Origin of the sequence: Streptomyces sp. NPDC050528 (assembly GCF_044457795.1) — a bacterium.
In the GTDB taxonomy this organism is placed as follows: domain Bacteria; phylum Actinomycetota; class Actinomycetes; order Streptomycetales; family Streptomycetaceae; genus Streptomyces.
Genome location: NZ_JBITHH010000005.1, coordinates 559,853 through 668,681, shown reverse-complemented (window position 1 = coordinate 668,681; position 108,829 = coordinate 559,853). Strand labels below are relative to the sequence as shown.

120 protein-coding genes and 1 tRNA gene (2 of these 121 cut by a window edge) are annotated in these 108,829 nt (G+C 69.3%); 78 read left to right on the top strand and 43 right to left on the bottom strand.

Annotated elements, in window-relative coordinates; genetic code table 11:
• On the bottom strand, window positions 1-10 hold the 5' end (the start) of the coding sequence (locus tag ACIBK4_RS21400) for a GntR family transcriptional regulator (RefSeq protein ID WP_366433750.1). The gene continues 377 nt to the left of window position 1, outside the view; the window shows 10 of its 387 coding nt (coding positions 1-10); its start codon is at window positions 8-10; its stop codon lies off the left edge, out of view.
• A 142-nt stretch (window positions 11-152) separates the two neighbouring features.
• Here ACIBK4_RS21400 and ACIBK4_RS21395 point away from each other — a divergent pair, with 142 nt between their 5' ends.
• The 5 genes from ACIBK4_RS21395 (at window position 153) to ACIBK4_RS21375 (ending at window position 4,693) form a co-directional block, all read left to right on the top strand.
• Window positions 153-695 carry an RNA polymerase sigma factor gene (locus ACIBK4_RS21395; protein ID WP_366433749.1) on the top strand — a complete coding sequence of 181 codons (543 nt, stop codon included), beginning with the start codon at window positions 153-155 and terminating at the stop codon, window positions 693-695.
• Window positions 692-1,531, top strand: a complete 840-nt coding sequence (locus ACIBK4_RS21390) for a zf-HC2 domain-containing protein (protein WP_398996367.1) — start codon at window positions 692-694, stop codon at window positions 1,529-1,531. Before ACIBK4_RS21395 ends, ACIBK4_RS21390 begins: the two co-directional genes overlap by 4 nt.
• A 65-nt stretch (window positions 1,532-1,596) precedes the next feature.
• Window positions 1,597-2,457 carry an ABC transporter ATP-binding protein gene (locus ACIBK4_RS21385; protein ID WP_398996365.1) on the top strand — a complete coding sequence of 287 codons (861 nt, stop codon included), beginning with the start codon at window positions 1,597-1,599 and terminating at the stop codon, window positions 2,455-2,457.
• Complete coding sequence (locus ACIBK4_RS21380; protein ID WP_398996363.1) at window positions 2,454-3,986, top strand: ABC transporter permease; 1,533 nt, start codon at window positions 2,454-2,456, stop codon at window positions 3,984-3,986. The genes ACIBK4_RS21385 and ACIBK4_RS21380 overlap by 4 nt, the downstream gene beginning before the upstream one ends.
• A complete protein-coding gene (locus ACIBK4_RS21375) occupies window positions 3,986-4,693 on the top strand; it encodes an ABC transporter (protein ID WP_398996361.1) in 708 nt (235 codons plus the stop codon). Before ACIBK4_RS21380 ends, ACIBK4_RS21375 begins: the two co-directional genes overlap by 1 nt.
• Before the next feature lie 14 nt (window positions 4,694-4,707).
• Here the strand turns inward: ACIBK4_RS21375 and ACIBK4_RS21370 are convergent, their stop codons facing one another.
• Window positions 4,708-5,355, bottom strand: a complete 648-nt coding sequence (locus tag ACIBK4_RS21370; RefSeq protein ID WP_398996359.1) for a hypothetical protein — start codon at window positions 5,353-5,355, stop codon at window positions 4,708-4,710.
• A 110-nt stretch (window positions 5,356-5,465) separates the two neighbouring features.
• Here ACIBK4_RS21370 and ACIBK4_RS21365 point away from each other — a divergent pair, with 110 nt between their 5' ends.
• Window positions 5,466-6,107: a hypothetical protein gene (locus ACIBK4_RS21365; protein ID WP_398996357.1), complete on the top strand. Its 642-nt coding sequence runs from the start codon at window positions 5,466-5,468 to the stop codon at window positions 6,105-6,107.
• Between the two features lie 205 nt (window positions 6,108-6,312).
• On the opposite strand, the gene mshD is transcribed toward ACIBK4_RS21365, so the two are convergent.
• Window positions 6,313-7,242 (bottom strand): mycothiol synthase, encoded by a 930-nt coding sequence (gene mshD, locus ACIBK4_RS21360; RefSeq protein ID WP_398996355.1) that lies wholly within the window; start codon window positions 7,240-7,242, stop codon window positions 6,313-6,315.
• 145 nt (window positions 7,243-7,387) lie between these two features.
• Between mshD and ACIBK4_RS21355 the strand changes: the two genes are divergently transcribed.
• The 3 genes from ACIBK4_RS21355 (at window position 7,388) to ACIBK4_RS21345 (ending at window position 12,416) form a co-directional block, all read left to right on the top strand.
• Window positions 7,388-9,199, top strand: a complete 1,812-nt coding sequence (locus tag ACIBK4_RS21355; RefSeq protein ID WP_398996353.1) for a bifunctional metallophosphatase/5'-nucleotidase — start codon at window positions 7,388-7,390, stop codon at window positions 9,197-9,199.
• Window positions 9,200-10,316: 1,117 nt separating this feature from the next.
• Complete coding sequence (locus ACIBK4_RS21350; RefSeq protein ID WP_366433742.1) at window positions 10,317-10,439, top strand: hypothetical protein; 123 nt, start codon at window positions 10,317-10,319, stop codon at window positions 10,437-10,439.
• A 135-nt stretch (window positions 10,440-10,574) separates the two neighbouring features.
• On the top strand, window positions 10,575-12,416 hold the full coding sequence (locus ACIBK4_RS21345; RefSeq protein ID WP_398996350.1) for an ABC transporter ATP-binding protein: 1,842 nt from the start codon (window positions 10,575-10,577) through the stop codon (window positions 12,414-12,416).
• A gap of 41 nt (window positions 12,417-12,457) precedes the next feature.
• On the opposite strand, the gene ACIBK4_RS21340 is transcribed toward ACIBK4_RS21345, so the two are convergent.
• From ACIBK4_RS21340 to ACIBK4_RS21330, 3 genes are all read right to left on the bottom strand, one after another.
• Window positions 12,458-13,186 (bottom strand): response regulator transcription factor, encoded by a 729-nt coding sequence (locus ACIBK4_RS21340; RefSeq protein WP_398996348.1) that lies wholly within the window; start codon window positions 13,184-13,186, stop codon window positions 12,458-12,460.
• A 44-nt stretch (window positions 13,187-13,230) separates the two neighbouring features.
• A complete protein-coding gene (locus ACIBK4_RS21335) occupies window positions 13,231-13,941 on the bottom strand; it encodes a PH domain-containing protein (RefSeq protein WP_398996346.1) in 711 nt (236 codons plus the stop codon).
• Between the two features lie 107 nt (window positions 13,942-14,048).
• Window positions 14,049-14,657 (bottom strand): PH domain-containing protein, encoded by a 609-nt coding sequence (locus tag ACIBK4_RS21330; protein WP_398996344.1) that lies wholly within the window; start codon window positions 14,655-14,657, stop codon window positions 14,049-14,051.
• 289 nt (window positions 14,658-14,946) lie between these two features.
• On the opposite strand from ACIBK4_RS21330, the gene ACIBK4_RS21325 reads away from it, so the two are divergent.
• From ACIBK4_RS21325 to ACIBK4_RS21305, 5 genes are all read left to right on the top strand, one after another.
• Complete coding sequence (locus ACIBK4_RS21325) at window positions 14,947-16,809, top strand: NUDIX hydrolase (protein ID WP_398996341.1); 1,863 nt, start codon at window positions 14,947-14,949, stop codon at window positions 16,807-16,809.
• Window positions 16,802-17,527: a hypothetical protein gene (locus ACIBK4_RS21320; protein WP_398996339.1), complete on the top strand. Its 726-nt coding sequence runs from the start codon at window positions 16,802-16,804 to the stop codon at window positions 17,525-17,527. Before ACIBK4_RS21325 ends, ACIBK4_RS21320 begins: the two co-directional genes overlap by 8 nt.
• 67 nt (window positions 17,528-17,594) lie before the next feature.
• Entirely contained in the window at window positions 17,595-18,311 is a 717-nt protein-coding gene (locus ACIBK4_RS21315; RefSeq protein ID WP_398996337.1) for a hypothetical protein, read from the top strand.
• A gap of 323 nt (window positions 18,312-18,634) precedes the next feature.
• Window positions 18,635-19,327: a response regulator transcription factor gene (locus ACIBK4_RS21310; protein ID WP_398996335.1), complete on the top strand. Its 693-nt coding sequence runs from the start codon at window positions 18,635-18,637 to the stop codon at window positions 19,325-19,327.
• Window positions 19,324-20,868 (top strand): sensor histidine kinase, encoded by a 1,545-nt coding sequence (locus ACIBK4_RS21305; RefSeq protein ID WP_398996333.1) that lies wholly within the window; start codon window positions 19,324-19,326, stop codon window positions 20,866-20,868. Before ACIBK4_RS21310 ends, ACIBK4_RS21305 begins: the two co-directional genes overlap by 4 nt.
• Window positions 20,869-20,906: 38 nt before the next feature.
• On the opposite strand, the gene ACIBK4_RS21300 is transcribed toward ACIBK4_RS21305, so the two are convergent.
• The 6 genes from ACIBK4_RS21300 to ACIBK4_RS21275 form a co-directional block, all read right to left on the bottom strand.
• Window positions 20,907-22,346 carry a sensor histidine kinase gene (locus tag ACIBK4_RS21300; protein WP_398996457.1) on the bottom strand — a complete coding sequence of 480 codons (1,440 nt, stop codon included), beginning with the start codon at window positions 22,344-22,346 and terminating at the stop codon, window positions 20,907-20,909.
• A 62-nt stretch (window positions 22,347-22,408) separates the two neighbouring features.
• Window positions 22,409-23,146 (bottom strand): response regulator transcription factor, encoded by a 738-nt coding sequence (locus tag ACIBK4_RS21295; protein WP_019073726.1) that lies wholly within the window; start codon window positions 23,144-23,146, stop codon window positions 22,409-22,411.
• A gap of 158 nt (window positions 23,147-23,304) precedes the next feature.
• Window positions 23,305-23,511: a hypothetical protein gene (locus tag ACIBK4_RS21290; protein WP_398996331.1), complete on the bottom strand. Its 207-nt coding sequence runs from the start codon at window positions 23,509-23,511 to the stop codon at window positions 23,305-23,307.
• 43 nt (window positions 23,512-23,554) lie between these two features.
• A complete protein-coding gene (locus ACIBK4_RS21285; RefSeq protein ID WP_398996329.1) occupies window positions 23,555-24,769 on the bottom strand; it encodes a S1C family serine protease in 1,215 nt (404 codons plus the stop codon).
• A gap of 345 nt (window positions 24,770-25,114) precedes the next feature.
• Window positions 25,115-26,140, bottom strand: a complete 1,026-nt coding sequence (locus tag ACIBK4_RS21280) for a LacI family DNA-binding transcriptional regulator (protein ID WP_366093110.1) — start codon at window positions 26,138-26,140, stop codon at window positions 25,115-25,117.
• 84 nt (window positions 26,141-26,224) lie between these two features.
• A complete protein-coding gene (locus ACIBK4_RS21275) occupies window positions 26,225-27,025 on the bottom strand; it encodes a response regulator transcription factor (RefSeq protein WP_398996326.1) in 801 nt (266 codons plus the stop codon).
• A gap of 203 nt (window positions 27,026-27,228) precedes the next feature.
• On the opposite strand from ACIBK4_RS21275, the gene ACIBK4_RS21270 reads away from it, so the two are divergent.
• From ACIBK4_RS21270 to ACIBK4_RS21240, 7 genes are all read left to right on the top strand, one after another.
• Complete coding sequence (locus ACIBK4_RS21270) at window positions 27,229-28,113, top strand: alpha/beta hydrolase (RefSeq protein WP_398996324.1); 885 nt, start codon at window positions 27,229-27,231, stop codon at window positions 28,111-28,113.
• Window positions 28,114-28,169: 56 nt separating this feature from the next.
• On the top strand, window positions 28,170-28,424 hold the full coding sequence (locus tag ACIBK4_RS21265; RefSeq protein WP_328682091.1) for a MoaD/ThiS family protein: 255 nt from the start codon (window positions 28,170-28,172) through the stop codon (window positions 28,422-28,424).
• 8 nt (window positions 28,425-28,432) lie between these two features.
• Entirely contained in the window at window positions 28,433-29,557 is a 1,125-nt protein-coding gene (locus ACIBK4_RS21260) for a hypothetical protein (RefSeq protein ID WP_398996321.1), read from the top strand.
• Between the two features lie 194 nt (window positions 29,558-29,751).
• Window positions 29,752-30,501: a DUF2993 domain-containing protein gene (locus ACIBK4_RS21255; RefSeq protein ID WP_398996319.1), complete on the top strand. Its 750-nt coding sequence runs from the start codon at window positions 29,752-29,754 to the stop codon at window positions 30,499-30,501.
• Window positions 30,502-30,711: 210 nt separating this feature from the next.
• Window positions 30,712-30,795 carry a putative leader peptide gene (locus tag ACIBK4_RS21250; RefSeq protein ID WP_366433785.1) on the top strand — a complete coding sequence of 28 codons (84 nt, stop codon included), beginning with the start codon at window positions 30,712-30,714 and terminating at the stop codon, window positions 30,793-30,795.
• Window positions 30,796-30,911: 116 nt separating this feature from the next.
• Entirely contained in the window at window positions 30,912-31,751 is an 840-nt protein-coding gene (locus tag ACIBK4_RS21245; RefSeq protein ID WP_033281319.1) for a sulfurtransferase, read from the top strand.
• A gap of 39 nt (window positions 31,752-31,790) precedes the next feature.
• Window positions 31,791-32,078 (top strand): DUF1416 domain-containing protein, encoded by a 288-nt coding sequence (locus ACIBK4_RS21240; RefSeq protein ID WP_019064558.1) that lies wholly within the window; start codon window positions 31,791-31,793, stop codon window positions 32,076-32,078.
• 91 nt (window positions 32,079-32,169) lie between these two features.
• Here the strand turns inward: ACIBK4_RS21240 and ACIBK4_RS21235 are convergent, their stop codons facing one another.
• Both ACIBK4_RS21235 and ACIBK4_RS21230 read right to left on the bottom strand, forming a co-directional pair.
• Complete coding sequence (locus tag ACIBK4_RS21235; protein ID WP_398996316.1) at window positions 32,170-32,919, bottom strand: hypothetical protein; 750 nt, start codon at window positions 32,917-32,919, stop codon at window positions 32,170-32,172.
• 36 nt (window positions 32,920-32,955) lie between these two features.
• A complete protein-coding gene (locus ACIBK4_RS21230) occupies window positions 32,956-33,522 on the bottom strand; it encodes a hypothetical protein (RefSeq protein ID WP_398996314.1) in 567 nt (188 codons plus the stop codon).
• Between the two features lie 179 nt (window positions 33,523-33,701).
• Here ACIBK4_RS21230 and ACIBK4_RS21225 point away from each other — a divergent pair, with 179 nt between their 5' ends.
• Both ACIBK4_RS21225 and ACIBK4_RS21220 read left to right on the top strand, forming a co-directional pair.
• Window positions 33,702-33,962, top strand: coding sequence for a DUF3099 domain-containing protein (locus ACIBK4_RS21225; RefSeq protein ID WP_393752776.1), 261 nt, complete (start codon window positions 33,702-33,704; stop codon window positions 33,960-33,962).
• Between the two features lie 29 nt (window positions 33,963-33,991).
• Window positions 33,992-34,366 carry a VOC family protein gene (locus ACIBK4_RS21220; RefSeq protein ID WP_398996312.1) on the top strand — a complete coding sequence of 125 codons (375 nt, stop codon included), beginning with the start codon at window positions 33,992-33,994 and terminating at the stop codon, window positions 34,364-34,366.
• A 28-nt stretch (window positions 34,367-34,394) separates the two neighbouring features.
• On the opposite strand, the gene ACIBK4_RS21215 is transcribed toward ACIBK4_RS21220, so the two are convergent.
• Window positions 34,395-35,264, bottom strand: a complete 870-nt coding sequence (locus ACIBK4_RS21215; protein ID WP_398996309.1) for a ribosome-inactivating family protein — start codon at window positions 35,262-35,264, stop codon at window positions 34,395-34,397.
• A gap of 213 nt (window positions 35,265-35,477) precedes the next feature.
• Window positions 35,478-36,206 (bottom strand): TetR/AcrR family transcriptional regulator, encoded by a 729-nt coding sequence (locus tag ACIBK4_RS21210; protein WP_398996454.1) that lies wholly within the window; start codon window positions 36,204-36,206, stop codon window positions 35,478-35,480.
• A 160-nt stretch (window positions 36,207-36,366) separates the two neighbouring features.
• On the opposite strand from ACIBK4_RS21210, the gene ACIBK4_RS21205 reads away from it, so the two are divergent.
• A complete protein-coding gene (locus tag ACIBK4_RS21205) occupies window positions 36,367-37,524 on the top strand; it encodes an FAD-dependent oxidoreductase (RefSeq protein WP_398996307.1) in 1,158 nt (385 codons plus the stop codon).
• A 177-nt stretch (window positions 37,525-37,701) separates the two neighbouring features.
• On the opposite strand, the gene ACIBK4_RS21200 is transcribed toward ACIBK4_RS21205, so the two are convergent.
• The 3 genes from ACIBK4_RS21200 to ACIBK4_RS21190 form a co-directional block, all read right to left on the bottom strand.
• A complete protein-coding gene (locus tag ACIBK4_RS21200; protein WP_398996305.1) occupies window positions 37,702-38,391 on the bottom strand; it encodes a haloacid dehalogenase type II in 690 nt (229 codons plus the stop codon).
• Between the two features lie 70 nt (window positions 38,392-38,461).
• Window positions 38,462-38,677 (bottom strand): hypothetical protein, encoded by a 216-nt coding sequence (locus ACIBK4_RS21195; RefSeq protein WP_398996303.1) that lies wholly within the window; start codon window positions 38,675-38,677, stop codon window positions 38,462-38,464.
• Window positions 38,678-38,739: 62 nt separating this feature from the next.
• Window positions 38,740-39,105 carry a hypothetical protein gene (locus ACIBK4_RS21190; RefSeq protein WP_398996301.1) on the bottom strand — a complete coding sequence of 122 codons (366 nt, stop codon included), beginning with the start codon at window positions 39,103-39,105 and terminating at the stop codon, window positions 38,740-38,742.
• A gap of 177 nt (window positions 39,106-39,282) precedes the next feature.
• Between ACIBK4_RS21190 and ACIBK4_RS21185 the strand changes: the two genes are divergently transcribed.
• Both ACIBK4_RS21185 and ACIBK4_RS21180 read left to right on the top strand, forming a co-directional pair.
• On the top strand, window positions 39,283-40,125 hold the full coding sequence (locus ACIBK4_RS21185; RefSeq protein ID WP_398996299.1) for a helix-turn-helix transcriptional regulator: 843 nt from the start codon (window positions 39,283-39,285) through the stop codon (window positions 40,123-40,125).
• Window positions 40,107-40,292 carry a DUF397 domain-containing protein gene (locus ACIBK4_RS21180; protein WP_398996297.1) on the top strand — a complete coding sequence of 62 codons (186 nt, stop codon included), beginning with the start codon at window positions 40,107-40,109 and terminating at the stop codon, window positions 40,290-40,292. The genes ACIBK4_RS21185 and ACIBK4_RS21180 overlap by 19 nt, the downstream gene beginning before the upstream one ends.
• On the opposite strand, the gene ACIBK4_RS21175 is transcribed toward ACIBK4_RS21180, so the two are convergent.
• A complete protein-coding gene (locus ACIBK4_RS21175; RefSeq protein WP_398996295.1) occupies window positions 40,286-40,648 on the bottom strand; it encodes a DsrE family protein in 363 nt (120 codons plus the stop codon). The two genes, ACIBK4_RS21180 and ACIBK4_RS21175, sit on opposite strands and share 7 nt — an antisense overlap.
• An 87-nt stretch (window positions 40,649-40,735) precedes the next feature.
• Between ACIBK4_RS21175 and ACIBK4_RS21170 the strand changes: the two genes are divergently transcribed.
• The 10 genes from ACIBK4_RS21170 (at window position 40,736) to ACIBK4_RS21125 (ending at window position 48,952) form a co-directional block, all read left to right on the top strand.
• Entirely contained in the window at window positions 40,736-41,545 is an 810-nt protein-coding gene (locus ACIBK4_RS21170) for a hypothetical protein (protein WP_398996293.1), read from the top strand.
• Window positions 41,542-42,390, top strand: a complete 849-nt coding sequence (locus tag ACIBK4_RS21165) for a hypothetical protein (RefSeq protein WP_398996291.1) — start codon at window positions 41,542-41,544, stop codon at window positions 42,388-42,390. The genes ACIBK4_RS21170 and ACIBK4_RS21165 overlap by 4 nt, the downstream gene beginning before the upstream one ends.
• Window positions 42,387-43,310, top strand: coding sequence for a hypothetical protein (locus ACIBK4_RS21160; RefSeq protein WP_398996289.1), 924 nt, complete (start codon window positions 42,387-42,389; stop codon window positions 43,308-43,310). The genes ACIBK4_RS21165 and ACIBK4_RS21160 overlap by 4 nt, the downstream gene beginning before the upstream one ends.
• A gap of 71 nt (window positions 43,311-43,381) precedes the next feature.
• Window positions 43,382-43,522 (top strand): hypothetical protein, encoded by a 141-nt coding sequence (locus tag ACIBK4_RS21155; RefSeq protein ID WP_398996463.1) that lies wholly within the window; start codon window positions 43,382-43,384, stop codon window positions 43,520-43,522.
• A gap of 25 nt (window positions 43,523-43,547) precedes the next feature.
• Window positions 43,548-44,123, top strand: a complete 576-nt coding sequence (locus ACIBK4_RS21150) for an FABP family protein (RefSeq protein ID WP_019062576.1) — start codon at window positions 43,548-43,550, stop codon at window positions 44,121-44,123.
• A gap of 345 nt (window positions 44,124-44,468) precedes the next feature.
• Window positions 44,469-45,137 carry a hypothetical protein gene (locus ACIBK4_RS21145; protein WP_398996286.1) on the top strand — a complete coding sequence of 223 codons (669 nt, stop codon included), beginning with the start codon at window positions 44,469-44,471 and terminating at the stop codon, window positions 45,135-45,137.
• A gap of 15 nt (window positions 45,138-45,152) precedes the next feature.
• Window positions 45,153-46,811, top strand: a complete 1,659-nt coding sequence (locus ACIBK4_RS21140; RefSeq protein ID WP_398996284.1) for an N-6 DNA methylase — start codon at window positions 45,153-45,155, stop codon at window positions 46,809-46,811.
• On the top strand, window positions 46,808-47,461 hold the full coding sequence (locus tag ACIBK4_RS21135) for a restriction endonuclease subunit S (RefSeq protein WP_398996282.1): 654 nt from the start codon (window positions 46,808-46,810) through the stop codon (window positions 47,459-47,461). Before ACIBK4_RS21140 ends, ACIBK4_RS21135 begins: the two co-directional genes overlap by 4 nt.
• A 29-nt stretch (window positions 47,462-47,490) precedes the next feature.
• Window positions 47,491-47,976: a Fur family transcriptional regulator gene (locus tag ACIBK4_RS21130; RefSeq protein ID WP_398996280.1), complete on the top strand. Its 486-nt coding sequence runs from the start codon at window positions 47,491-47,493 to the stop codon at window positions 47,974-47,976.
• 10 nt (window positions 47,977-47,986) lie between these two features.
• Window positions 47,987-48,952, top strand: a complete 966-nt coding sequence (locus ACIBK4_RS21125) for a YgfZ/GcvT domain-containing protein (protein WP_398996278.1) — start codon at window positions 47,987-47,989, stop codon at window positions 48,950-48,952.
• 10 nt (window positions 48,953-48,962) lie between these two features.
• Here the strand turns inward: ACIBK4_RS21125 and dtd are convergent, their stop codons facing one another.
• Window positions 48,963-49,388 carry a D-aminoacyl-tRNA deacylase gene (dtd, locus tag ACIBK4_RS21120; RefSeq protein WP_398996276.1) on the bottom strand — a complete coding sequence of 142 codons (426 nt, stop codon included), beginning with the start codon at window positions 49,386-49,388 and terminating at the stop codon, window positions 48,963-48,965.
• Window positions 49,389-49,559: 171 nt separating this feature from the next.
• Here dtd and ACIBK4_RS21115 point away from each other — a divergent pair, with 171 nt between their 5' ends.
• The 4 genes from ACIBK4_RS21115 (at window position 49,560) to ACIBK4_RS21100 (ending at window position 53,970) form a co-directional block, all read left to right on the top strand.
• On the top strand, window positions 49,560-50,162 hold the full coding sequence (locus tag ACIBK4_RS21115) for an aerial mycelium formation protein (protein ID WP_398996274.1): 603 nt from the start codon (window positions 49,560-49,562) through the stop codon (window positions 50,160-50,162).
• Between the two features lie 49 nt (window positions 50,163-50,211).
• The gene (locus ACIBK4_RS21110; protein ID WP_398996452.1) at window positions 50,212-51,189 is read left to right on the top strand and encodes an asparaginase; all 978 of its coding nucleotides are present in this window, start codon (window positions 50,212-50,214) and stop codon (window positions 51,187-51,189) included.
• A gap of 363 nt (window positions 51,190-51,552) precedes the next feature.
• Window positions 51,553-52,812, top strand: a complete 1,260-nt coding sequence (locus ACIBK4_RS21105; protein ID WP_398996272.1) for a GNAT family N-acetyltransferase — start codon at window positions 51,553-51,555, stop codon at window positions 52,810-52,812.
• 243 nt (window positions 52,813-53,055) lie between these two features.
• The gene (locus ACIBK4_RS21100) at window positions 53,056-53,970 is read left to right on the top strand and encodes a winged helix-turn-helix domain-containing protein (protein WP_398996270.1); all 915 of its coding nucleotides are present in this window, start codon (window positions 53,056-53,058) and stop codon (window positions 53,968-53,970) included.
• A gap of 58 nt (window positions 53,971-54,028) precedes the next feature.
• Here ACIBK4_RS21100 and ACIBK4_RS21095 read toward each other — a convergent pair whose 3' ends face one another.
• Window positions 54,029-54,217, bottom strand: coding sequence for a hypothetical protein (locus ACIBK4_RS21095; protein WP_019062567.1), 189 nt, complete (start codon window positions 54,215-54,217; stop codon window positions 54,029-54,031).
• A 166-nt stretch (window positions 54,218-54,383) separates the two neighbouring features.
• On the opposite strand from ACIBK4_RS21095, the gene ACIBK4_RS21090 reads away from it, so the two are divergent.
• From ACIBK4_RS21090 to ACIBK4_RS21075, 4 genes are all read left to right on the top strand, one after another.
• A complete protein-coding gene (locus ACIBK4_RS21090; RefSeq protein WP_398996268.1) occupies window positions 54,384-55,265 on the top strand; it encodes a winged helix-turn-helix domain-containing protein in 882 nt (293 codons plus the stop codon).
• Between the two features lie 29 nt (window positions 55,266-55,294).
• On the top strand, window positions 55,295-56,008 hold the full coding sequence (locus tag ACIBK4_RS21085) for an HAD family hydrolase (RefSeq protein ID WP_398996266.1): 714 nt from the start codon (window positions 55,295-55,297) through the stop codon (window positions 56,006-56,008).
• A 325-nt stretch (window positions 56,009-56,333) separates the two neighbouring features.
• Window positions 56,334-57,215, top strand: a complete 882-nt coding sequence (locus ACIBK4_RS21080; RefSeq protein ID WP_398996264.1) for a GntR family transcriptional regulator — start codon at window positions 56,334-56,336, stop codon at window positions 57,213-57,215.
• 262 nt (window positions 57,216-57,477) lie between these two features.
• Entirely contained in the window at window positions 57,478-59,685 is a 2,208-nt protein-coding gene (locus ACIBK4_RS21075; RefSeq protein WP_398996261.1) for a phosphotransferase, read from the top strand.
• Between the two features lie 36 nt (window positions 59,686-59,721).
• Here the strand turns inward: ACIBK4_RS21075 and ACIBK4_RS21070 are convergent, their stop codons facing one another.
• Window positions 59,722-60,573 carry a nitroreductase/quinone reductase family protein gene (locus ACIBK4_RS21070; RefSeq protein WP_398996259.1) on the bottom strand — a complete coding sequence of 284 codons (852 nt, stop codon included), beginning with the start codon at window positions 60,571-60,573 and terminating at the stop codon, window positions 59,722-59,724.
• A gap of 201 nt (window positions 60,574-60,774) precedes the next feature.
• Here ACIBK4_RS21070 and ACIBK4_RS21065 point away from each other — a divergent pair, with 201 nt between their 5' ends.
• Entirely contained in the window at window positions 60,775-61,398 is a 624-nt protein-coding gene (locus ACIBK4_RS21065) for an RraA family protein (protein WP_398996257.1), read from the top strand.
• A 100-nt stretch (window positions 61,399-61,498) separates the two neighbouring features.
• Window positions 61,499-61,987, top strand: a complete 489-nt coding sequence (locus ACIBK4_RS21060) for an HAD domain-containing protein (RefSeq protein ID WP_398996256.1) — start codon at window positions 61,499-61,501, stop codon at window positions 61,985-61,987.
• Between the two features lie 163 nt (window positions 61,988-62,150).
• Here the strand turns inward: ACIBK4_RS21060 and ACIBK4_RS21055 are convergent, their stop codons facing one another.
• A complete protein-coding gene (locus ACIBK4_RS21055) occupies window positions 62,151-62,552 on the bottom strand; it encodes a hypothetical protein (protein ID WP_398996254.1) in 402 nt (133 codons plus the stop codon).
• Between the two features lie 67 nt (window positions 62,553-62,619).
• Here ACIBK4_RS21055 and ACIBK4_RS21050 point away from each other — a divergent pair, with 67 nt between their 5' ends.
• Genes ACIBK4_RS21050 through sigJ form a run of 4 tightly spaced genes read left to right on the top strand, consistent with a single transcriptional unit; the run spans window position 62,620 to window position 65,399 of the window.
• Window positions 62,620-63,084, top strand: coding sequence for a GNAT family N-acetyltransferase (locus tag ACIBK4_RS21050; protein ID WP_398996253.1), 465 nt, complete (start codon window positions 62,620-62,622; stop codon window positions 63,082-63,084).
• Window positions 63,085-63,139: 55 nt separating this feature from the next.
• Window positions 63,140-63,583, top strand: coding sequence for a hypothetical protein (locus ACIBK4_RS21045; RefSeq protein WP_398996252.1), 444 nt, complete (start codon window positions 63,140-63,142; stop codon window positions 63,581-63,583).
• Complete coding sequence (locus ACIBK4_RS21040) at window positions 63,580-64,365, top strand: SDR family oxidoreductase (RefSeq protein ID WP_398996251.1); 786 nt, start codon at window positions 63,580-63,582, stop codon at window positions 64,363-64,365. Before ACIBK4_RS21045 ends, ACIBK4_RS21040 begins: the two co-directional genes overlap by 4 nt.
• Complete coding sequence (gene sigJ / locus ACIBK4_RS21035; RefSeq protein ID WP_398996250.1) at window positions 64,362-65,399, top strand: RNA polymerase sigma factor SigJ; 1,038 nt, start codon at window positions 64,362-64,364, stop codon at window positions 65,397-65,399. The genes ACIBK4_RS21040 and sigJ overlap by 4 nt, the downstream gene beginning before the upstream one ends.
• Before the next feature lie 82 nt (window positions 65,400-65,481).
• Here the strand turns inward: sigJ and ACIBK4_RS21030 are convergent, their stop codons facing one another.
• The gene (locus tag ACIBK4_RS21030; protein ID WP_398996249.1) at window positions 65,482-65,868 is read right to left on the bottom strand and encodes a hypothetical protein; all 387 of its coding nucleotides are present in this window, start codon (window positions 65,866-65,868) and stop codon (window positions 65,482-65,484) included.
• Window positions 65,869-65,937: 69 nt separating this feature from the next.
• Between ACIBK4_RS21030 and ACIBK4_RS21025 the strand changes: the two genes are divergently transcribed.
• Window positions 65,938-66,570, top strand: a complete 633-nt coding sequence (locus ACIBK4_RS21025; protein WP_398996248.1) for a TetR/AcrR family transcriptional regulator — start codon at window positions 65,938-65,940, stop codon at window positions 66,568-66,570.
• 54 nt (window positions 66,571-66,624) lie between these two features.
• On the opposite strand, the gene ACIBK4_RS21020 is transcribed toward ACIBK4_RS21025, so the two are convergent.
• Window positions 66,625-67,458: an NAD(P)H-binding protein gene (locus ACIBK4_RS21020; protein WP_398996247.1), complete on the bottom strand. Its 834-nt coding sequence runs from the start codon at window positions 67,456-67,458 to the stop codon at window positions 66,625-66,627.
• Between the two features lie 141 nt (window positions 67,459-67,599).
• Window positions 67,600-68,223, bottom strand: a complete 624-nt coding sequence (locus tag ACIBK4_RS21015; protein WP_398996246.1) for a histidine phosphatase family protein — start codon at window positions 68,221-68,223, stop codon at window positions 67,600-67,602.
• A 159-nt stretch (window positions 68,224-68,382) separates the two neighbouring features.
• On the opposite strand from ACIBK4_RS21015, the gene ACIBK4_RS21010 reads away from it, so the two are divergent.
• From ACIBK4_RS21010 to ACIBK4_RS21000, 3 genes are all read left to right on the top strand, one after another.
• Window positions 68,383-68,814 carry a helix-turn-helix domain-containing protein gene (locus ACIBK4_RS21010; RefSeq protein WP_398996245.1) on the top strand — a complete coding sequence of 144 codons (432 nt, stop codon included), beginning with the start codon at window positions 68,383-68,385 and terminating at the stop codon, window positions 68,812-68,814.
• Window positions 68,815-68,872: 58 nt separating this feature from the next.
• On the top strand, window positions 68,873-69,532 hold the full coding sequence (locus ACIBK4_RS21005; protein ID WP_398996244.1) for a hypothetical protein: 660 nt from the start codon (window positions 68,873-68,875) through the stop codon (window positions 69,530-69,532).
• A 108-nt stretch (window positions 69,533-69,640) separates the two neighbouring features.
• Entirely contained in the window at window positions 69,641-69,979 is a 339-nt protein-coding gene (locus ACIBK4_RS21000) for a DUF2516 family protein (protein WP_398996450.1), read from the top strand.
• Between the two features lie 22 nt (window positions 69,980-70,001).
• Here ACIBK4_RS21000 and ACIBK4_RS20995 read toward each other — a convergent pair whose 3' ends face one another.
• The 3 genes from ACIBK4_RS20995 to ACIBK4_RS20985 form a co-directional block, all read right to left on the bottom strand.
• A complete protein-coding gene (locus ACIBK4_RS20995) occupies window positions 70,002-71,522 on the bottom strand; it encodes a PP2C family protein-serine/threonine phosphatase (protein ID WP_398996243.1) in 1,521 nt (506 codons plus the stop codon).
• Window positions 71,523-71,803: 281 nt separating this feature from the next.
• Entirely contained in the window at window positions 71,804-72,889 is a 1,086-nt protein-coding gene (locus tag ACIBK4_RS20990) for an NlpC/P60 family protein (protein ID WP_398996242.1), read from the bottom strand.
• A 202-nt stretch (window positions 72,890-73,091) separates the two neighbouring features.
• Complete coding sequence (locus tag ACIBK4_RS20985) at window positions 73,092-73,907, bottom strand: class I SAM-dependent methyltransferase (RefSeq protein WP_398996241.1); 816 nt, start codon at window positions 73,905-73,907, stop codon at window positions 73,092-73,094.
• Window positions 73,908-74,038: 131 nt separating this feature from the next.
• Between ACIBK4_RS20985 and ACIBK4_RS20980 the strand changes: the two genes are divergently transcribed.
• From ACIBK4_RS20980 to ACIBK4_RS20965, 4 genes are all read left to right on the top strand, one after another.
• Window positions 74,039-74,563, top strand: a complete 525-nt coding sequence (locus ACIBK4_RS20980) for a hypothetical protein (RefSeq protein ID WP_398996240.1) — start codon at window positions 74,039-74,041, stop codon at window positions 74,561-74,563.
• A 202-nt stretch (window positions 74,564-74,765) separates the two neighbouring features.
• Window positions 74,766-76,103, top strand: coding sequence for a D-inositol-3-phosphate glycosyltransferase (gene mshA / locus ACIBK4_RS20975; RefSeq protein WP_398996239.1), 1,338 nt, complete (start codon window positions 74,766-74,768; stop codon window positions 76,101-76,103).
• Window positions 76,096-76,608, top strand: coding sequence for a YbjN domain-containing protein (locus ACIBK4_RS20970; RefSeq protein ID WP_398996238.1), 513 nt, complete (start codon window positions 76,096-76,098; stop codon window positions 76,606-76,608). The genes mshA and ACIBK4_RS20970 overlap by 8 nt, the downstream gene beginning before the upstream one ends.
• A 110-nt stretch (window positions 76,609-76,718) precedes the next feature.
• Window positions 76,719-78,368 (top strand): glycosyl hydrolase family 28-related protein, encoded by a 1,650-nt coding sequence (locus ACIBK4_RS20965; protein WP_398996237.1) that lies wholly within the window; start codon window positions 76,719-76,721, stop codon window positions 78,366-78,368.
• Between the two features lies 1 nt (window position 78,369).
• Here ACIBK4_RS20965 and ACIBK4_RS20960 read toward each other — a convergent pair whose 3' ends face one another.
• Both ACIBK4_RS20960 and ACIBK4_RS20955 read right to left on the bottom strand, forming a co-directional pair.
• The gene (locus tag ACIBK4_RS20960) at window positions 78,370-79,017 is read right to left on the bottom strand and encodes a methyltransferase domain-containing protein (RefSeq protein WP_398996236.1); all 648 of its coding nucleotides are present in this window, start codon (window positions 79,015-79,017) and stop codon (window positions 78,370-78,372) included.
• Window positions 79,018-79,038: 21 nt separating this feature from the next.
• Entirely contained in the window at window positions 79,039-79,866 is an 828-nt protein-coding gene (locus ACIBK4_RS20955) for an AraC family transcriptional regulator (protein WP_398996235.1), read from the bottom strand.
• A gap of 49 nt (window positions 79,867-79,915) precedes the next feature.
• On the opposite strand from ACIBK4_RS20955, the gene ACIBK4_RS20950 reads away from it, so the two are divergent.
• Complete coding sequence (locus ACIBK4_RS20950; RefSeq protein ID WP_398996234.1) at window positions 79,916-80,353, top strand: DUF2000 family protein; 438 nt, start codon at window positions 79,916-79,918, stop codon at window positions 80,351-80,353.
• A gap of 347 nt (window positions 80,354-80,700) precedes the next feature.
• Window positions 80,701-80,925 (top strand): hypothetical protein, encoded by a 225-nt coding sequence (locus tag ACIBK4_RS20945; protein ID WP_398996233.1) that lies wholly within the window; start codon window positions 80,701-80,703, stop codon window positions 80,923-80,925.
• Window positions 80,926-81,059: 134 nt separating this feature from the next.
• Here the strand turns inward: ACIBK4_RS20945 and ACIBK4_RS20940 are convergent, their stop codons facing one another.
• On the bottom strand, window positions 81,060-82,325 hold the full coding sequence (locus ACIBK4_RS20940) for an MDR family MFS transporter (RefSeq protein WP_398996232.1): 1,266 nt from the start codon (window positions 82,323-82,325) through the stop codon (window positions 81,060-81,062).
• Window positions 82,326-82,494: 169 nt separating this feature from the next.
• Here ACIBK4_RS20940 and ACIBK4_RS20935 point away from each other — a divergent pair, with 169 nt between their 5' ends.
• The 4 genes from ACIBK4_RS20935 (at window position 82,495) to ACIBK4_RS20920 (ending at window position 85,706) form a co-directional block, all read left to right on the top strand.
• Entirely contained in the window at window positions 82,495-83,256 is a 762-nt protein-coding gene (locus ACIBK4_RS20935) for a phosphoglyceromutase (protein WP_366433667.1), read from the top strand.
• 574 nt (window positions 83,257-83,830) lie between these two features.
• Window positions 83,831-84,376: a GIY-YIG nuclease family protein gene (locus ACIBK4_RS20930; protein ID WP_398996231.1), complete on the top strand. Its 546-nt coding sequence runs from the start codon at window positions 83,831-83,833 to the stop codon at window positions 84,374-84,376.
• Window positions 84,377-84,612: 236 nt separating this feature from the next.
• Window positions 84,613-85,407, top strand: coding sequence for a calcium-binding protein (locus ACIBK4_RS20925; protein WP_398996230.1), 795 nt, complete (start codon window positions 84,613-84,615; stop codon window positions 85,405-85,407).
• A gap of 71 nt (window positions 85,408-85,478) precedes the next feature.
• Window positions 85,479-85,706 carry a hypothetical protein gene (locus ACIBK4_RS20920; protein WP_398996229.1) on the top strand — a complete coding sequence of 76 codons (228 nt, stop codon included), beginning with the start codon at window positions 85,479-85,481 and terminating at the stop codon, window positions 85,704-85,706.
• Between the two features lie 50 nt (window positions 85,707-85,756).
• Here the strand turns inward: ACIBK4_RS20920 and ACIBK4_RS20915 are convergent, their stop codons facing one another.
• The 4 genes from ACIBK4_RS20915 to phoU form a co-directional block, all read right to left on the bottom strand.
• Window positions 85,757-87,133 carry a S8 family serine peptidase gene (locus ACIBK4_RS20915; protein ID WP_398996228.1) on the bottom strand — a complete coding sequence of 459 codons (1,377 nt, stop codon included), beginning with the start codon at window positions 87,131-87,133 and terminating at the stop codon, window positions 85,757-85,759.
• A gap of 160 nt (window positions 87,134-87,293) precedes the next feature.
• The gene (locus ACIBK4_RS20910; RefSeq protein ID WP_033281264.1) at window positions 87,294-87,542 is read right to left on the bottom strand and encodes an SCO4226 family nickel-binding protein; all 249 of its coding nucleotides are present in this window, start codon (window positions 87,540-87,542) and stop codon (window positions 87,294-87,296) included.
• 110 nt (window positions 87,543-87,652) lie between these two features.
• Window positions 87,653-87,811 carry a hypothetical protein gene (locus ACIBK4_RS20905; RefSeq protein ID WP_019072373.1) on the bottom strand — a complete coding sequence of 53 codons (159 nt, stop codon included), beginning with the start codon at window positions 87,809-87,811 and terminating at the stop codon, window positions 87,653-87,655.
• Window positions 87,812-87,927: 116 nt separating this feature from the next.
• Window positions 87,928-88,617: a phosphate signaling complex protein PhoU gene (phoU, locus tag ACIBK4_RS20900; RefSeq protein ID WP_019062517.1), complete on the bottom strand. Its 690-nt coding sequence runs from the start codon at window positions 88,615-88,617 to the stop codon at window positions 87,928-87,930.
• A gap of 229 nt (window positions 88,618-88,846) precedes the next feature.
• Between phoU and ACIBK4_RS20895 the strand changes: the two genes are divergently transcribed.
• Window positions 88,847-90,100: a cell wall metabolism sensor histidine kinase WalK gene (locus ACIBK4_RS20895; RefSeq protein WP_033281263.1), complete on the top strand. Its 1,254-nt coding sequence runs from the start codon at window positions 88,847-88,849 to the stop codon at window positions 90,098-90,100.
• Complete coding sequence (locus ACIBK4_RS20890; protein ID WP_009340348.1) at window positions 90,097-90,777, top strand: response regulator transcription factor; 681 nt, start codon at window positions 90,097-90,099, stop codon at window positions 90,775-90,777. Before ACIBK4_RS20895 ends, ACIBK4_RS20890 begins: the two co-directional genes overlap by 4 nt.
• A gap of 106 nt (window positions 90,778-90,883) precedes the next feature.
• Here the strand turns inward: ACIBK4_RS20890 and ACIBK4_RS20885 are convergent, their stop codons facing one another.
• A complete protein-coding gene (locus ACIBK4_RS20885; RefSeq protein ID WP_398996227.1) occupies window positions 90,884-91,531 on the bottom strand; it encodes a DUF461 domain-containing protein in 648 nt (215 codons plus the stop codon).
• A gap of 588 nt (window positions 91,532-92,119) precedes the next feature.
• Here ACIBK4_RS20885 and ACIBK4_RS20880 point away from each other — a divergent pair.
• From ACIBK4_RS20880 to ACIBK4_RS20855, 6 genes are all read left to right on the top strand, one after another.
• A complete protein-coding gene (locus tag ACIBK4_RS20880; protein ID WP_003953493.1) occupies window positions 92,120-92,602 on the top strand; it encodes a CarD family transcriptional regulator in 483 nt (160 codons plus the stop codon).
• A 306-nt stretch (window positions 92,603-92,908) separates the two neighbouring features.
• On the top strand, window positions 92,909-93,661 hold the full coding sequence (gene ispD / locus ACIBK4_RS20875; protein WP_398996226.1) for a 2-C-methyl-D-erythritol 4-phosphate cytidylyltransferase: 753 nt from the start codon (window positions 92,909-92,911) through the stop codon (window positions 93,659-93,661).
• A complete protein-coding gene (gene ispF / locus ACIBK4_RS20870) occupies window positions 93,651-94,148 on the top strand; it encodes a 2-C-methyl-D-erythritol 2,4-cyclodiphosphate synthase (protein ID WP_398996225.1) in 498 nt (165 codons plus the stop codon). Before ispD ends, ispF begins: the two co-directional genes overlap by 11 nt.
• Before the next feature lie 135 nt (window positions 94,149-94,283).
• The gene (cysS, locus tag ACIBK4_RS20865; protein WP_398996224.1) at window positions 94,284-95,687 is read left to right on the top strand and encodes a cysteine--tRNA ligase; all 1,404 of its coding nucleotides are present in this window, start codon (window positions 94,284-94,286) and stop codon (window positions 95,685-95,687) included.
• Window positions 95,688-95,842: 155 nt separating this feature from the next.
• Window positions 95,843-96,784, top strand: a complete 942-nt coding sequence (gene rlmB, locus ACIBK4_RS20860; protein WP_398996223.1) for a 23S rRNA (guanosine(2251)-2'-O)-methyltransferase RlmB — start codon at window positions 95,843-95,845, stop codon at window positions 96,782-96,784.
• 139 nt (window positions 96,785-96,923) lie between these two features.
• Complete coding sequence (locus ACIBK4_RS20855; protein ID WP_398996222.1) at window positions 96,924-98,534, top strand: DoxX family protein; 1,611 nt, start codon at window positions 96,924-96,926, stop codon at window positions 98,532-98,534.
• Window positions 98,535-98,709: 175 nt separating this feature from the next.
• Here the strand turns inward: ACIBK4_RS20855 and ACIBK4_RS20850 are convergent, their stop codons facing one another.
• From ACIBK4_RS20850 to ACIBK4_RS20840, 3 genes are all read right to left on the bottom strand, one after another.
• Window positions 98,710-99,441 (bottom strand): nucleotidyltransferase family protein, encoded by a 732-nt coding sequence (locus ACIBK4_RS20850; RefSeq protein WP_366433652.1) that lies wholly within the window; start codon window positions 99,439-99,441, stop codon window positions 98,710-98,712.
• 103 nt (window positions 99,442-99,544) lie between these two features.
• Entirely contained in the window at window positions 99,545-100,000 is a 456-nt protein-coding gene (locus ACIBK4_RS20845) for a hypothetical protein (RefSeq protein WP_033281255.1), read from the bottom strand.
• 253 nt (window positions 100,001-100,253) lie between these two features.
• Window positions 100,254-101,390, bottom strand: coding sequence for a sn-glycerol-3-phosphate ABC transporter ATP-binding protein UgpC (locus ACIBK4_RS20840; protein ID WP_366433651.1), 1,137 nt, complete (start codon window positions 101,388-101,390; stop codon window positions 100,254-100,256).
• 272 nt (window positions 101,391-101,662) lie between these two features.
• Here ACIBK4_RS20840 and ACIBK4_RS20835 point away from each other — a divergent pair.
• Window positions 101,663-101,736: transfer RNA gene (locus tag ACIBK4_RS20835), tRNA-Thr, on the top strand.
• Between the two features lie 128 nt (window positions 101,737-101,864).
• On the opposite strand, the gene ACIBK4_RS20830 is transcribed toward ACIBK4_RS20835, so the two are convergent.
• Window positions 101,865-103,466, bottom strand: a complete 1,602-nt coding sequence (locus tag ACIBK4_RS20830; protein ID WP_398996221.1) for a tyrosine-type recombinase/integrase — start codon at window positions 103,464-103,466, stop codon at window positions 101,865-101,867.
• Window positions 103,463-104,158 carry a helix-turn-helix domain-containing protein gene (locus ACIBK4_RS20825; RefSeq protein ID WP_398996220.1) on the bottom strand — a complete coding sequence of 232 codons (696 nt, stop codon included), beginning with the start codon at window positions 104,156-104,158 and terminating at the stop codon, window positions 103,463-103,465. Before ACIBK4_RS20825 ends, ACIBK4_RS20830 begins: the two co-directional genes overlap by 4 nt.
• Window positions 104,159-104,252: 94 nt before the next feature.
• On the opposite strand from ACIBK4_RS20825, the gene ACIBK4_RS20820 reads away from it, so the two are divergent.
• The 5 genes from ACIBK4_RS20820 to ACIBK4_RS20800 all read left to right on the top strand — a co-directional run.
• The gene (locus ACIBK4_RS20820) at window positions 104,253-104,483 is read left to right on the top strand and encodes a hypothetical protein (RefSeq protein WP_398996219.1); all 231 of its coding nucleotides are present in this window, start codon (window positions 104,253-104,255) and stop codon (window positions 104,481-104,483) included.
• Between the two features lie 233 nt (window positions 104,484-104,716).
• Window positions 104,717-106,042: a DUF3631 domain-containing protein gene (locus ACIBK4_RS20815; RefSeq protein WP_398996218.1), complete on the top strand. Its 1,326-nt coding sequence runs from the start codon at window positions 104,717-104,719 to the stop codon at window positions 106,040-106,042.
• A 497-nt stretch (window positions 106,043-106,539) separates the two neighbouring features.
• The gene (locus ACIBK4_RS20810) at window positions 106,540-107,403 is read left to right on the top strand and encodes a DUF2637 domain-containing protein (RefSeq protein ID WP_398996217.1); all 864 of its coding nucleotides are present in this window, start codon (window positions 106,540-106,542) and stop codon (window positions 107,401-107,403) included.
• Window positions 107,404-107,746: 343 nt separating this feature from the next.
• The gene (locus ACIBK4_RS20805) at window positions 107,747-108,307 is read left to right on the top strand and encodes a MobC family plasmid mobilization relaxosome protein (RefSeq protein WP_398996216.1); all 561 of its coding nucleotides are present in this window, start codon (window positions 107,747-107,749) and stop codon (window positions 108,305-108,307) included.
• Window positions 108,304-108,829 carry the beginning of a relaxase/mobilization nuclease domain-containing protein gene (locus ACIBK4_RS20800; RefSeq protein WP_398996215.1) on the top strand. 1,190 nt of this gene lie beyond the right edge of the window, so only the first 526 of its 1,716 coding nucleotides appear in the window; the start codon lies at window positions 108,304-108,306; its stop codon lies off the right edge, out of view. The genes ACIBK4_RS20805 and ACIBK4_RS20800 overlap by 4 nt, the downstream gene beginning before the upstream one ends.

Genomic DNA, 108,829 nt, shown 5'->3' with positions numbered 1-108,829 from the left:
ACTCGACCACTGGGGTTCCACCACCCTTTCACTAATTGAGTAGTGAAAGGGTGGTGCAGGCGGGCCGCGAAAGTCAAGCGGGCTGGGAAAGTCGAGAGAGACCGATGTGCCGGTCCGTGAACCGATCGGCGGGGCTCGTGCGATGAGGAGACGTGAGGGATACGGGAAGCGACGGGGAGCTGCTGCGGGCCATCGCGGCGGACGGTGACCGGCGCGCGTTCGAGGAGCTGTACCGGCGGTACGCGCCGTGGCTGACCGCGCGGCTGCGCGGCCGGTGCGCCGACGCCGGGATGGTCGACGACGTCGTACAGGAGACGTTTCTCGCGGTGTGGCGGGGCAGTGCCCGCTACCGGGAGGACGGCGATGTGGCCGGGTGGCTGTGGCGGATCGGGTCGCGGCGGCTGATCGACGTGCTGCGCGGCGACGGGGCGCGCGGCCGGATGCGGCAGGCGCTGGCGCGGCTGCGGCACCGGGACGAGGCGTCGGCGGAGGAGCGCGTGCTCGCGGGAGTCGAGCACGGGGACCTCGCCGGTGCGCTGGTCCGGCTCTCGCCGGAACTGCGGGCGGTCCTCCAGGCCACCGTGATCGACGGGCTGACCACCCGGGAGGCCGCCGTGCTGCTGGGCATCCCCGCCGGCACGGTCAAGACACGGGCCATGCGGGCCCGTAAGCAACTGCGGGAGGAGCTGGCATGACCTGGCATGTGGCCGAAGACGACGTACGCGCCTATGCGCGGGGCGAGTTGGCACCGCCCATGCTCTGGTCCGCCGACACCCACCTCGCCCAGTGCGCCGACTGCCGGGCCCTGTTGGCGTCGGTCACCGACCCGGTGGTGCTGGACGCGGGCTGGGAACGCCTCGACGCCGAACTCGACGCCCCCAGAAGGGGGTTGGCGGAATCCCTCCTCGTCCGGATCGGCGTGGCCGACCACACGGCACGCCTGCTCGCGGCGACACCGGTACTGCGCCGCTCGTGGTTCGGGGCGGTGGCCCTGCTGCTGCTGATGACGGTCCTGGTGACCGACGCGTCGAACGTCGCGACACCCAACGTCTTCCTCGCCCTCGCCCCGCTGCTGCCGCTCGCGGGCGTGGCGATGGCGTACGGCCCGGTGCTCGACCCGACGTACGAGATGACGGTCGTAGCCCCGATGCACGGCTTCAAGTTGCTCATGATCCGCACAACCGCCGTACTGGTGGCGGGACTTGGCCTCAACGGCCTCGCGACCCTGGCCCTGCCCGGATATGGCCTCGCCGCCCTGGCCTGGCTGCTCCCCGCGCTCGCCCTCACCACGACGAGCCTCGCACTGACCCCGCGCCTGGGCCCGGTCCTCGCGCCGGGTGCGGTCGGCGGGGCCTGGACGGCCCTGCTGGTGATCGCCCGCGAGCAGGCGACCCACGGCGGCACGCTCGCCCCCTTCACCGCCACCGGCCAGACGGTGGCCGCGGCGGTGGCGGCCCTCGCCACGGGCCTCCTCTACCTGGCCCGCGACCGCTTCGACACCAAGACCCCGGGCTTCCGCCCAACGGCCTGATTTCTCAAGCGACTTCACACCACTTCGCACCACTTCTTCATGCCACTTCCTGACTGGAGTACGTCATGACCACCACCGTCTCCGCGGCCGGGCTCAGCCTGCGCTACGGCCTGACGACCGCCCTCGACGACGTGTCGCTGCGGCTCACCGAAGGCGTCACCGGCCTGCTCGGCCCCAACGGGGCCGGAAAGACAACCCTGTTGAGGGTGCTGGCCACCGCGACCCCCGCCGACGAGGGCAGCTTCACCGTCCTCGGCCACGACCCCCGCACGCCCGCCGGCCGCCAGGAGACCCGGCGTGTGCTCGGCTACCTCCCGCAGACGCCGGGCTTCCACCCCGACTTCTCGGCCTTCGACTTCGTCGACTACGTAGCGATCCTCAAGGAGTTGACCGACCGCACCGCCCGTCACACCGAGGTACGGCGCGTGCTGGCCGAGGTCGATCTGTCGGACGTACGCGGAAAGCGCATCAAGAAGCTGTCCGGCGGTATGCGCCAGCGGGTCGCGCTCGCGGCGGCGCTGGTGGGCGACCCGGGCTTCCTGGTCCTGGACGAGCCGACGGTCGGCCTGGACCCCGAACAGCGCATGCGCTTCAGGGAGTTGATCGCCCGCGCAGGGGAGGGGCGAACGGTTCTCCTGTCCACCCACCAGACCGAGGACGTGGCGATGCTCTGCCACCGCGTCGTCGTGATGGCCGGCGGCCGCGTCCGCTTCGACGGCACCCCGGCCGAACTCACCGCACGGGCCGCCGGCCGCGTGTGGAGCAGCTCGGAACGCGACCCCGGCGCGAAGGCGGGCTGGCGCACCGGCCTGGGCGTCTTCCGCAACGTGGGCGACCCGCCGCCCGGCGCCGAACTCGTCGAACCCACCCTGGAGGACGGCTACTTGCTCACCCTCGACGGCATGCACGCGGAGGCGACGGCATGAGCACCGTACTCACCCTGACCCCCGCCGGAACGAGCACGGCACCCGCCCGCCAGTCCTGGGCGGCGATCTTCGCCCTGGCCCGCTTCGAGTCCCGCAAACTCCTCCTCCGTATCCCGGTGTTGTTCATGCTGGCGGCCTACGTCGCCTGGATCGTGTGGAGCAGCAAGGGCGCCTGGAACGGCTATCCGGCCCTCCAGGACGTCGACCGCGAGACTCAGACGGGTCCGGTGCTGGTCGGCCTCGCGGTCCTGCTCTGCGTCAACCAAGCCGTGCTGCGTTCCCAACGGAACGACACGGAGCGGCTGTTCGGGGTCCTCGTCCTCGAACCATGGCGCCGTACGGCAGCGCACGCGCTGTCGATCCTGCCGGTGACCGGACTCGTCGTGCTGGGCGTGGCGGCCCAGTTCGGCTGGCAGGCGCTCAAGTCGACGGCGGTGGGCACCGGTTCGGTGGGCGAGCTGCTGGTGGGCCCGCTGTGCGTGCTGCTGTGCGGGGCGATCGGCCTGCTGATGGCGAGGGTGGTGCCGAAGCCGTTCGCGATCCCGGTGGCCGCGGTCCTGCTCCTCGTGTTCTCCGTCCTCGCGCCGGTCTCGTTCGGCGGCGACGGTGCCACGGCCTGGCTGACCCCGATCGTCGGCGAGGGGAGCACCAAGACGATCCCCTCCGAACTGATCGGCCGCCCGGCGGTTTCGCACGCCCTGTACCTGACGGGCCTGGCCCTGGCCCTCGCCCTGCTCGCGGTACTGATCAGCAAGGGCCGTACGAAGACGGCGACGACGGTACTGGCGGGCTCGCTGGCCGGAGCGATCGCCCTCGGCGTGGCCGGCGGAGTCGGCCAGGCGGCAGGCGTCTCGTCGGAGATGACCGCAGCCCGCACGGTGGCCACACTCAACCCGCAGAGGGTCCAGTCCTGCGTCCACCACGGCCGCTCGACGTACTGTGCGTTCCCCGAGTGGGCCCCCAGGACGGCGACCTGGGCCGACGTCACGGACCACGTCCAGTCCCTGGCGGGCGGCACCGCCCAGACCCGCAAACTCCTCGTACAGCAACGGGTCGAGGCCCGCTACGGCATGGAGGCCGACGGCGCGATCGACCCGTCCACCACCCCGAACCAGGTCACCGTCCGCACGATGTGGGGCGGACCCCGGACCCCGGAGTTCTCCGCCGCGGTCGCCTCCGTCCTGGTCCTCGGGAACGAGAAGGCCGGCGGTGACGTGTGCGACGGCCGCATGGTCACCATCATGTGGCTGGCCCTGGGCTGGATGTCCGACCCGGTCTCCGAGCTCCGCGCGGTCCGCCTGGACGACAGCGTGACCGGCTCCGCCTCCGTCCTGTCGCCGACCAACGGAATGACGATGACGGCCGGACAGACCAGCGTCGTAAGGGAGTTGCTCGCGGCGGGCCCGACCACGATCACGCCGAAGGTGAAGGCGCACTGGGCAGAACTGACTTCTCCGAAGGTGACGACGGCCAAGGTGGCCGAGCTGCTGGGCGTCAAGGGTCCGGCCGGGGCGGACACGTGCGAGTGATGACGAGGGAGAGCGGGAAGGCTGAGCAGACGGACGCCCAACTTCCCTCCACGGCAAGGGTGTTGACGCAGTTGATCCGCCCGGTCCTGCGCGCCCTCCCGGTACGGGCGCTGGGCGCGACCGCGGCGGTGGCCCTGCTGATCGCGGCGCTGCCCCGCCTCCTCTCGGACGAACCGAACCCGTGGTCCGCGCTCGTCGCGCTGCGCGCCGCCGCCCTCGCCTTCGCCCTGGGCCTGGCCTTCCTCCTGGACGACCCGGCCCGCGACCTGATGTCCTCGGTACCGACCCGCCGTATCCTCCGCACGACCCTGCGGGTGGCACTGGTCGCCCCGTTCGCGGCCCTGTGGTGGACGGCGACGGTGCTGCTGATCCCGTCGGAGGTCCGCCCTCCGGTGGGCGACATGACCCTGGAGGCGGCAGCGGCGGCGGTGCTCTCCCTGGCCGCAGCCGCAACGGCCGTCCGCTTCACCGCCGAACCGGAACCCGGCCAGCGCGTCGCCGCCGGTTTCCTGGTCGTCGCCCTGGTGTCGCCCCTCGCCCTGCCCGACGCCTGGGGGATGTACGTCTCCCCGCCGGAGAAGCAGTGGGGGGCGGGGCACGAGCACTGGGCGATGGTGCTGGTGGGCGCGGTGCTGGTGTGGGCGGCGTGCGGACCGGAACCGGTGCGGAGGAGATTGCCGGGTCGGCGGACGAGGGCTGCTTCCTGACCCGACCGCAATCCCTAGGGCTGGGGCTGGGCGGCCCCGGCCGACGGGACGCGCTGTCGACGCAGGAGCAGGCTCGCAGGCCGCCACAGGGCGAAGGCCAGGCCGAGGCCGAGGGGGATCTGCAGGAGTCGCTGGACCACCGGAGGCCCGGGCCTGTCCCCCCGCCTGAGCGGGGCAACGCCCTGCGGATCGACGGTCACCGTGTATGTACCGCCCACCTTCCACTTCCAGCCCAGGAGCCCGTTCTCCTCGATCGGCGCCAGCGGTGGGCCGTCGATGACGGTGACCGTGTAGAGGTGGACGCTGTCCCCCATCCCGTCACCGGCGGTCCACTGCATCTGCCGGACCCTGACGTGTTCGGTACGGCCGTGCTGGTGCAGTGCCTGCTGGTTCAGCTCCAGGTGCTGCAGGATCAGCACCCCGAAGACGCACACCGCACAGAGCGACCACCGGATGTTCAGATGCCCTGCGCTCAGGAACACGCAGCCGAGGATCGCCAGCACGCCCAGCACCTCGATCCACTGGGTGTGCGCGACGTAGACCGTGTGCCCGATCAGCCGCGTGATCGCCCACAGCGCCAACGCCCCGGCGACGCTCGCGCCACCCACCAGCGCCCGCCGCCCCACGCCGGTCTGCCCTCTGCCTGCTTCCTCTACGCTCACACGTCCCAAGGTATGGATCGTTCAACGATCCTTCAATAGGATGGTTCAACATTATGTCGTCTGCTGCGTGGACGCGGAACGGCAACCAACGGACCGGAGGGCTGAAGGAAATGAGCCGGTATCAGTTCGAACAGGTCGACGACTTCGGGCGGATCCTGTTCGTCGACGACCCCGTGCTGGAGCTTGAGTGCGTGCTGGGGGGCCTGGAGACCGCGGAAGGCTCGATCACCCTCCATCCCGCACAGACACCCCGCCTGCCCGTTGCCCTCTTCGAGTTCAGGAAGGCCCTGGGCGTGGGCTACTTCGGGTACGTCGTGCCGAGGGGAGTCTCGCCCGACGAGATACCCGAGGAACCGCAGCTCGAAGGCGCCATCCTGTTCGGCATGCGGCGCCTACCGCCCGACGTCTACTGCGAACTGCCCTCGCTCCCCGCATGGGAACTGCACGAGATACCCGACGAACAGCCAGGACCGGCGGTGAACTCCGGAGACACCTACTCCCGGCTGGAACTGCGGACACCCGACGGTGAGATCTACTCCCGGACCTGGGTCCCGTCCGACCCCGAGTGGGCGGCCGCCGCTCTGCGTCACGGCTACGTCGTGTGCCTGTGCGGCGTGGAACTGGGGATCCGCGGGATCTACGCGATGACCGACGCACAGCACACCCCGGCCATGCGCCACGAATCCTTCCGCCGCGGCTGCACACTGGGCCTGAACGCCGCCGGCCTCGTCACGTACGTCGCCCACCGCTGACGCACCATGCATCGGGACGGCGGCCTGCATCGAGTACGCGGGCCCGCACTTCTCAACGCAGGCCGACATCACTCAGCCTGTCCGGCACTTCTCAACTCAGGCCCGCAAAATCCAGCCCGTCCGGCGTTTGAGGACGAGGCCCCTTCAGGGCCGATGGGGGTCTGGGGGCGCAGCCCCCAGTACCTCAGGCGTCCCAACTCCTACTTCACGACTCCGAGCGATACATCAGGTCCGTCTCATACGTCGTGAACCCCAGCCGCTCATACACAGACACCGCCGCCTTGTTGTCCGCGTCGACATACAACATCGCCGTAGGCAACCCCTGCCCCGCAAGATGCCGAAGGCCAATCGTCGTCAACGCCTTGCCCAACCCCCCACCCTGCGCCCCCGGCAACACCCCGACGACGTACACCTCACCGAGCCGCTCCTCCGCGTGCACCTTCGTCCAGTGGAAGCCCACCAACTCCCCACCCCGCTCGGCCAGGAAGAACCCCGCGGGATCGAACCACGCCTCGGACTTACGGTCGTCAAGGTCCCGCTGGGTGAGAGACCCCTGCTCGGGGTGATGGGCGAACGCCGCCGCGTTCACGGCAAGCCACGCAGCGTCGTCGACGCCGGGCACGAAGGTCCGTACAGTCACGCCCTCGGAGAGAACCGGCTCCGGAAGCTCAAGCCCGGTCAACGGCCGCCGCAGCTGCCGGAGTTCACGGAACATCGTGAGCCCGAGAACCTGCGCGAGATGACGCGCGGCGGCATGCCCACCATGAGCCCACACCCGGAGCCGTTTCCCGGACGCGGCCAGCAACGCCGCACCCAACGCCCGCCCATGACCGTGCCCCCGATGCGAGGGATGAACGACGAGTTCCGCGGCCGGCGCCTCCACCGGATCCGTGTCCTCCAACTGCGCGTACCCGACCAGCTCGTCGCCCAGGGTCAGCAGCAGATGCGAGACCCCGTCCCGCTCACCCCCGCGGATCCGCAACCGCCCCTGCTCGGACACCGCCGGCTGCCCGTCGGTCAGCGCGGCCTCGCCGATCAGCGCGAGCACGGCCTCGCCCTGGTCCGGGGAGAGCGCGGAGTAGGTCTCGATGGAACGGGAGCCGGGCGCGGGCCGTACGGTGTCGTCGCTGGTCATGGGTATGAGGGTAAGCCGATCCCCCAGCAAAGTGGCGGCAAAGAAGAAACCAGGATGTAACCAAGAACCCCCTGCCGCGCTACGCGCGTTGACCCTAGGCTGCGCCGGAACGTGGTGACTTCTCAGCCGACACACAGGGGGGCTCATGCCAGCCACAACCCAGCCGCACCGCCCGCGCAGACGCCGTACCGCCGCACTCGTCGCCGCCACCGTGAGCCTCGCCACGGCGGGCGCGCTGGCGGCCGCACTGCCCGCCGACGCGCACGGCAACTCCGGCGGCTACGGCCACGGTTCCAAGCCCGGCCGCTACCAGGACGTCCAACTCCTCTCCTTCAACGACCTGCACGGCAACCTGGAGCCCCCGTCCGGTTCCTCCGGCCGGGTCACCGAACTCCAGGCGGACGGCACGACGAAGACGGTCGACGCGGGCGGTGTCGAGTACCTCGCCACGCACCTGCGCAACGCCCGTAAGGGCAACGCGTATTCGGTCACCGCGGCCGGCGGCGACATGGTGGGCGCGTCCCCGTTGATCTCGGGCCTGTTCCACGACGAGCCGACCATCGAGGCGCTCAACAAGCTTGACCTGGACGTCACTTCGGTCGGCAACCACGAGTTCGACGAGGGCGCCAAGGAGCTGGCCCGCCTCCAGAACGGCGGCTGCCACCCCACCGACGGCTGCTACACGGACAAGAAGTTCAAGGGCGCCGACTTCCCCTACCTCGCGGCCAACGTCCTCGGCGAGAAGACCAACAAGCCGATCCTGAAGCCGTATTGGGTGTGGAAGAAGAAGAACGTCAAGATCGGCTTCATCGGCGTGACCCTGGAGGGCACCCCGGGTGTCGTCTCGGCGGAGGGCGTCAAGGGCCTGAAGTTCAAGGACGAGGTCGAGACGATCAACAAGTACGCCAAGGAGCTCCAGCGCCAGGGCGTCCAGTCGATCGTCGCGCTGGTCCACGAGGGCGGCTTCCCGGCCTCCGCGTCGTACAACTACGACTGTGACGCGTCCGGTTCGGGCTCCGGCATCTCCGGCCCGATCGTCGACATCGCGAAGAACGTCACCCCGGCGGTGGACGCCCTCGTCACCGGCCACACCCACAACGCGTACGTCTGCACGATCGACGACCCAAGTGGCAAGCCCCGTATGGTCACTTCGGCCTCGTCCTTCGGCCGCCTCTACACGGACACGACGCTGACGTACGACCGCAGGACAGGCGACATCGCCCGTACGGCGGTCAAGTCGGCGAACCACGTGGTCACCCGTGACGTGCCCAAGGCCGCCGACCTGACCAGCCTGATCGGTAAGTGGAACGCCCTCGCGGCCCCCATCGGCAACCGCGCGATCGGCTACATCTCCGGTGACGTGAACAGCACCGGCACCGAGTCCCCGATGGGCGACCTCATCGCGGACGCCCAACTCGCGTACGGCAAGAAGCTGGACCCGGAGACCGACCTCGCGCTGATGAACCCGGGCGGGGTGCGCGCGGGCCTCACCTACAAGGCCGCCGGTGCCGAGGGCGACGGCGTGGTGACGTACGCCGAGGGCTTCACGGTGCAGCCGTTCGCCAACACGGTGAACCTCCAGGACTTCACGGGCGCCCAGGTGATCCAGGTGCTCAAGGAACAGGTGAGCGGCACGAACACGGCGGCGCCGAAGGTGCTCCAGGTGTCGTCCGGGCTGACGTACACGCTGGACCTGACGAAGACGGGCGCGGACCGGGTGGTCACGGACTCGATCAAGCTCAACGGTTCCGCCATCGACCCGGCCGCCACGTACCGCGTCGCGACGAACAGCTTCCTCGCGGGCGGCGGTGACGGCTTCACGACGCTGGGGCAGGGCACCGGCGACCTGGTCGGCACGGACGACCTGACCGCGCTGGCGGACTACCTCACGGCGAACTCGTCGGCGACGGCCCCGCTGGTGCCCCCGGCGGCGAACCGGATCACGATCGTCCAGTAGCCCAGCAGTCCCCCCTGCTCAGGGGCCCGGTGCCGCGTAGGTCGGCACCGGGCCCCTTCTGTTTTCCCGTTCTAAATTCTGTGTAAGACCGGGTTCAGTTCCGCAAAGTCCATAAGAATCTTCCACAGGGATTGCTCAGGAAGGTCTAAGCAGAAAAGGCTTTTCCTGCGTCAGAAGTCCAGTAGTGTTTTCCATGTCGAAAGCGAACAGCGCAAACGACAAGAAGACGCAAGAAGACGTAAGAGACGAAGGAGACCACGATGAGCTTCCACAAGATCGCCCCGGTCAAGAAGCACCACAAGCCCGCCCCGGCCCCCAAGAAGGCCCCGAAGAAGCCTGCTCCGGCCCCCAAGCGCCGCCCGGTCGGCCACAAGTAAGCCGAAGTAAGTCACACATAAAAATCCGTACCAGGGAGGGAATTAATCATGAGCTTCAACAAGATTCACCCCATCAAGAAGTCCTGCAAGCCCGCTCCGGGAGCCAAGAAGCCCGCTCCGAAGAAGCCCGCCCCGAAGCGCCGCCCGGTCGCCAACAAAGGCTGACAAAGAATTTACAGGCGTAATTCAGAAGTAAATCAAAGGCAGTTGCAGCAGATCGGTAGAGGAACTGTTGCAGAACCGCAGCAGACCCGGCAGTAGCCGCGACAGAGAGGGACACAGACATGAGCTTCCACAAGATCGCCCCGGTGAAGAAGACCCGCAAGCCCGCCCCGGCCCCCAAGAAGCCGGCGCCGAAGAAGCCCGCGCACGCCCCGAAGCGTCGCCCGGTCGGCCACAAGTAAGCGTCTCGGCCACCCGCAGCAGACCCGCACCACCCGCAGTACTCCACAACCCGCCGCACCAGCGCGGCACTTACAGGGAGGGACCCCACCATGAGCTTCCACAAGATCGCCCCGGTCAAGAAGCACCACAAGCCCGCTCCGGCCCCCAAGAAGCCCGCGCCGAAGAAGCCGGCGCCGGCCCCGAAGCGTCGTCCGGTCGGTCACAAGTAAGCCGCCGGTCCGGCCGTAGAAGACCCGCAGCACCCGCAGCACTCGTAACACCCGCAGTACTCACAGCACCCGCAGCACCCCACAACTCGCCGCAGCACAGCGGCACTTACCGGGAGGGAACCCGTCATGAGCTTCCACAAGATCGTCCCCGTCAAGAAGCACCGCAAGCCGGCCCCGGCCCCCAAGAAGCCCGCGCCGAAGAAGCCCGCGCACGCCCCGAAGCGTCGCCCGGTCGCCCACAAGGGCTGATCCCGCACCCCGTGAGGCGGGGCCACTGGTTAGCGAGCGAACTCGCTGCGGTGGCCCCGCCTCGGCCACGTCCAGGCCATGGACGCGCACCGGCCATCCACTGAACCAGGCCTGCTCTGAAGGGAGTTGTTGACCATGAGGGAAGCCCGTGAGGCCTTCCGCCGTTTCTGGCCGCTGACCCGCGGTGACCGCAAGTGGCTGGCGGTGATCATCGCGTGCGTCGTCGTGTCGGCGCTCTCCGAGACCGCCGCGATCCTGCTCTTCGCGGACCTCACCGACAACGCCCTCAAGGCCGGTTCGCTGTCCGACTTCTGGGGCCCGGCCGCGGCCTGGCTCGGCGTCGCGGCGCTCGGCGCGCTCGTCGGCTACTTCGGCAACTCCCTGGCCACCTGGACCGCCGAACGCTTCGTCCTGCGCCTGCGCGCGAACGTCTTCCGCCACGTGCAGGACCTACCGCCCCACTTCTTCCAGAAGCACCGCCAGGGCGACCTGGTCGAACGCCTCACCGGAGACGTCGAGGCCATCGAGCAGATGGTCGTGTCCGGGGTGGTCGGCACCATCTCCGCAGCTTTCTCAGCCGTGTTCTACGCCTGCGCGGCCCTGTACCTCCGCTGGGACCTGGCCCTCGCGACCTTCGTCCTGGCTCCCCTCTTCCTCCTCGCCGCCCGCCGCTTCTCCGGCCGCATCAAGCAGGCCTCGCAGGACGAACGGGTCGCGGACGGCGCGATCACCTCGGTAGTCGAGGAGTCCCTCGGCAACGTGGTCCTCACCCAGGCGTACAACCGCCGCCGGGACGAGGAGAAGCGCCTCGACGTCGAAGCCCGCGCCTGGATGAAGGCATCGGTCCGAGGCGCCCGACTGAGCGAGATGTACGAGCAGTTCGTGGAGGTCGTAGAAACCCTCTGCGTCCTGTCCGTCATCGGCCTCGGCGTCTGGGAGATCTCCGCCGACCGCATGACCCTCGGCGCACTCCTCGCCTTCGCGGCCTTCATCGGCTACCTCTACCCGCCGGTCCGCAACCTCGGCCAGCTCGGCCTCACCCTCACCGCCGCCACGGCCGGCGCCGCCCGTATCAACGAGATCCTGGACGCCACCCCGTCCGTGGGCGACCCCCGCGAACCCGTCCCCGCCTGGCCCGTCCACGGCTGGGTCAGCTTCCACGGCGTGACCTTCGCCTACCCCGGCGGCACCCGTAACTCGGTCGAGGACGTCACCTTCAGGGCGAACCCGGGCGAGCTGGTGATCATCACGGGCGAGAGCGGCGCGGGCAAGTCCACCCTCTCCAAACTCCTCACCCGCTTCTACGACCCCTCGGCGGGCGTGATCTGCCTGGACGGCGTCCCCCTCCGCGACGTACCCCTCGAATTCCTGCGGGAGAACGTCGCGTTGCTCCCCCAGCAGACCCTCATCCTCAACGGCACGGTCCGCGAGAACATCGAGTGCGGCCGCCCCGGAGCGACGGACGAGGACATCGAACGAGCGGCGCGAGCGGCGGCGGCCCACGACTTCATCGCATCCCTTCCCGAGGGCTACGACACTCAACTCGCCCCCGGCACGGCGGCGTTGTCCGGCGGCCAGCTCCAACGGATCGCGATCGCAAGGGCGATGCTCCGCGAGGCACCGGTCCTGGTCCTCGACGAACCGACCGCCGGCCTCGACTCGGTGGCCGCCCGCCAGGTGATCCAGCCCCTGCGCCGCCTGATGTCCGGCCGTACGACCATCATGATCACCCACGACCTGAGCCTGGCCCCGGACGCGGACCGCATCATCGTGGTGGACGGCGGACGACTGGTCGAGACGGGCACCCACGCGGAGTTGGTGGCGAGGGGCGGCGCATACGCTCGCCTGGCGGGCCCGCTGCCCGAAATGGCCATAGAGGGACGGCGGTTGGACGAGACGATGGTCCTTCGCCAGGTCCCGCCGCAGGCGCCGGACGAGACGATGATCCTGAGGCTCCCGAAGTTCCGGAAGCGATAGCTCAGGCAGATCGGGTAGATCGGGCAGATCAGACAGGCCGATCAGACAGATTCTGTAGGAGGCGCGGCCCGGAGGCTGTACCCGAGCCCCCGCACGGTGTGGATGAGCCGCGGTTCGCCGCGGCTCTCCAGTTTTCGGCGCAGGTACATGACGTAGACGTCGAGGGTGTTGGACGCGGGCTCGAAGTCGAAGCCCCAGACGTGCCGGTGGATCTGGGACCGGGTGAGCGCGGCGCCCGGATGGTGGAGCAGGTACTCCAGCAACAGGAATTCGGTCCGCGTGAGATCGAGCGGCCGGCCGTCACGGGTGACGGTACGGGTACGCAGGTCCATGGCGAGATCGTGAAAGGCGAGCCGTTCGAGCTCGGGCAACGCGTCGACCGCCGGGGTGTGTTGGGCACTGCGCCGCAGCAACGCCCGTACCCGCGCGAGGAGTTCCTCGATGGCGAACGGCTTGCTGAGGTAGTCGTCGGCCCCGTTGTCGAGCGCGACGATCCGATCGCCGACCGCGTCCCGCCCGGTGAGCATCAGGATCGGCACGGTGGACCCGGAGGCACGGATACGCCGGGTGGCGGCGAGCCCGTCGAGCTCGGGCATGGTGACGTCCATCAGCACGAGATCGGGCGCGTCGTCGTCCGCCACCCCGACCAGATCGATGACGGTACGCCCGTCTCCCGCGAGGACGGTCTCGTACCCCTCGAATCTGAGCAGCCGCCCGAGCCCTTCCCGTACGTCCACGTCGTCGTCGGCCAGCAGGATCTTCCGCGCCATCTCAACACGGTGTGACGGGCGGCTGTGGTGGGGCTGGCAGGGGGTTATGTGTGGGCTGGGGTTCGGGGGGAGCGCAGGCGGAAGAGCGTGACGAGGAGGGCGTAGGCGGAGAGCGGGGCCGAGAGGAGCAGGAGGACGGCGAGGAGACGGTGACCGTCGTGGACGGGCACCGTCCACACCAGATACCCGATGGCGGCGAAGAAGACGAGCAGGGCCCCGGTGACCGCGCGCTCCCGAGCCTTACGACGCACCGCGCGCAGCCCGATCCGGTCCTCGACCTCGGGCCGCAACTCCCAGGCCGTTCCCTGGTGTTGAGCGGCGGCGGTACGCAACTCCTCGACTTCGGCCCGGACGTCGGGGAGTTGCCAGTCGTCGACGTTGGGCAGCAGAAGCCTGCGGCCGTCGTTGTCGTGGAGCCAGGTCCAGAGGCGGGCGTCGGCGTTCTTGTTGTTACGGCTTTCGACGCGCAGATCGTAGATGTCGTGCCAGGCCCGCTTGCGCACGCGGAAGGCACCGCGGACGGCGATCCCGTCGGCGCCGACGGAGGTGAGCCCCCGGCGCACGGCCAGAAACGCCCAGACGGACAGCAACGCGATGAGCGCCGGCCCGCACAGTTTGTACGGCAGCGGAATGCCGTCGGGCCGGCTCAGCTGAAGCACACAGTTCCCCATGACGAACCACAGGGCGACGATCCGCCCCCGGGACGTCGTTCGCTGCCTGCGGTACTCCCGCTCGACCTCGATGTCCCCGCCCATCGACCCTCCCCAGAGCCTGAGTTCGGGGACGATCGTAAGGCTGGGAGCTGTGCGGGCACGGAGGCACCGGGGCGCGGGACGCCGGGGCGCCGGTCGGTTCGCGTGAGCTACAGCAGGGACGCGAGCGCCACGCACACGACGACGATGGCGGCGACGTACACCGCGCCCCAGACCTTGCTGTTCCGTACGCGTCGGCGTATCCGGTCCTCCGTCTCGGGCCGGAGTTCCCAGTCCGTGCCGCGGTGCAGGGCGGATACGGCGCGCAGGTCGGCGAGTTCGGCGTGGAAGTCGGGGAGTTGCCAGTCGTCGAAGTACGGGAGGCGCGTCCGGCGGCCGTCGTTGTCGTAGACGTAGGTCGTCAACTGGGCTTTCGCGAAGCGGCCGTTGGCGTTCAGCTCGGCGCGGATGTCGTAGATGTCGTGCCAGGTCCAGGTGTCCGTCTGGAAGGCGTCACGGGCGGTGATCCCCTGGGGGCCCACGACCGTGCGCCCGCGCTGTCGATACAGCACGGCCACGACGACCCGGGCGAGCACGATCGCCGCGAGCACGCTCACGTACCAGAGCGTGGAGGCGTAGGGGTTCGTCGTCACCTGGAGGACGATGTTGCCGCCGACGACGGTGGTGACGCCGATCTGCCACCAGGAGACGGACAAGGCTCTTCGCCGCCCGTACTCCCGCTCGATCTCCCGCTCGGTCTCCCGCTCGATCCCGCTCATGGACCCTCCCCCGGTCAGCAGCAGAGGGGGATCGTATGGCAGCAACCTGAGCACGTCGGGACGGGGCCCCTCCAGCATAAAGAGGCGTGGCCAGAGGGCTCCCTAACGGCGGCGCAGCGGGGCCGGTAACGAGGGTTCACGCCGCGGCCGACGTGGGTAACGTATCGCTGGCTGTCGGAGGTTGACGGGACGACGGGATCTTGGCCCCGGGGGAGGCTGAATTTCTCCGCGTAGCGGGCCCCAGCTGGCGCGGGCTTGGTCGAGAACGATCCTTGAGATTGGACTGAGTGTGAATCTGCCGCATCGCACCGTCGCGACGCGTTTGAGTGAATATCAGCTTCCGATCGTCACCCTGGGCCTTGTCGTCGTGGCCCAACTCGCAACCGTCGTCTCTCAGGTCGTCGATGTCGCGGTGCACAGTGTCCTCGGCACTTTCTTGCAGGCCGCTGCTGTCAGCGTCTCATTCGGCCCGGTGACGACCGGCAACATCCGTAAAGGACGACAGGACAGACGGTACAGGGCGCTATTTGAACGTCTGACGGACTACTCACTGGCTCGACGAGGGCTGCAGTGCCAGCAACTTGAGGACGAGTTCCTGCATGTGCCGCTGCTCAGCCGTCTGTGCTCGGACGGACAGTCGGCCATACGGAAGTCCACTCCTTCGGAATGTGCGGTCTTCGTATTGGGATACCAATTCTACGGTCATGAATTGGAAATTCCGAATTTTGATCCCTTCTGTCTGACCGAGATCGCCGACTGTGCTGCGGAATATCCCCCTTACCGGCATCTGGTACTGGCGGACGCGCTGCGAACAGTGCTTCCTGAGGCGGCCAAGGTGAGAGCCCTGGTTCGGGAGATCGAGAAGAAGGCGACGACTCGATTTCGTGTGTCCTCAAGGACCAGTGACGCGGATCAACGACTTGAGTCCAGGATTATGCGCTCCAGGGAGGAAGAGCTTATTGTAGTCAGCACGACGTCCCAAGTGTCCGGATTCTTTCTCGATGTGTTGCACAGGAGTGAGGCCAATATTTCCGAGGTGAAGGTGGTCTGCCTCTCGCCTCGGATCCTGTCGCACGGTTCGATCTCAAGCCAATCGCTTGAGTCGACCGTGCCTGTCAGTGTCATTCCGACCGGTCAGCAGATAGATGATCCCCGGATCGACAATATTCGCCGTGTTGTCCGTATCCTGACTGGAATCGCCAGTGCGCGGAAGCGCTTCGGCAGTTCCAGGATGGATATTCGCTTCCTGATCCTCAAGGAACGGCATCCAGGGCTGAAGGTCAGACTTCTCTCGCGTTCGGGATACCTCCAGCTCTTCCCTGGCAACCTTCGGTATGCGGGCAACCTCTACCGATTTGGATACGAGATCGAGGACAGGCAGCTCGTCGAGCGCTTCACGGCTTTGTTAGGTGATTGGCTGGACATCAGCGGTGAACCTCTCGGTGTGAATGACGCAGAAATCCAGGATCTGGAAGAGCGCTCTATATCGGAGCTTGCGCGCTCCTTGCTTGGGACCGAGCGGCCGGCGGAAAATATAGCAGTGAAAAGCACCATGCTGTTTTCGCTGCTTCCTGATGAATATGGCAGAGATATTCTGGGAAAGGTGTTCAACGTGATCGCGCAAGGAGTCGATTCGACTGCGCCGGGCAGGTTACGGGAAGCGGTGCCGAGTCAGTGGGATGTCTATGTGCCTGCCGGTCGGCCCATAGTCGAGCGGCAGCGTGGCCTTGCGCTGACCCCTTCTGGTGCTCATGTATCGGTCGGCGCCTTCATCGAGTGCGACGGGAAGATGCTCGTCGTCAAGAAAGTGACAGCCCCGAATCGCGGCTTGTGGAGCATTCCTGCGGGTCATTGCGAGTGGGGAGAGTGTCCGGCGGTCAGCATCGTTCGCGAGCTGCGCGAGGAGATCGGCGTTCTTCCGAAGGAGCCGACGCTCATCTACACGGGTGAGATCGATGAGGGGCGTCCGTGCAGACACGGTGCGGCGCGACACCTCTGGTTTCTCTACAGGATCCAGTTTTCGGAGCTTCCCGAGATCACGCTGCAGGCAGAGGAACTTCGGGAACTGAAGTGGGTCGACAACACTGTGCTCGGCCGACTGCGGAAGACGCCGGCCCTTGAGGCGCTGCTGGAAAAAACATCCGGTGAGTGACACGGTCTGTATCAGACTGCCGGGGCGGGGCACGACGGTTCGATTGACTGCTCGCGAGCAGTTCTTCTCGCACGAGTATCGCGAGTTCGGGATAGACGCAAAGATCTTCGGCGATATCCTCAAGGCTATAGATGGACTGGCTGCCGAATGCAAAGTGATTGTTGTCCCGAGCGGGGCCGGAGCATTTCTGCTGGGAGACCTGGCGCTCCGCCTGGGGCTGAGCTCACGCTCCGTCGGTGATGCGAACAGGACAGTCATTGACGCGCAGAGCGTGATCGTGTTCAACTGGTTCCTGGAGAACTCTCCGCATCCCTGCGTCATGATTTCCGACTATCGCGATGTCTCCTATGCTCTCGCCGAGAATCGAATCTGCATCGCTCGGCCCACTGAGATATTCGAGAGCACGGACACGCTGTGGGCGGCGCTTGCCTACCAATCCCGCTCGCGTTATGCGCTGAGCTTCAAGCGGCTCAGCCGCACCCGGCACATACTGCCTGATATACGCGACCATGAGGGGGCGATTCCGCGCGACTGGATGCTGCGCAACGCGAAGATGTGGGAGTCCGTGGGAGGAGCGCCTGTGCTCGACGTGCATTGCCTGCAATTCCTGTGGAAGGCGGAGTGCAGTACCTGGCTCCTGCAGCCGGAATTTCCTGGCGACATGGCACGAGTAATCTCCGGCTCCTCCCCGCGGGGCGTGTCGAAGATCATCAAGTGATGTGAAGGTTCACCTTGTGGCGGTCGAGGAATCCGTCAAAATGACTACTTCTTGGAAAGAGTAAGTCATGATCGATATAGCGGAAATTTGTTGGCTGATCGACTCGCACGAGGGTGCTCCTTGTGGCTCCTATTCCGCCCTTGATGAGCTGTGCCGGCGCATTACCGTAGAAGACTTGCTGAGTCTGGTGATCGAAGAAGCGTCCAGCCATCCACGCGAAGTTTCAGAATGCGCTCGCCGCTCCTATCGGCATGCTCTGGGGTTCGACAAAGTGATGCTGATGGTCGGGCCGGGGAAATCAACACTCCGTGTTCATGTGTGGCGTGATACAGATGCCCGCGCCCATGCATCCGAGCACATCCACAATCACCGTTTCGAGTTCGCCTCCGTCGTGCTGCGTGGCGACGTGGTGATGGAGACCTTCGAGCCTCACTCCGAAGGGGTCCTGATGGCCGCCTACGAGGAGTCCATCGGCGCAGGTGACTCGGGATGGATGATGCGCTGCCGAGGAACCGAGCGATTGCGCAAAACGATGGATCTGCGACTTGCGCCGGGCACCATGTATCGGATGCACGCCGAGTCTCTGCATCGGGTTGTCAGAAGTGCGTCCTCTTACACCGTGACGTTGTTCTTGGAAGCCGTCTCCCGTCGTGTCCGGACCAGCACCGACGTTTACACCGATCTCGACGCCGCCGTCCCCTCCGAGTTCGCCAGAGTGCCCATGAGACCCCAGGAATACTTAAGCGCACTAGTCGAAATAAGATCCCTGATCGCGTCGAACTGAACGGTCTGGGGCGGTTCGCCGATTCCGTCCGGACATGTCATGGGCCACCGCCGTTGGCAGTAGCCCGTGTGCCTGCCCCTTTGGCCGTTGCCGCAACGGAGCCAGGTTTGTCCGTTGAGGCGGAACAGGCGGCGGAGAAGAGGACGAGAGCGGGAACCCGTCCGAAGAACGGGCCCCTGCCGGGATCTCCCCCCACCCCCGTTGACGTCGACCCCGGCAGGGGCTCGTGGAACAGAACGATGGCAGAGCGGTGCTGAAGGGACCCTGAAGGTTCCTGAGGGGTCTTCAGGTTCCCCTCAGCCCGCAGCGGCGATGCTGGGGTGATGCGGATACTGGTGGTGGAGGACGACCGGCGGCTGGCGGATCTGCTGCGCCGGGGCCTGGTCGGCGAGGGGTACGCGGTCGATGTCGGGCACGACGGGCGCCGGGGTCTGGAACTGGCGCTGGAGAACCCGTACGACGCGGTCGTCCTGGACGTGATGCTGCCGTACGTGAACGGGTACCGGCTGTGCGCACGGCTGCGGGAGGCGGGGCGGTGGGTGCCGGTGCTGATGCTGACGGCCAAGGACGGCGAGTACGACCAGGCCGAAGGGCTCGACACCGGCGCCGACGACTACGTGGTCAAGCCGTTCTCGTTCATCGCGCTGGCCGCCCGATTACGGGCCCTGATCCGCAGGGGCCGCCCCGAGCGGCCGACGGTGCTGCACGTCGGGGACCTGGAGGTCGACCCGGCCTCCCGTCGATGCCGCCGCGGGACCGTGCCCGTCGCGTTGACGGCGCGTGAGTTCGCCGTCCTGGAGTACCTCGCCCAGCGCTGCGGCGAGACCGTCTCCAAGGGCGAGATCCTGGAGCACGTCTGGGACGACCGCTTCGACGGTGACGTGAACCTCGTCGAGGTCTACGTCAGCGCCCTGCGCCGCAAGATCGACGCACCGTTCGGCCGGCAGACCATCCGTACCGTGCGCGGCGCGGGCTACCGCCTCGACACCGCCGAGAAAAAACGGCCGACACCGTGAGCCGGCGGATACCGCTCCCACGCCTCCCGTGGCCCGCGACCCTCCGCAACCGACTGACCCTCCTGGCGGGCGCCGGCACCCTGGTCCTCCTCGCCGTCACCGCCTCCGCGTTCGCCGTCGAGACCCGCGCATCGCTGCTGGCCTCGGCGCGGCAGAACATCCCCAGCCAGGCTGTCTTCGACGAAAGCGTGCCGACCGGGTACGTCCCGGGTCTGGCGCTGCAGATCTGGGTCTCGGGCTACGGATCCGTCTACCGCTCTTCTTTCGGTATCGACCTGTCGCACCCTGACCCACTGCCGCCCTGCACCCGGTTGACGCTCACCGCGGAGGGCACCACCTCCCGTCACGCCATGTACTGTCTCGCCGTCGCCAAGGACAGTTCCACGTGGGCTTCGTTCCAGCTGAAGCACGGTCTCGTCAGCGACGGGGACCTGTCGCTGCTGCCCTGGAGCAGCCCTGCCCATGGTCCGGAACCCCTCCGCCGCCTGCTGCGGGTCATGCCGTCAGGAACCACAGGCCTGCCTCGGGATCGCTGGGTCGTCTACATCCGCCCGACAGGCCCTGAACAGGCCCATCTCAACACCGTCGTACGGCAGTTGGCCGCAGGCACCCTCGGGCTCACGCTCGTCGTCGCGGGCAGCATCTGGCTGGTGGCCGGACGGGTGCTGCGCCCCGTGGAAGCCATCCGCGCCGACTTCGCCGAGCTCAGCGCCCACCACCTCGACCAGCGCATCGCCGTACCCCGCGCCGGACGCGAGATCACCCGGCTCGCCGACACCATGAACACCACCCTCGACCGCCTCCAGTCCGCCGTCGAGCGCCAGCGCCAGTTCACCGCCGACGCCTCCCACGAACTGCGCACCCCGCTCGCCTGCCTGCGCACCGAACTCGAACTCGCCCTCCACCACCCCCACACCGCCGACTGGCCCCGCGTCGTCGACGCCGCCCACGACGACACCCTGCGCCTCCAGGCCCTCACCACCGACCTGCTGCTCCTCGCCCAACTCGACGCCGGACACACCGACCAGCCTCCGGGCCCACCCGTCGACCTGACCGACCTGGTCCGCGACGAGACGAGCCGACGGACACTCCCGCCCCACCTCACCCTGACCGTCCACGTCCGTCCCGAGCCGATCACCGTCAACGGCCATCAGGCACTCCTGGCCCGCGTCCTCGGCAACCTCCTCGACAACGCCGAACGCCACGCCGCCGGCACCATCACGGTCCGTCTCGCCTACGACACCGAGCACCGGCAAGCCGTCCTCGATGTCCTCGACGACGGCCCGGGCATCCCTCCGGAACACCACCGGAGAATCTTCGAACGCTTCAGCCGCCTGGACGACGCCCGCGCCCGCGACGCCGGCGGCGCGGGACTCGGCCTCGCCATCGCCGCACGCATCGCCACCACACACGGCGGCACACTCACCATCACCCCGAGCCCCCAGGGCGCCCACTTCCTCCTGCGCCTCCCCACAAGCACCCCACCACCGCAAGACCCGTCGGCTACGGCGACTGCGGCCGGGCCCACCGAGGCAACGTGAAGCGGGGTGACGTACGGCCAGTCTCCGAGGGTCCCGTACTAGTGCGATCGCCCAGAGCCCGACGAGTTCTCCAAAGTCTCCAAGGTCTCCGACGTCTCCGGCGGCGGAGCCGTGGCAGTCCCCGGAATTCGCACCGTCGCCACCGTTCCCCCACCCCGCGCGTGTGCCAACGTCACCTCTCCGCCTGCCTGTTGGACCGTGCGGGCGACGATGGACAGGCCGAGGCCGGAACCGGGGAGGGCGCGTGCTGAGGGCGAGCGCCAGAAGCGGTCGAAGACGTGGGGGAGTTCGTCGGCGGGGATGCCGGGGCCGTGGTCGCGGACGGTGAGGACGCCGCGCGTGAGCTGGACCTCGATCGTGCCGCCCTCGGGGCTGAACTTCACCGCGTTGTCGAGGATGTTGACGACGGCGCGTTCCAGGGCGGAGGGCTCCGACTGGACGTACCAGGGCTGGACGTCCGCCGTGATCGTCAACTCCGGGCCGCGCAGGCGTGCTCGGCGGAGCGCGGCCTCGACCGTGTCCTGGAGCGAGACCACCTGGACGCGTTCGCCGCGCTGGCCCTCCGAGCGGGACAACTCCTGCAAGTCGCCGATCAGGGACGCCAGTTCGGTCATCTGCGCCTTCACCGAGGCGAGGAGTGCCTTGCGGTCGGCCGGGGGGATCGGGCGGCCGGTCTCCTCGCTGCGGGTGAGGAGTTCGACGTTCGTACGGAGGGAGGTGAGGGGGGTGCGGAGTTCGTGACCGGCGTCGGCGATGAGTTGTTGTTGCAGCTCGCGGGAGTTGGCGAGGGACGCGGTCATCGAGTTGAAGGAGCGGGAGAGGCGGGCCACCTCGTCGTCACTGTCCTCCTCGACCGGGATGCGGATGGTCAAGTCCTCGGTACGGGCCACGTGTTCGACGGCCTCGGTGAGTTTGTCGACGGGGCGCAGGCCCGCGCGGGCGACCGCGAGACCGGCCGCGCCGGCGCCGACCACTCCGATGCCGGAGACGAGGAGGAGGATCAGGGCGAGGTCGTTGAGCGTGGACTCGGTGCCCTTCAGTGGCACCGCGACCAGAAGCGCGGCGTCGGCCACACCGGGCTGCCGGGCCTGCAGAGGCAGGGTCAGCACCCGCACGGCGTTGCCGTCCGAGTCCACGCCGTTGCGGGAGAGGCCCTTGCCGGTGCTTGCGTTCTTGATCACGTCATTGTCGGCCTTGGTGACCTTGATCTTGCCCACCGAGGTCGGGAAGAGGCAGACAGTGCCGTCCGCCTTGAGGACCTCGGAATAGGTGTTCCGAAAGCCGCCGCTGTCGTTCTGCACGGTCTGGGTGCAGGTGGCGACCACCGCGTCGATGTTGCGTACGCCGTCAGGTCCCCCCATGCTGATCGCCTTTTGCAGGTCGTTGTCAGCCTGGTCGTACAGCTTCCCCTGCACGATGAACCAACAGGTGACCGACACAGCCGCCACCCCGAACGCCACCGCCGCAGCGACCAGCATCGCCAGGCGCGACCGGATCGGCAGGGTCCGGAACCGGTGCAGGAACCGGTCGAGGACGTTCTTCACTCCGCCCCACCCTGTCGCAGCACGTACCCCACGCCCCGCACCGTGTGCACCAGCCGAGGCTCGCCCCCGGCTTCGGTCTTCCGGCGCAGGTACATCACGTACACATCAAGGGAGTTGGAGGACGGCTCGAAGTCGAAGCCCCACACCGCCTTGAGGATCTGCTCCCGGGTGAGGACCTGGCGGGGATGCGCCAGGAACATCTCCAGGAGGGTGAACTCCGTGCGGGTCAGCTCGACTTGGCGGCCGTTGCGGGTGACCTCACGCGTCGCGAGGTCCATGCGGAGGTCGGCGAAGGTGAGGGAGTCGTCCTCGGGCGCGGTCCCGGCTGCCGCGGCCGCCGCGTAGGAGCTGCGGCGGAGCAACGCCCGTACGCGGGCGAAGAGTTCGTCGAGTTCGAAGGGCTTGACCAGGTAGTCGTCGGCGCCGGCGTCCAGTCCCGTGACGCGGTCGCCGACCGTGTCGCGGGCCGTCAGCATCAGGATCGGGGTCGTCGTACCGGCACCCCGCATCCGGCGGGCCGCCGTCAGGCCGTCCATGCGCGGCATCTGGATGTCGAGGACGACCAGGTCGGGCTGGTACGCGGTCGCCTTCTCCAGCGCGTCCGCGCCGTCCACGGCGACCTCGGTGTCGTACCCCTCGAAGGCGAGGCTGCGCTGGAGTGCTTCGCGCACAGCCGGCTCGTCGTCCACGATCAGGATGCGCTGGGTGTCACGGTCGCCTTCGGCGGGGCTCATGGGCTGGATTCCTCGGGTGCGGTGGGACGGGGAGACAACGTCGGCTGAACGATCGGCTGGTCGCAATCAGCCTCGCATGTTTCCCGGCCGGTGCGTGAAGAGGGGAGGAAGTGAGAAAAAGGGTGAGATCGGCCTCGCCCCTCAATCCTCCGTGGGGATCAGCCCCGCATCGCCTGGAGGCGGTTCAGCGGCACCTTGCGGTGGTGCGTGCGGGCCGTGCCGGTACGCAGCCCCATCAGCTCCGGGACCGGCGCCACTTCCGGCGCCCGCGCGGCCGGCGCGTGCAGTTCGTACGCCACCCCGAGGGCCAGGCCGAGACCGGCCGCTCCGGTGTCGGTCACCGTGTGCGAAACCTGCTTGATCATGACGTACTCCCTACTGTGATGGATCGACCGCACTTGCGTTGGTCTAGCTGTCGGAACCGCCCGCCCGCAGCGAAGCCAGGTCCGCCTTGACGGTGTTGATCGGGATGGCGAAGCCGATGCCGATGCTTCCGGCCTCGGACGACGAGGACGAGGAGTCCGAACTGGACGAGTACATCGCGGAGTTGATGCCGATGATGTTGCCGTTCGCGTCGATCAGGGCGCCGCCGGAGTTGCCGGGGTTGAGGGACGCGTCGGTCTGGATCGCCTTGTACGTCGTCGTGGACGAACCGGTGTCGCCGTTGAACTGCTGGCCGCCGAACTGGAACGGCCACTGGCCGCTGCCGCCCGAACCCTGGCTCTGACTCTGGCTCTCGTCGGTCGAGACGGTCACGTCACGGTTCAGGGCGGAGACGATGCCGCTGGTGACGGTGCCGGTCAGGCCCTCCGGGGAGCCGATCGCCACGACCGTGTCGCCGATCTGGACGCCGGCGGAGTTGCCGAGGGTGGCCGCCTTCAGGCCGGAGGCGCCCGACAGCTTGAGGAGCGCGAGGTCCTTCTTGCTGTCCGTGCCGACGACCGTCGCGGTGTACGTCTTGCCGTTGCTCGTCTTGACCTTGACGGACGTGGCGCCGGAGATGACGTGGTTGTTGGTGATGACCTCGCCGCCGGCGGTGATGATCACGCCGGCACCGGTCGACGAGCCGTTGCTGAGGGTGGCCTCGACCTCGACCACGCTCGGGCTGACGGTCGCGGCGATCGTGGCGACGTCGCCCCGCTTGCTGGAGGGCACGACGGCCGTGGTGGTGCTGGAGGTGGCGACGCTGTCCTTGCCGGTCAGCTCCTGGAAGGCGTACGCCGTGCCGCCACCGACGGCCGCGGCGACGATCGCCACGGCGGCGAGCAGCGCGAGCGGACCCCGGGTGCGCTTCTTGGGCTTGGGCGCCTCGCCCTGGACGTGGGTGAGGAGAGCGGTGTCGCCGCCGCCGTGGCCGTCACCGCCGCCGTACGCTCCACCGTCGGCGCCGAAGGCGGCCTGCGGGGCGGGCGAGGGGGCGGGAGCCTGGGCCGGCCACTCGGGTGCGGCGGGCTGCTGCGTCTGCTGCACGGGCTGAGGCTGCTGCACCGGAGGCTGGTAGGCCGGCGGGGGCGGCCACTCCGGGTTCACGGGAGAAGAGGCGTGCTGCTGCTGGGGGTACGCCTGCGGCTGGTCGCCCTGGGGGGTCTCGTACTCGCCGCTGCGGCGGAAGCTCTCGGTCATGGAACAGAGCCTGTCGCGCGATCATGAGAGGTACCTGAGTCCCCGCTGAGAAGCCCGACAGAACCTCGTATGCCCGATATAAAGACGCCGGGCCCCCGGAAACTCGGGGATTCCAGCGAACCCTGTGACCACCGGGACGGGTGCGCTCAGCCGCTACACAGGCCCGGATTACTCAGCCCGTCCGGCACCTCTCAACACAGGCCCGGATCACTCAGCCCGTCCGGCACCTCTCAACACAGGCCCGCAAAATCCAGCCCGTCCGGCGTTTGAGGACGAGGCCCTTTCAGGGCCGATACGGGGGTTCGGGGGCAGAGCCCCCGACAACGGACCCGCGCCCGAACGACTTCAGCCCTCACACCCACACGACTGCCGTATGACCAACCGCGACGGAAACACCTTCAACCGCTCCCGCCGAGACCCCGCCACCCGCAACCCGTCGTCGAGGACAAGATCCACCGCCGCCCGAGCCATCGCCGGCCGATCCGATGCGATCGTTGTCAGCTTCGGGTCGGCAAGCGCCGCTTCCTTGATGTCGTCGAAGCCGATGACACCCAGCTCGCGCGGAACATCGATCCGCAGCTCGCGCGCCGCCCGCAGCAGGCCGATCGCCTGGTCGTCGGTGGAGCAGAAGATCGCGGGAGGACGGCGCGGGCCGGAGAGGATGCCCAGGGCGACCTGGTACGCGTCGTAGCGGTTGTACGGGGCCTCGAAGAGGCGCCCCTCGGTCGGCAGCCCTGCCTCGGTCATCGCCCGCCGCCAGCCCTCGACGTGGTCGGAGACCGGGTCACCGACGGACGGCGTCTCCGCCGTACCGCCCATACAGGCGACGTATTCGTAGCCGTGCTCAAGGAGATGGCGGACGGCGAGCTGGGCGCCGCCGAGGTCGTCCGTGACGACCGCCACGTCGTCGATCGCCTCGGGGCGTTCGTGGAGAAGGACGACGCGGGCGTCCCACGCCTCGATCTCCGCCGCCGCGTTGTCGTTCAGCGCGTGGCTGACGAGGATCAGGCCGGAGACCCGCATCCCGAGGAACGCGCGCAGGTAGTGCACCTCGCGCTCGCCCACGTAGTCGGAGTTGCCGACGAGCACCATTTTTCCGCGCTCGGACGCGGCCTGTTCGACCGCGTGCGCCATCTCCCCGAAGAAGGGCTGGCGCGCGTCCGGCACGATCAGGCCTATGAGGTCCGTACGCCGCGACGCCATGGCCTGGGCCACCCGGTCGGGTCGGTACCCCAGTTCCTTGATCGCGGCGAGGACACGCTCGCGCGTGGCCGGGGCAACCGGCCGGGGTCCGTTGTTGATGACATAGCTGACAACGGCGGTCGAAGTACCCGCCAGCCGCGCCACATCATCCCGAGTCACCTTGGCCACGCGCGGAGTCTACGCGGATTGACCCGCTCTGGGCAGGGCGTTTCGAAGCTTCTCTGCGGAAGCCATGCCCTGCCCGGAACCGGGTTACGCCTCGGCCGGGATCTCGGCGGCGTCCAGCGCGGCCGAGTCGGTCGTCTCGTCCGCATCCTCCGGCTTCGCACCGGCGAGCGCGGCGCTCGCCTTGAGCTTCGCCTCCTCGCCGCCCCGGTCACCCTTCTCCGGAGTGACGAACCGATAACCGACGTTGCGGACGGTCCCGATCAGCGACTCGTGCTCGGGCCCGAGCTTCGCGCGCAGCCGTCGTACGTGGACGTCGACCGTCCGCGTACCGCCGAAGTAGTCGTAGCCCCAGACCTCCTGGAGCAGCTGGGCGCGCGTGAAGACGCGGCCCGGGTGCTGCGCGAGGTACTTGAGGAGCTCGAACTCCTTGAAGGTCAGGTCGAGGACCCGGCCCTTGAGCTTGGCGGAGTACGTCGCCTCGTCGACCGAAAGGTCGCCGTTGCGGATCTCCATGGGGGAGTCGTCGTTGACGATCTGCTGGCGGCCCATCGCCAGGCGCAGGCGCGCCTCGACCTCGGCCGGACCGGCCGTGTCGAGCAGGACGTCGTCGATGCCCCAGTCGGCGGTGACGGCCGCGAGGCCGCCCTCGGTGACGACGAGGATGAGCGGGCACCCCGGGCCGGTGGACCGGAGGAGCTGACACAGGCTGCGCACCTGAGGCAGGTCACGGCGGCCGTCGATCAGGATGACGTCGGCACCGGGGGTGTCGACGAGAGCGGGGCCTTCCGCCGGTGCCACGCGCACGTTGTGCAGCAGCAGGCCAAGGGCCGGAAGCACCTCCGTCGACGGCTGGAGGGCATTGGTCAGGAGCAGCAGAGAACTCATACGTCTGGTTCCTCCTCGGTCCCTGCGAGGACGTTTGCGGCACTGCGGCATTGCGGCGATGCTCTGTGATTCCGGGGGCCTGGTATCTCCCGCGTCCACCTGGGGTTTCCCGTGGTGTACCGCTTCGTATACAACGCTCCTGGAAGCACAAAAGGACCCGGGGGCTTCGCTGCCCGAGTCCTCTGTCCAGCAGAATAGCCCACATGAGCGCTGGTACGGCAGGTCATGTGGCACGATCCACCGTTCGTCCGAACTCTGAGACGATCAGACGTACACCTTTGCGGACGTTTCTGCACACCGACGACGGGGTGACGATCGATTCCGTATACGAACCGGGGGCACCCGTATACGACGCCTCCCGGTCACCTTCCGGTGATCCCGTGTTCGTCGTGGCGCACGGTTTCACGGGCGATGTGGACAAGCCCCATGTACGGCGGGTGGCCGAGGCGTTCCTCCAGTACGGGGCCGTGGTCACCTTCTCCTTCCGGGGCCACGGCGCCTCCGGCGGACGCTCCACCGTCGGCGACCGCGAGGTCCTCGATCTGGCCGCGGCGGTCACCTGGGCGCGCGAACAAGGACACACGCGCGTGGTCACCGTCGGCTTCTCGATGGGCGGTTCGGTGGTGCTGCGGCACGCGGCGCTCTACGGCCCGAAGGCGCGCGCCGACGGTCAGGGGCGCGAGGGGCGCACAGAAGCGCACACGGACGCGGTGGTTTCGGTGAGTGCGCCGGCCCGCTGGTACTACAGGGGGACGGCCCCCATGCGGAAGCTCCACTGGCTCGTGACCCGTCCCGAGGGCCGCCTGGTCGGTCGCTACGGCCTCAACACCCGTATCGAGCAAAGGGGTTGGGACCCGGTCCCGATGCCCCCGGTCGAGGCGGTCCCGCGCATCGCGCCCACCCCGCTCCTCATCGTGCACGGCGACCGCGACGGCTACTTCCCCGTCGACCACCCCCGGATGCTGGCCGACGCCGCCGGTGACCACGCCGAACTCTGGCTGGAGCCGGGCATGGGCCACGCCGAACACGCGGCCGCCGACGACCTGCTCGACCGCATCGGTCGCTGGGGCAGTTCACAGGACGGCTAGCCTGACGGGTGTTGACGCCTGATCCGTCGACACCGATCTAGCGAGGAAGCAAGCACATGCCAAAGGTCACGGTGCGCTACTGGGCCGCCGCGAAGGCCGCGGCCGGCATCGCCGAGGAGCCGTACGACGCGGCCACCCTCGCCGACGCCCTCGCCGCCGTCCGCGAGCGACACCCCGGGGAACTCGCCCGCGTACTGCTGCGATGCTCGTTCCTCGTCGACGGTGACCCCGTGGGCACCCGCGGACATGAGACGGTACGGCTGGCCGAGGGCGGCACGGTCGAGGTGCTCCCGCCGTTCGCAGGAGGATGAGCGAAGCGATGAGCAACCAGCCGTACGAGGGCTACGACGAGAACTACGACCCCTACGCCCAGCAGCCGCACCAGCCCCAACAGGCGCAGGCGCAGGCGTGGCCCGGGCACCAGCAGGCGTACGACGATCCGCAGGCGGCCCAGCAGTACACCCAGCAGTGGCAGGGCCAGACCTGGGACACCCAGGTCCAGCAGACCAGGCCCGCCGCGTCCGACCTGGCGTACTTCCCGCCGCAGAACTACCAAGAGGCAGCGCGGAGTTACGACCCCTACGCGCAGGCCCAGCCCCCCAGACCCGACGTGCCCGAGACACAGGCACCCCCCGCCGCCTCCGCCGGAGACGGCTACGGCCCGCCCTCCCTCGCCGGCAACGCCCGCATCACCGACGCCCAGCGCGCCCGCCTCGAAGGCCGTTCGCCGATCATCGAACCCGGGATGCAGCCCGCCGGCCTCACCGCCGTCCTGGCGCTCCTGCTCTCCGTCACCGCGCAGATCGGGTCGTACGCCCTCGTCGTACCGCTCGTGATCCTTCAGGCCGTCACGGCGGCGGGCTGGTTCCGGCTGAACGGGATGTGGCCGGCCCGGCAGGGCATCGCGCTGGCCTTCGCGGGGGCGCTCGTCGCGGACGTGGCGCTGCTCGCGGCCGGGCGGGAGAACGGTCCCGCCGCGATCCTCGGCACCCTCGGTGTCTGGGTCCTGCTCTCCCTCGTGATGCAGCTGCGCTCGCACGCCGACCCGGACACCCGGATCACCGGCCTGATGGCGACGGTCGCCTCGGCTGCGCTGGCCATCGTCGCGGCCGGGCACCTCGCGGCCGACCCGGACGCGGTGACGGTCGGCGCGGCCGCGGTCGCCGTCGCGATCCTGGCCCGCGCGCTGCCGCTGCCGACCGTGGCGTCGGTCGTCGTATCGCTCCTGGCGGCCGCGGGTGCGGGCATCGCCGTAGGAGGGATGACGGGCATGGGCGCGAAGGGCGCGCTGCTCGGCGCGGGCGCGGCGGTCTGCGCGCTGATCGGCCACCGGGTCGCGAGTTACGACTACCCGTCCCGCTTCGTCCACTTCACGGCCGGCGTGGCCCTCCCGCTCACCGCGGCGGCCCCGGTGGTGTACGTGCTGGGACGCGCGCTGGTGTAGCCCGCCGCAGGCCAAGTTCCGTGCCGTAGGCGGTAGTTGGTCGCGTAAGCGGTGTGTAGGTGGTAGTTAAGAGCACTGTCACAGGTGATCGACAATTTCCCGGTACACGCGTCTCGCAGGACTAACCTCGCGATCAGCGGCCACCCGGTCGTCGTACCGCTGTCGTCGATGACCGCCTAGGTGGGGAACACCGCATGCGCGCGCTGCGAATACTTCTGATCGTCGTCGTGATTCTGGGAGGGCTCTTCGTCGTCGCCGACCGGGTGGCGGTGCACTTCGCCGAGCAGGAGGTCGCGGACCGGGTGAAGTCGTCGGAGAACCTGGCCTCCACCCCCGACGTCTCCATCAAGGGCTTCCCCTTCCTCACCCAGGTCGCCTTCGGGGACCTGGACGACGTCGAGATCGGCATCCAGAGCTACGAGGCACCCACGGGCAACACGACCGGCGGCGCCACCACGATCCGCATCGACGACCTCAAGGCCCGGATGAAGGGCGTCAAGCTCTCGCTCACCGGCAACACCGCGACCTCGGCGACCGCGAACAGCGCGACGGGCACCGCGAGCATCTCCTACGACCAGTTGCTCAAGGCCGCCAAGTCGCAGCCGACGGAGGTCTTCACCGGCGTCACGGCCCAGCTCGTCAGCCTCTCGGACGGCGGCGACGGCAAGATCAAGGCCGACATGAAGGTCACGGTCACCGGGATCGGCACGACGACGTATCCGGTGCTCAGCACGGTCACCGTCGAGGGCAACACGGTGAAGGTCCACGCGGACAACCTGCCCAAGCTGGTGGTCAACCTCGCCGACTCCCGCGTCCGCTCGATCACCGACTTCCAGCAGACGATCAACGAGCTGCCGGGCGGGGTGAAGCTGGACAGTGTGCAGGCCGCGAAGGGCGGTGTGGACATCAAGGTGAAGGGTTCGAACGTCAACCTGGCCGGGTAGGACGACGGGCGGTGCCGTTCCGGGTGGGCGGCGGGTGTCCGAGGGGCGAGACGGTGGTGTCCGTGCGGGGGCGGGGTTAACGGCCGCGGGGCCTCGGATTCCCCGCCGCAGGGCCGCTGGTGACCGTCTCGTCTCACATCGCGGACGATCGCGTCTCAAAATACGACACACCGGTGACATGTCCGGCGATCCGTCCCTACGATCGTCGTTATGAAGCGCCAGGCGGACGACCTCACGAAGCGGCGGGCAGTAGACCTGTGCCGCGTCGCCGCCATGCTCTGTCGCACTTTCTGAGCGGAAGCGCAGGCTTCCGTCTTCCCCCCCCGTGTCCCTGATCAGGGACACCCGCGCGAGCGCGCACCCTTTCTCTCACGCACCGCACCGCCGTAACTGCCCCGGAGGAGAAAAGCATGAGCCGCAGTGACGTCCTGGTCGACGCCGACTGGGTCGAGGCCAACCTCGACAACCCGAGCGTGGCGATCGTCGAGGTCGACGAGGACACGTCCGCGTACGAGAAGAACCACATCAAGAACGCGATCCGGATCGACTGGACGAAGGACCTCCAGGACCCGGTACGCCGTGACTTCGTCGACCAGGAGGGCTTCGAGAAGCTCCTGTCCGGCAAGGGCATCGGCAACGACACGCTGGTGATCCTCTACGGCGGCAACAACAACTGGTTCGCGTCGTACGCCTACTGGTACTTCAAGCTCTACGGCCACGACAACGTCAAGCTCCTCGACGGTGGCCGCAAGAAGTGGGAGCTGGACGCCCGCGAGCTGGTGGAAGAGGTCCCCGCGCGTCCCGCCACGGACTACAAGGCGAAGCCGCAGAACAAGGCGATCCGCGCGTTCCGCGACGACGTCGTGGCGGCGATCGGTTCGCAGAACCTGGTCGACGTCCGTTCGCCCGACGAGTTCAGCGGCAAGCTGCTCGCGCCGGCGCACCTTCCGCAGGAGCAGTCGCAGCGTCCGGGTCACGTCCCGTCCGCGCGCAACATCCCGTGGTCGAAGAACGCCAACGACGACGGCACGTTCAAGTCGGACGACGAGCTCAAGGAGCTCTACGCCGACGAGCAGGTCGACCTGGCCAAGGACACGATCGCGTACTGCCGTATCGGCGAGCGCTCGGCCCTGACCTGGTTCGTGCTGCACGAGCTGCTCGGTGTCGAGAACGTCAAGAACTACGACGGTTCCTGGACCGAGTACGGCTCCCTGGTCGGCGTTCCGATCGAGCTCGGCGCCAACAAGTAAGCAACCGCACTACCGCTGCGACCTGAAGGAAACCAAGACATGTGTGGAGCGAAGGCCGGCGGCCCCGACGCCTCGACGATCAAGCCCGGTGAGACCACGATCCAGGGCCAGGTGACGCGTAATGGCGAGCCGGTGACGGGCTATGTCCGTCTGCTGGACTCGACCGGCGAGTTCACGGCGGAGGTCCCGACCTCCGCGACGGGTCAGTTCCGCTTCTACGCGGCCGAGGGCACCTGGACCGTCCGCGCCCTCGTCCCCGGCGCCACCGCCGACCGTACGGTGGTCGCCCAGACGGGCGGCTTGGCGGAGGTGGCGATCGCGGTCTGATCGCCGTCCGATCGTCGTCCTGCTTGTCGAAGGGCCGCACCTGTTTCCGGGTGCGGCCCTTCGACATGAGGCGGGTACGGGCCGGAGGGTGTCAGAGGCCCCGGTCCCGGACCACGCTGACCAGCAGGGGCGCCCGCAGTCCGCCCAGCGCGGCACAGTCGGCGACGACCTCGCCCAGCCATCCCACGGCGTCGTACGACCACTCGGCCAGCTCGCCGCGCAGCAGCGCGTGGTGCCGGGCCGGACCGTCCCAGAAGGTGTCGTCGAAGGGCGGGGCCGGGATGCCGTCGGGGAGGGCCGTGCCGTGCGGCGAGGACGACGACCGGTGGACGAAGACATCCTGTTTCAGGCCGGCGAGCCGTTCCTCGACGACGTGGAGCTCCCGGCTCCCGCTGCTGAGGGCGACCGTGACCGGGGTCCGCGCACCAGGGTCACGTTCCCCGAACCACTCGACCGCCATCAGGGACGGCACGCTCGCGTACGCCGGCCGCGTCGCCGGGTCGATGCCCTGCACGGGCAGCAGCAGCTGTACGGCGGTGAGGTCCGCCCGCCCGGTCCGCGCGACCGCGTCCCCGGCACAGGCCAGGAACGGCCGCACGGGCAGCGGCCGGTCACCGGCGACGGCCCCGGCCTCGACCTGGAACCAGGAGACCAGCCCCGTCCCGGAGGCACCGGCGGGGTGCTCCCACCCGGCGTCGTTCATGCCCCACAGCCGATCGAGCCAGCCCATGGCGAGCGACCGCTGGTGGAACAGCTGGTAGGCGTCGTGCTCGGGATCGTGCCAGGGATACGGGACGAGCTCTCCGTAGAAGGCACCGAACAGGGTTCCAGCACTCTCCACTGCGCCCCTCCTTAGCTGTCGGTCTTGGCTGTCGGTCTAGCGGACCCGGCAGTTGACGTCGGCCTGGTTCATCGGCTTCTCGGCGGTGTCGATCTCACCGATGACGTCGACGTCCACATGGTTGCGCCAGGAGGTCCGCTCGGTGTCGGTGCAGTCGCGCCGGGCCACCGTACGGTTGCTGCTCCCGCCGCCGGGCTTCAGCTCCTTTGTCGGGGAGCACGCCTTCTGGACCCAGCTGTTGTCCGTGTACCACTCGTACAGGCAGTTGAAGACATTGGCGCGGTTGTTGTCGCAGTTCCCCTTGTCCCACCAGCCGTGACCCGAGGCCGCCACCCCGGTGCCGGACCGGTGCGGGTTGTCCCGCCCGCTGACGGGCGTGCACCCGAACCGCTGTGCGGTGGCTGTACGGCCCAGGTCGGCCCGCGGGACGATCCGGCCGTCCATGTCCTTGTAGACGGCGGTCGCGTCGGCACCGGGTGGTGCGATTCCGGGCACCGGCTCCGCGGACCTGACCGGCGCGGCCGCCACCGACGCCGGAACGCCCCAGACGGCCAGGGACACGAGCGCGGCAACCAGGGCGCTTCGGGAGTACGGGGGTGTCAAGTCGGCCGCCTTTCAGTAGATGATCAGGGGAAGTACTGAACGTAGGGCCGACAGCGCCCACCACGGTCCCGCCGAAAGAGGGAATCGCGGCAAGCACCGGACGCACGCCCGCGCCCACTCGAACCCGCCGCGCGCCCGCATCTGTGGAGTCGGCATGGATGCGGGCCTACGCTGGACGCATGCTGGCACGTCGCCGTCGCGTGTACTTCGTCATGATGGGCATCTGCATCGGGCTGTTCGTCCTGGCCTGGGGTGTGGTGCGGATCTGGTCGGTGCCCGTGGCCGTCGGGATGTGTGTGGTCGCGATGCTGATCCCACCGGTCGCCGCGATGGTCGCGAACCGCCGAGGCCCCGACGACCGCTGGTGGGACGACCCCTCCGGCGACCCCAAGTCCGACGAGTGGTGGGACGAACTGGACGGCAAGAAGCGCCGCCAGTAGGTCACGCGGTGAGCGGGTAGAGGGCGGCCATGTCGCCTACGAGACTGTCCACCGTGGTGCTCGACGCGCGGGACGCGCACGAGCTGGCCGGCTTCTACCTCCGTCTGCTCGGTTACGTGATCCGGGCCGAGGAACCGGACTGGGTCCTGATCGGCCCGGCCGAGGGCGGCACCGGCCTCTCCTTCCAGACCGAGCCGGAGTACGTCGCGCCGGTGTGGCCGACCCGCGACCCCGGTGAGCAGCAGATGATGCTGCACCTCGACATCGAGGTCGACGACCTGGAGGGCGAGACGGCGAGGGCGGTGGCGGAGGGGGCCACGCTCGCCGACTACCAGCCCCAGGACGACGTACGAGTCTTCTTCGACCCGGCGGGACACCCGTTCTGCCTGTGGCGACAGGAGTAGACGGGAGCAGTCGGGAGTAGGGGGTCGGTCAGAGTTCGTCCTTGGGGTTGGGGTTGGTGCCGTCGTTGAGGGCGATGGCCAGGAGCGCGGCTGCCTGGCGGGCGTCGGAGATCTCGGCGCCGGCGACGCTTGTGCTGGCGCCGTCGTCCGTGCCGTTGACGTGGCCGACGTAGACGTGGCTGACGTTGGCCCAGTTCCGGATCAGGGCGATCTGCTGGGAGCTGTAGGAGACCGAGCTTCCGCTGTCGAAGGAGGGCGCGACGCGGTCGGCCAGGGTACGGAAGCGGGCCGCCTCCGAGATGCCGAAGATGATGGTGAGCAGACCGCGGGCCTGGTTGAGCCGGGACGAGTTGGCGTTGGACAGGTCGAACAGGGCCTGCGAGAGGGGGCCGGGGCCGATGGTGACACCGGTCAGGGACTGGTTGGCGACCCGGGAGAGGGCGTCGTAGCCCTCGCGGCCGACGAAGAAGTTGTCGTCGGTGCTCGACTCGTTGGGGACGTTCCGGATGAGGTTGAGGACGCGGTTGTGGGACGAGGCCACCGCGTAGACCCGCACCACGTACAGGTCACTGAGGCGCACCACGGCGTGCACGGTGGGCGCGGAGTGTCCCGGGGAGCTGATGACGATGTCGGCGAAGTTGTTCGTCCTGCGGTTGTCCAGGACGGTGACGGTGACCCGGTTGCCCCGAGTGTTGACCACCGGACCGGTCAGCCGCGCGTTGGCCGTGCTGCGGGCCAGCGCGTCCAGGGCACTGAGCATGGCGCGGTAGCCGTCGGCACCGTCGTCGATGTTCCAGTGAACCTGCGGGAAGTTGGTCTGCGCCACCTCCTGCGCGTCGATCTTCACACTGTGCGGCGCGGCGGCGCCGACCGCCCCCGGGGAGGACACGCCGGACACCAGGACGGCTCCCGCGAGAACGCACGGAAGGGCTGCCGAGAGGCTGACACGTCGGACGACACTGGCACGCATGAGGGGCTCCGATCGGGGGGAGGAGGGGGAGGAAACAGAGCCATATGTCCGGCTCGGTCCCACCGAGACTCACACCGACGGAGTTGATTCACACCCCCTCCCACCAGGCAAATCAATCCCCTGGCCACCCCACGCCGCAGGTCAACCAGCCGTCGGCCCCAGGTTGTTCATGAGCAGGCCGAGGGTGAACTCGAAGCGGTCGGGGCCGGTGCCGGAGATCAGGTCGGCGGCGTGGGCTCGGGTCTGCGGGAACTGCTCGGGCGGCAGGGCCGTGAAGCGGGCCAGCAGCTCCTCGTGGCTCAGCACCCATTCCGGGTCCTCGTGCCGGCGTCGTTGCCGGACCAGGGACTGTTCCAGGGCGTACGCGCTGACGTAGAGGGACAGCGCGTCGCGAGCCCAGCCCGCCGTTCTCGGTTCGATGCCGCCCGCCAGCAGGATCGCCAGGATTCCCTCGCCGACCCGCAGCGTTTCCAGGCTGGTCGGCACCATGGCCAGCGCCGCGCGTGAGACTCCGGGGTATTTCAGATACAGGTCGCGGATCTGCGTGTACACCCCGGCCAGTTGCTCGCGCCAGGCGGCCGGGTCCGGTTCGGGGAGCGTGACCTCGGCGTAGAGCCTGCCGATCAGCAGGTCGTCGATGTCGTCCTTGTTGACGATGTGCGCGTACAGCGACGACGGACCCGTACCGAGCACGGCGGCGACCCGGCGGATCGTCAGCGCGTCGTACCCCTCGGTGGCTACGACTTCCAGGGCGGCGTCCGTGATCCGCTCCACGGTGATCGGCTTCTTGCGGGGTGCGCGACGTTGGCGGGGATCGCGGGGGTCACGGGGGTCACGGGGGTCACGGGAATCGGCGGGCATGGCGGGCATGGCGGGCATGCCGATCACTCTACCTTGACACGAACTAAGTTCGTTAAGTAGAACTTAGTTCGTCATAGCGAACTTAGTTCGTGCCGAAGTGTCAAAGTGCCGAAGTGCCGAGGTACCGGAGTGTCCAGGTACCCAGGTGTCGATATCCGGGAGGTACGTCATGCGCGTTTCCATCATCGGAGCCGGTCTGGGAGGCCTCGCTCTCGCCCAGGGCCTGCGCGGCGCCGGCATCGAGGCCGACGTGTTCGAGCGCGACCCGGGGATCGTCGCCCGGTTCCAGGGGTACCGGCTCGTGCTGGACCCGACCGGGTTCCAGGCGGTGCGCGACTGCCTGCCCGCGCGCTGGCACCCGCTCCTCGACGAGATCGTGATGGACGCCTCCGCCGAGCAACTGATCCTGGACCCGCACCTGAACGAGATCGGCAGGCTCGGCGCGGGCCGCACCGGCATCGTGGTCGACCGGCAGGTGCTACGACACCTGTTGCTCACCGGCCTCACCGTGCACACCGACACCGCGCTGACCGGCTACGACGTGCTGCCCGACGGCACCGTCCAGGCCCGGTTCGCCCACAGGGACCCCGCCACCGCCACCGCACCCACCCCTGCCACCACCCCCGCCGACCTGCTCGTCGGCGCGGACGGCGTCACCTCCGCGGTCCGCGGAGTGCTGTCGCTGCAGACCACCCCGACCGACACCGGCGTCCGCTTCGTCATCGGCCGCACCCCGCTGACCGACGAGTTCGCCGGCCTCTCCAAGGCGTACGGGTCGAAGATCGCGGGCGACGGCGTCAGCCTGCTGCTCGGCGCGATGCGCTTCCGCACCCCGCCGAAGCAGGCCGCCGAGCGACTGGCCCCCGACGTCACGCTGCCCGACATCGGCGACTACGTGCGCTGGGCCATGATCCTGCCGTCGAACGCCGGCTCGCCGGAGAACCTGACCGCGCAGGACGCCGTGCTGTCCAGGATGGACGGCTGGCACCCGCAACTGCGCGCGCTGATCGAGCAGGCCGACCCGGACAACAGCACGTTGCTGTCCATCCGGGTGGTCAAGCCCGGTGCGCGCTGGGCGCCCGGCCCGGTCACGCTGCTCGGCGACGCGATCCACGCGACCTCCCCGACCGGGGGCAACGGCGCGAACACCGCACTGCGCGACGCCGACCTGCTGCGCCGCCACCTGACCGAGGCCGACGCGGGCCGCCGGGATCTGCTCGACGCGGTCGGCGACTACGAGCGGCAGATGTTCGAGTACGGCGCGGAAGCCGTCCGCACCAGCCTCGAAAAGCTGCCCGCGTTCGCCCCCGAGGCGAAACTGTCCTGAGCCCGGGATCCACCCCGTACGACGGCCGGTGACAGGTGCGTGAGGGGGGCCCGATGAGGTTGTGGGAGCGGGCCGAGCGCGTCCTGGATGTCTACGACATGTCTACGACGCGGCCGACCGCCCGGGGCCGGGGACCTCAGCCTGTACGTCCGCGACGGCGGCCGGGTCGGTACTCCCTCAGGCCTGGTCGAGTCGGCCGGCCAGGTCGGCAAGGCCGTCGGCGTGCAGGTCGAACCTGTCCGAGGCGGTGGGCGGGTCGCCGACGGGACGGGCGACGTAGGCGGTGCGCAGCCCGAGGCCCTGTGCTCCCCGCAGGTCCCAGGTGTGGGCGGCGACCATCAGGAGCCGCTCCGGTGGCAGTCCTGAAACGGTGACGGCCAGCTGGTAGACCGCCGGGTCCGGCTTGTAGGTCCGGGCGTCCTCGGCGGACAGGGCCTGGTGCCAGCGGAGCCCGGCGTGGGCGTTGATTCCCAGCAGCGCGGTCCGGCTCGCGTTGGAGAGCCCGATCAGCGGGAACCGTTCGGCGATCCGGGCGAGCCCGGCCACGGTGTCGTGCCACGGCGGGAGCCTGCGCGCCGAAAGGGCCAGTGCCGCTACGGCGGCCGGGTCCTCGACTCCGGCGGCACCGGCGACGAGCCGGGCGGCCTCCAGGTCGAGGACGTCACTGGGGAGGTAGGGCCGGACGCCGTCGAGGACGCGACGCTGCTCGCACTCGATGTGCCGCTGCCACAGCGACAGCAGCCGCTCGACCCCCAACTCGTCCAGCGCCGGGTCGAGTTCACGAATACCGGCGCGGATACCGGCTGGTTCGTCGACGAGCGTGCCGAGCACGTCGAACACGACCGCATCTGTCTTCAGCTCCGACATGCCACCCGCATTCCCGCATTCCCGCATTCCCGAACCGCACGAACCGCACGGCCCGGCCGGGTGGATACGGTCAGGTCGTCGCGATGATCGCCATCAGCAGACCCCCGATGCACATCGCCGTGAGCGCACCCGTCCAGAACGCGTCCTCGCGCAGCGCCCGGGGTGCGCGGAACCGGCGGCGGCGCCGGGCGGGTTCGGGTGGGGGAGAGGGTGTGGGGACGGGCGCGGCGGGTGGTGGTGCCGGAGGCCTCTGCTGTCGTACGACGGGTAAGGGCGCCGTCGGCATCACGGGGGGCGGTACCGCCTGGGCCGGGGGGACCTGGATCAGTTGGTGAGGGCGGGGACGGTTCATACGGGGTGGGCCTCGCTACGGTGCTTGCGGAGCAGGACGTTCGCGTCGGTCTCGGCGCTGTAGTCGCGCGCGGTGCGGGCCGCCGCCCGGAGTTCGACCAGTTCCGCGCAGCCCGCGCACCCGGGGGCCGGCTGCGGCGGGGCCGCGACGAGGAACGGGGCGTCGGTCCGAGCGCGGTGGTTCGCCGCGCGGACCCCGGCGCTGATCCGTTCCTGGTCCGTCGCCGGCCGCAACGACTCCGGGTCGGCCTGCCATTCGCGCCCACCGCCGACCGGGCGCAACAGGGCGTAGGGCCCTGCCTTGTCCTGGTACTCGCCGACCGTGTCGGTCGCGGGGTCGTAGAGCAGCGTTCCGGGTTCCATCGGCGCCTCCTCCTCTTCCTTTTTATGCAACTTCCGTACAGAATGCGACAGTTGCACTACTCTGTGCATTCCTGGGTGCGTTACGAGGATGACCCAGGTCGGAGGCGAATGCAGCGCCAACGGGCTCAACTTCCGCGACTGGCGTGCCAAATTCCACAAATTCCACAGGAGGTTGTGATGCCGCAACGGGTTGCTGTGACGGCGCTGAGCCATGAACCCAGGAAGCGGTTTGCCGAAGAGGTGAAGAGGCTGAGGACCGAACGGGGCCTGAGTCTGCGGGACTTGTCGAAGGTGGTGGGGTGGGATCCGTCGCTGTTCGGCAAGATGGAGCGCGGGGGCACGTTGGGTGGGCCCGAGGTCGTGCAGGCGCTGGATCAGTACTACGGCACGGGTCGGATGCTGCTCATCCTGTGGGAGTTGGCAGCTGGTGACCCGACCCAGTTCAAGGAGCAGTACCGGCGCTACATGATGCTGGAGGCCGAGGCGGTCAGCCTGTGGCACTACGCCGTGAGCGCCCCGCCGGGTCTGCTTCAGACGGACGGCTACGTGCGCGAAGCACTCGCGGTCGGCTGGATCAGCAGTCAGGAGTTGGACCAGCAGGTCGAGGCGCGCGCAGGACGACGGAAGTTGCTGGAAGGCGACGATGCGCCCTCGTTCCGAACCGTCCTCTCGGAGGCGGTGCTGCGCACGCCCCTGCGTGATGTGCGGGCGTGGCGCGAACAGTTGGAGCACCTCGCGGAGATGGCAAATCGCCCGAACATCACCATCCAGGTGCTGCCGTTAAGCGTCGGCCCGCATGGCTTGATGAACACCGCCGTGATGTTCCTGCGGCTGTCCGACGGTCGCACGGTCGCCTACACCGAAAACGACCTGCGCGGCGAACTGATCGAGGAAAACACCTCAGTTGAACTGCTGCAACGTAGGTACGATGCGGTGCGTGACTCGGCGCTCTCACGGGCCGAATCGCGGGAGTTCATTCTGCGGATGTTGGAGGAAGTACCGTGCGAGCCATCGACCTGACCAACGTGACGTGGCGCAAGAGCAGCTACAGCAACACAAGCGGCGGTGAGTGCGTCGAGGTCGCCTCCAACCTCCCCCTCGTCCCCGTCCGTGACTCGAAAAACCCCGCCCACGGCACCCTGGTCTTCGGCGCGGGCGCCTGGGCGGAGTTCATCCGGGCTCAGTAGACGAGCGCCTGCGTACCCTCCGCCATAACCTCCTGCACGAACACCTGCGCCCCGGCGATCCGAACCCCCTCGATGACATCCTTCTCGGAGATGTCCCGCCGGGCCGCGCACTGTGTGCACAACGTGACGCGGCCCGCTGCGAGGATCGAGTCGATCAGGTCCGGCAGCGGGGCGGCGTGCGGGAGTTCGAACTCCGCGGCGCGTCCCGGCAGGGCGAACCACGCGGACTCGCCGGTGAGCCACAGGGAGACGTCCACTCCGCTGGCAACGGCGACTGCGGCGACCGTAAACGCCTGGGAGCAGCGTTCGGGGGCGTCGGCACCTGCGGTCACCTTGATCACGAGCTTCTTCGACATGACCGAATCGTAATCAACTCCCTTACAACTCCCTGCCGTAGCCACGGGTCTTCTGTGCACGCATATGGAATGCGCACGTCATGTTCCGTGGGGGACGTCTTGGAAGTACCGGAAAGAACCATCGCAGAAGTACCGGATCCGGAGCCGGAGTTGACGCCGGAACCGGCGCCGGAGCTCGCGCCGGAACCAGAGCCGGAGCCCGCGCCCCGCCCGCGTCGCCGGGGCCGTACCACCCTCCTCATCGCCGTCGCCGCCGTACTCGGTGTCGTGGCCGGTACCTGTACCGGTTTCCTCATCCAGGCGAACCGCGCACCCGACAAGCTGCCCTCGCTCGCGCAGAGCACCCTCACGCAGGCGAAGGGGCCGGCGCCCGAGCCGTTGTCCGCCGCGCAGGACCGCCAGGTCAAGGTCGACGGCGACCTGCGCAAGCTGCTGCTCAAGAAGCCGAGCGGGGCGAAGGACGCCGTCCTGCCCGACGGCAACGACGGCTGGCTGGACCTGGCCGCGTACTCCGAGAGGTTCAACGGTCCGGACGAGGAGTTCGGCTACGAGGTCGACCAGGAGTTCCGGCGCGCCGCCATCGCCCAGTGGCGCGACGGCACGCGCGACGTCGACATCGTCCTGGCGCAGTACCGCCAGGTGGTCGGCCTCGGCGCCTCCCAGAACACCACCGACTCCTTCTACTGGGCCGAGCGCGGGTCCCACACCACCAGCTGGCCCATCCCCGGCACGGGCGACGGAAGGGCGTACGTCCACGGCGCCGAGGACGGCGTGTACAGCGCCGAGGCCCTCGCCTGGCGTGGCGACGTCTTCGTGGACATCTGGATCTACGACGCGAAGCCGATCCCGAAGAAGAAGATCATGGATCTTGCCGAGCGGCAGATGGAGCGGTTGTGACCGAGAACCAGGTCGGCGAGGTGGGCCCTGTGGAGCCCGTGGAGTTTGCGGAATCCGTGGAGTCAACTCCCTTGCCCGGCGCCGAAGTTGCTCCAGATGCTGAGGTACCCGCGAAGCCCGTGCGCCGGGGGCGTATCGCCGCGGTCGTCGGCTGTGCGGTGCTCGCCCTCGCCGTCGTCGGCGGGGTCGGCTACACCGTCGTGACCGTGAACGGTGCCGACCGGGACGCGGGCGCCCCCGTGTGGAAGTTCCCCAAGGCCGCGGCGGAGCGGAAGGCGGCGGCGGCCAAGGGGCTGAGCGCCGTGCTCGAGCCGTACACCGCCCACGGGTACGTCCGCGGGCCGGACATCGAGGAGTTCGGGTCCGAGGCCGAGCTCACCGGGCGCGAGGCCACCGCCCTGCGCAAGGAGGACTTCAGCGGCCTGCCCCGCTCCCAGCGGCTCCTGGTGGAGAAGCAGATCGACCGGGAGCAGATCAAGGGCATGGCCATGCGCAGCTACCTCTATCCCGCCGCGCAGGAGTCCAACGCGTACACGGTCAAGGTCCAGCTGGTCCAGATGGACGCGAAGGCCGCGCGGAGCCTCACGGCGTACGAGAACCAACTCCTGGGCACCGTGAGCGTGTTCCGCAAGGGGCCCGCCGTCCCGGGCCACAAGGACGCGAAGTGCTTCCTGCCGAAGGACGAGGCCGGGGAGAAGCTCACCGAGATGCTCTGCTTCGCGTCCCAGGCCGACGCCATGATCACGCTCAGCGCGTCCGGGACCAAGGCGATGGACACGAAGGAGATCGTGTCGTTCCTGAGCGGTCAGCTCGACCGGGTCAAGACAACGGGGGAAGCGGTATGACCGAGCAGCAGCAGTCCGTGACCCCGGAGACCCCGGAGGCGACCTCGGCCGTGACCCCGGAGACCTCGGAGGTGACTCCGGATGTGACTCCGGACGTGGTTCCGGTCGTGATCCCACCCATGCCGGAAGCGCCCCCGCTGGTACCCCGGGTGCGCAAGGACCGCCGGGTGCTGCGCGCGGCCCTGCGCTGGACGGCCGCCGTGGTCGTGTTCGCGGCGGCCGGTGCGGGAACGGCGTACGGCGTCACGCAGATGAAGCGGACCGACGTACCCGGACTCGCGACCGCGTCCGACGGGCGCTGGGACTACCCGGAGATCACCCGGCCGCCCCTGCCCTCCGGCAGCCCGGGCCCCTTCGCCGTGGGCAACCTCACGAACGCCCACTACGCCGACCAGCGCGCACTGCTCCTCCCGGCGCCGAAGGGCGCGAAGGCCGACGCGTCGCTGCGCGGCACGGACGGCTGGCTGCCGACGAAGACGTTCCTCGCGCAGTACGCCGACACGGCCGAGCGCAAGGAACTCGGCCAGAAACTGACCGACGCCGGCCTCCGCCACATCGCCGCCCGCGGCTGGACCGCGCCGGACGGCACGCACACCCGGATCTACCTGCTCCAGTTCGGCACCGCGGTCGCCGCCGACGAACTGTTCTCCCCGGGCCTCATCTCGTACGACAGCCCGGTCTACGCCCTGGACGGCGCCCCGGCGACCTCCTACGACGACGCCGTCACGTCCGACATCCTCGACGATCACGTCAAGGCGTCGGCGTACGTCGAGGACAAGCCGGTCGGCCCGGCGGAGGTCCGCCAGGCCTATCTCTCGGCCGGTGACACCCTCGGCCTGATCGTCCAGTCCCGCAAGGGCGTCGCGAAGGCGGTCCCGTTCAGGCAGACGGTGACCCTCCAGAGCCAGCTGCTGGGCTGATGCCCACCTAGCCGTACCTCACCGTGAGCACCGGGCCCCAGCCGCGTAAGCTGGGGCCCGGCCTTACGCACATGTACACGCATCGCACCACGCTCATCCGAGGAGCACCCGTGTTGGAGATCTTCTTCGAAACCCTGCTGGTCCTGGTCTGCGTCGGCGTCCTCGCCTTCGCCGGACTGAGCGTGAAGAAGCTGTACCAGGGCCAGCGCTGACCCCCACCGAGGAACTGCTGACGTCATGATCGAGATCCCGTCCGACCTCCACAAGGACCTGGTCCCCCTCGTCTTCCTGCTCGGCGAGTGGGCCGGCGCGGGCGTGCACGACTTCCCCGGCTCCGAGAAGTGCAACTTCGGCCAGGAGGTCTCCTTCACGCACGACGGCCGCGACTTCCTGGAGTACCGCTCCCACACCTGGGTCCTGGACAACGACGGCAACAAGGTCCGCCCCCTGGAGACCGAGTCCGGTTTCTGGCGCATCGACGCCGACCGCAAGGTAGAGGTCACGATGACCCGCGACGACGGCGTCGTCGAGATCTGGTACGGCGAGCTGGCCAAGCAGAAGCCCCAGATCGACCTGGTCACGGACGCGGTCGCCCGCACCGCCGCCTCCGGCCCCTACACCGGCGGCAAGCGCCTCTACGGCTACGTCAAGAGCGACCTCATGTGGGTCGGCGAGAAGCAGACCCCCGAGGTCGAACTCCGCCCCTACATGTCCGCCCACCTGAAGAAGATCGTCACCCCGGACGACGTCGAACGCTGGGCGAAGGCCCTCCCGGACGACATGCCGGACGACGGGATCGCTTTCTTCAAGTAGCCGGTCGGCAGTCGCCTCGCGTATCCGGCGAGTCCTCCACGTCCCCCGTAAGCCGCTGAGGCCCGGGGGACGTTGTCTGTTAACCCCTCGGGTCACCGCCGGTGTGGGTTAACAAAACAAACAGCATGGCAATGCAGTTGCGGGCGGGGTGGCGCGTGGCTACAGTGATGTTGTCTTCGTGGAGCGGGTATCCAGGCCTCGCACATGCGCGGAGCCCCGGTCGCAACTTGCCTGCGACCGGGGCTCCGGATGCTGTGCTCTGGGTGGCTTGCGGTGCAGAGGCGAGCCCAGAACGTTCGTTTTCGACGGTAGCACAGCGCATCCGGGGATGCGCCGGGGGAAACCATGACCACCAATCGCCTGCCCGAGTGGATACTGCGAGACCTGTCTCTGCCCCGCCTGAAGCGCTACATCCGTGCCGCGCACGGTGACGCCGGGGTCGCGGAGCGGCTGTACTGGTGGAACATCGAAGTGTCGGCCGCCCTGCTCGGCCCCCTTCACTGCCTGGAACTGGCCCTTCGCAACGCCCTGCACAGCGCGCTCGTACGGCACCACGGCAGGCCGGACTGGTGGGCGGTGGCGCCCTTGAACGAGCGCGGACGCAAGCTCGTGGACGACGCCCGTCGCACCTGCGGGCGGCGCCTGCGCCACACGACGCCGGACGATGTGGTGGCGGAGCTGTCCTTCGGTTTCTGGGTCTCGTTGATCAGTCACGGCTCGGGCTACGACCGGCAGTTCTGGGTGCCTGTGCTGCACTCGGCGTTTCCGCACTACCGAGGACGACGCGACCGTCTCTACCGCGACCTGACCTCGCTGGTCCTGCTGCGTAACCGGGTCATGCACCACGAGCCGGTCCACCACCGGCATCTCGCCGCCGACCATGACACCATCTACCGCGTGCTCGGCTACGTCAGCCCTGAGCTGGCGAAGGCGGCACTGGCCATGGACCGGTTCCCGGCCGTGCTCGCCGGCCGGGCGGATGTCCTCGGCGGCACCAGACCGCCGCAGTTCTGAAGGGAGGGAGACGCTGTGGCCGACTCCGGCGCATTGCCACCCGCGCAGAGCTCGCACGCGGAGTTCGCCGGCGTGCTCGTTTCCCGACCCGACATCGCACGTCTCGCGGGGGTGAAGCGCCCCGCTGTCACCAACTGGGAGCGGAGGCACGCGGACTTTCCCGCACCCGTCACTCCCGACGCCGGAGCCGATGACGCGTCCGGGGCCGAGATCGAGCGATTTCCCGCCGATGACGTACTGACCTGGTTGTCCGGGCGGACCGTTCCCGCGAACGCCCTGCGTCCGGACGAACCGGTGGGCACGACCTACGGCGACCGGTTCCGCGCGGGGTTGTCCGGAGGTACGGCCGGTGGACTGCTCCGGGCGGTCCGGCAGTTGGCGGGACCGGAGGCGGACCGGCTGCGGGGGCCCATGTCGCTGGACCGCTATCTCGAATGGCTGCTCTACTTCGTCCTGGTCCGCATCGTGGAACCCGACCATGTGATCAGGACCGTGGACGACTTCAGCTGGATGGTGCGTGGCCATCACCATCTGGACGAGGAAGTGCCCGGCTATCTGGGGCACGAATTCTCCCGCACCCTCGCGAGTACCACCGTGGGCTCTCAGCGGGAGGTCCGAGAAGCGTTCGACCATGTCCTTGTCCGCTGGCTGGCCACCCACGCCCGGGAAGGCGGCGAGTTCTTCACCCCGCCGTCCGTGAGCCGGGTCATGGCCCGGGCGCTGGCCGGCGTACGGCCCGGAGCGGGGAGCGTCCACGACCCGTACGGCCGTACGGGAGAACTGCTCGTCGCCTATCTGGACGCGGTCGCCGAGCAGGGCGGTGACCTGTCGGTTCATGTCAGCGGACGGGTGCCGGAGTCTCGGGAACGACGAGTGGCAGGCATGAACTTGCGGGTGCACCACGGGCGTCCCGTAAGGTTGGGTGAAGGACCAGTTGTTCCCGTGCACGGCCCGGCCGATCCTCCCGGTCTGTTCGATGTGCTTCTGACCAACCCGCCCTTCGGCCGTCTCCTCGACGACGTGACTCTGCCGTCGTACTGGACCTATGGCGCTGCCCGCAGGACCGAGTTCGACTGGCTTCAGTACGCCGTCTCACGGCTCGCTCCAGGTGGCCGGGCCGGGGTGCTGATGCCGTCCGGGGCCGCCGTCAACAGCGGAGCCGCCGAGTCGGTGCGTGCGGGGCTGGTCGAGGCCGGGGCGGTGGAGTGCGTGATCGCGCTTCCTGCCGAGCTCTTCACGCTCACCGCCGTCCAGACGCAGATCTGGTTCCTGCGCGCCCCCGGTCCCGGTGAACTCCCGGTCTCTGACGTGCTGTTCGTGGCCGGTGAGCACCTCGGACATCACGTCACCCGGACCCAGCGGGTCCTGGCCGACGACGAGATCGCGCGGTTGGTCGACGCGTATGTGTCCTGGCACAGGACCGGAGGTTCCTTCGTGGGCACCCCCGGTCTGAGCCGGGCCGTGCCGGTGACGGAGATCGCGGCGCACGGCCACAGTCTCGATCCCGCTCGGTATGTCCGGCACCCCGGCCCGGCTGGGGTCGCTCGTGCGGCTGACCCTGCCGAGACCCTGCGTCGGCTGGCGGAACTGTCCCGGGAGATCGAAACCCTGCACACGCGGGCAGCGGCGGCCGATGCCGAAGCCGACCGACGGCTCGGGAGGTATGGACTGTGACGTCGGCCGACGCTTTCGTTCCGCCGGACGGCTGGTCGCTTCGCCCCTTGGCGGAACTGTGCGCGCTCATCCAGGTCGGCCCCGGCCTACGTACTGCGGACAGGGGCCGCACTCAGGTGGACGGCGGGGTGCCTCTCGTCCTTCCGCGCGACTTGAGCGGTCAGCGGATCGTCACCGGGGATGCCGCGGCCGTACCCGCGATCTCCTGGGACAGGGCGCGGACGCTGGTGAAATACGAACTGGCCGAAGGGGACCTTCTCCTGACCCGGACGGGGACCGTGGGTCGCTGCGCCCTGGTCACCTCGGAGCACGTGGGCTGGTTGTTCCACCCCAACCTGGTACGCCTCCGCCTGCCTGAGGCGGGGCCTGTCGGGTCGGCGTATCTTGCCGCCTATCTCAGTGCGACGGCCGCTCAGGACTGGATCAGCACGCGGACGGCCCGCGCGGTCATCCCCTCACTGAGCATTCGTGCCCTGGGTGAACTGCCCGTTTCCGTGCCACCGGCCGCCGAGCAGGCCGCGATCGGTGCCACACTGGCGGCCCTCGACGACAAGATCCAGGCGCATGCCGAGATCGCCCGCGCCACGCGCGCCTACCGTGGCGCACTCGCCGATGCCTTGACGAACGGCATCCTGTCGGCGGAGGGATGAGCCGGCGCGCACCGCCCTAGACTGGACGTGTGGTGAGCACCCAAGGCACGGACCCGGGCACGGACTGGAAGACCGATCTGCGGCAGCGCGGCTACCGGCTGACGCCGCAGCGGCAGCTCGTGCTCGAAGCCGTGGACACCCTGGAGCACGCGACCCCCGACGACATCCTCATCGAGGTGAGGAAGACCGCGTCGGGGGTCAACATCTCCACCGTGTACAGAACGCTGGAGCTCCTCGAAGAGCTCCAGCTGGTCAGTCACGCGCACCTGGGACACGGGGCGCCGACGTACCACCTCGCGGACCGGCACCATCACATCCACCTCGTCTGCCGTGACTGCACGAACGTCATCGAGGCCGATGTCGAGGTCGCCGCCGAGTTCCGGGCCAAGCTGCGGGACACGTTCGGCTTCGAGACCGACATGAAGCACTTCGCGATCTTCGGCAGGTGCAAGGACTGCACACAGAAGAATCCGACCGGTAAGACGTCAGCTGAGTCTTCAACTACCGAGTCGTAGGCTTACCGGTATGAAGAGCCCCCTGTTGTCCCTGCCCGGCGCCGTCCCCGCCGAAGGAGTGGACGAAGGCGTCGCCGCCCACTACGGCGACCTGTTCCGTGAGCAGCGCACCCTCGCCGACGGCACCGGTTTCGTGGACCTCTCGCACCGCGGGGTCGTCGCGGTCACCGGTGACGACCGCCTGAGCTGGCTGCACCTCCTGCTCACCCAGCACGTCAGCGACCTCCCCACCGGCGTCGCCACCGAGGCCCTGATCCTCTCCGCGCACGGCCACATCGAGCACGCCCTGTACCTCGTGGACGACGGCACGACGGTCTGGATGCACACCGAACCCGACACCCAGGACGCGCTGATCGCCTACCTGGAGTCGATGAAGTTCTTCTACCGCGTCGAAGTCACCGACCGCACAAGTGAGTTCGCGGTCGTGTACGTCCCCGCCGGTTCCATCGCCGACGTCCCCGCCGGCGCCGTCGTACGCGAGACGCCCTACGGCCGCGACCTCTTCCTCCCGCGCGAGGACCTGGAGTCGTACGCCGAGAAGTCCGGCCCGCCGGCCGGGATCCTGGCCTACGAGGCGTTGCGCGTCGAGCACCACCGCCCCCGCCTCGGCTTCGAGACCGACCACCGCACGATCCCGCACGAGCTGGGCTGGATCGGCACGGCGGTCCATCTCCAGAAGGGCTGCTACCGCGGCCAGGAGACGGTCGCCCGCGTCCAGAACCTGGGCAAGCCCCCGCGCCGTCTCGTCTTCCTCCACCTCGACGGCAGCGAGGTCCATCTCCCGGGCCACGGCACGGAGTTGAGGCTCGCGGAGGAGGGCGCGGAGGGCCGCAAGATCGGCTTCATCACGACGTCCGTACGGCACCACGAGCTGGGGCCGATCGCGCTGGCGCTGGTGAAGCGGAACGTGCCGTTGGACGCGCCCTTGCTGGCGGACAGTACGGCGGCGGCCCAGGAAGTGGTCGTAGAGCCCTAGTTGCGGGGTCTTAGAGGTCGACGACGACGGTGAACGGGCCGTCGTTCGTGAGGGAGACGCGCATCTGGGCGCCGAAGCGGCCCGTCGCCACGGTGGCGCCCAGGGCGCGGAGTTGGGCCACGACCTCGTCGACGAGGGGCTCCGCGATGTCGCCGGGGGCGGCCGCGTTCCAGGTGGGACGGCGGCCCTTGCGGGCATCGCCGTACAGCGTGAACTGGCTGATGACGAGCAGCGGGGCGTCGACATCACTGCACGACTTCTCGTCGTGGAGCATGCGGATCGACCAGAGTTTGCGGGCCAGTTGGGCCGCCTTCTCCTTGGTGTCGTCGTGGGTGACGCCGACGAGGACGCACAACCCCTCGCCCTCGATAGCCCCGACCGTCTCGCCTTCGACGACGACACTCGCGCCGTCCACCCTCTGCACCACAGCTCGCATGGACCCCATGATGCCGTGCGGGCGGGAAGGGCTCCGAGGCGGCCGTAGGGGGGCCTATTTTTGATCCTTAACCCCCCATCTGGGGCCGTTCGGGGGCACTCGGTCACATAGCGGCCAGTTGGGGTGGCACGATGCTGTCCACACGCCGGTCGAGGGGACGGGTAGAGGCACATGAGCACACCGAGTACCGGGCAGCCCCCTGGGCCTGTCTCGCTGATCCGCGCGGGGGGAGCGGCCACGCGCCGCCCGCCCGTGCAGCGCGTGGACAGCCCGCTGCTGCCCGCCGAACCGGCCGCACCCGACCTGACCGCGCTACGGCTCCCGGAGCTGCGCGCGCTGCGCCGCGACGCGCAGCGCGACGAGGCGGACCTGAGTTACGTACGACGGCTGCTCCAGGGCCGGATCGACATCCTCCGTGCCGAACTGGCCCGGCGGTCCCCGGCGGGCGCGGCATCGGTGGTGGACCGTCTCTCGGAGATCCTCACCGACGCCCCCGCCCGCCACCGCTCATCGGCCCGGCACGTCACGCTGGGCACGCCGCACAGCGAGGAGTACCGGCTGCTGGCCGCGGAGATGCTGGCCGAGGTCGAACTGTCCGACCTGGAGGCCCGCACCGACGTGGAACTGACCACGGCGATGGGCCGCCTCGTCCGGTACGAGCAGCAGGTCTCCCGCCGCCGCCAGGTCCTCCAGCACACGGCCGACGGCTGTAGCGCGGAGATCGCCCGCCGGTACCGTGAGGGAGAGGCGCAGGTGGACGACCTGCTGACGTGAGTTACGTGAGCGACGTGAGGGGCCCGATGTGACGGCTGAGGGTGCGGGCATTGCGGAGGCCGCGCGGGTTGCGGGGGCTTCGGGGGTTTCCGGCCCACCCCCTCCGGTGCTCGCGGAGGTCGTCCGCTCCGGCTTCGTGGAGAGCCGGCACCGGGGCAGCCTGGTGGTCCTGGCGGCGGACGGTTCGGTCGAACTGGCCCTGGGTGACGTGACGACCCCCGTCTTCCCCCGCTCCTCCAACAAGCCGATGCAGGCGGCGGGCGCGCTGCACGCGGGCCTGGACCTCACCGGCGAACGCCTGGCTCTTGCCGCCGCGAGCCACTCCGGCGAACTCTTCCACCGCGATCTGGTACGCCGACTCCTCTCCGAACACGGCCTGGACGCGGGCCAGTTGAAGTGCCCGCCGGACCTTCCCCTCGACCCCGTCGAGCAGGAGACGTACCTGGCGGCGGGCGGCGTACGCGACCGCATCGCCATGAACTGCTCCGGCAAACACGCGGCGATGCTGGCGGCGTCGGTGCGGCGGGGTTGGCCGGTCGAGTCGTACCTGGCCCCCGAGCACCCGCTCCAGAAACTTATCCACAGGGTTGTGGAGGAAGCGTCGGGAGAGCGGGTGGCCGCCGTGGGCACGGACGGCTGCGGCGCCCCCCTCCTGGCGATCAGCCTGACGGGCCTGGCCCGCGCGTACCGTTCCTTCGTCCTGGCGGAGCCGGGTTCCCCGGAACGCCGGGTCGCCGACGCGATGCGGGCCCACCCCGAGTACGTCGCCGGCACGCGGCGGCCCGACACGTTGGTGATGCGTGCGGTGCCGGGGCTGCTGTCGAAGATGGGGGCGGAGGCGGTGCAGGCGGTCGCGTTGGCGGACGGGCGGGCGGTGGCGTTCAAGGTTGAGGATGGGGCGGGGCGGGCGTTGGGGCCGGTGCTGCGACGGGTGCTGGACGTGATGGGCGTACCGGCCGGGGGTCTTGGGAAGGCGGCGGTGTTGGGTGGGGGCCGTGAGGTGGGGGAGATCCGGGCGGTGTTCTAGGGGCGGACGTTGGGCCACTCGCTTCTCGGCCAGGTGTGAACTCCCTTGCCTGTACTGCGTTCTGGGCCGGCGTGAGGGGTGCGCGCTCGCGTCTCGCCAGCACGCCGGGTCGGCTCAGCGGCCAACGGTGGATGGGTGGTTGTTGGAAGCTGGGGGTAAGGGGCGCGGGGCTGTATCGATATGCGGCTCCGCCGCGCGGGCGCGACAAGCTCCCACCGGCCCGCACCCCGCACACAACCGAAACCACCCACCCCCAACCCGCCGGGGGTCTGGGGGCGCAGCCCCCAGGGATGGGACGGGTAGGGGCGGCGGGGGCGAAAAAAATCCCCGCGACCCCCACCCCCACAGACCTACCGTGACCCCATGACCCGCCGCGAAGACACCCTCCCCGTACGCCCCATCACACCCCCCGAGATCCCCGACTGGATCCGCGCCCTCAACACCGGCTTCCTCCGCACCCCATACGTCCCCGACGAAGAAATCGCCGACCGCACCACCTACATCGACCCGCCCCGCACCCTCGGCGCCTTCGACGGCCCCCGCTGCGTAGCGACCTTCCGCTCCTTCCCCCAGGAACTGACGGCGGTAGGCGGCAGACCCGTCCAGGCCGACGCCATCTCCAACGTCACCGTCACGGTCACCCACCGCCGCCGAGGCCTACTGACCCGCATGATGACCCAGGACCTGGCGGCGGCGAAGGAGCGCGGCGACGTCGTAGCCACCCTCATCGCAGCCGAGTACCGCATCTACGGCCGCTACGGCTTCGGCCCCGCCACCTCGGCGACCCAATGGGAGATCGACGTAACGAGGGCAGGCCTGGACCCCCGCTGGTCCGTCCCGGAAGACGGCGGCCGTATCGACTTGGTGGACGGCGAGGACGTACGCAAGCTCGGCCCTGATCTGCACGAAAAGCTGCGCCGCACCCAACCCGGCGCGATCACCCGCGACAACCGCTGGTGGCAGGTCAACACAGGTGCCGTACGTCTGACGCGCGCGCCTTGGACCGAGCCGTTCTACGCCGTCTACCGCGCGGCGGACGGCGAGGTGCAGGGCCTGGTGGCGTACGTCTGCGACGACACCTGGAGCGACGCCAAGCAGCCGCTCGACACGGCCACGGTGAAGGGGTTCATCGCCACGACCCCGGCGGCCGAGCGCGCCCTGTGGCACCACCTCTGCTCGATCGACTGGGTGACGAAGGTGAAGTCGGGCTGGCGTGCCCCCGACGACCTGCTGCCCCTCCTCCTGCCGGACCCGCGCGCGGCCACGATCACGACACAGGCGGACTGGCTGTGGGTGCGGATCCTGGACGTCGTACGGGCCATGGAGGCGCGGTCGTACGAAGGGGAGGGCGCGTTGGTGTTCGAGGTGGTCGACGCGGCCGGACTGGCGGGCGGGCGCTACCGGCTGGAGGCCTCGGCGCAGGGCGCGTCCTGCACGCCGACGACGGAGAGCCCCGAACTCACCCTCGATGTAGGGGAGTTGGGGACTCTGTGGCTGGGTGACGAGTCTGCCGTGCGGCTGGCCGCGTTGGGGCGGGTGCGGGAAGAACGAGCGGGCGCCGCCCGTGTGGCCGACGCCCTGCTGCGTACGTCCAGGCGGCCATGGTGCCCGGACATCTTCTGAACCTGAACGACCTTTCCGCTGGTGCCTGTTGATGGACTCGACTTGATGGACTCGACTCATCCGTAGCTGTTCAGTTGTGATGGTGGTGCCGGCCGCCGGGCTCTCGGCTCCCCTCCAGGAGAGAGACCCAGGCGGCCAAGTCGGTCAAGTTGGTGACCAACTCTCTTCTAGTTATCTCCTCTTGGGTACGTCTCATAACCACCTTTCCTTGAACTGCCCAAAGATGGCGGGAAGTTGTAGTGTTTGGTCGTGGACCCGGAACACGCCACCGTCAATGGACGGACGAGGTCACCACGGCCACAGTGGTCACACCGCGAGCTGGCCGACGAGCTGCGCACCCGGATCAGGTCCGGTGTACTGCGGCCCGGCCAGCGCATGCCCACCCAGGCCAAGCTGGCGGACGAGTTCGGCGTCGAGCGCGGAGCCGTACGACAGGCACTGCGCATCCTGCAGTCCGAGCGACTGCTCACCAACGTGTCGAAGGGGAGCCCGGCGACCGTCGCCCCCGACCTCACCCTGGCCCTGACCGGCCCGGGAGCCCCGCCGCAGCCCACGATGGTGGGCCTGGGGCCGCGCATCGCGGAGGCGTTCGCGCAGCCGCACGTGGAGATCGAGGCGCTGTGCCTGACGGCCGTCTCGCTCACGCTGGCCATCGGCGAATCGCTGCGTCAGATCCACGCCGGACGTCTGAAACCGGCCAAGGTCGACGTCCGGGTGCTGCTGCCGAGCAGCGACATCGACCTCGCCTTCCCCGCCCGCGTGGACGCCCCGGCCGACAGCCGGCTGCAACGCCGCTGGCTGGCCCAACGCAACGCCCAGGGCCAGGTGTTGAAGCACAACCTGCTCGCGTTACGCGCGACACACGGCATCGACGTGCACATCACGTTCCGCGCGCTGCCCTTCACCCCGCCCGTGAAGCTGTACCTGCTCAACGGCTCGGAGGCGCTCTTCGCCTACTACACGCTGACCAAGGGCGAGGCGGAGATCGGCCAGGAGCAGGTGGAGATGTACGACGCGGAGGGCACCCAGTCGATGCTGTTCGCCTTCGACCAGAGCGCCGGGCTGCGGGACACGACGTTCGTGGAACAGTCGCACCTGTGGTTCAACGCACTGTGGGAGACGATCAGTTCGGAGCTCACGCTGACGCCCACGAGCTGATCGCCTCCCGCAGTGGCTGACCTGACGTGACCTTGGGGGCGGCCTACGGGTCGTACGGTCACAGGGCCGGTCCGGTGACCAGCAGGGCCAGGACGACGGCCCCGATGGAGCTGATGGCCGGGCTCTTGGCCTTGATGCCGATGGAGAGCAACAGCAGGCCGATGATCCCGGTGGCGCCGTACTTCCACTGGACGATCTGCTCGAAGCCGACGACGAAGACGGCGGAGAGGAGGGCTATGGCAGGCACGGTGGTTCCCCCTTCGGGCTGTGGAAGCAAAACTTCCACCAACTTGGAGCAACTCTTCGAAGTTGGCAGCCAACTCTGCTTAAGTTGTTCCCGATTGGCACCTACTCACACCTACTTACAATCAGGTTCCAAACAACTCCCCTTAGATGGGGCAGAGTTATACCGTTTGGTCGTGACCCAGGAGAACGTGGCAGTGAACGGCAGCAGAAGCTTCTCGCCCCAGGAGATCGCCGACGCCCTACGCGACCGCATCCGCACCGGCGACCTCAAGGCAGGCGACCGCCTGCCCACCCAGGCCGACCTGGCGGAGGAGTTCGGGGTCGAACGGGGCGCCGTACGCCAGGCGTTGCGCCTCCTCCAGGAGGCGGGGCTCCTGACGAACGTGAGCAAGGGGAGCCCACCGAGGATCGCGGAACCGCCGACGCCGGAACGGGGTGAACCCCAGCCGACGATGGTCGGGTTGGCGCCTCGCCTGACGGAGGCCTTCTCCGCGCCGAACGTGCACATAGATGTCGTGTGCCACACGGCCGAGACCCTGATGCTGGCCCTGGGCGAACCCCTCCGCCAGATCCACGAGGGCCGCCTCACCCCGCAGTCGATCGAGGTCCGCATATTGGTCCCCTCGAAGGAGATCACCCTCGCGTTCCCCGTCCCGGCCGACGGCAGCGGCGAGGACGACTCGGTCCACCAGCGCTGGCTGTCGATGCGCAACGCCCAGGGCCAGGTCCTCCAGCACAACCTGCTGGCCCTGAGAGCCACCCACGGCATGGACGTCAAGGTCACCTTCCGCGCCCTCCCCTTCACCCCACCCGTGAAGCTGTACCTCCTCAACGGCCAGGAGGCGCTGCTGGGTTACTACATGCTCACGAGACGCGAGGAGGAGTACGGGACCCAGACCCTGGACATGTACGACGTCCTCGGCTCGCAGTCCCTCCTCTTCTCCTTCCTCCGGCAGAGCGGCGAGCGGGACGCGGCCTTCGTGGAGCAATCGCAGCTGTGGTTCGACGCCCTCTGGGAAACCATCACGACGGACCTGACACTCTCCTAGTGACTTCTGATGCGACGCAGACTGAACTGGTGACAGCAGAGACCGAGAAAGAGACAGAGAAGCTGCGGGAACTGATCACGCGTGCACACGTGGTGCTGTGGGACTTCGACGGGCCGATCTGCCGGCTCTTCGCGGGACACAAGGCGGAGCGCGTGGCCGGCGAACTGGTGGAGTGGCTGGAGGGCCGCGGTCTCCACGGGCTGCTCACGGACGACGAACGGAAGTCCCTGGACCCGCACATAGTGCTGCGCGCGGTGGACCGCCGGCGTCCCGGCAGCGACCTGGTGGGGGAGTTGGAGGAACGTCTCACCCAGGAAGAGATGAGAGCCACCGCCTCCGCGATGCCCACCGCCTACGCGGACCCGCTGATCCGTACCTGGAAAGCGGCGGGCTCCCGACTGGCGATCGCCACGAACAACTCCCCCCGGGTGGCCCGCGCATACCTGGCGAGCCGCGGCCTGGTCACCTGCTTCGCCCCGCACATCTACGGCCGCACCCAGGACCTCCACCGCCTCAAGCCCGACCCGCACTGCCTCAACCGGGCCCTGAGCGCCATGGGGGCCGCGCCGGCCGCCGCCCTGATGATCGGCGATTCCCTCTCGGACTTCGACGCCGCGCGTGAGGCCCGGGTCCCGTTCCTCGGCTACGCGCGTAACGGAGATAAGGCGAAGCTTTTGCGGGAGGGCGGAGCAGAGCACGTGGTCGTTTCTCTTGAGCCCCTGCTGCGGATACTCCGCGGGTAGACCGGCCGATACGACTGTTCTGCTTGCCTGAGCGCTTGCTGCGCCTGCGGAGCCATGCCGCCAGCGAGGTGAGCAACCCTGTGGTCCAGAGCATAAGCTGGATCAGATCGTCCAACTGCACGGTGATCCCGAACACTTGGATGCCCATGGCACCCACCCCCTAGTGACTCGCCCAGGTAATCGATCAAGTTGCCACAGGTATCGACCAGTTGACTGCTTGTAGCGGAATTGCCCGGTCAACTTGATCCATTAACCTGCAAGTTGACTGACCTCTTGCCTGACTGAATGCGGTTTGCCGGTCGTCCGTGGGTGGTACATACCGAGCGTGACGAGGCCAGGGAAGGGCGAGGCAGGCGGCAAGGAGTTCCGTCGGGTCGCGGAGGAGCTCCGGGTCCGGATGGCGGACGGGGCGTATCCGCTGGACTCCTACCTGCCGGCGCAGTCGGCGCTCGCGACGGAGTTCGGAGTCTCCCGCAACACCGTGCAGCGGGTCCTCGAGGAACTGCGCAGCGAAGGCTGGATAGAGTCCCGGCAGGGCAAGGGTTCCCGCGTCATCAAGAACCAGCGCATCCAGTCCTGGTCGCCCAGGGCCAGCAGGTCACGCCAGGCGCTGACACTGGGGCCTCTCATCGGAGAGGCGTTCGAACAGCCCGAAGTCACCCTGGATGTCTACACGTTGACGTCGGAGTCCCTGGACGCGCACATCCGTACGCAGGCGGAGCGGATCCGCGCCAAGAACATCGCTCCTCAGCGCATCGCTCTGCGTGTGCTGCTGCCCACCGAGTCGATGACCCTGCCGTACCCGCGGGCCAAGGACGACAAGGACGATCCGCGGCTGCAGGCCCGGCTGCGTCACATCACCAAGCGGCACACGGAGTCCCTGCGCGAGGTGCTGATGGCTCTGGAGGCCGAAAACCTGGTCCCTTCCGTCGAGTTGGAGATCCGGCACACGCCACTCACGCCGACGTTCAAGCTGTACGTGATCAATGGTGTCGAGGTACTGCACGGCGTCTACACGGTCATCGAACGTGCGGTGGTCCTGGACGACAGGGACAAGATCACCGCGCTCGACGTACTGGGCTACGGCGCCACCCTCACCCACCACGTGAAGGACGCGGACCCGACCAAGCCGGGGTCCGTTTTCGTGGAGGGCATGACGACCTGGTTCGAGTCTGTTTGGACGTGGCTCACAGATGAGGGCGGGTAGGCATGCGCTAGCATGCCCCAATCGTGTGAGCAACCGCTCCCGTTTCGCGCGCGGGGGATGGCACATACAGGCCAACCTTGGGCGAACTGGCACGGATTCTGGCAAACCACACGTTTCGGCCAGTCGACCGTGAAACTAGTCCTGTCGTGCATCACCTGGGACTAGTGATCAGTGTTTCCCAGACCGGTTTTCACACCCTTGCATTTTCCGCGCGAGCACTCCGGAGCGGCCAGTGGGCGCACTGCCTGTCCCCAGTAGTCCTATGACTGGGAGACGCCCCACCACTGTTCGGTCCCACCCCGTCTACGAGGCGTTCAGACGGCGTGCCGCGGACGAGGGACAGGCGAGCAACGGTTTCCACAACCAGAACTACGTCCTGCCGCTGACCGAACCCATGGCCGGTCTGGTGGGCCGGGATCCCGGAACCTCGGTGACCGTGCGGATCAGACGTCGCGAGGCGCTGCCCGTGGTGATCAGGACCTGGGAGAACGAGGCGGAAATCCTCCGGGCCATCAAGGGCGTGCTGCCCAATGTGCCCGAGTGCCTGATCGAAGAGGACGGTTTCGCCGTCCACAGCTATGTGGAAGGCGTGCCGCTCTCCAGCGTCTGCGCGAACGGGAAACCGGTCGACACACTGCTCATGAAGGCGCTGGTGGGTCTCCTGGCCCAGATGACCCAGGTCCGCAGTGGGGCGTTGCCGCCCAGACCGTCGCTGTGGCCCAGCAACCACACGGACAGCCAAGGCTTTCTGCGGACGCTGTCCGTGATGGCGGACAGCCAGATCCGCAAGCCCAACTGGCCCCATTTCGGCGGCCTGTTCGCGGCCCTGGGTATTGCCGAGGACGCCCTGATCCGGTTGGCCGAACGGGTACCCGCCATGGCGCGGCGACCGTACAGCCTGCTGCACGCGGACCTGCACCGCGACAACCTGATCATGTCGTACGACGGTGATCCGCCGCTCATCTGCGTCGACTGGGAGCTGGCGACCTACGGCGACCCCCTGCACGATCTCGCGACCCACCTCGTCCGGATGCACTACCCGTCGTATCAGTGGGAAGAGGTCATCGAAGCCTGGGCGCACGCCATGCAGGCCGTCCGGCCCGCGGTCGTCAACGGTGTGGCGAAGGACCTGCGGCACTACGTCGCCTTCGAGCGCGCGCAGTCGGTCTATCCGGACGTCATGCGGGCGGCGAAGTCCCTGGAGGAACTGTTCGACCAGAAGAGTCTGGACGAGGCGACGGCGGCCGTCCGCCGGGCCTTGGAAGCGGGTGCCGAGCCGCTGAGGCTCAGTCATGTGCCGGGCGAGCGAGAGATCGAGCGGATCCTGTTCCGCTGGCGGGCGTCCGCCGGGACCGGCGGGACCGCACGGCGCGGTACGGCGAGCCGGTCGGCGATCGCCTGGAAAGCAGACCTGCGCGTCCCGGAGAGCCCCGACTTCCCCCACGTCGCCGTCAGGGACGCCCTGTTCCTGGAAGGCGCGGCACCCGCCAGCCGGGTGTTCAAAGGCACCGCGCATCTCAATACCGTGGTCCGGGTCCCGGGCACCGGCTTCCCCGTCGTGGTGCGGCGCAAGGTGGCGAACGTCTACCGGCGCGAGCGCAGCTTCCTCAGCGAGCACGCCGTGCTGCAGGCCATCGCGCGGTCGAACGTGGCCGTGGCGGCACCGAGGGTCCTGGCACTGGGCGAGAGCCACTCCAAAGGCGCCATCGACATCCAGACGTACTCCAAAGACCCGTTCGCCATCCACACGTACGAGGGTCCCGAGGACACCCGTCAGCAGCCCAACCACCCGGTGCACGGACTGCTGCCGCACGAGGCGGACGGGCTGGTCGCCCAACTCGGCGCGTTGACAGAGGTGGACTACATCCAGGTCGACCCGCTCGCGGCGGGCACCGGTGGCTTCTACCGGTGGCTGAGCGAACAACTCGTCACTCTGGTACAGGGTTTGCCCAAGGAGTCGCAGCAACTGGCCCGGTTCGTGGGGCTTCCCGACGCGTTCAGGCTCCGGGAGATCCTCTCCCGCTACGAGGTGAGCCACCGGGCCTCCACTCTGCTGCACGGAGACCTCAACCCGTGGAACCTGGTCCGCCGCGACGACGATCTGGCGCTGACGATCATCGACTGGGAGATGGCGGTGGTCGGTGACCCCCTCTACGACCTGGTCCGCCACATGCACCTCACCCCGACCCGGCCGGAGATCCGCGACCGGATGTTCCGCCGCTGGCAGCGCGAGCTGCCCGCCGCGTACACCAAGGACTGGGAGAAGGACTGGCGGGTCTACCGGTGGATCGAGATCGTCCGGTCCGCGTACGTCGATCTCGATCGGCTCGTCACCGGAGCGAGCCTGGACGCTCCCAACGTCCGTCGCGCCGTGGACTCGTACGCGATGACCCTGGCGGCGGCCACCGGTTCCCTCGGACTCACCGTCCGCCGAAGGGCCAACCCTTACCTTGCCCGCGCGTTGGCGTAAGGCGTAAGGCGTAAGGAGCGTCGAGGCTGTCGGGGATCAGGCGGCGGTGTCGAAGAGTGGGATCAACTCCTCCTCCTCGTACGTCAGATGGGCCTCCAGTGCCGTCGTCAGCCGTTCCACCTCGGTGCGGACGGCCGCCGGGTCCGTGGTCGACGTGAGGGTCTCGCGCAGCTCCTCCACCAGGGTCGCGATCCGTTCGTGTTCCTCGCGGAGGCGGGTCAGGGCCGGGGTGGCGGTGGGGTGCTGTTCGGCGATGTGGGGGAACAGCATCGTGTCCTCGCCGGTGTGGTGGTTGTGGAGGCCCTGGCAGAACGTCAGGCAGTTGACGCGGAGTTGGGCGCCGAGGGTTGTTGTGCTGCTGCTCGCGGTGGACGCCAACTCCGCCCGGATCAGGGAGAGTTCGCGGCGGAACGCGTCGTGGACCACCTTGATGGCCTCGCCGAAGGATGTCGCGTTGATGGTGCCGGGGCCGCCCTGCGCCAGGCTGTGGAGGGCCACGACCGGGATCACCCGGGTGGTCTTCTCCTGGTACGCCGCCCAGCCCGGGTCCGCTTCCACGGCTCGGGCGAAGACCTCGTCGCGTTCCTCGCCGGTGAGGACCACGGCTCGGGCCTCGTAGGTGAACGACCCGCTCTCGACGGTGACTTGGGGGTGGGCGACGAGGTTGTGGAACCAGTCCGGGTGCCGGGCGGAGCCGGCCGCGGAGGCGATGACGAGGACGCGGTCGCCGTTGTCGGGGAGGTAGCCGACGGGGGTGGTGTGCGGGGTGCCGGTGCGGGCGCCGGTGGTGGTGAGGAGGAGCAGGCGGGCACCTTCGAAGTAGCCGCTCATACGGCCCCGGTTGGCGCGGAACTCGTCGATGATCGGCTGGTTGAAGTCGTTGGGCATGAAGGGGTGATCTCTTCTCTCTGTCGCTGCTGGTCCGTGGATCGCGCTGTCGCGCTGAGGTGTTGCCTCGACTTGACTTGGACGCAGTGACAGACGGCGGGCCCCTGGCCCGCCTCGGCCTCACTCGGAGGCCGGGTACCCGACTCGCTCACGGCACAGGGCCGACCCGGCAGTCATGGGGGTGACGGTAGCGTCCGTCGTATGACTGATGCCACCGAATTCGAGGACATCCCTACGACCACCCTCGCCGATCTGCTCGGCCACGAGCAGGTGTTGGACCTCGGCGTCCGGGCGTTGTGGGGGCCGATGCCGCGGCTCGCCGGGCCGGCCTTCACCGTGCGGTGTCCGCCCGGCGACAACCTCATGCTGCACGCGGCCATCTACCGTGCCGAGCCCGGTTCGGTCGTCGTCGTGGAGTCGGGGGACGTGGAGTACGCGCTCGCCGGCGGGAATGTCTGTGCCGTCGCGCAGGGGCGCGGGATCGCCGGGTTCGTCGTCGACGGGGTGATCCGGGACGTGGGGGAGGTGCGGGCGGCGGGGTTCCCCGTGTTCGGGCGGGGGGTCGTGCCGATTCCGGGGGTCAAGAAGGCCGTACTGCCGTTGAACGAGCGGGTGCGGTGCGGGGGCGTCGCCGTCGACGCCGGGGATGTCGTGGTGGCGGACGAGGACGGGGTCGTGGTCGTGCCGGGTGCGCGGCGGGCCGAGGTGCTCGCGGGGGCGTTGGCGCGGTTGGTCCAGGAGGGCGACGAGAGCCTCGACGAGTGGGAGGCGGCGCATCGGGCCAAGGTCGACGCGTTGCTGCGCGCGGGCGGGTTCGAGGAGTGACGTGCGTGGGCGGTTCGAGGTGCCAGGGGTGACGTGCGTGGGGCGGTTCGTGGGGTGACGTGCGTGGCGTAGGGCGGGAAAGTGGCCGATCCTGGTGTCGATGCTCCTCTTCCTTGATGTCGACGGGACATTGCTCCCCTTCGGTGCGTCGCGGCCCTACCCGGTGTACGAGCCGGGGTTCGCGCCGCCGGTCGCCGCCGCCCCGCCCCTGCTGACCCGGATCGACCCCTCGCTCGGGCCCCGGCTCGCCGCGCTGCGGTGCGAACTGGTGTGGGCGACGACCTGGATGGACGACGCGAACGTCTGCGTCGCTCCCTGGCTCGGCTTGCCCCAACTCCCGTTGGTGGACTGGCCCGACCCCGCCGAGGAGACCCCGGTCCGCGACCTGCACTGGAAGACCCGCCCCCTCGTCGCCTGGGCCGCCGGGCGCCCCTTCGTCTGGGTGGACGACGAGATCCGCGACCCCGACCGCGACTGGGTGACCGCCCACCATCCGGAACGGGCGCTGTTGCAGCGCGTCGACCATCGGTATGGGATCACGGGGGCGGACTTCGATGAGATGGAAGCGTGGCTGGCGGTCAATCGGTAGAGGTCAACCGATAGGGGAGCAGGAGTAGTTGGTGGGGGAGGCTTCCCCACTGGTCAGAACGGGGGCTCGCACCTTGCCAGTTCCAGCAGCCACTCCGCACTCGCCGCCCGTGTCTCGTCCGACGCCCCGGGAAAGTGCCGGCCCCAGGAGACCGCACAGCCGGTCACACCGAGCCGCCCCACCACGGTGAATGCACGGCAAACTTCCTTGCCAGTAAGTCTGTTGAACAACTGGCCGTCGTGTAGGTCGGAGTGGTCGAAGACTTGGGGGAGGGCCGTCGTGCGGGCGCTCGGGACGCCGAGTTGTTCCAGGCCTTCAGCCAGACGGTGGTCGTGGCGCCGGGCCCTTCGCCGAGGCCTTCACCGAGATCTTCTACGGCGATCCGGACCAGGACGGACCATGGGCGGAGTCGTACACCGCGTCGGCCGGTCGGGCGTATGCCTCGTGTCGTGAGTTCGCGGTGGGCCCAGTCGAGGGCCGCCGTTCGCCAACTCTCCTTGTCCCAGGGGGTTTTGGCGTTCGCGTGGTGGCCTCGGTCCAGGATCGTCTCGGTGTCGTCGTGCATGGCCGCAGTCCAGCAGGCGGGGGTGCCGGGGTGCCAATGGTTTCTCCGGGGCCGTAGCGTGCTGATCATGGCGGACTGGGAGATACGGGCCGCCTCGGCGGCGGACGTCGAGGCGATCGCCGAGCTGCGGGCCGTCGTCCTGCGCGGCGATCTGGAACGGCTCGGGCGGTACGACGAGCGGCGCGTGCGGCAGCGGCTGCGGGACGGGTTCGAGCCCGCGCACACGTGGGTGATCGAGGTGGGCGGCGCGTTCGCCGGATGCGTGGCGCTACGGCCGGACGCGGACGCCGGTTGCCACTGGCTGGAGCATTTCTATCTGGACGCGCGGCTTCAGGGCGCCGGGATCGGTTCCGGGGTGCTGGGGGAGCTGCTGGAGGGGTGCGACCGTGACGGCGGCGGCGCCGACACCGGCGTCGTACGGCTGAATGTGCTGCGGGGGAGTCCGGCCCGGCGGTTGTACGAGCGGTACGGGTTCGTCGTCGAGAGCGAGGACGCGGTGGACGTGTTCATGGTGCGGCGGCCGGCCGTCTGACCTGCGCCTTCGGGCCCCGCCGTGACATTCCCGGGGGCTGTGTCGTCGTATCGGTATGAACACAAGAATCCGGTACGTCAGCCTCGGTCTGCTGGCCGTGGTCAGCCTGTACACAGGCCTGTGGGCCTACTTCTCGCCGACGGGGTGGTACGCGAACTTCCCCGGGCTCGGGCTGAAGTGGCTGCCCCAGTTGGGCCCCTACAACGAGCACCTGGTCAAGGACGCGGGGTCCATGTTCCTCGCGCTGGCCTGCCTGACGCTCATCGCGCTGCGCCAGGTGCGGAACACCCGGCTGGTGCAGACGACGGGGGCGGTCTGGATCGTCTTCAACGTGCTGCACTTCAGCTATCACGTGCGGCATCTCGACATGTACGGCACGCGTGACCAGGTCCTGAACGTCGTGTCCCTGTCCTTGCTGATGCTGCTGTCGGCGGTGCTGCTGGTGCCGGTGTCCGTGTCGGCGTCGGCGCGTTCCGAGCGGGAGGGTGACGAGCGATGAAGGTGGCGGTGGCGGGCGGTACCGGGCTGGTCGGGCGGTACGTGGTCGAGGAGTTGGTCGCGGCCGGGCACGAACCGGTGGTGCTGAGCCGGTCGCGGGGTGTCGATCTCGTCGCGGGCGGCGCGGGGCTCGATGCCGCGCTGGACGGGGTGGACACCGTCGTCGACGTGAGCAACGTGACGACCACCGGCGCGCGGAAGTCGGTCGCGTTCTTCGACGCGGCGGGCCGCAATCTGCTGGCCGCGGGCGAACGGGCCGCCGTACGACACCACGTGGTGCTGTCGATCGTCGGCATCGACCGGGTCGGGCTTGGCTACTACCAGGGCAAACTCCGTCAGGAGGATGTGGTGCGGGGCGGGCCGCTGCCGTGGACCGTACTGCGCGCCACGCAGTTCCACGAGTTCGCGGAGCAGACCCTCGAACGGGTGCCGAAGCCGTTCGCGGTGGTGCCGAGGATGCGGACCCAGCCGATCGCGGCGCGCGAGGTCGCGCAGCACCTGGTGAAGCTGGCGGGCGGGCCCGCTCAGGGCATGGCCCCGGATCTCGCAGGGCCGCGCGTCGAGCAACTCGTCGACATGGTGCGGCAGTTGCTGCGGGCCCGGGGCGAACGGCGGGTGGTGGTGCCGGTGCGGATGCCGGGGGCGGTGGGGGCGGCGATGACGGGGGACGGGCTGTTGCCGCTCGCCGGCGGCGCGGTTGGGCCTCGGGGGCGGCAGACGTTCGACGAATGGCTCGCGCAGCATGTGGTGCGGGGCGGCCGTCCGTCCGTACGGGGAGGATGATCGCGGCTGTGTCCACGTCACCCGGATCACCACAGGACCAGGACCAGGACCAGGACCCGCACCCGGACCCGGACCCGGCCCCGGACCCCACCCTCGGTTCCCTCATGGCCGAGCGGCGCCGGTTGCTCAACCTCGGTTACCGGATGCTCGGTTCGGTGCAGGATGCCGAGGACGTCGTACAGGAGACGTACGCCCGTTGGTACGCGCTGTCCGAGGAGGCGCAGCGGGCGATCGACGTGCCGATGGCCTGGCTGACCCGGGTCGCCTCGCGGATCTGCCTCGACCAGTTGGGGTCGGCGCGGGCCCGGCGGGAGCGGTACACCGGTGAGTGGCTGCCGGAGCCGGTGCGGCACGGGGCCGGGTGGGCCAGTACGGGCGGCGGTGCGGGTGCCGAGGATCCCGCCGACCGGATCACCCTGGACGAGTCGGTCAGCATGGGGATGCTGGTGCTGCTCGACTCGATGACGCCCGCGGAGCGCGTCGCCTTCGTCCTGCACGACGTGTTCGGCCTGCCGTTCACCGAGATCGCCGAGACGGTCGGCCGTACGCCCGCCGCCTGCCGCCAACTCGCCTCCTCCGCCCGACGCCGCCTCGCCCACCGCCCGCCCGGCAGCGGTACGGCGGCGGAACACGGCCGCGTCGTCACCGCGTTCCGCGAGGCCTGCGAGACCGGTGACCTCGACGCACTGGTCGCCCTCCTCGACCCGGCGGTCGAGTCCCGCAGCGACGGGGGCGGCAAGGTGCGCGCGGCCCTGCGCCCGGTCGTCGGCCGCGACAAGGTGGCCCGCCTCTTCCTCGGGCTCATGCGACGGGAACCGGACATGGAGATCGTCGAGGACGACGTCAACGGCATGCCCGGGGTGGCCGTACGGCTCGACGGGACGACGATCGCCGTGCTGGCGGTGGAGGTGCGGGGTGGGTTGATCAGCGAGTTGTGGATGGTGGTGAATCCGGACAAGTTGCGGGCGTGGAACGGGAGTTACGGCAGGTATGGCGGCTACGGCGGCTACGGCGATGACGACGGGGTTCGCTGATCGCAGCGCGGGGCCCGGGACCCAGGGCCCGGGGCAGCGTGAAAACCCGTGGTCGCGAACAACCCCGAACGCGACAGCGCGGTCACTTCGCCGGGGCGGCCGCCAGCAGTACGGCGAACACGAGCGGGGCGGCCGTCTGGTAGCCGAGCCACACCTCGCCGCCGGCGCCGTTGCCCTGCCACGCCATCAGGAGGCCGGTGAGGGCCGCCAGTCCCCATCCACTGTCGTAGGTGATCATGAGGCGGGTGTAGGTGCGCGCCGGTCGGGTGCGCACGTAGGCGATCTCGATGCCGCCGCCGATCAGCAGGGCCGCGCCGGAGGCGATGAGCAGCCAGGTCGGCGTGCCGAGTAACCGGCCGAGTGGGGCGGCGCCGGCGAGGTAGGCGACGGCGAGCAGCAGCTTGAAGGCGCCGTCGGCGATGGGCCCCACTGTCTCGCGGGTCACCCTCGATGCCACAACTTCGGCCATGCGCAGCCTCCTTGAGGTTCGTCCGGACTGGTTTCGTAATGAGATTACGGCAATAATCAAACTATGAGAATGACGAGAGCGCAGTCCAGGGAACGCAACCGCCGGGCCCTGCTGGACGCCGCGTTCCAGGTCGTGTCGCGGGACGGGTACCGGGCGAGGCTGGAGGAGATCGCGGAGCGCGCCGACGTGACCACCGGCGCCATCTACTCCCTGTTCGGCAGCAAGAACGGCTTGGTGGTCGCCCTCGTCGCCGACTATCTGCGGCCGTACTACGAGGAGATCGAGCAGGTGGTGCCCGCCGGGCTCGATCTCCTCGAAGCGGTGGATGCCTTCGCCCGGCACTACCGGCGCGGTTGCGAGGGCCCCGACGCGCTGCCGCGCCTGTCACTGCAGATAACCCTGCTGGACATGGCCCTGCACGATCCGGATCTCGGGGCCCAACTCGCCACGTCCGTACGGTCGCAGGAGAGCCACCTCGTCGCGCTGTTCACCGGCAGATCGCACAACGGCACCACCGTGACAGCACCCCAGGCCCAACGCCTGACCACCGCACTCCGAGCCCTGTTCGTCGGCCTCACCCAGGGCGTCACCCTCGGCCTCGCTCCCGACGCGGACGAGCAGTACTTCGCGGATACGGCGCGGGCGTTGGCGTCAGGGGGTTGCCTTGGGAGTCGGGGGGATGCGGATGCCGGTGGAGGCTGAGGCAGGTGCCCGGTTGCCCGGTGTCGAGGGCGTGACGGACGTCGGCCGATCGTCTCAACGGAAGGCGCCGGCGTTCTCCACAGCCCACTGCCGGAACGTCCGGGCCGGAGTTCCGGTGACCCGGGACACCGTGTCGCGCACCGTCAGCAGTTCGCCGTTGACGTCTCCGCCGGTGACGTCGAGCACCGCGTCCGCGGCCTCGGGGCCGAAGAGCGGGGCCAGTTGGGCGTGGGCCTGGCCGCGGCTGATCTCGGTGAAGGGAACGTCCCGGCCCAGGGCCGTCGCGATGGCCGCGATCTGCTGGCGGGGGGTGATCGGTTCGGGGCCGGTCAAGGCGTACGTACCGCCGTGGTGGCCGGGTTCGGTCAGTGCCGCTCGGGCCACCGACGCGATGTCCGCAGGGTGGATGGTGGGGAGTGCGGTGTCCGCGTAGGGGGCGTGGACGACCTCGTGTGCGCGGACGGCGGGCGCCCACATCAGGGTGTTCGAAGCGAACTGCGTCGGTCGCAGGATCGTCCAGGCCATGCCGCTGTCCTTGAGCAGTCGCTCCACCGCCAGGTTCTCGCGGGCGGGGCCCAGGTGCGGGTGGGTGCGGGCGGTGATCGACGATACGAGCACCACGTGTGCCACGCCCGCCTGCCGGGCGGCTTCGAGGATGTCGGCGTCCGGGCCCAGCCGCGACACGAGGAACAGCGAACTCGCCCCCGCCAGCGCGGACTTCAACGACGCCGGCCGCGCCAAGTCACCCGCCACGGCCTCGACCCCTTCGGGGAAGGCGGCCCGTGCGGGATCGCGGGTCAGGCCTCGCAGCGGGCCGGCGTCGCACGCCTGCAGTTCCGTCAGCAGGGCACGGCCTATGTTTCCGGTGGCTCCAGTCACGAGCATCATGAGTGCGCTCTCCCGTCGTCGGATGATCAACCAGGAGGCACGCTAGAAGCTCAATCGCGCTTCAGGTCAAGGAGAGCGGACGGTGACTTCCCGGCGAAGGCCGCCGTGCCCGTCGTACAGCCGGGCCGGCGGCCTTCTTGGTCAGATGTGGAGTTCGGGTGGGAAGCCGGTCCAGCGCAGGTCTGCGGGCAGGTGGCGCATGTCGTTGTAGAAGAGCATGGCGGACGGCCTGCCGGGTGCGTAGCGGATGACCGTCAGCGCCGCGTTGGCGTGGTTGAGGCCCATCCAGCGCCACTCGGGTGCGTCGATGACGGCTCGGATCAGCCAGCCGATGAGGAAGTTGTGGGTGACGACGAGTTCATGGCGGGGGCGGTCTCCGTCGACCGGGCCGGTGAATTCCGCGAGGGCTTCCCGGGCCAGTGCCGGACCACGGTTGCGCTCCTCTTCCGGAAACTGGGCGAGGAAGCTGAGCATGGCTTCCGCCGAGTCCGGCGGGAACTCCTCCTTCGTGGGTACGTAGGGGACGTAGTCGCCGGCCAGTTCCGACGGGTGCAGGGGGACGGCGTCGAGTTGCGCGCCGATCAGCTGGGCCGTCTGCCGCGCCCGAGGCAGCGGCCCGTGGTGTATCGCCGAGAGCGGGGCGCTCCGGAGCCGTTCACCGAGCAGGACGGCTTGGCGCCGGCCGCTGTCCGTCAGGGTCGTCTCATCTTCTGACGCCTCACCGTGCCGGGCGAGGTAGAGGTAGCGCGTGGCTGTGTCGGTCATGTCCCGGGCCTCCGTTGCCATCCGTGATCTTGTCTGTCGGGATGGACGCTGAGGTTGTTGTGCGTAGTTCCGTCGCGGGTGAGTCGGCGACGAGTGGCGCAGCGCACTTTTGCAAGCAGGTGCTTGCAATAGTTAGCGGCGGTGGTGCAAGGTGGAGGCATGGCAACGCTCAACGTCGGCAATCTCGGTGAGTATCTGCGTGAGCAGCGGCGCAACGCGCAGCTGTCCCTGCGGCAGCTCGCCGATGCCGCCGGGGTGTCGAATCCGTATCTGAGCCAGATCGAGCGCGGGCTGCGCAAGCCGAGCGCGGAGGTGTTGCAGCAGGTCGCCAAGGCCCTGCGGATCTCCGCCGAGACGCTGTACGTGCGGGCCGGCATCCTCGACGCCGAGCGGGACCGGGACGAGGTCGAGACACGTGCGGTCATCCTCGCCGATCCCACGCTCACCGAACGGCAGAAGCAGGTGCTGCTTCAGATCTACGAGTCCTTCCGCAAGGAGAACGGGTTCGAGATCGCCGACGGGGGAGAGGGCATCGGCCCCGGTGTTGCCGACGGCGGCGACAGTGCCGCGCCGCACGAGACCGCCGGTTGACCCGCGGACGTACACAACACAAAACCCTCAGCTGATAGCAACCGGGAGGACCATCACCATGGCCATCACCGATGACCTGCGCAAGACCCTGAGCGACCCCACCCCCCTCTACTTCGCCGCCGGCACCGCCGACCTCGCGCTCCAGCAGGCCAAGAAGGTTCCCGGCCTGGTCGAGCAGCTGCGCGCCGAGGCGCCGGCCCGGATCGACGCCGTGCGCGGCACCGACCCGAAGGCCGTGCAGGAGAAGGCCGCCGCCCGTGCGAAGGAGGCCGGCGCCAAGGCCAAGGAGGCGCAGGAGACCTTCCAGACCAAGGTCAACGAGTTCATCACCAGCCTCGACGGTGACTTCAAGAAGCTCAGCAGCACGCTCGACGCCGACCTGAAGAAGTTCGGCGAGTCCGCCCAGGACTTCGCGCTGCGCGGTGTCGGCGTCGCCGCCGAGTACGCCGTCAAGGCCCGCGAGGCGTACGAGAAGGTCGCCGAGCACGGCGAGCAGGCCGTGAAGACCTGGCGCGGCGAGGCGGCCGACGAGATCGAGGAGCTGGCCGTCGCGGTCGAGCCCGACCCGACGCCCGCGCCCGTGGCCGAGCCCGTCGTGGTGAAGGCCGAGACCCCGGCCCCGGCCGCCGCCGCGCCCGCCCCGGCGAAGAAGCCCGCCGCGAAGAAGGCTCCGGCCCGCAAGACCACCGCCAAGAAGACGACTCCGCCCGCCAAGTAGCACGCGGGTACGGATACGGATACGGGCCGGGCACCTTCGGGATGCCCGGCCCGTTCTACGGGTACGGTGGCCGCGTAGGTGTCGGAAGAGAGCGGGCGGTGGGCAAGCATGCTGATGTTGGGCTTCGCGGGGTTCCTGGGTCTCTTGAAGATCCTCCTCATGGGCCTGGCCGCCTTCGGGCTGGCCGACGCCGCGTTCCGGCGTGAGGACGCCTTCCGCGCCGCAGGCAAGCAGAACAAGGTCTTCTGGCTGATCATCCTGGGCATCACCCTCGTGGTGAGCTACCTGTTCTCGGTGCTGGCGATGCTGCCCATCGCGGGCGCGGTCGCGAGCATCGTCTACATCGTGGACGTCCGGCCCGCGCTGAAGCAGGTCTCGGGCGGCGGCCGCCGAAGCGGCGGCTCCAGCAGCGACGGCCCCTACGGCCCGTACAACGGCGGCCGCTGAAGCCCAGGCCGAGGACTCGGCGTTACGGCGTCCGGTCCAGCATCAGTACCGCCACGTCGTCCGTCAGCTCGCCGCCGTTGAGGTCGCGGACCTCGTTGACCGCGGCCCGGAGCAGTTCCTCGCCCCGCAGGCCCTCGGCGAGCTGGCGGCGGACCATGGCCACCATGCCGTCCTGGCCGAGCCGTTCGCGCCGGCCCTCTCCGACACGGCCCTCGATCAGGCCGTCGGTGTAGAGCATCAGGCTCCACTCGGCGCCCAGTTCGACCTGCATCCGGGGCCAGCGGGCGCCGGGGAGCAGGCCGAGGGCGGGGCCGTTGTTGTCGTAGGGGAGGAGTTCGGCCGGGCGGCCGGGGCAGGCGAGCAGCGGGGACGGGTGGCCGGCCAGGCAGAGGCCCGCGCGGCGGCCGTCCGGGGCGATGTCGACCGTGCAGAGCGTCGCGAAGATCTCGTCGTCGGAGCGCTCGTGCTCCAGGACCTGTTGCAGCGTGCCGAGGAGCTGGTCGCCGCAGAGGCCCGCGAGGGTCAACGCCCGCCAGGCGATGCGGAGTTCCACACCGAGCGCCGCCTCGTCGGGGCCGTGGCCGCAGACGTCGCCGATCATCGCGTGCACGGTCCCGTCGGGGGTGCGCACGGTGTCGTAGAAGTCGCCGCCGAGCAGCGCGCGGGAGCGGCCGGGGCGGTAGCGGGCGGCGAAGTGCAGCGGGGAGCCCTCCAGGAGGGGGGTGGGCAGCAGGCCGCGTTCGAGGCGGGCGTTCTCCTGGGCGCGCAGCTTGGACTCGGTGAGCTTGCGCTCGGCACGGTCGGAGCGCTTGCGCTCCACGGCGTAGCGGATCGCGCGGCTCAGCAGCCGGCCGTCCAGTTCGTCGCGGAAGAGATAGTCCTGGGCGCCCACGCGGACCGCCTCGGCGCCGCGCTCGGTGTCGCCGGACGCGGTGAGCGCGAGGACGGCGTGGTGCGGGGCGAGCCGCAGTACGTGCTTGAGTACGGCGAGCTCGTCGTCGGTGCCGTCCGCCGCGCGGGCGGGGGCGGGCAGCGCGAGGTCCAGCAGGATGCAGTGGACGTCGTCCGTGAGCAGCCGCTCGGCCTCGGTGAGGTTGCGGGCGGTGCGGACCCGGATCGGCTTGCCGGTCGGGTCGAGCAGCTCGGGCACGACCGGCGAACCGCCGGGGTCGTCCTCGATCATCAGCAGGGTGAGGTGACCGGCCGGGGTGCCGTGGGCATGGGCGGGGCCGTGGCCGTGGGCAGCGTGGGGCTCGGCGTCGGCCGGGCGGTCGTCCGCCTTGCCTCCGTCGGCCTTGTCGCTCGGCGTATCGCTCGCCTTGTCGGCGGCGGTGACCGTGTCGTCGTCGACCGTGTCCTGCGTGCGCGGAGCCTCCGTGGCTCCGGGGACGGCTGCGGAGGCGGCCGTGGAGGCCGCCGCGGAGCTGTCGCCGGTGCTGCCTCCGGAACTGTCTCCGGTGGGACCGCCGATCGCGGGCTCGGCCTGCGCCTGACCACTTTCCGCGGCCGGGATCGCTCTCTGCCGCGGTATGGGTGCGGGCATCGTCCTGGTTCCTTCCCTCCCCCCGAGGGCACGGCGGGGCGAGGGACCTCGACCCACCGACGGGGACCATAGCGGTAGTGGGCGCCGTAAAGGAATGGTGTGAGACAGGTCGCCTGGCAGGCGGCCACTGTCATATGCCGTGATCCGTACGGCAGTTGGGCAGGGTGGCTCTTACCCGGGGATGACGAAGGTCACGCCAGGCGGGTGTTTGGCGCGGAAGGGGCGTGCGCCAGGTCACGTGGCCCGGGTCACCGGCCGCCCCCACTCACCAACCGGATGTTTCACGCATCCGGGCGCACAACACCCAATATCGGCATCGAACCCGCCCCCGCGACCGTCACCGTCCGCCCCGGTCGCGGGGCGTGGATGATCGCGCCGTCGCCGATGTACATGGCGACATGGCTGGCGTCGTCGAAGTAGATGATGAGGTCGCCGGGCCGCATGTCCTTCACGGCGACGTGCGGGAGCTGCTTCCACTGCTCCTGCGAGGTGCGCGGGATCGGGTCGCCCGCGCTCGCCCAGGCCTGCGAGGTCAGCCCCGAGCAGTCGTACGTCGACGGGCCCTCGGCGCCCCACTCGTACGGCTTGCCGAGCTGGGCCGTCGCGTAGGCCACCGCCGCCTTTCCCGCGGCGGACGCCGTGCCGGTGGCGTCCTTGAGGGCGCCGGTGTCGAGCCACGCGGTCTGTGCTTTCAGTGCGGCCTGCTGCTCCAGCTTGGCCAGCCGCTCCTTCTCCTGCTTCTCCAGCTGGGACTCGAGCTTCTCGGCCGCCGCGATCTGGGTCGTGACCTTCTTCTTGGCGGCGGCCTTGGCCTGGCGGTTCTTCTCCAACTGCTGCCACTGGGTGGAGGCGTCGGCGGTGTACTGCTTCAAGTCCTGCTGGGTGCGGGTCAGTTCGGCGATCAGGCCCTTGGTGGCGCGCTGGCCCTGGAGCACCCGGCCCGTACCGTCCAGGAACGCCTGCGGATTGTCGCTCAGCAGCAGCTGCGCCTCGTCCGGGAGCCCGCCCGTGCGGTACTGGGAGCGGGCCGCGGCACCGGCGCGGTCCTTCAACTCGTCCAGTTTCTCCTGGCCCTTGACGATCTTCTTGGCCAGCTCGACGATCTCCGCGGACTGCTTCTGGGCCTGCTCCTCGGCCGCGTTGTACGCGTCCGTGGCGACCGCGGCGTCGTGGTACAGCGCGTCGAGCTTCTCGCGTACGGCCTCAAGGTCCTTGTTGGTCACAGGGGTTGGGGACGCGGTTGTCGAAGGCGTTGTTGTCGGAGTCGGCGTCGGACTCGCGAACGCCGTGCCGGGTGCCGCGAGGACGGTGACCGCGCAGACGACCGTGATGGCCGTCGTGATCAGGGCTCGCCTGCCCGCTCCCATACCCCTGCCCCCAGATCTGATTGACCGTCAGTAACTTACGGATGCCTGGGGGATCGTGCCATGTCCCTACAGAAAACGACAGAGGCAGTACTTCCCGTACTTCTCTCCTTTCCTTCCAGGTCATGGGCCGTGACGATGTCCCCGTCCGTGTGACGAACGGCTGCCGGGGATCGTTCCCCACGCACCACACCCGCACCGGGATTCACCCGCGAGGCGCCAACGCCCCCCAGGCCACGGTCACTTCGCCCTGCCGCCAGCGCACCGGCCCGTCCGTCACCGGCCAGTCGGCCGTGAGGTCCCGCACCGCGCGCATCCAGCGCTGGCGGGCGCCGTAGGAGGCGTAGGGCGCGGCGGCGGCCCACGCGCGGTCGAAGTCGCGGAGGAAGGCGTGCACCGGTTCGCCGGGGACATTGCGGTGGATGAGGGCCTTCGGGAGGCGCTCGGCGAGGTCGGACGGCCGCTCCAGGGAACCGAGCCGCGTCGCGAAGGTGACCGTGCGCGGTCCCTCGGGCCCGAGCGCGACCCACACGTGCCGCCGCCCGATCTCGTCACAGGTCCCCTCGACGAGCAGCCCGCCCCGGGACCCCTCACCCGCAGGCGCCAGCCGTCCGCACAGCCGCGCCCACACATCGGCGACCTGCGCCTCGTCGTACTGCCGCAGCACGTTCGCCGCGCGGATCAGCGACGGCCGCTGCGGCACCGGGATCTCGAACCCCCCGTGCCGGAAGGCCAGCCCCTCCCGCTCGTACGGTTTCGCCGCCGCCACCCGCGCCGGTTCGATCTCGACACCGACCACGCGCGCGTGCGGGGCGACGGTACGGAGGCGCTCCAGCAGTTCTACGGCCGTCCAGGGCGCGGCGCCGTAGCCGAGGTCGACGGCGACGGGATCGACGGCCCGCCGCAGCTCGGCGCCGTGCGTCGCCGCGATCCAGCGGTCCATGCGGCGGAGGCGGTTGGGGTTGGTCGTGCCGCGCGTGACCGTGCCCACGGGGCGGGGGGTCGTGGCGCGGGCTGTCATACGTACGAGGGTAGGCGGCGCGGGACGAGGGGCGCCGCAGGGGCACTGGCCGACAGCGTCGCCCCCCGGCCCGTTGTCAGTGGCGCCTGGCAGGATCGGAGATCAAGTCGACCGAGGGTGGGGCGGAACCGATGAAGGTGCTTGTCAGCGACGAGGTGCATGTCGACTACGGCCAGATATTCGTGGCGAGCGGTGAGGGCGACTGCGACCTGCACGATGCCTTCGCCGGGCAGGACGGCGTCGGGCTCTGCGGGGGCGGGCAGGACGGGATGCTGTTGCTTCTGACCGGTCTGCGCATCGGCGGCGTCGACTTCACCGCCGAGCTGCACGACAGCCGGCCCGAGCTGGACGAGACGTGGGAGGAGATCGTCGAGGTTCCGTTCCGGCCGGTGTCGGAGGAGACGGTGCTGCGGCAGTGGAACGGGAAGAACCGGTGGGAGCTGGGGCTGGAGGAGCGCGACTACCGCGTGCGGTACTCCGCCGGTGGCATGGACGCGGGCCGCAGCAAGGACGTCCGGGAGGACGACGAGCCGCCGACCGACGACCGGTACCTGCTCCAGATATGGCCCGCCGCGCCCGAACCGGCCCGCCTGCTCAAGCAGACCGGCCGCGCGGCCGCGTACTGGCACGCCTTCGCGACGTCGCCGGTGGGCTGACCGGGCTGACTGACAGCAGGGGCCAACGCGCCTGCCGCACGAGGATCAACGCACCGCCCCCTCGAACGGTTGAGCGACCCCCGGCAATGGCTGGGTAAAATCCTCATGCGCCGGAATGAGAATCCCGCCCTCGGCGTTGCATCCCCTTGGAGGGAACCGCACACCCTCCCTCAGGCATGCCCGCAGCGAGGAGGAACGCCACGTGAGCCAGTACGGCAGCAGGCTCGGGCGGCGTTCCCCGGCCTCGTCCGCCCGGCTGCGGCTGCACCGCAAACCCCGCCGTGTCGCCATGCTCTCCGTGCACACCTCACCGCTGCACCAGCCCGGCACGGGCGACGCCGGCGGCATGAACGTCTACATCGTGGAGCTCGCGCAGCGGCTCGCCGCGATCAACATCGAGGTCGAGATCTTTACGCGCGCCACCACGGCCGCTCTCCCCCCGACCGTCGAACTGGCCCCCGGCGTGCTCGTCCGGCACGTCGACGCGGGCCCGTACGAGGGCCTCGCCAAGGAGGAACTCCCCGCCCAGCTCTGCGCGTTCACGCACGGAGTGATGCAGGCGTGGGCCGGTCACCGCCCCGGCTACTACGACCTCGTCCACTCGCACTACTGGCTCTCCGGCCACGTCGGCTGGCTCGCCGCCCAGCGCTGGGGCGTCCCCCTCGTGCACGCGATGCACACCATGGCCAAGGTCAAGAACGCCAGCCTGGCCGACGGCGACACCCCCGAGCCCGCCGCCCGCGTCATCGGCGAGACCCAGATCGTCTCCGCCGCCGACCGCCTCATCGCCAACACGGCGGAGGAGGCCGACGAACTCGTACGGCACTACGCGGCCGACCCCGCCAAGGTCGCCGTGGTCCACCCCGGCGTGAACCTCGAACGTTTCCGCCCGGCGGACGGCCGAGCCGCCGCCCGCGCCCGCCTCGGCCTCCCGCAGGACGCCCTGATCCCGCTCTTCGCGGGCCGCATCCAGCCCCTGAAGGCGCCGGACGTCCTGCTGCGCGCGGTCGCGGTGTTGCTGGACGAGCGGCCCGAGCTGCGCTCGAACATCGTCGTGCCCGTCGTCGGCGGCCCCAGCGGCAGCGGCCTCGCCAAGCCCGAGGGCCTGCAGAAACTGGCCGCGCGGCTGGGCATCGCGGATGTCGTACGGTTCCGGCCGCCGGTCGGGCAGGAGCAGCTCGCGGACTGGTTCCGGGCCGCGTCCGTGCTGGTCATGCCGTCGTACAGCGAGTCCTTCGGGCTGGTCGCCATAGAGGCGCAGGCGGCCGGTACGCCGGTGCTCGCGGCCTCGGTCGGCGGCCTCCCGGTCGCCGTGCGCGACGGCGAGACCGGCTTCCTGGTGCAAGGGCACGACCCCGCCGCGTACGCGAACGTGCTGCGCACCCTCGCCGACGACCCGCACCTCGCGCCCCGCATGGGCGAGGCCGCCGCCAAGCACGCCCAGTGTTTCGGCTGGGACACCGCGGCCGCCGCCACGGCGGACGTCTACACGGCGGCGGCGCAGGCCCACCGCCGTCACGTACGCTCGCACCATGGGTGAGGCAGCAGCGGATCAGGAGCGGGCGTCGCAGGTCATCGAGGGTTTCCTCAAGGGCGCCGAACTCGACTGGGAGTGCCCGGAGTTCGGTACGTTCGTCGTCAAACTCCCCGGCACCCGCAAGCTGTCGACGACCCTCTCCCTCCTCGTCGGCCGCCACTCCCTCTCGCTCAACGCCTTCGTCATCCGCCACCCCGACGAGAACGAGACGGCCGTCCACCGCTGGCTCCTGGAGCGCAACCTCAAGCTGTACGGCGTGAGTTACGCGGTCGATCAGCTCGGTGACGTGTACGTCACCGGCCGGCTGCCGCTGTCCGCCGTCACCGAGGCCGAGATCGACCGCCTCCTCGGCCAGGTCCTGGAGGCCGCCGACGGCAGCTTCAACACCCTCCTGGAGCTGGGCTTCGCCTCCGCGATCCGCAAGGAGTACGCGTGGCGGGTGTCGCGGGGGGAGTCGACGCGGAACCTGGACGCGTTCACGAATCTGACCCAGCGGCCGACCAACTGATCTCGTACTGACCCCTTTCGCTGCGCGATGGCGTCGTGGCATGCTCACCGCCAGCACATTTCTGAACGTCGTTCACATCCATGAAGAGCCGCGTGGGAGGACGTACGTACATGAGTCACACCCGTCTCACCAGACGAACCCTGCTCGGAAGCACGCTGGCCTTGGCGGTCCCCCTGCCGAAACAGGGACCCGGGGGAGGGCGCGGAGTTTCTGAGGGTCAAGTCCCGTCCCTCTGGCGGGAGTTCACCCGCACCCCCTTCACCCACCCGCAGATCCCGTACATCGGAAAGGCGGGCGCGCAGCGACACCCCCGGCACTCACGCGTGCTGGACGTCCGCGCGTACGGCGCCGTGGCCGACGGCGTGACCGACTCCGCCCCCGCGATCAACCGTGCCATCGCCGCTGCCGGTAGGGCCGGCGGTGGCACGGTGCTCATCCCGCCCGGCACCTTCCGCATCGACGACGTGATCCGCGTAGGCCACTCGAACGTGGTGGTCAGGGGCGCCGGCAGCGACCGTACGAAGCTCTACGCGACGAAGAACCTGACGGAACTGATCGGCGTCTACGGCTCCCGTTACGGCGGCGACAAGTCGTCGTGGTCCTGGGCGGGAGGCCTCATCTGGCTTGCCCCGACGGCCCGTTGGGACTCACTGGTCGCCGCGATCAGGGCGAAGGCGTGGCCCTTCGAGGGCTGGACCGGCAACCGGCGTGACGAATGGCGGCAGTTGACGACCGTCGAACCGGCCCGGCAGGGCGCGTGGACGGTGACGGTGGCGGACGCCTCCCAACTGCGGCCCGGCGAACTGGTGTTGCTCCGCCTCGCCGACGACCCCGCCCACACTTTCTTGGAGCACATGGCGGGCGGCGGCCCCGGCCCCGAGGCGTACTACTGGGACGACAAGACCAAGCTCCTGTCGTACGTCCCCTACGAATGGCCCGTCCGCATCGCACACGTCCACGGCCGCAGGGTCACGCTCGAACGCCCGCTGCCCCTCGACCTCCGCCCCGAGTGGAACCCTCAACTCACGACCCACATAGAGGAGTTGACGGGCTCGGGCGTCGAAGGCCTCACCCTGGAGGCGGTGGAGACCCCGCAGCAACCCCACCTCCTCGACAAGGGCTACAACGGCGTCGTCCTCCAATGCGCCTACGACTGCTGGCTCGACGACGTGACGGTCCGGCACGTCGACAACGGCTTCGGCCTGGTGGCGGCCTCGGCGTGCACGCTGCGCGGTACGACGGTGGCGGGACGCGGCTCCCACCACCCCTACTTCTGCCGTGAGGGCTCGCACGACAACCTCATCGAGGACTTCACGATCGAGCAGCGCACGGTCCCGGCCCCGGCCAACACCCAACTCCACGGCATCAACGTCGAGGGCCTGTCCTCGTACAACGTGTGGTCGCGCGGCGACATGCGCATGGGCACCTTCGACAGCCACCGCGGCCTGCCCTTCGCCAACGTCCGCACCGACATCACGGTGAACAACGACGGCCGCCACGGCGGTGACGCGAACGCCGGTCCGCTCTTCGGCGCCCGCTTCACCCACTGGAACGTCCGCGTCACCAACGGCCGCGCGGGCCTGATGAAGATCGACCAACTCGCCCCGTACAGCGCCACGGTGGGCCTCAACACGGTCACCGAGTTCGACCAGATCGACGTTCCCGACTTCACCGGTGACTTGCACGCGCGGCTGGAGCTCTACGGCACGACGGGCGTCGTACGGCCGCGGAACCTGTACGAGGCGCAGCGGGAACTATGACTCAGCGGCGGCGCAGGACGTCGTAGCCGATGAAGTCGAACATGCGGGTGGCGGTGGGGAGTTGGCGGGGTGCGCCGGTGAAACGGTGGGCGCCGACGGACTGGGGGATCGAGGGGTCCGAGACCCACAGGCGCTCGAAGCCGCGTTCCTCCAGCCAGGCGCAGACCTGGGGGACGAGGTCGGGGAGCATGTCGCGGCTGCGGGTCCACACCAGCGTGCCGCCCGTCCGGCACAGGGCGGTGCAGTGGTCGAGGACGCGTTCGACGTCGGCGTCGGAGATGTTGCCGAGGAGGCCGCAGACCAGGACCAGGTCGGCGGGGGCGAGTTCGGCGTACTGGTCGGTCAACGAGGCGTCTCCGGCCATGACTTCGACGCCGGGGAGGTTGGCGGCGCGGGCCGCCCGTGTCGCTACGTCCACGTTCCGCTCGTCCAACTCGACCAGCAGGGCGTGGACTTCGGGGCCTCGGGGGTGGTCGGCCAGGACGCCGATCAGGTCGCGGCCCTGCCCCGCGCAGAGGCTGATCGCGGTGAGCGGGCCCGGCGGGGCGGTGTCGAGGGCGAGGCGGATCCGTTCCTGGATGAGGGCCAGGCGCCGACTCAGGTAGGAATCGGGGGAGTCGTAGGCGTCGTGCCACTCGTGCCAGTCCATGCGCGGAATCTAGCCGGGGTGTCAGTGCCTGTCGCGTGAATAACGCCCCGGCGTGACCCCCACCAACTTCCGGAAATGGCGGGTGAGATGGGACTGGTCGTAGAAGCCGGTCACCGTCGCCACCTCGCCCGGCGGGCGGCCGTCGAGGAGGAGCCGGCGGGCGCGGTCGACGCGGCGGGACATCAGGTACTGGTGCGGTGCGATGCCGTACGCGCCGCTGAACGCCCGTACCAGATGGGCGGGATGGGCGTGCACGAGCCGGGCGGCCTCGTCGAGGGTGATGCCTTCGGTGACGTGCTCGTCGAGGAGTTCGCGGAGGTCGCGGGCGAGCGTGGGGGCCAAGGCGGTGGGGGTGGTGGGCGGCCGTAGGTGGGCGTGCAGTCGTTCGGCGATGAGCGTGAGGCGGCTCTCGGCCTCCAGTTCGTCGCCGGGGTGGTCGAGGGCGGTGTGCAACTGGCCGACGCGCAGCCGGAGTTCGGGGTCGCGGAGGTCCGGCTGGTCGACGGCGGAACCGATGAGGGTGTCCGGGAGGTGCGTGCCGTCGAGATAGAGGACGCGCTTGCGGAAGCCGTGCGGGGTGGCGGGGGAGCCGTTGTGCGGGACGTGCGGCGGCAGCAGGGACACGGTGTCGTGCGGGGTGCCGTGCTCGTGCCGGTCGAGGTCGTACCGTACGGCTCCGTCGTCCACGATCAGCAGCGTCCACGCGTCGTGCACGTGCATCGGGTACGCGTACTCGGTGAAGTGGGCGTGGAAGACCTCGACGACACCGGGGATGCGGGGCCGCCACGCGGAGACTTCCTGCCGGGGTTGGCCTGGGCCGGCCCGGCCCGGGCCCTGTCGCGGGGCCATGCAAAGAACGTACAAGACGGGGCCGTAGGGCGGTCGGCAGTCTCGGTGCATGAGCACTGACACGACCGCCGAACCGATGCGCTTCGACACGAAGATCGCCGTCCTGCTACGGGACGACCTTGAGCCCTGGCAGCGGCTGAACGTTACGTCCTTCCTGGTCAGCGGCCTGGGTACGCAGGCCCCGGAGGTGATCGGGGAGGCGTACGAGGACGCGGACGGGGTGCGGTACCTGCCGATGTTCCGGCAGCCGGTGATGGTCTTCGAGGCGACGAAGGAGACGCTGACGGCGGCCCACGGGCGGGCGCTGTCCCGCGCCCTGCCGCGCGCCGTCTTCACGTCCGACCTGTTCGCCACCGGCAACGACCGGGACAACCGGGCGGCGGTGCGGGCCGTCGCCACGGCCGAGCTGGATGTGGTGGGGCTGGCTGTGTACGGGCCGCGGAACGGGGTGGACAAGGTGGTGAAGGGGGCGCGGATGCATCCGTGACGCCACCCATGGCGCCATCCGTGACGCCATCCATGACCGAATCTGCACAGGGCGTGCGCAACTGCGGGGCGGGCGGGGCCCGTTGGGGCCGAGTTGTCCGGTTCGAGTCGGCCGCCGTGCTGCCTGTCGGCCCGCTGTGCGCCGCCGTGTGTAGAGAACCCGGACCCAACTCGTGCGCACACTCACACGGTTCGGTCGCCGCCGGGTTCGACTGCCCTGCCGGGAGCGGGTTCGGACTGGATGCCCCGTACGTCGCGTGGTTTGATCCTGCGCATCGCGGCCCGCACCCTGTCCCCCCAGCGGGACCGCATCCCCATGTGGACCACCACGCGAAGGGCAGTTTCCCCATGAACTCCGCTCCCCAGGTTCAGACCCTCGAGATCTCCGACGCCGAGCTCGACACCGTCTCCGGCGGCGTGAGCCCGCAGGTCAGCGTCAGTGTCGGCTCGACCACCCTCAGCAGTGCGGACCTCCTTGCCGAGGTCGACTCGGTCAAGGCGACTCTCCTGGGCACCCTCGGCGGCACCCTCGGTGCGCTCCCCCACAGCGTCGGCGTGAACGTCGGCTACTGACCGATGTCCGTCGGCGGTCATCGCCGGTCACGACGACGAGCCCCTCCCCGCGGAAGACGTGCAGGGAGGGGCTCGTCGTCGGTATGTCATCGTCGTCGGGAAGGTGACGCCGTGGCCGTGTCGTCGCAGGGCCGTCAGGCCGCGCTGACCTCCGGTGCCGCCACGGCGGCAGAGGGCTCGGGGGCTGCCGTCTCGTTGGCCGGAACCCGCCGCATCAGCGCCCCGTACCCCACAGCCGCCCCCGTCCCCACGACCGCGCACATCCCCCACAGCCACTCCGCCCCGAACCGGTCGATGACGAACCCGGACATCAGCGGGGCGACCAGCGCGGCGACCGCCCAGGACAGGGTGTACATGCCCTGGTACCGGCCGCGCCCCTGGACCGGTGAGAGGCGGACGACCAGGCCCGTCTGGGTCGGGGCGTTGATCATCTCGCCGAGGGTCCACACGCACACCGTGAGGGCGAAGACACCGACCGAGCCGGCGAACGCGGTGAGCCCGAAGCCGTAGCCCGCGAGGATCGACGAGACCACCAACAGCCGCTTGGCGTCCCGGTGTTCGATGAGGCGGGTGACCGGGATCTGGAGGACGACGATGAGGAAGCCGTTGACGGCGATCGCGGTGCCGTAGTCGGCGGGCGTGAAACCGGCCTCGCCCATGGCCACCGGCAGTCCGACCGAGCCCTGCTGGAAGACGAGCGCGACGAGGAAGGACAGTCCCACGACGCTCATGAACCGTCCGTCGCGCAGTACGGTCCCGAGGCCCACGGCGGGTTCCTTGCCGCCGGCACCGGTGGCCGCGACGGTCGGCCGGGACTCGGGCAGCCGTAGGAACACGACGATCGCGCAGATCGCCGTCATCCCGGCCTCCAGCAGGAACCCGGCGCGGTAGCTGACCTCGGCGATGAAGCCGGCGGCCATGGAGGAGATGGCGAAGCCGAGGTTGATGGCCCAGTAGTTGAGGGAGAACGCGCGGACCCGGTCCTCGGGGCGCACGATGTCGGCCATCATCGCCTGCACGGCCGGGCGGGACGCGTTGCTCGCCGCCCCGACGAGGCACGCTACGGCGGCGATCGCGACGGGGTCGTGCATGAAGCCGAGCAGCGCCACGGACGCGGCGGTCGACGACTGCGCGATGAGGAGGGTGGGGCGGCGGCCGATGCGGTCGGTGAGCACGCCCGAGCCGATGGACGAGACGACCCCGCCGAGGCCGTAGAGGGAGGCGACGAGGCCGGCGTAGGTCGCGGAGTAGCCGCGGTCGAGGGTCAGGTACAGGGCCATGAACGTCGAGACGAACGCGCCGAGCCGGTTGACGAGGGTGCTGGTCCACAGCCACCAGAACTCGCGGGGGAGGCCGGAGACGGTTTCCCGGGCGGCGCGTCTCAGGGCGGCGAGTGACATGGATCGTTCCCCCACGGTCGGACAGCTGGCGTGTAAGCGGCGATGGCCGCGAGCACAACTTACGAAGGGGAGGTCGCGGCGGACCACTCAATTAACAGAAGCCGTCAACTGTGGGGCGGGGAGGCGGGCGCCAGGCGGTGGCCCGAATGCGTGGATTACGCTCTGAGGCATGGCCGACGCACCGTACAAGCTGATCCTCCTCCGCCACGGCGAGAGCGAGTGGAACGCGAAGAACCTGTTCACCGGCTGGGTGGACGTGAACCTGAACGAGAAGGGCGAGAAGGAGGCGGTCCGCGGCGGTGAGCTGCTCAAGGACGCCGGCCTGCTCCCCGACGTGGTCCACACGTCCCTCCAGAAGCGCGCGATCCGCACGGCCCAGCTCTCGCTGGAGTCCGCGGACCGCCACTGGATCCCGGTCCACCGCAGCTGGCGCCTGAACGAGCGCCACTACGGCGCCCTCCAGGGCAAGGACAAGGCGCAGACCCTCGCGGAGTTCGGCGAGGAGCAGTTCATGCTCTGGCGCCGTTCCTACGACACCCCGCCCCCGCCCCTTGAGGACGGCACGGAGTTCTCCCAGTCCGCCGACCCGCGCTACGCCTCCATCCCGCCGGAGCTGCGCCCCCGCACGGAGTGCCTGAAGGACGTCGTCGTCCGCATGCTCCCGTACTGGTACGACGGCATCGTCCCGGACCTCCTCGCGGGCCGCACGGTCCTGGTCGCCGCCCACGGCAACTCCCTCCGCGCCCTCGTCAAGCACCTCGACGGCATCTCGGACGCCGATATCGCGGGCCTGAACATCCCGACGGGCATCCCGCTCGCGTACGAACTGGACGCGTCCTTCAAGCCGGTCAAGGCCGGGGGGACGTACCTGGACCCTGACGCGGCTGCGGCTGCGATCGAGGCGGTCAAGAACCAGGGCAAGAAGAAGTAAGTTCCGTGATCACGCCCCCGAACTGCGCCCAGGGCGCGGATCGGGGGCGTTTTCGCGAGGGACCTTTGTCCACGCTCCGGTTGATCGGGAGACCAGTTCATGAAGCGTGCGGTTGCCGCTTGGGCGGCTCTGGCGGCCGGTGTGGCATTGGCGGGTTGCGGCGGTAACCCGGCGGATCGAGCCACCGCCGGCGCTCACCCTGCCGCGACGCCCGGCCCAGCCCATACGGCGTCGGCTCTGCACGTGACCGCCTCCGGGACAGGGCTGCGCCTTGTCGCCGGGACGCCCGTCCGCTTCGGTGCCGACAGCGCACCCGGGGTGGCCGGGGAGCTCGTCCTGACCTGCCGGGGTCAGGGACTCGTGCATGTCCGGCCCACCGAGGGAAAGGCCACGGACGTACACTGCGGCGGCACTTCCGAGGTGCGGACCGGTTCCGGCGGCACGATGTTCACTGCGTCCACTACGAGTGGGTCGGCGATGACGCTTGACTGGATTCTCAAGAAGATGGCGCGTTGATCGCATGACGGAGCAGCCGAGTGTGAACTCCATCAGTCGTGGCGCGTCCGGAGGTCTCGTGGAAGCTGGCGCTCTCGTAAGTCCGGTGCGGTTGTGGTCGGCGCAGGAGGTGTTGGCGCGGCCGAGCCCCGTCCCGGCGGTGGCAGGGGTCTACGGATGGCACTTCGAACAGTCGCCGCACCCGGACCTGGACGCCGGGCGCCTGCTCTACGTCGGTATCGCACCGCGGTACATGGCGAACCGGACCAGTACTCAGAACCTGCGCAAGCGGGTGCGGTATCACTACCGGGGCAACGCGGCCGGCTCGACCCTGCGGCTCACCCTCGGGAGCCTGCTCGGACTTGAGCTGCGTCGCGTGGGCAGCGGCAAGCGGATGACCTTCGGCAAGGCCGGCGAAGCCACGCTGAGTCAGTGGATGGCGGACAACGCGCGGGTGTGCTGGATCGAGCGGAGTGAACCGTGGGAACTGGAGTCACAGTTCATCTCCCGACTCGACCTCCCGCTGAACCTCGACCAGAACCGACACAACGCATTCCACGGCCAGTTGAAGGGGCTACGGGCCCAAGCACGCCAGCGAGCACGGGAGTTGCCCATCGGTTCGTAGGTCGACGGGCAGGCCGAGGGCAGTTGGCCGGTGATCAGTGACCGGCGTCCGGTGATTAGTGACTGGCATCCGTTGATCCCAACAACCCCTGGAGAAGCTGAAGTTAAGAGATGGGTTGGGGCTGCGATCATGCACAACCTCCCACCCACCCCCTCTGTCTGTTGCGGGTGAAGTCACCACTCGGATCACCACTCGGTTCACCGACTGGTTCATCAACCGTGGGGGGAAACCACACCATGCGCAGACGTACCACTGTCGCCGTCGCGACCGCCGCCGCTCTCAGTGCCGCCCTGGCCGTCACCGCTCTCACCGTTCCGGCCGCCGTGGCCGGCCAGAGCGACTCGGACTCGACGTTCGTGAACATCGGCGTCAACCACGACCTCGACTACACCGTCGGCGTCGAGGCCGCCAAGAAGCGGGTGTTCTCGGTCTCCGCGACGGTCAGCGACCCGTCCGGCGTCAAGAGCGTGTCGTTCGAGCTGTGGCACGGCGCAGAGGACCGGTCGAAGGCCGACGGGGTCATGTCCGGGTCCGCCCAGTGCCACAAGATCAACGAGCTCACCTCCTCCTGCGAGGCCCTCGTGACCGCCGACCCGAACGTCAACCTCCGCAGCAACGCCCTCGCCGGGCTCTGGTACATGGCCCCCGTGGCCGTCGACGGCGCCGGCAACGTCACCCGCGGTGAGGGCGCCTACTTCGCGGTCGTCAAGCGCCAGACCTACCTGTCCCAGACCGTCGTCACCCCGGACCCGGTGAAGAAGGGCGCGAACATCACGGTCAAGGCCCAGGCGACGGTGGCCAGTTGGGAGCAGAAGAAGAACGTGCCCCTCATCGGACACCAGGTGCTGCTCCAGTACCGCAAGGGCACGAGCGGCCCCTTCGTCACGCTGAAGAAGCTGAAGACCGACCGGAACGGCTGGGCCACGTCCACCGTGAAGGCGACGGCGGACGGCTCGTACCGCTACGAATTCGCGGGCACGAGCCTCACCACGACCACGGCGAGCTGGACCGACTACGTCGACGTGAAGTGACCCCCGGCCCTTGGCCCTTGGCGCTGAAACGACTCCTTGGCAAGGACCCCGCCCCCTGTCACGATCACCTCGTGGACGATCTTTCGAAAGTCGTACGGTGGTTGGACGTGCTGTGCGACCTGGTGGGGCCGCCGGTCAGCGTGCTGCTGCTCGTGGAGGGGATCCAGACCTACCGCGACGGGGGCTCCATCGGCTGGCCCGTCGCGGGAGCGGTGCTGCTCCTGGTCACCCTCTACACGGTCGGGCGTCGGTTCGTCCGGTACCGGGGGCGGAAAGCGACGGCGCCGTCCTCGTCGTAGCGGACGGCCCGGGCGCGGTGGGTCGCGCCCGGGCCGTCTCGGGATGGGTCTCAGTGCCGGCTGGCCCACGCCAGTGCCGGGACGAAGCGCAGCGCGTCCACCGTGCCCACGCCCGTCGCCATGTCGTAGCCGTCGACCGCGGTGTAACCGGTCACGCCCGCATACGTGTTGTTCGTGCCGTCGTTCACGTCGACGATGCCGTTGCCCTTGGCGCCGTGCTTCGCGAGCGCGTACAGCGCCGAGTTGATGTTGCCGACCCGGTGTCCCGCCGCCTGGTCCGCGAGGGCGATGATGCCCGAGAAGAGCGGGCTGGCCTCGCTCGTGCCGCCGTAGACGTCCCAGCCGATCGCGGTCGGGTCGTAGCTGGAGTAGACCCAGGCGCCGCCGTTGACCGCCGCGGCCATCGAGACGTCGGGGGTGGCGCGCTGGGTGCCGACGATGCTCTTCACGCCGTTCTGGAACGACGGGCGCGCGAACACGTGGGACTGGCCGCCGCCGCCCGCGCCGTAGTCGTTGTAGACGCTGTCCGGCGTGACGCGGTCGCCCTTGTCGTTCAGGTGCAGCTGCGTGCCGCCGATCGACGTGACCAACGGGTCGGAAGAAGGCCAGGAGTTGACGGGCTTGTCGTAGAAGGCCGAGCCGTCCGCGTTGTAGTCGGTGGCGCCGCCGTCGCCGGAGGAGGCGAGGACGGTCACGTGCTTGCGGTTGGCGTCCTGGAAGGCGTAGCGCAGCTTCTTGATGCTGGAGAAGTCGCCCTGGTCGAAGCCGGGGAAGGTGTTCTCGGTGGCGCCGAAGCTCTGCGTGATGACGTCGCCGACGCCGTGGTCGATCAGGTACTTCTCGGCGTCCATCATCTCCGGCAGCCCGGTGACGCCCTCGGTCTCGGCTACGGCCGTCTCCACCAGCACGATCTTCGCGTCGGGCGCGACCGCGTGCGCCATCTCGACGTCCAGGGTGGTCTCGCCGGCCCAGCCGGTCATGTCCGCGTTCGTCGGGTCGAAGACCGGGACCTTGCCCCACTTCACGACATTCACCTTGGTGCTGTGGATGCCGAACTGCTTGCTGTACGTGTCGAGATCATGCTGGATCGTCGGCGAACCGAACGAGTCCACGATGACGATCGTCCGCCCCTTGCCCGTAATGCCCTTCTTGTAAAGGGAGTTGAGGTTGTACGCGGTGCGGTACTGCAGCGGGTTGTAACAGGCGATCTGCCACTTGGCCTCGCACTGCGCGCTGGTGAGCGGGGTCGGCACGTCCCGGGCGAGGGTGTGTCCGGTGATCGCCGGGATCGCCTTCGTCTGCGGTACGGCGGCGGGCGCGGCCCCGGCGACACCGGCGACCGGCGCGGTCGCCAGCGCGGCGACGGCGAGGCCGGCGGTGGCGGCCGTGGCGGCGGCGATGTTCAGTCTCGTGCGGGCTATGCGCATGAATCCCCCCTGAGTGCTGCGGAGTTCGCCCGGCCGTCAGCCGGACGAAGAGGTCTCCGCGCATCTCATCGAGAGAGACATGCACAGGACAAGACTGTTGAACTGTCGATGCCGAACCCTTTGCCCAAACAGCACCAAGGACTCGGACGGTCCTGCCGTTTCAGATCGAGTACGGCACCGCGTGCACCTCGTCCGCCCGGTGCCCCGCGCGCTCGTGGACGCGCTGGACCGCCTCGGGCGACGGCGCCTCCGACAGGCAGTAGACGGTCCCGCTCTCCGGGTCCGCCCAGGCCCGCTCGAAGTGGACGCCCTCGTCCTTCTCCACGGCGAGATCCGCCTTGTGGGCCTCCATCAACTGGTCGGCCGTGATGCCCTTCATCCCGTGGTGTACGTCCATGTACTGAGCCATGACCGCGCACCTCCTTCCGTTCCTTCCATGCTGCGCCCGTACGGCGCTCACGGCACGACGAAGGGGCCCCGGCGCCGTAGCACCGAGGCCCCTCCGGGAGCAGGCGGCGGTCAGCCGCACTGGCACGGGTTGCCGGACTGGCAGCCGCACCCGCAGCCCGAGCCGCAGCCGCAGGCGCCGAAGAGCGGGAGGCTCTTGATCTCGGCGGGCTGCTGCGTCTCGCGCTCCTGCGTCGGGTCCGGCGTCGTCGTAGCAGGGGATTCGGCCATGGGTCCTCCTGGAGGCTCGAGCCTGTGCCCATCGGATGCTGCCCATTGGATGCCCGCTTCGGCGGGCGCATCAACGGCGCATTGAGGCTTCCCTCGCAAGCCCCCCGGCCTGAGGACTACGCCCCCTCGGCCCCCGTCACCGGCTGGATGTCCGGCTGCAGCTCGTCCGCGTGCTCGCCCGTCACCAGGAACACCACACGCTTCGCGACCGACACCGCGTGGTCGGCGAAGCGCTCGTAGTAGCGGCCGAGCAGCGTCACGTCGACCGCGGTCTCGATGCCGTGCTTCCACTTGTCGTCCAGCAGGTGCTGGAAGAGCGTGCGGTGGAGGAGGTCCATCGCGTCGTCGTCCTGCTCCAGCTGGAGCGCGAGGTCGACGTCCTTCGTGATGATGACCTCGGCCGCCTTGGCCATCAGACGCTGGGCGAGCTGGCCCATCTCCAGGATGGTCGCGTGCAGGTCGTGCGGTACGGCCCGGTCGGGGAAGCGCAGCCGGGCGAGCTTCGCCACGTGCTGGGCGAGGTCGCCGGAGCGCTCCAGGTCGGCCGACATGCGCAGCGACGTGACGACGATCCGCAGGTCCGTCGCCACCGGCTGCTGCCGGGCCAGCAGGGCTATGGCCCGGGCTTCGAGGTCGTGCTGGAGGTCGTCGACCTTCTTGTCGGCCTCGATGACGCTCTCGGCCAGCTTCAGGTCGGAGTCCAGGATGGCCGTCGTGGCGCGTCCGATCGCCGACCCGGTCAGCCGGGCCATCTCCACCAGACCGTCACCGATCGAGTCAAGTTCCTCGTGGTACGCGTCCCGCATCAGGGTTCCCTCTCCTACGTTGCTTCGGGGGCTCAGGGGCCCTGGGCCTGTCGGTGTGACTAAAAACCGGCCCTTCCACCCCACGCTCCCACGTTCCCGCTCCTACGCGACGGTTTCCGCCACCCCAAATGAACCAATACTGGCTCCAAGGTGAACTCTGGGCGACGAGTGTTCGAGGTCGCACTCCGATGGCTGTGGCCAGGAGGTATCCCATGCCTAACCTGGGGGCATGGACGTGAACGCGGCGGTCGCCGCAGCGGCAGCGATCGCCGGGGTGCTCACCGGTGTCATCGCCATGCTGGCGTTCCGCTGGAGCGAACGCGACCAGAAGCGACCGACCAGGACTTCCCTGCACACGGACCCGGTGCTTCCGCCGGGTGTGGACACCGTGCTCTCGGTGCTCCGCTCCTCGGCCGTCGTCCTCGACGAGGCGGACGCCGTGGTCAAGGCCAGCTCGGCGGCGTACGCCCTCGGACTGGTCCGCGGCGGGAAACTCTCGGTCGACCCCATGCTCCAGATGGCCCGGGACACCCGGCGCGACGGCGAGATACGCCAGGTCGAGCTGGATCTGCCCCGGCGCGGCACCGGACGAGGGGAGGCCCTCGCGGTCTCCGCCCGGGTGGCGCCGCTCGGCTCCCGGCTCGTCCTGCTCCTCGTGGAGGACCTCACCGAGGCCCGCCGTATCGAGGCCGTACGACGTGACTTCGTGGCGAATGTCAGCCACGAACTGAAGACCCCGGTCGGCGCGCTCTCCCTCCTCTCGGAGGCGGTCATGGACGCCTCCGACGATCCTGAGGCGGTGGAGCGTTTCGCCGGACGGATGCAGATCGAGGCCACGCGCCTGACCAACCTCGTGCAGGAGCTCATCGACCTGTCGCGGGTCCAGAACGACGACCCCCTCGAAGACGCCGAACCCGTCCGCGTCGACGAACTCGTCGCCGAGGCCATCGACCGCTGCCGGCACCAGGCCGGCACCAAGCAGATCACCATGGCCGCCGGCGGCACCGCCGACCTGCACGTCTACGGGAACCGGGGCCAGCTGGCCGCCGCCCTCGGAAACCTGGTCGAGAACGCCGTCAACTACTCGCCCGCCCGGACCCGCGTCGGCATAGCCGCACGCCGGGTCTCCGCGGGCGGCGGCGACCACATCGAGGTCGCCGTCACCGACCAGGGCATCGGCATCTCCGAGAAGGACAAGGAGCGCGTGTTCGAGCGCTTCTACCGTGTCGACCCGGCCCGCTCGCGGGCCACCGGCGGTACGGGTCTCGGACTGGCGATCGTCAAGCACGTGGCCGCCTCGCACGGCGGGGAGGTCACGGTGTGGAGCTCCGAGGGACAGGGCTCCACGTTCACCCTGAGGCTGCCGGAGGCGGGTGCGGCCCGCGACCGTGCCCACCAGCACCCCGACCTCGACGACGAGGTCGAGGGGTCCCCTGAACCATCCCCGTACGAACCGCTTCCCGCCCCGGAGGTCCTTCCGTGACCCGAGTGCTTGTCGTCGAGGACGAGGAGTCCTTCTCCGACGCCCTGTCGTACATGCTCCGCAAGGAGGGCTTCGAGGTCGCCATCGCGACCACCGGGCCCGACGGACTCGACGAGTTCGAGCGCAACGGCGCCGACCTCGTCCTGCTCGACCTGATGCTGCCGGGGCTGCCCGGCACGGAGGTCTGCCGCCAGCTGCGCGGCCGCTCCAACGTCCCCGTCATCATGGTGACGGCCAAGGACAGTGAGATCGACAAGGTCGTAGGCCTGGAAATAGGAGCCGATGACTACGTCACCAAGCCCTTCTCGTCCCGCGAGCTCGTCGCCCGTATCCGGGCCGTCCTGCGCCGCCGCGGCGAGCCCGAGGAGGTCACCCCGGCCGCCCTCGAAGCCGGTCCGGTCCGCATGGACGTGGATCGCCACGTGGTCACGGTCTCCGGCTCCAAGGTCGACCTGCCCCTCAAGGAGTTCGACCTGCTGGAGATGCTCCTGCGCAACGCGGGCCGCGTACTGACCCGCATGCAGCTCATCGACCGTGTCTGGGGCGCCGACTACGTGGGCGACACCAAGACCCTCGACGTCCACGTCAAGCGCCTCCGCGCCAAGATCGAACCGGACCCGGGCGCGCCGCGGTACTTGGTGACGGTGCGCGGCTTGGGTTACAAGTTCGAGCCGTAAACCGATGACCAGGCCTTAAGCACTGCCTGCGTACGACGAAGGGCGGGACCTCTGCGTGAGGTCCCGCCCTTCGTCGTAGAACTACGACTGTTGCTACGGCCGCTGCTCAGCCGGTGGTCGTGGCCGACTCCGTGGCCGTCGCGCTCGCGGAGGACGAGTCGGTCGGGGTGGCCGTCGTGCTCTTGCCCGGCTTCGGCGTGGTCGCCGTGGCGCCCGCGGCAGGCGTCGAGGGGATCGAGGTCGGGCCCCACTTGGTGAAGTAGCTGTCGGCCGGGACGACGAACGCGCTCAGGCTCACGCCACCGGTCGAGCTGAAGGTGAAGGTGACCTTCTGGGCGTTGCCGTCCGCGATGCCGGAGGGGTCGGCCAGCGCGGCGGAGGCGTTGCCCTTGCCGCCCAGGACGAGCGAGCCGCCGGCCGGGACGACCAGCTTGCCCTTGCCCTTGGCGGGGGTCAGCGTGACCGTGCCGGCGCCGTCGACGCTGACGGAGTCCAGGGTCTGGGCCTTGACGCCGGTGTTGAACAGGGTCGCGGAGATCACCGCGGGGCCCGCGCCCTCGCTGCCGGACTCGGTGAGGGGCTGGGTGATGACGAGAGCGTTCTGCACCTTGATGGTGCCGACGGAGACGGCCGCGTTGTCCGGCTTGACCTCCAGCGTCTGTGCGTCGTTGCCGGCACCGCACGCGGCGAGGGAGGCGATCGAGAACGCGATAGTGGCGGCGGCGAGGGCGCCGCGTCGAAGGCTGCTGCTCACGGCGGCGGCTACTCCTTGAACGTGGGCGGAGCAGGGCGACTCCCGAATAAAGCCGCCCTAAGTGTCTGTCAGCGGCCTTAGGTTACCGAGCCGTTCCCGCACCACCGCACCCGACCCTCCCTCAACGGGGTACCGCTGTGCCACAAGTGACTCACGGGTCACTTGCGCCCGCTACTCGTCCGGCATTCACATAAGCGGCTCAGACGTCCGTCGGCGGATTTTCGGTGAAGAATGCAGGGCGCCTCGGATAATTGATCACCGGCATCTCGACAGGCATCAGTGATCAATTCCGGATTCGCCTCGCACCGGGCTCCGGCCACCGAACGGAGTAGCGGAAGTCGAGCACTTGGAACCAGACATTTGGGGACGTTCGTCCACTTGGAGGCGCCTCCGGATGTGTGTAACGTACGCGTTTCACCTCGCCCGGAGAGCTGCTCCGACCTGCGAATACCCTCTTCCGCTCGGCCTCCGCAGCACGTTCCTGTTGCTGTTGTCAAGCCCCGAGATATGCCCTGACCTGCGAAAACGCCATTCAGAACCCGCAGTTTCCGTGTTACCCTGGATAGCCACGGAAGGGGTACCTGTCACATGACGTTCAAGGTTGGCGACACCGTGGTCTATCCCCATCACGGGGCCGCGCTGATCGAGGCTATCGAAACTCGCCAGATCAAAGGCGTGGACAAGACCTACTTGGTGCTGAAGGTCGCTCAGGGTGACCTGACGGTGCGTGTGCCAGCGGACAATGCGGAGTTCGTCGGCGTACGTGATGTGGTCGGTCAGGACGGGCTGGACCGGGTCTTCGAGGTGCTGCGCGCTCCGTATGCCGAGGAGCCCACGAACTGGTCGCGTCGTTACAAGGCAAATCTGGAGAAGCTCGCCTCCGGCGATGTCATCAAGGTCGCGGAAGTTGTCCGTGACCTGTGGCGTCGTGAGCGCGAGCGCGGACTCTCCGCAGGTGAGAAGCGCATGCTCGCCAAGGCTCGCCAGATCCTGGTGAGTGAGCTCGCGCTCGCGGAGAACACGAACGAGGACAAGGCCGAGGCCCTGCTCGACGAGGTTCTCGCGTCCTGACGCAGGCGACTGGTACGCCCTGCTCAGCACACTGAAATGCCGTGGTGCCCGATGACAGCTCCCTTGTCGCCGGGCGCTTCGGCATGTTCGGGGCAATTTTTCCGGCGTCGACGCTGACCGACACCAACGCTGATCGACACCGACTGCGACTCCGTCGTACGCCGGAGAAACATCCCCCGATAATGGTGTGCCGGGCCCGGGCAGCAGGCTCGACCGGTGTCACGGAAGGGTCCGGTCAAGGCGTCGCGCCCGGCACTCCTGAGGCCATACCCACGTAGGTCGAGCACACAAACCTGACAGGAACCGATGTCTGACGATTCGCGCTCTTCGCAGGCGCAGTCCTCCGTCGCCGCCGTGATCCCGGCCGCCGGACGGGGCGTACGCCTCGGCCCGGGCGCCCCCAAAGCGCTCCGAGCGCTGAACGGCACCCCCATGCTGATCCACGCGATCCGCGCCCTGGCCGCGTCCCGCGCGGTTTCCCTGGTCGTGGTCGTGGCCCCGCCCGACGGCGCGGCCGAGGTCAAGACCCTCCTGGACGCACACGCACTCCCGGAGCGCACCGACTTCCTGGTCGTCCCAGGCGGCGACTCCCGCCAGGAATCGGTGAAACTCGGCCTGGACGCGCTCCCGCCCGGCTACGACATCGTCCTCGTCCACGACGCGGCCCGCCCGCTCGTCCCGGTCGACACGGTCGACGCGGTCATCGAGGCCGTACGCGACGGAGCGCCCGCCGTGGTCCCGGCCCTTCCCCTCGCGGACACGGTCAAGGAAGTCGAGCCGGCCGAGACGCCGGGCGACCCGGAGCCGGTCGTAGCGACCCCGGAACGCGCCCGTCTCCGCGCCGTACAGACCCCGCAGGGCTTCGACCGCGCGACCCTGGTCCACGCCCACGAAACGGTCACCGACAACGTCACCGACGACGCGAGCATGGTCGAACAGCTCGGCCTCACGGTCGTGGTCGTCCCCGGCCACGAGGAGGCCTTCAAGGTGACCCGCCCCCTGGACCTGGTCCTCGCGGAGGCGGTCCTGACCCGCAGGAGGCTGAACGATGGCTTCTGAGCCGCTCTTCGTACTCCCGCAGGTAGGCATCGGCACCGACATCCACGCCTTCGAGGAGGGCCGCGAGCTGTGGTGCGCGGGCCTGAAGTGGGAGGGAGAAGGCCCCGGGCTCGCCGGCCACTCCGACGCGGACGTAGTCGCCCACGCGGCCTGCAACGCCCTCTTCTCGGCAGCGGGCCTGGGAGACCTGGGCCAACACTTCGGCACGGGCCGCCCCGAGTGGTCCGGTGCGTCCGGGGTCACCCTCCTGACAGAGGCGGCGAGGATCGTCCGCGAGGCCGGCTTCACGATCGGCAACGTGGCGGTCCAGGTCGTAGGACCGCGTCCGAAGATCGGCAAGCGGCGGGACGAGGCCCAGAAGCTGTTGTCGGAGGCGGCAGGAGCCCCGGTCTCGGTGTCAGGCGCAACAACGGACGGCTTGGGCTTCCCGGGCAGGGGCGAGGGCTTGATGGCAGTGGCAACAGCCCTGGTCGTAAAACACGCGTGAGCGGGCTGTTTTTCAGGGGCGCGGGGCTGTGACATCAGCGGCTCCGCCGCGGGGCGCGACCAGCCCCCACCGGCCCGCAGACAACAATCAACCCAACCGTCTGAGGCACAGCCCCACGCCCACTACCCTTGTACCGTGACCATTCGCCTGTACGACACCAGCGCCCGGCAGATTCGCGACTTCACCCCGCTCACAGCGGGCTGTGTCTCGATCTACCTCTGTGGCGCCACCGTGCAGGCCGCCCCCCACATCGGCCACATCCGCTCGGGCCTGAACTTCGACATCCTCCGCCGCTGGTTCGAACACCGCGGCTACGACGTCACGTTCATCCGCAACGTCACGGACATCGACGACAAGATCATCACCAAGTCCCGTGAACAGGGCCGCCCTTGGTGGTCGATCGGCTACGAGAACGAGCGCGCGTTCAACGACGGTTACAGCGCCCTCGGCTGCCTCCCGCCGACGTGCGAACCGCGCGCGACCGGCCACGTCCCCGAGATGATCGAGATGATGCGCGGGCTGATCGAGCGCGGTCACGCGTACGAGGCCGACGGCAGCGTCTACTTCGACGTGCGCTCGTACCCGGACTATCTGCAGCTGTCGAACCAGGACATCGACGACCTGCGCCAGCCCACCGAGGAAGGCATCACCGGGAAACGCGACCCGCGCGACTTCGCGATGTGGAAGGCGACCAAGCCGGGCGAGCCCGACTGGGAGACTCCGTGGGGCCGCGGCCGCCCCGGCTGGCACCTGGAGTGCTCGGCGATGGCGCACAAGTACCTGGGCCCCGCCTTCGACATCCACGGCGGCGGACTCGACCTGATCTTCCCGCACCACGAGAACGAGATCGCCCAGGCCAAGGCCTACGGCGACGACTTCGCGCAGTACTGGGTGCACAACGCCTGGGTCACCATGAGCGGCGAGAAGATGTCGAAGTCGCTCGGGAACTCCGTGCTCGTGTCCGAGATGGTCAAGCGGTGGCGCCCGATCGTCCTGCGCTACTACCTGGGCACCCCGCACTACCGCTCGATGATCGAGTACAGCGAGGAGGCCCTGCGCGAGGCGGAGTCCGCGTTCGCGCGGATCGAGGGCTTCGTGCAGCGGGTCGTGGAGAAGGCCGGGGGAGTCGTCGAGCCCGCGGCCGAGGTGCCGCCGGCCTTCGCCGAGGCGATGGACGACGACCTGGGCGTCCCGCAGGCGCTCGCCGTCGTCCACACCACCGTCCGGCAGGGGAACTCCGCCCTCGCCGCCGACGACAAGGAAGCCGCCGTGGCGCGGCTCGCCGAGGTGCGGGCCATGCTCGGGGTGCTCGGACTCGACCCGCTGGACCCGCACTGGGTCGGCGAGGGCGGCGACCGGGGCGAGGACCTGCACGGGGTCGTCGACACCCTGGTCCGCATGGTCCTCGACCAGCGCGAGGCCGCCCGGGGCCGTAAGGACTGGGCCACCGCCGACGGCATCCGCGACCAGCTCAACCAGTCCGGCCTCAACATCGAGGACGGCCCGCAGGGCCCGCGCTGGACCCTCGGCCCCCGCTGAAACCACCGCGATCGCACCCCGATCACAACCCCGATCGCACCTTGATCGCACCCGGTCAACGAAGATCGACTGTGCCGCCCGGCCCTCCGGGCGGCACACTGCATAGACGTACGTACGCACCACACCCCCAGACGGGTCACACAGACAGGTAGGTCATGGCAGCCAACAACCGCCGCATGTCCGGCAAGAAGGGCGCGCAGGTCGGCAGTGGCGGCCAGCGGCGCAGGGGCCTCGAAGGCAAGGGCCCCACCCCGCCCGCCGAGGCGCGCAAGGGCCACAAGAAGAACCGCATCGCCAACTCCAAGGCCAAGCAGGTCCAGCGCCGTCCCGCGCCGCGCGGCCGCGGCGGCAAGGGCACGTCCGAGATGGTCGTCGGCCGCAACCCGGTCGTGGAGGCGCTGCGCGAGGGCGTCCCGGCGGTCACGCTCTACGTCCAGCAGTTCATCGACAACGACGAGCGGGTCCGCGAGGCGCTCCAGCTCGTCGCCGAGCGCGGCGGCATCCACCTCATGGAGGCCCCGCGCCCCGAGCTGGACCGCATGACGAACGGCCTCAACCACCAGGGCATGGTCCTCCAGGTCCCGCCGTACGAGTACGCGCACGCCGAGGACCTCGCCAACGCGGCCTACGACAAGGGCGAGGACCCGCTGATCGTCGCCCTCGACGGGGTGACCGACCCGCGCAACCTCGGCGCGATCGTCCGCTCCGTCGCCGCGTTCGGCGGCCACGGCGTGCTCGTCCCCGAGCGGCGCGCGGCCGGCATGACCGCCGGTGCGTGGAAGACGTCCGCGGGTACGGCCGCCCGTACGCCCGTCGCCCGCGCCACGAACCTGACGCGCGCGCTGGAGGCGTACAAGAAGGCGGGTCTCGCGATCGTCGGTCTCGCGGCCGACGGTGAGCACGAGGTCGGTGAACTCGCCGCGCTGGAAGGCCCGGTGGTCATCGTCGTCGGCAGCGAGGGCAAGGGCCTGTCCCGACTCGTGGGCGAGACCTGCGACTTCAGGGTCCGCATCCCGATGCCGGGTGGCGCGGAGTCCCTGAACGCCGGTGTGGCGGCGGGAGTTGTGCTCTACGAGGCGGCACGCAAGCGTTCCTGAGCGGCACGCAGGCGCTCCTGAACGGACGTTCGGCACCGTCCCCCACTCGGGGCAATCTGGGCGCCGGGCACACGCTTGACGCGGTCCGGACACTTCCGGCGAGTCAAAGCAGTGTCCTAAACACACGTCACTCGGTTAGATGAGTGTGGACACCAGAACACCCCGCACACCCACGGGGGACGGCCCGTCGGGCTTCGACGACGCTCCCGCGCTGAGCATGGTGAAGGTGCCGAGCGATCCGGCGCAGATCATCGTCAATCATGCGAGCTTCCGCGTGCAGTTGGGCGCCTCGTCGCGCCCCCCGTCGCCGCGGATCGCACGGCACCTGAGCGCCACCGAGGTCCCCGGCCGGATCCCCGCCGCCGGCGCGCGTCGCCGGCCCGTCGTCTGGAGCGGCAAGTCCGCACCGGACGACACCGGCGCCCACCGGCTGCTCCAGGCCGTGCGCGGCACGGGCGTCCGCCACGGCGACGAACCGGCCGGCGACGCCGGAGCCACGCAGGTCATCCCCCGTATCGACAGCGGCGGTTACGACGACGACCTGACCGCGCAGACCATCGAGACCCCGGTCGTCGGCGCCCAGCGCGGCGGCGATCACGACACCGGCGAGACCCGACTCCTGCCGCCCATGCGGACGGTGGGCAGCGTCTACGACGAACCCGCCTACGGGGACGGGGAGTTCGAGGACTCCCAGGTCACGGAAGGCGAGCGCCGCACTCGACGCAACCCCAACGAGCCCGTACGGCACGCCTATTACCCGGGCCGCCGGATGAACCTCGGGGTCGTCCTCCTCCCGCTGCGCATCTTCCTCGGCTTCATCTCCATCTACGCCGGCATGGGCAAGCTGTGCGACCCCGTCTACTTCGACGGCGGCAAGCGCGGCTCCATGGTGAAGTGGCTCAACACCCTCCACCCGTGGGAAGTCGCCGAGCCGCTACGGCAGTTCGCGCTCCAGCACCCCGTCGGCTCCGGGCTCGTCATCGCCTTCGCCCAGGTCATCGTGGGCGTCCTCACGATCCTCGGCCTGTGGCAGCGGGTCGCCGCGGTCTTCGGCGCGCTGCTCTCCGCGGCACTGATCGTCACGGTCAGCTGGAAGACGGTCCCGGCCTACGACGCGCCCGACATCATCTATCTCGCCGCGTGGTCCCCGCTGATCATCGCGGGCGCCCCCGTCTACTCCGTCGACGGCCGCCTCGCGGGCAGCGCCTGGCGCCGCCTCGGACCCCGCGCCGACATCTGGGAGCTGCGCCGCTACGTCCTGCGCCGCGGCGCCCTCGTCACGGCCGTCTCCATCGGCCTCACGCTGCTCGTCGGCTCGCTGCTCGGCGGCGCGGTCCGCGACTCCAGCCGCGTGGTCGTCCCCGGCCCCGGCGAGGCCCCGCGCAACGAACTGCCGGGCGCCCCGCTCCCCGGCGAACCGACCAAGAGCCACAGCAGCAGCCCCAAGGCGTCCAAGTCCCCGTCCCAGCACGCGACTTCGGCCAAGCCGTCGGGCGCCGCGACGACCCCGGGCGCGACCCACTCCTCCTCCGGTACGGCCACCAGCGGCGCCCCCAGCCAGACCCAGGGCACCGCGGGCCGCACCCAGCCCCAGCAGTCCTCCCCGGCCGGCCAGGCCCCCAGCACCACCTCAGGACCCACGTCCACCGGTGGCACCAGCGGCGGCGGCACCGGCTCCAACGGCGGCTCCAGCACCGGGGGTTCATCCTCCTCCGGCCAGCCGGGCCTGGTGGGCGGCCTGTTGGGGTAGCTGGGCCGGTGGGGGGCTTGTTGACGCGGTCCCCTACCGGCTGACCACCAGTAATGCGAGAGGGCCCGCAACTTTGCGGGCCCTCTCATTTGCCTCAGGGGCAGTTCCCTAGGAGCGCGGGGCTGTGGCACTAGCGGCTCCGCCGCGGGGCGCACCCAGCACGACGGCGCCGCACTCAACGACCAAGCGCAGCAAGCTCCTTGGCGGCTTCCCGGAGATCCTTCGCGGTATCGATGGCCCGCCAGTAAGCCCCCTGCGGAATCGGGAACCCGGCCAACCGCCGCTCACGAGCAAGGTGAGGGAAAGTCGTCCGCTCGTGATCCCCCCGCTCCGGCAACAACCCGGCGAACTCGGGCGAGAAGACGTACACCCCCGCATTGATCGCGTACTGCGTGGGCGGCGACTCGATGAAGTCGGTGACCCGCCCGAACCCGTCCGTCTGCACGGCCCCCCACGGAATCCGCGGCCGAGCCAACGCAATCGTGGCGACGGCATCGCGCTCGGTGTGGAAGTCGGCCATGTCCCGCAGCGAGAACCGGGTCCAGATGTCCCCGTTCGTGGCGTACCAGGCGCTGTCGGGCCGAGGCAGATGCGCGGCGGCGTACTTCAGCCCACCCCCACGCCCCAACGGCTCCGTCTCGACGACCGTGGTCACATCAACGGGCAGATCGGCTGTTTTCAGCCATTCCTGCAGCACCTCGGCGAGATGCCCGCAGCTGACGACGACGTCGGTCACGCCCTCCTCGGCGAGCCAGACGAGCTGATGGCCGATGATCGGAGTCCCCGTACCGGGGATCTCGACCATCGGCTTGGGCCGGTCGTCGGTGTACGGGCGCAGCCGGGATCCCTGGCCACCGGCCAGGATCACGGCTTGGGTGGGGCGCGACGTGGCGTTCGGATCGCTCATGACCCGAACTGTACGTGGCGGCCCCACCGCATCTTTCGGCTGCAACCGTTCCTTAATCAGCCGTTACCGACCTCCTACTCCGGGCACCGGCTACCGGCTCCGGTCAGCTGTGCGCGGCCATGACCCCGGAGGCGAACGAGGTGTCGCACACGGGGCGGGCGTAGGACTGGGCGCGGGCGGCGCCGTAGATACGGACCGCGGCGCGGCCCAGTGCGCGGGCGATGGAGGTGCAGTGCGTGGCGAGCGACGGGTGGCCGTTCACCGCCTCCTGGAGGTGCGTCAGGACGACGCCGGGGTTCTTGTCCTGGAGCTCGGTCATGAGCTGGTCGCGCAGGATGTCCTGCGGGGCGCGTGCGGCGGCCCGCGAGGAGGCTCCGGCCGCCGTGACGTCCGTCGCGGTGAGCATCGAGCTGGAGGGGCTCCCCGACCAGTTGACCCGGGTGACCGCGAGGGTCCCGGAGAGCACCATGACGACGGGCAGGACGAGGGCGAGCGTGCGGCCGACCCGGCGGGCGGGGCCCCGGCCGCGTCGCGGCTGTTGGTTATTGGAGTGCTTCACGCGTGTGAGGGTAGCGTCCGGTAATGATTTGGCGACATTTAGTCACCAATTCGGGGGATGGATTGGTGCCTCGGATTGGGTAGGGCGTTGACGAACGCTGCTCGAAATGACCGCTCTGCCGGGGTATTTGTCGACGGGGTCGGGCGGGGTGCGGCGGGCGATGCGCAACGGAAAGGGCCCCGCGGCGAACCGCGGGGCCCTTCCTGGGAACGTTTGATCAGTCGGTGAGATCCGACCGGCCGGTGGTGCCTGGTCAGTCGGTGAGGCGCTCGCCCGTGGAGGTCGAGAACACGTGGATCTCACCCGGACGCGGGACCACGTGGAGCGTGGAGCCCTTCTCCGGCACCGAGCGGCCGCTGACGCGGACGACCAGGTCCGTGAGGTTGTCGTCGACCTTGGCGCTGCCGTAGACGTAACCGTCGGCGCCCAACTCCTCGACGACGTTCACGGAGACGGCCAGACCGGCCGGGGCGTCCTCGGAGTCCTTGGTGAGGGTCTTCGCGGCCTCGCCGTTGTGCTCGTCGATGTCGAAGTGCTCGGGGCGGACGCCGACGGTGACGGTGCGGTCACCCTTGTCGGTGGCGGCCTTGAGCGCCTCGCGGTTGACGGGGACGACCGAGTTGCCGAACTTCACGCCGCCGTCGGTGATCGGGACCTCGATCAGGTTCATGGCGGGGGAGCCGATGAAGCCGGCCACGAAGAGGTTCTTGGGGCGGTCGTACATGTTGCGCGGCGAGTCGACCTGCTGCAGCAGACCGTCCTTGAGTACGGCCACGCGGTCGCCCATCGTCATGGCCTCGACCTGGTCGTGGGTGACGTAGACGGTGGTGATGCCGAGGCGGCGCTGGAGCGAGGCGATCTGCGTGCGGGTGGAGACACGGAGCTTGGCGTCGAGGTTCGACAGCGGCTCGTCCATGAGGAAGACCTGGGGCTCACGCACGATGGCGCGGCCCATCGCGACGCGCTGGCGCTGACCGCCGGAGAGGGCCTTCGGCTTGCGGCCGAGGTAGTCCGTGAGGTCGAGGATCTTCGCCGCGTCCTCCACCTTCTGGCGGATCTCGGCCTTGTTGACGCCGGCGATCTTGAGCGCGAAGCCCATGTTGTCGGCGACGGTCATGTGCGGGTACAGCGCGTAGTTCTGGAACACCATGGCGATGTCCCGGTCCTTCGGCGGCAGGTGCGTGACGTCGCGGTCACCGATGCGGATGGCGCCGGCGTTGACGTCCTCGAGCCCCGCGAGCATCCGGAGCGAGGTGGACTTGCCACAGCCGGACGGACCGACCAGAACGAGGAACTCCCCGTCCTCGATCTCGATCTCCAGACCGTCTACGGCGGGCTTCTCGGAACCCGGGTAGATCCGGGTCGCCTTGTCGAACGAAACAGTGGCCATGGTGAAGGGCCCCCTTCTACCGGCAGGAACGTGCCGGACGATCCGTTGTAGGAAGGTGGTGGTGTAGTCCACGCGAGTGAACTGGGTCAGGACGGTACCTGGCGTTCGCCTGCGTGTCAGTACCTCCGGGCATGTGAACTTCGCGGAAATTTTCGACAGGGGGCGACGGGGACCTGGGTACACTGCTCGGGCACGTGATCGCGGGCGGTTCCGGGTACGTACGTCGGTACGCGGGTCGGGTGTGTCCCGTCGGGTACGCACGCATCGCGCAGGCCTCCTTAGCTCAGTTGGCCAGAGCAACGCACTTGTAATGCGTAGGTCGTCGGTTCGAATCCGACAGGGGGCTCCGGCGAAGGCCAGGTCACATAGCCCGTGACCTGGCCTTTTGTGTTGCTCGGGGCGTGACGCGTCGCACGGCTGGGGTGCCGTGGGACGGCTTGCGTGAGCGATGCGTGAGCGGCGCGGCTCGGTGCCCTACTTCTTGGGCTTCTTCCGCGCCTTGTTCTTCTTCGCCTTGGCCTGGGCTTTCGCCTTCTCCTTGGCCTTCTGAGCGGCCTTACGGGCCTTCTCCGCCTCGGACTTGCGCTGGAGTGGGACCAGCTTGGCGGTGGCCTCGGCGGAGCTCTTGCCGACGTGGGGGAGAACGCTCTGGTAGATGTCCCGGGTGATGCGGGTGTCGCTGTGCCCGAGGGTGTCCGACACGATCTTCACGTCGATGCCGGCGGCGAGCATGAGGGTGGCCGCGCCGTGACGGAGGTCGTGGAGCCGGATCGGCGGGAGGCCGGAGGCGGCGACGAGCCGCTCGAAGAGGTCGGTCACTTTGCCGGGGTGCAGCCAGGAGCCGTCTTCCTGGGTGAAGACGAGACCGGTGTCGACCCAGGCCGGTCCCCATTCCTCGCGGTCCGCTTCCTGCTCCTTGCGGTGCCGCTCCAGGACTTTGACGGTGTCGTCGTCCAGGGCCACGACGCGGAAGCCGCTGTCGGTCTTCGGTTCGGACGCCTCGACGTCCCATCCGTCCTGGACGAGTTGGCCGGTGACGGTGAGGGAGTGCCGGTCGAGGTTGGTCTCCGACCAGGGCTGGCCGCACGCCTCGCCGCGACGCAGGCCGCGGAAGGCGATCAGGTGCCACATGGCGTACAGCCGGTCCGCGGCGACGAAGTCGAGGAAGGCGCCGGTCTGTTCCGGCGTCCAGACCATGACGGGGGAGGGCTTCTCGCCGGTCTGCTGCCATCGCGCGACCCGCTCGTCCGTCCAGACGAGGGCTTTCGGCTTGCGGACGGGGTCGATCTCTACGTGGGCGGCCGGGTTGAACGTGATGATCTGCTGGCCGATCGCCTCGTTCAGGGCGGCGCGGAGCGTGGCCTTGACGTGCTGGCGTGTGGACGGCCCGGTGACGCGGCGGAAGGGCGGCATCGCGTCGATCGCCGCCTTCATCGCCTTGCGGCGGGCCCGGCTCTCCGCGCCCTTCCACGGCACGGCCGCCAACTCCTCTACGGCTGCACGCCGTTGGGCGTTCTGCTCCAGGATCTCGGCGTTGGCGTCGGTAATGGCGGTGAACATATCGCTGAGGTGGCTCACGCGCAGCCGGTCGAGGCGCCGGTCGCCGATGTGGGGCTTGAGGTGGACGCGGACGTCGGTCTCGTAGCGGCTGACGCCAGACTTCCGGATGCGCTTGCCCGCGAGCCACCGGTCCAGCCACTCGCTCACGGTGAGGCTGCCGACGAGGTCCTGGCCGGCGTTGAGGCGACGTCGGGTCTCCTCCACGTCGGGAAGGGGGGTCTTCTCGCTGCTGATTTCCGCCAGCATGGCGGAAATCAGTTCCGTGCCCTCGGGGTCGTCGGACTCGGCCAGGCCCAAGAGGGCGCGGACGTGGTCGAGGTCGGCCTGGGCGGCCTTGCGACTGTCGTAGCCGCCACGGGCGAAGGACCTGCGGCTGCCGTCCGTACGCGGCGACAGCTCCTGGCGTATGGAGTAGGTGCAGTGGTTCTTGCTGTTGCGCTTGGGGCAGGAAGTGCCGAGTTCCTTGCCGGTCTTGGGGTCGCGGCAGGAGCAGCGGCGGTAGGTGGAGCCCTTCAAAGATCGTTCTCCTCGGTGGTGCCGGTGTCAGGTTCGGGTGGGTCGATGTCGGCGAGCGGCGAGGGCAGACGGGGTGGGATGCCGCCGCCTTCGCGGATGGCGTCGCGGTGCCGGCGCAGCTCGTGCTTGGCCCTTGTGGCCTGGTCGGTGTAGCGGGCCAAAGCGCGCTCGGCTGCTTCCCGTTGGACACGGTTGGCGGCGGTCTTCACCTTCCAGAGCTCGTAGTCCTCGCTTTGCACGGCGGCCAGGGCCGAGCGGAGTTCGAGGTCGTGGGCCAGGAAGTGGTCGAGCATGTAGTCGGTGGCGTCTTCGGCAGCTGAGTTGCCGACGAACCACTGCAGGGCGTCCCAGGTCGGTTGCGGGTCCTCGTAGGGGAGTTCGCGGACTTCGGTGACGTAACCGACGGGGTAGATCAGGCTGATCGGGGACACGCGCAGGGCCTTCGCGAGCACCATGATCTCGACAAGCGGCAGGACGGCGCGGCGGCCGGACTCCATGTTGGCGATCACGTTGCGGGGGATCGGATAGCCGATCTCCTCGCACCTGTCGGCCACATCCTGTGCGCTCCACCCCAGTTCCTTCCGTCGTCTGCGGACCTCGCCGGCCACTGTGGCCATGACGTGGTCCTCCCATTCGAGGACGTCGTTCTCGTCGTCCTTCTCGTATCCATGGTCGGAACGGCGTTGTGTCATGAAGACACATTAGCTCGCTTAGCGTTGTTTCCATGACCTGGAGACGAGCGCGATTGCCGTGTTCGCCGAGGGCTCAGTCATGGATGGAGCGCGTATGCGTGCGAACGAACCCGCCGACCGGGTGAAGGGCATGAGCCGCGAGGAGCTGCTGGAGCTTCCCGCTGCTGTTGACCTGGAGACGGGCAACCGGGCACTGGGGCTGGGGCGGAGCAAGGGATACGAGTTGGCGAAGCTGGGTCTGTACCCGTGCAAGGTGCTGCGGCTGGGCAACGCCTATCGGGTGGTGACCGCAGATCTACTGGCCCTCTTGGGTCTGGCCGCATGAGGGGGCGTGTGCATAGCAGTCGCTTCTGCGCTGAGCTGACACAGAGACGCTGGACTGTGGACAGGTGTGACCGTACTGTCCGTGGTCCCTCGCGGTACCCGAACGCCTGCGAGAAGAGGGAGAGCCCCCGGCGGTGCAACGCCGGAGGCCCCAAAGCTCCCCAGCAATCCACTGCGAACCGACCCGGCGGCACGGACATACGCGCCCGACACCGCCAGACGAGGAGCTGCCGAGTGCAACCCGAGAACCCAGAGCCCTATTCCGTCCCCATCAAGGCGAGCTGGCCCACGACCGCCGTCCCCGGCCAGCCCGGCGCCCACCTCCGCGCCGCACAGGCCGACGACGCCGATCCGGGTCACGGGGGCAATGCGACCGTCCGTAGCGCCGATGAGACGGATGCGCCGAACGGGCTGGAGGTGATACCCGATGCGGAGCCGACCCACGGCTCGAAGCTGCTGGACGAACTGCGGTCGCAGATAGCCCAGTTCGTGATCGCGCCCTCGCCGGAGGCCCTGGACGCGATCACCTTGTGGGTGGCGGCGACGCACCTGCAGCCCGCGTGGCAGCACGCCCCGCGCCTGGCAGTGGTGGGCCCTGCGAAGCGGTGCGGCAAGTCGCGGCTGCTGGACGTGCTGACCGAGACGGTCCACGAGCCGATGCTGACCATCAACACCACGCCTGCGGCGATCTTCCGCTCCATCGGTGAGGATGATCCGCCGACGCTCCTGGTGGACGAGGCGGACACCATCTTCGGCACGCCCAAGCAGGCGGAGCGGAACGAGGAGACGCGCGGCCTGCTGAACGCCGGTCACCAGCGCGGCCGTTACGTCACCCGGGTGGTCGGCAACGACCACACCCCGCACAAGTTCGCCACCTTCGCCATGGCGGCCATCGCAGGGATCGGCGACCTGCCGGACACGGTCATGGACCGGGCGGTGGTGATCCGGATGCGCCGCCGGGCCGAAGGGGAGAAGGTCAAGCCCTTCCGATCCCGCCGCGACATCCCAGCCCTGCACGATCTGCGCGACCGCATCCACGCGTGGGCCAGGCCCCTGCTGAACGAGGCCGCGAACCTGGAGCCGGACATGCCGGTCGAAGACCGCGCCGCCGACACCTGGGAGCCCCTGGTGATCGTCGCCGACCTGGCCGGTGGTTCCTGGCCGCGGCGGGCTCGTGTGGCGTGCGCGCGGATGGTCGCCGCCGAAGCGGCGGCCGAGGAGGACCACCCCAGCGGCGCACGGATCCTCGCCGACATCCGCCGGGTCTTCGCCGCTCAGCGTGAGGTGGACAGCCTGTCCACCGAGGAACTCCTCCATCAGCTGCGCCAGGACCCCGAGGCCCCCTGGGCAGAGTGGGGACGCGGCGGCCTGACCGCCCGCGAACTGGGCAGGATGCTGCGGGACTTCGACATCAGGCCGGGCAACGTCCGGATGGCCGACGGAACCCAGCGCAAGGGCTACATGCGCAACAAGTTCCTCGACGCCTGGCGGCGATACTGCCCCACCGTCCACCCTGTTCCCTCAGGGAACGCCCAACCCGCTCGCCGGAGCGAGGGCTGAGCCCGGGCCCCGCTGGTTGCCGTCCGTGCCGTCCCTGCCGTGATCTCGCAGGTCAAACGGCCTGCGGCCGAGACGGCAGTCGAGGTCAAGACGGCAACGTGATCACGACCAGCGAGTTGCCCGCCCAAGACGCTGCCCAAATCCGTCTTACGACGTCTTAGGCGTCCTTGCCGTATCAGCGCTGGTCACGGCCCTGCCCGTCGAGACGGGAGACGCACCGGCATCGTCCTGGCTGGACAGGCCCACCCGAGCCGGGGTTCAGGCACGACGAACTGCCTGAACCCCCTTGCCGCAGGGCGGAAGACGCCGACGGCACCCACCGGGACGGAAGACCGAAGCCGCTGCCGTACCCGCCCTGACCTGCGCTTGCAACGGCCAAGACGCCCAAGACGCACCACACCGCTACCCCAGGAGTGCCTCGCTTGACCCCCCTGCCCCTCGCCCATCCACCACTTCCCCAGCCGCCGGGCGACCGGTCGGGCAAAGGGCGGCTGGCGATGACCAAGCACGATGCCGAGCGATACGTGCTCGGCGCGGCCGGCATCGTCATTGTCGCCCTGACCGCCGGAGCGTTCTGGCTCTCCTACGCGCACTTGGCCGACGTCGCCGGCCAGCACGGGCTGGGAACGTCACCGGTTCGCCGCTGGGCGTGGCCCGCCACACTGGACGCGTTCATCGTTGCGGGCGAACTGCTCATGCTCCGCGCGGGTCTGCGCCGGGTCACCGACGGCTGGGCCATCGCCGTGACCGCCATCGGGTCGGCCGGCTCCATCGCGCTGAACGTCGCCGGGGTCAGCGGCACGGGCAACGCCGGCACCGTCCCGCGCCTCGACTACGTGGTCGCCGCAGTGCCACCGACCGCCGCGATGGTGGCCTTCGGCGTGCTGATGCGGCAGATCCACCAACTCGTCGAGCAGCCTGGCGACCACTCGAACCCGGTCTCCATGCAGGTAGCGGAACTAGCGGTCACCACATCCGTCCAGCCTGCCGAGCCGTCGTCCGTCGCGGTCGCACAGCCTGCTGAGACTCCAGTTGAGCGCGTCCAACCCGCCGAGCTACCGCGCCAGCCCGTCCAGGCCACTGAGCTACCGGCCGCCGGATCCGTCCAGTCGCCGGAACCCCTTTCCGATGCTGCGGAGAGCAAGCCGCGCGGTGGCCGTCCGCCCGGAGCCCCGCTCGACGTACTCGTGGAGATCGGACGGGCTGCTGCCGCTGAGCAGGGCAAGCTCACCCGAGCCGTTGTCCGAACGGCAGTTGAGGACAAGGGGCTGACGATCGGCAGTAAGCGGCTGACTGAGGTGATGGACACCCTCCGGGCCCAGCCCGAAGCCGCCTCCGACACCGGTCCGGCCAGCGGCTGACCGGAACCTCTGCCGGGTGACCCGATCCCTTTCCGGTCACCCGGCCTGCGGGTCACCGTCCCACGCGCCCCTGCTCATCCACACCTGTGGACGAGGCGGTGGCCACCCGTGCTCCACCGGACCCTCCCGATCACATGCCTGCCCTAGCGCCTTTGCTGGAGAACCGCCCATGACGCACGACCCGCACCACCCCGAGGACGCTCGTGACGAGCCGCTGCCGTTGAGGAAGTCACCTACGCTGATGGGGCGTTTGCGCCGCGCGTTCGGACGGGCTGCCCCTGGCGGAGCCAGTAGTACCCCGAGTCCGACTCATGGCCGGTCTTCGGGGGTCTCCGCCCCGGGGGTGGCGGAGACGGCCCAGCGCCAGGGGGCGCCGGACCAGGAGTTCGGGGCCGAGGGCGGCCCCGACTCGGACACGCTCCACACCGTCCAGCGCGAAGTGCTCCATTCTGTCCGCGCCGCCGAGACCGCCGCCGGCGAGCCCGCTGTGCAGAGCGTGCAGCCTACGATCCGCCGCTTCACCGGCACCAAGCGCGTCGTCCGCGTCGGCCCTCTGCGTTTCACCGGCGACGAGCACACCCAGCTTCAGGAGGCAGCCGCCGAGCACGGCTACAAGGGCGACTCCGGATTCGCCGCTGACATCGTCCTCGCCTTCGTCGCCGGCAGGTTCACCGCCAACTTGCCCCTGTCCGAGGACCGCCGCCGCACGCACATCTTCCGCGCCCAGGTCCTGCGCGAACTCAACCGGATCGGCGTCAACGTCAACCAGATCGCCCGTGCCCTCAACAGCGACCAAACCCCACCCGATATCCGCCGGCGCCTCACCGAACTCCACGACCTGCTGGAGCTGATCGCCGAAGCCCTGCGCCAGCCCGTCGACCCAGAGACTGAGGCGTCCGCGTGATCGCTGCCATCAAACAGGCCGGGTCCAACACCCGCGGCCTGCTCGCCTATCTCTACGGTCCTGGCCGCCAGGACGAACACCTTGATCCGCACATCGTGGCGGGGTTCGCGATGCTCGGCATGCCCGACCCCGGCCGCGACGAGAACGCCACCCTCACCGAACTGGCCCGCCATCTCGACGAGCCCGTCCGGCTGCGCAACAGCGAGTTCGGCAAGAAGGTCACCGACCACGTCTGGCACTGCCCCGTCCGCGCCGCCCCCGAAGACCGCTACCTCTCCGACGCCGAGTGGGGTGAGATCGCCCAGCGCATCGTCGAGGCGGCCGGGATCGCCCCCGCCGGTGACGACCTGGCTTGCCGCTGGATCGCCGTACGCCACGCCGACGACCACATCCACATCCTCGCCACCACCGTCCGCGAAGACGGCCGCCGCCCCAAACTCCACGACAGCGGCCTCCGCGTCGGCGACGCATGCCGCGAGATCGAAAAAGACTACGGGCTCCGCCAGTTGAAGAAGGGTGACC

What these genes read in the sequence shown, in the direction of transcription:
- ACIBK4_RS21390 (WP_398996367.1), top strand. Translation starts at nt 692, where the DNA reads ATGACCTGGCATGTGGCCGAAGACGACGTACGCGCCTATGCGCGGGGC.
- ACIBK4_RS21385 (WP_398996365.1), top strand. Translation starts at nt 1,597, where the DNA reads ATGACCACCACCGTCTCCGCGGCCGGGCTCAGCCTGCGCTACGGCCTG.
- ACIBK4_RS21380 (WP_398996363.1), top strand. Translation starts at nt 2,454, where the DNA reads ATGAGCACCGTACTCACCCTGACCCCCGCCGGAACGAGCACGGCACCC.
- ACIBK4_RS21375 (WP_398996361.1), top strand. Translation starts at nt 3,986, where the DNA reads ATGACGAGGGAGAGCGGGAAGGCTGAGCAGACGGACGCCCAACTTCCC.
- ACIBK4_RS21365 (WP_398996357.1), top strand. Translation starts at nt 5,466, where the DNA reads ATGAGCCGGTATCAGTTCGAACAGGTCGACGACTTCGGGCGGATCCTG.
- mshD (WP_398996355.1), bottom strand. Translation starts at nt 7,242, where the DNA reads ATGACCAGCGACGACACCGTACGGCCCGCGCCCGGCTCCCGTTCCATC.
- ACIBK4_RS21355 (WP_398996353.1), top strand. Translation starts at nt 7,388, where the DNA reads ATGCCAGCCACAACCCAGCCGCACCGCCCGCGCAGACGCCGTACCGCC.
- ACIBK4_RS21350 (WP_366433742.1), top strand. Translation starts at nt 10,317, where the DNA reads ATGAGCTTCCACAAGATCGTCCCCGTCAAGAAGCACCGCAAGCCGGCC.
- ACIBK4_RS21345 (WP_398996350.1), top strand. Translation starts at nt 10,575, where the DNA reads ATGAGGGAAGCCCGTGAGGCCTTCCGCCGTTTCTGGCCGCTGACCCGC.
- ACIBK4_RS21340 (WP_398996348.1), bottom strand. Translation starts at nt 13,186, where the DNA reads ATGGCGCGGAAGATCCTGCTGGCCGACGACGACGTGGACGTACGGGAA.
- ACIBK4_RS21335 (WP_398996346.1), bottom strand. Translation starts at nt 13,941, where the DNA reads ATGGGCGGGGACATCGAGGTCGAGCGGGAGTACCGCAGGCAGCGAACG.
- ACIBK4_RS21330 (WP_398996344.1), bottom strand. Translation starts at nt 14,657, where the DNA reads ATGAGCGGGATCGAGCGGGAGACCGAGCGGGAGATCGAGCGGGAGTAC.
- ACIBK4_RS21315 (WP_398996337.1), top strand. Translation starts at nt 17,595, where the DNA reads ATGATCGATATAGCGGAAATTTGTTGGCTGATCGACTCGCACGAGGGT.
- ACIBK4_RS21310 (WP_398996335.1), top strand. Translation starts at nt 18,635, where the DNA reads ATGCGGATACTGGTGGTGGAGGACGACCGGCGGCTGGCGGATCTGCTG.
- ACIBK4_RS21300 (WP_398996457.1), bottom strand. Translation starts at nt 22,346, where the DNA reads ATGCTGGTCGCTGCGGCGGTGGCGTTCGGGGTGGCGGCTGTGTCGGTC.
- ACIBK4_RS21295 (WP_019073726.1), bottom strand. Translation starts at nt 23,146, where the DNA reads ATGAGCCCCGCCGAAGGCGACCGTGACACCCAGCGCATCCTGATCGTG.
- ACIBK4_RS21290 (WP_398996331.1), bottom strand. Translation starts at nt 23,511, where the DNA reads ATGATCAAGCAGGTTTCGCACACGGTGACCGACACCGGAGCGGCCGGT.
- ACIBK4_RS21285 (WP_398996329.1), bottom strand. Translation starts at nt 24,769, where the DNA reads ATGACCGAGAGCTTCCGCCGCAGCGGCGAGTACGAGACCCCCCAGGGC.
- ACIBK4_RS21275 (WP_398996326.1), bottom strand. Translation starts at nt 27,025, where the DNA reads ATGAGTTCTCTGCTGCTCCTGACCAATGCCCTCCAGCCGTCGACGGAG.
- ACIBK4_RS21270 (WP_398996324.1), top strand. Translation starts at nt 27,229, where the DNA reads ATGAGCGCTGGTACGGCAGGTCATGTGGCACGATCCACCGTTCGTCCG.
- ACIBK4_RS21265 (WP_328682091.1), top strand. Translation starts at nt 28,170, where the DNA reads ATGCCAAAGGTCACGGTGCGCTACTGGGCCGCCGCGAAGGCCGCGGCC.
- ACIBK4_RS21260 (WP_398996321.1), top strand. Translation starts at nt 28,433, where the DNA reads ATGAGCAACCAGCCGTACGAGGGCTACGACGAGAACTACGACCCCTAC.
- ACIBK4_RS21255 (WP_398996319.1), top strand. Translation starts at nt 29,752, where the DNA reads ATGCGCGCGCTGCGAATACTTCTGATCGTCGTCGTGATTCTGGGAGGG.
- ACIBK4_RS21250 (WP_366433785.1), top strand. Translation starts at nt 30,712, where the DNA reads ATGAAGCGCCAGGCGGACGACCTCACGAAGCGGCGGGCAGTAGACCTG.
- ACIBK4_RS21245 (WP_033281319.1), top strand. Translation starts at nt 30,912, where the DNA reads ATGAGCCGCAGTGACGTCCTGGTCGACGCCGACTGGGTCGAGGCCAAC.
- ACIBK4_RS21240 (WP_019064558.1), top strand. Translation starts at nt 31,791, where the DNA reads ATGTGTGGAGCGAAGGCCGGCGGCCCCGACGCCTCGACGATCAAGCCC.
- ACIBK4_RS21225 (WP_393752776.1), top strand. Translation starts at nt 33,702, where the DNA reads ATGCTGGCACGTCGCCGTCGCGTGTACTTCGTCATGATGGGCATCTGC.
- ACIBK4_RS21220 (WP_398996312.1), top strand. Translation starts at nt 33,992, where the DNA reads ATGTCGCCTACGAGACTGTCCACCGTGGTGCTCGACGCGCGGGACGCG.
- ACIBK4_RS21210 (WP_398996454.1), bottom strand. Translation starts at nt 36,206, where the DNA reads ATGCCCGCCATGCCCGCCGATTCCCGTGACCCCCGTGACCCCCGTGAC.
- ACIBK4_RS21205 (WP_398996307.1), top strand. Translation starts at nt 36,367, where the DNA reads ATGCGCGTTTCCATCATCGGAGCCGGTCTGGGAGGCCTCGCTCTCGCC.
- ACIBK4_RS21200 (WP_398996305.1), bottom strand. Translation starts at nt 38,391, where the DNA reads ATGTCGGAGCTGAAGACAGATGCGGTCGTGTTCGACGTGCTCGGCACG.
- ACIBK4_RS21195 (WP_398996303.1), bottom strand. Translation starts at nt 38,677, where the DNA reads ATGCCGACGGCGCCCTTACCCGTCGTACGACAGCAGAGGCCTCCGGCA.
- ACIBK4_RS21190 (WP_398996301.1), bottom strand. Translation starts at nt 39,105, where the DNA reads ATGGAACCCGGAACGCTGCTCTACGACCCCGCGACCGACACGGTCGGC.
- ACIBK4_RS21185 (WP_398996299.1), top strand. Translation starts at nt 39,283, where the DNA reads ATGCCGCAACGGGTTGCTGTGACGGCGCTGAGCCATGAACCCAGGAAG.
- ACIBK4_RS21175 (WP_398996295.1), bottom strand. Translation starts at nt 40,648, where the DNA reads ATGTCGAAGAAGCTCGTGATCAAGGTGACCGCAGGTGCCGACGCCCCC.
- ACIBK4_RS21160 (WP_398996289.1), top strand. Translation starts at nt 42,387, where the DNA reads ATGACCGAGCAGCAGCAGTCCGTGACCCCGGAGACCCCGGAGGCGACC.
- ACIBK4_RS21155 (WP_398996463.1), top strand. Translation starts at nt 43,382, where the DNA reads ATGTACACGCATCGCACCACGCTCATCCGAGGAGCACCCGTGTTGGAG.
- ACIBK4_RS21150 (WP_019062576.1), top strand. Translation starts at nt 43,548, where the DNA reads ATGATCGAGATCCCGTCCGACCTCCACAAGGACCTGGTCCCCCTCGTC.
- ACIBK4_RS21145 (WP_398996286.1), top strand. Translation starts at nt 44,469, where the DNA reads ATGACCACCAATCGCCTGCCCGAGTGGATACTGCGAGACCTGTCTCTG.
- ACIBK4_RS21125 (WP_398996278.1), top strand. Translation starts at nt 47,987, where the DNA reads ATGAAGAGCCCCCTGTTGTCCCTGCCCGGCGCCGTCCCCGCCGAAGGA.
- dtd (WP_398996276.1), bottom strand. Translation starts at nt 49,388, where the DNA reads ATGCGAGCTGTGGTGCAGAGGGTGGACGGCGCGAGTGTCGTCGTCGAA.
- ACIBK4_RS21115 (WP_398996274.1), top strand. Translation starts at nt 49,560, where the DNA reads ATGAGCACACCGAGTACCGGGCAGCCCCCTGGGCCTGTCTCGCTGATC.
- ACIBK4_RS21105 (WP_398996272.1), top strand. Translation starts at nt 51,553, where the DNA reads ATGACCCGCCGCGAAGACACCCTCCCCGTACGCCCCATCACACCCCCC.
- ACIBK4_RS21075 (WP_398996261.1), top strand. Translation starts at nt 57,478, where the DNA reads ATGACTGGGAGACGCCCCACCACTGTTCGGTCCCACCCCGTCTACGAG.
- ACIBK4_RS21070 (WP_398996259.1), bottom strand. Translation starts at nt 60,573, where the DNA reads ATGCCCAACGACTTCAACCAGCCGATCATCGACGAGTTCCGCGCCAAC.
- ACIBK4_RS21065 (WP_398996257.1), top strand. Translation starts at nt 60,775, where the DNA reads ATGACTGATGCCACCGAATTCGAGGACATCCCTACGACCACCCTCGCC.
- ACIBK4_RS21060 (WP_398996256.1), top strand. Translation starts at nt 61,499, where the DNA reads ATGCTCCTCTTCCTTGATGTCGACGGGACATTGCTCCCCTTCGGTGCG.
- ACIBK4_RS21055 (WP_398996254.1), bottom strand. Translation starts at nt 62,552, where the DNA reads ATGCACGACGACACCGAGACGATCCTGGACCGAGGCCACCACGCGAAC.
- ACIBK4_RS21050 (WP_398996253.1), top strand. Translation starts at nt 62,620, where the DNA reads ATGGCGGACTGGGAGATACGGGCCGCCTCGGCGGCGGACGTCGAGGCG.
- ACIBK4_RS21045 (WP_398996252.1), top strand. Translation starts at nt 63,140, where the DNA reads ATGAACACAAGAATCCGGTACGTCAGCCTCGGTCTGCTGGCCGTGGTC.
- ACIBK4_RS21040 (WP_398996251.1), top strand. Translation starts at nt 63,580, where the DNA reads ATGAAGGTGGCGGTGGCGGGCGGTACCGGGCTGGTCGGGCGGTACGTG.
- sigJ (WP_398996250.1), top strand. Translation starts at nt 64,362, where the DNA reads ATGATCGCGGCTGTGTCCACGTCACCCGGATCACCACAGGACCAGGAC.
- ACIBK4_RS21030 (WP_398996249.1), bottom strand. Translation starts at nt 65,868, where the DNA reads ATGGCCGAAGTTGTGGCATCGAGGGTGACCCGCGAGACAGTGGGGCCC.
- ACIBK4_RS21025 (WP_398996248.1), top strand. Translation starts at nt 65,938, where the DNA reads ATGACGAGAGCGCAGTCCAGGGAACGCAACCGCCGGGCCCTGCTGGAC.
- ACIBK4_RS21020 (WP_398996247.1), bottom strand. Translation starts at nt 67,458, where the DNA reads ATGATGCTCGTGACTGGAGCCACCGGAAACATAGGCCGTGCCCTGCTG.
- ACIBK4_RS21015 (WP_398996246.1), bottom strand. Translation starts at nt 68,223, where the DNA reads ATGACCGACACAGCCACGCGCTACCTCTACCTCGCCCGGCACGGTGAG.
- ACIBK4_RS21010 (WP_398996245.1), top strand. Translation starts at nt 68,383, where the DNA reads ATGGCAACGCTCAACGTCGGCAATCTCGGTGAGTATCTGCGTGAGCAG.
- ACIBK4_RS21005 (WP_398996244.1), top strand. Translation starts at nt 68,873, where the DNA reads ATGGCCATCACCGATGACCTGCGCAAGACCCTGAGCGACCCCACCCCC.
- ACIBK4_RS21000 (WP_398996450.1), top strand. Translation starts at nt 69,641, where the DNA reads ATGCTGATGTTGGGCTTCGCGGGGTTCCTGGGTCTCTTGAAGATCCTC.
- ACIBK4_RS20995 (WP_398996243.1), bottom strand. Translation starts at nt 71,522, where the DNA reads ATGCCCGCACCCATACCGCGGCAGAGAGCGATCCCGGCCGCGGAAAGT.
- ACIBK4_RS20990 (WP_398996242.1), bottom strand. Translation starts at nt 72,889, where the DNA reads ATGGGAGCGGGCAGGCGAGCCCTGATCACGACGGCCATCACGGTCGTC.
- ACIBK4_RS20985 (WP_398996241.1), bottom strand. Translation starts at nt 73,907, where the DNA reads ATGACAGCCCGCGCCACGACCCCCCGCCCCGTGGGCACGGTCACGCGC.
- ACIBK4_RS20980 (WP_398996240.1), top strand. Translation starts at nt 74,039, where the DNA reads ATGAAGGTGCTTGTCAGCGACGAGGTGCATGTCGACTACGGCCAGATA.
- ACIBK4_RS20970 (WP_398996238.1), top strand. Translation starts at nt 76,096, where the DNA reads ATGGGTGAGGCAGCAGCGGATCAGGAGCGGGCGTCGCAGGTCATCGAG.
- ACIBK4_RS20965 (WP_398996237.1), top strand. Translation starts at nt 76,719, where the DNA reads ATGAGTCACACCCGTCTCACCAGACGAACCCTGCTCGGAAGCACGCTG.
- ACIBK4_RS20960 (WP_398996236.1), bottom strand. Translation starts at nt 79,017, where the DNA reads ATGGACTGGCACGAGTGGCACGACGCCTACGACTCCCCCGATTCCTAC.
- ACIBK4_RS20955 (WP_398996235.1), bottom strand. Translation starts at nt 79,866, where the DNA reads ATGGCCCCGCGACAGGGCCCGGGCCGGGCCGGCCCAGGCCAACCCCGG.
- ACIBK4_RS20950 (WP_398996234.1), top strand. Translation starts at nt 79,916, where the DNA reads ATGAGCACTGACACGACCGCCGAACCGATGCGCTTCGACACGAAGATC.
- ACIBK4_RS20945 (WP_398996233.1), top strand. Translation starts at nt 80,701, where the DNA reads ATGAACTCCGCTCCCCAGGTTCAGACCCTCGAGATCTCCGACGCCGAG.
- ACIBK4_RS20940 (WP_398996232.1), bottom strand. Translation starts at nt 82,325, where the DNA reads ATGTCACTCGCCGCCCTGAGACGCGCCGCCCGGGAAACCGTCTCCGGC.
- ACIBK4_RS20935 (WP_366433667.1), top strand. Translation starts at nt 82,495, where the DNA reads ATGGCCGACGCACCGTACAAGCTGATCCTCCTCCGCCACGGCGAGAGC.
- ACIBK4_RS20925 (WP_398996230.1), top strand. Translation starts at nt 84,613, where the DNA reads ATGCGCAGACGTACCACTGTCGCCGTCGCGACCGCCGCCGCTCTCAGT.
- ACIBK4_RS20915 (WP_398996228.1), bottom strand. Translation starts at nt 87,133, where the DNA reads ATGCGCATAGCCCGCACGAGACTGAACATCGCCGCCGCCACGGCCGCC.
- ACIBK4_RS20910 (WP_033281264.1), bottom strand. Translation starts at nt 87,542, where the DNA reads ATGGCTCAGTACATGGACGTACACCACGGGATGAAGGGCATCACGGCC.
- ACIBK4_RS20905 (WP_019072373.1), bottom strand. Translation starts at nt 87,811, where the DNA reads ATGGCCGAATCCCCTGCTACGACGACGCCGGACCCGACGCAGGAGCGC.
- phoU (WP_019062517.1), bottom strand. Translation starts at nt 88,617, where the DNA reads ATGCGGGACGCGTACCACGAGGAACTTGACTCGATCGGTGACGGTCTG.
- ACIBK4_RS20895 (WP_033281263.1), top strand. Translation starts at nt 88,847, where the DNA reads ATGGACGTGAACGCGGCGGTCGCCGCAGCGGCAGCGATCGCCGGGGTG.
- ACIBK4_RS20880 (WP_003953493.1), top strand. Translation starts at nt 92,120, where the DNA reads ATGACGTTCAAGGTTGGCGACACCGTGGTCTATCCCCATCACGGGGCC.
- ispD (WP_398996226.1), top strand. Translation starts at nt 92,909, where the DNA reads ATGTCTGACGATTCGCGCTCTTCGCAGGCGCAGTCCTCCGTCGCCGCC.
- ispF (WP_398996225.1), top strand. Translation starts at nt 93,651, where the DNA reads ATGGCTTCTGAGCCGCTCTTCGTACTCCCGCAGGTAGGCATCGGCACC.
- rlmB (WP_398996223.1), top strand. Translation starts at nt 95,843, where the DNA reads ATGGCAGCCAACAACCGCCGCATGTCCGGCAAGAAGGGCGCGCAGGTC.
- ACIBK4_RS20855 (WP_398996222.1), top strand. Translation starts at nt 96,924, where the DNA reads ATGAGTGTGGACACCAGAACACCCCGCACACCCACGGGGGACGGCCCG.
- ACIBK4_RS20850 (WP_366433652.1), bottom strand. Translation starts at nt 99,441, where the DNA reads ATGAGCGATCCGAACGCCACGTCGCGCCCCACCCAAGCCGTGATCCTG.
- ACIBK4_RS20840 (WP_366433651.1), bottom strand. Translation starts at nt 101,390, where the DNA reads ATGGCCACTGTTTCGTTCGACAAGGCGACCCGGATCTACCCGGGTTCC.
- ACIBK4_RS20825 (WP_398996220.1), bottom strand. Translation starts at nt 104,158, where the DNA reads ATGACACAACGCCGTTCCGACCATGGATACGAGAAGGACGACGAGAAC.
- ACIBK4_RS20820 (WP_398996219.1), top strand. Translation starts at nt 104,253, where the DNA reads ATGCGTGCGAACGAACCCGCCGACCGGGTGAAGGGCATGAGCCGCGAG.
- ACIBK4_RS20810 (WP_398996217.1), top strand. Translation starts at nt 106,540, where the DNA reads ATGACCAAGCACGATGCCGAGCGATACGTGCTCGGCGCGGCCGGCATC.